Raw genomic sequence first — 112,317 nt, 5'->3', positions numbered from 1 at the left:
CCGTTCTTCCCGCGTCCAGCCGTGAGTGGCACCTCGTCGCCCGTCCGCACGGCTGGCCGACCCCCGCGGACTTCGCGCTGCGTGAGGCACCCGTCACCGAGCCCGCCGAGGGCCGGATCCTCGTCAAGAACCTGCACTTCTCGGTCGACCCGTACATGCGCGGCCGGATGAACGACGTGAAGTCGTACATCCCGCCGTTCCAGCTCGACCACCCCATGGACGGCGGCGCGGTCGGCGAGGTCATCGCCTCGAACGCCGAGGGTTTCGCCGTCGGCGACCACGTCCTGCACGGCCTCGGCTGGCGCGAGTACGCCGACGTCCCGGCCCGGCACGCCACCAAGGTCGACCCGGCGCTCGCCCCCCTCTCCGCCTACCTCGGCGTCCTCGGCATGACCGGCCTCACCGCCTACGCCGGCCTCTTCGACGTGGCCTCCTTCAAGGAGGGCGACGCGGTCTTCGTCTCCGGCGCCGCCGGTGCCGTCGGCAGCCAGGTCGGCCAGATGGCGCGCCTCAAGGGCGCCTCGCGGGTGATCGGCTCGGCCGGCTCCGACGAGAAGGTCAAGTTCCTCGTCGAGGAGCTCGGCTTCGACGCCGCCTTCAACTACAAGAACGGCCCGGTCAAGGACCAGCTCCGCGAGGCCGCCCCGGACGGCATCGACGTCTATTTCGACAACGTCGGCGGCGACCACCTCGAAGCCGCGATCTCCTCGCTCAACGTGCACGGCCGCGCGACCATCTGCGGCATGATCGCCCAGTACAACGACACCGAGCCGGTCGCGGGACCGCGCAACATGGCGATGATCATCGGCAAGCGGCTCCGTCTCCAGGGCGTCCTCGTCGGCGACCACTACGGCCTCCAGCAGCAGTTCGTCCAGGAGGTCGGCGGCTGGCTCGCGGCCGGCGAGCTCAAGCACCGCGAGACCTTCGTCGAGGGCATCGAGAACGGCGTGGACGCCTTCCTCGGACTGCTCCGCGGCGACAACACCGGAAAGATGATCGTCTCGGTGACCCGTTAGTCTTCCCTCAGCCGTCGCGATCGTGGGCGCGAGTCGCGGCGAACCCATGAAGGAAGTACCCCGCATGTCGATCCAGCACTCCGACGTTCTCTACACCGCCGTCGCCACCGCCGAGAACGGGCGTGACGGGCGTGTCGCCACCGACGACGGCCGGCTCGAGGTCGTCGTCAACCCGCCCAAGGCCATGGGCGGCTCCGGCTCCGGCACCAACCCCGAGCAGCTCTTCGCGGCGGGCTACAGCGCCTGCTTCCAGGGTGCGCTCGGCGTCGTCGCCCGTAACGAGAACGCCGACATCTCCGGCTCGACGGTCACCGCCGAGGTCGGCATCGGCAAGAACGACGACGGCTTCGGCCTCATCGTCAAGATCTCGGCGACCATCCCGAACGTGGACGCCGAGACGGCGAAGAGCCTGATCGAGAAGGCGCACCAGGTCTGCCCGTACTCCAAGGCGACCCGCGGCAACATCACGGTCGAGCTCGCCGTCTGAGCCTTGACCGGGCACGCGATCGACCACTGATCGACCGCTGAACGAGGACCGCACCCCGACCGCCGTCGGGGTGCGGTCCTCGCTGCGTGCGGGCCGCCGTGAGGGCCCCGATAGGGTGACCCCCATGCGCGATCTCGGGGTTGGTTTCGGTTACCTGGTAAAGGGCCAGAAGTGGGTGGGCCGACACGGACGGTGGTTCGGGTTCGGGCTGCTGCCCGGACTCGTGACCCTCGTCCTCTACGCGGGCGCGCTCGTCGGTCTCGGCTACGGCGCCGACGACCTGGCCGCCTGGGTGACCCCCTTCGCCGACGACTGGAGCTCTCCCTGGCTCGGGATATTCCGGGGCACCCTGACCGCCCTGGTCGTCGCCTTCGGTCTCTTCCTCGCGGTCATCACCTTCACCGCCGTGACCCTGCTCGTCGGCCAGCCGTTCTACGAGTCGCTCTCCGAGGAGGTCGACCGCAGCGAGGGCGGCGAGGTGCCCGAGTCCGGGCTCCCGCTCTGGCGCGAGCTGTGGATCTCGGCCCGTGACAGCCTGCGGATCCTGCTCAGGGTCGCGTTCTACGGCGTCCTGCTCTTCGCCTGCGGCTTCATCCCGGTGATCGGCCAGACCGTCGTCCCCGTCATCGGCTTCTGCGTCTCCGGCTTCTTCCTCGCCGAGGAGCTGACGTCCGTCGCGTTCCAGCGCCGCGGCGTCGAACTCAAGGAGCGGCTCGGGATGCTTCGTGGGCGCCGGATGGCCGTCCTCGGTTTCGGCGTTCCGCTGACCCTCGCCTTCCTCGTGCCCTTCGTCGCCGTCTTCCTGATGCCGGGAGCGGTCGCGGGGGCCACCCTGATGGCCCGCGAGCTGGGCGGCGAGACCGGCGACGACCGGGACGAGAACTTCCGGGAGAACGATCACCCGGGCGGCAACCTTCCTTCCTCCGGTGGCGACCACGAGGTGCACCACCTCCCCCACTGAAGGAAGAAGCATCATGACGTCAGCGTCACACAAGCGGAAGACAGGCCGTAGGCGCGCGATCATCGGCGGCCTGAGCGCCCTCGGAGTCACCGGGGCGGCGATCGTCACCACGACCCTGCTCGCCCCGGCGGGCGCCGCGAGCGCCCTGCCCGCCTGGCCGCAGGCCAAGGGCGGCAAGCCGGTCCCCGCGAGCATCGAGGTCTCCGGCACCTACGACGGCAAGCTCCAGCGCTTCCACGGCACCGGTGAGCTCGGCTCGGACGGCCAGGACGAGAGCCAGCAGCCGCTCTTCGTCCTCAAGGACGGCGCGGTTCTCAAGAACGTGATCATCGGCTCCCCGGCCGCCGACGGGGTCCACTGCCTCGGCAGCTGCACCCTGCAGAACGTCTGGTGGGAGAACGTCGGCGAGGACGCCGCCACCTTCAAGGGCACCTCGGCGTCCTCGGTGTACACGGTGTACGGCGGCGGCGCGAGGAGCGCGTCCGACAAGGTCTTCCAGTTCAACGGCGCGGGCAAGCTGGTCGTGACCAGGTTCCAGGTCTCCGACTTCGGCAAGCTCGTCCGGTCCTGCGGCAACTGCAAGAAGCAGTACCCGCGGACGATCCTGGTCAACGACGTCGACATCACCACGCCCGGCAAGTCGATCGTCGGGGTCAACGCCAACTACGGCGACACGGCGTCCCTGCGGAACATCCGGATCCACGGCGACACCAAGAAGAAGATCAAGCCGTGCACCCGCTTCACCGGCAACAACACCGGCAAGGAGCCCAAGGAGATCGGCACCGGCCCGGACGGCACCACCTGCCGCTACTCCGCCGGAGACCTCTCGTACGACTAAGCCGTACGCACCCGGTCCCCGGCGCCGGCTCAGGCGTCGAGGACCGGGTGCAGTTCCGGGCGGGCGTCCCACCACTCCCGGTAGAAGGCGTTGTTGTCGACGTTCGCCAGATAGGCGTGGACCGCCGCCCGGTACAGCAGCTCGGCCTGCCGGGCGGGGACCGCCGCCCTGTTCCAGGCCAGCCGGATCCGGCCCAGGACCGGATCGCCCTCCAGCGGGCGCAGGACCGTGCCCTCCGCGTACGGGGCCGTCGGCTGGCTCATGGAGATCGCCCGGCCGGAGGCGATCAGGTCGTAATGCATCTTCCGGTCGGCGACCCGGTGCCGCAGTGAGGGCGTGAACCCGGCCTTCGCGCACGCGGCGACCAGCGCCTCGGGCCCTCCGTCATCGTCCTCCACCAGCGTCATCCAGGACTCGCCGGCCAGCTCGGCCAGCGCGATCCGGTCCTTTCCGGCCAGCGGGTGCGCGGCCGAGAGGCGCACGCAGAACGGCTCCCTGGGGACCAGGGTCCTGGCCGTGGTGCCCTGGGGCAGGGCGACCTCGTGCTCGTTGACCTCTCCGTACAGCACGGCGTCGTACCGGCCCGCGCCGAGCTGCCGGGTCAGGGTGGTCGCCGAGTGCTCCACGGTCACCGAGATGTCCTGACCGGCCATCACCCGCTCCAGCTGCCCGAGCAGCCCGTCGACCAGCACGAGCAGGATGCAGCCGAGCCGCAGCGGGGTGCCGGGGGCGACGGCCCGCGCCCCGGCGGCGAGGGCGTCCATCTCACCGAGGACGAGCCGCGCCTTGGAGAGGACGAACTCGCCCAGCGGGGTGGGCTCCACGCCGTGCCGGCCGCGCAGGAAGAGCTCCCCGCCCGCGACCCGCTCGATGCGCCGGAGCTGCGCGGAGAGCGCCGGCTGGGAGACCCCGAGCCGCCCGGCCGCGCGGCCCAGACTGCCCGCTTCCGCTATCCGGCAGACGGCCTCGAGATGCCTCAACTCCAGCTGCATTTCAGCAGCGTACGCAGCACCGCGCGGCCGCACCATAACCCGCGCCTTATGCCGGATGAGATGTCCCTAACCAGTCATGTCCACGCCCATACTCGGCGCGACGATCCGTCTCCCCCACCACGATCCCACCCCGATCGGAGCAGACGTTGCACCCCAGCAGAATCACGGCGGCCGTGGCCGCCCTGGCGCTCTCGGCGAGCCTCGCGACCGCCCTCGCCGGCACCGCCACCGCGGCCCCGCAGGCGCAGCCCGTACCCCCGGGCCACGGCAGGTCCCTCGCGCTCGCCGCCGCCGACGGCGCAGCGGCCAGCGGCCTCGACGAGCTCCGGCACGGCGCCGACGAGGACCTCGTCCGCACGTCCGTCACCCCCTGGACGAACGGCCTGTACTACGCCTCGTACGAGCGCACCTACCGCGGCCTCCCGGTCGCCGGCGGCGACGCGGTCGTCGTCTCCGACAGCTCCGGCAAGGTCCGCGAGGTCACCGGCGCCCCGGCGCCCGCCATCAAGGTCTCCACCCGGGCGAAGGTGACCGCCGCCGCGGCCCTGGCCACCGCCCGCAAGCAGCTGGCCTCGGTGGAGAGCGCGAGCGCCCCCGAGCTGACCGTGCTCCTCAAGGGCGGCAAGGCCGTGCTGACCTGGCGCACCCTGGTCATCGGCCGGACCGCGCAGGACGCTCCGAGCTCCCTCGACACCTACGTCGACGCCGGTACCGGCACCATCGCCCGGGCCACCGACAAGATCCTGCACGCCGACGGCCGCGGCTACCACAACGGCAACGTCACCATCGACACCGCCGCGAGCTCCATGACCGACACCAGCCGCGGCGGCTTCAAGTGCGGCGGGCAGAACGGCAGCGCGTACACGGGCTCCTCGCCCTGGGGCAACAACGGCGCCAACGACCTGGTGACCGCCTGCGTCGACATCATGTACGCGGCGCAGAAGGAACACTCCATGCTCAAGGAGTGGTTCGGCTACAACGGCCAGAACGGCCAGGGCGGCATGGTCCCGGCCCGCGCCGGGCTCTCCGAGGTCAACGCCTACTACGACGGCACGAAGACGACCTACGGGCGAGCCCAGACCGGCTCGAACCAGCTCACCGGCATCGACGTCGTGGCGCACGAGTACGGCCACGAGATCTTCGACCGGACCCCGGGCAGCGCCGGCTCCTCCAACGAGAACGGCGGGCTCAACGAGTCCACCGGCGACATCTTCGGCGCGCTCACCGAGCACTACGCCAACAACCCGAACGACACCCCGGACTACACGGTCGGCGAGAAGGTCAACTTCTTCGGCGACGGCAAGCCGATCCGGAACATGTACAACCCCTCGCTCGTCGGCAACGACCCCAACTGCTACCCCCAGTTGAACTCGGGCACCGAGGTGCACGCCGCGGCCGGACCGCAGAACCACTGGTTCTACCTGCTCGCCGAGGGCTCCAACCCGGGCGGCGGCAAGCCCAACAGCCCCATATGTTCCGGCGGTCCGTCCTCCGTGACCGGCATCGGCATCCAGAAGGCCGGCAAGATCTTCATGGGCGCCCTGCTCATGAAGACCTCCTCCTGGAACCACCTCGCCGCCCGCCGGGCGACCCTGACCAGCGCCAAGAACACCTACGGCAGCACCGAGTGCAACGCGGTGAAGGCCGCCTGGAACGCGATCGGCGTCCCCGCCCAGTCCGGTGAGACCGACTGCGGCGGCACCACCACCCCGGACTTCTCGCTCGCCCTGAACCCGTCCTCGGGCTCGGTCCAGGCCGGTGCCTCCGTCACCTCCACGGTGAACACCAGCACCACCGGCGGCAGCGCGCAGACCGTCCAGCTCTCCGCGAGCGGCGCCCCGAGCGGTGTCACGGTCTCCTTCAGCCCGGCGTCGGTGACCTCTGGCAACGCGTCGACGATGACCGTGCAGGTCGCGGCGGGCACGGCCAACGGCACCTACCCGATCACGGTCACCGGCACGGGCTCCGCCACCCACACCGTCACCTACCAGTTGTCGGTCGGCACCACGACCCCGCCCACGGGCTGCGCCGACTCCGAGTACACCTACCAGGGCAGCCTGACCTCCGGCCAGACCGCGGTCCAGCCCGACGGCTCGTACTACTACTCGGCCACCTCCGGCACCCACGTGGGCTGCCTGCGCGGCCCGGCCGGCAAGGACTACGACCTCTACCTGCAGAAGTGGAACGGCGCGGGCTGGGCGGACGTCGCCGTCGGCGGCACCGCGACGGCCGACGAGGACACCAGCTACTACGGCACCGCGGGCTACTACCGCTACATCGTCCACGCGTACAGCGGCTCCGGCGCGTACACGCTGGGCCTGAGCGCCCCGTAACGGGGACGGGGCGCCGTCACGGACCGGGGGTTCCGTGACGGCGGTCCGGAGCCGGGCGGCCGAATGTCCCACGGCCGCCCGGCTCTTTCTCATGAGCCGGTTCGTCGTCAGCCGAGGTCGGCGAGCACGAACCCCGGCTTGTCCGGGCCCGCGTCGGCGATCCGCTCGCCGTCCGGGCCCCAGCCCCCGGCGCCGCCGCCTCCCACGCCGTCCTCGTTGGCCCCGAGGACATTGCCGAGCACCACGTACAGGCCGAAGTCCCGGGCCCGCACCGGGTACACCGTCTCGAACGAGTCGTTGTCCGCGGAGAGCACCGAGCTCGCCAGGTACACCGCGCAGCCGTCGGCGGCGGCGCGCTCGGCCAGCTCGGGGAAGCGGTTGTCGTAGCAGGTGGCCGTCGCGAACCGGACCCCGTCGAGCGCGAACCGCCCGTCCGTCGTGCCCGGCGCGAAGACCTCCTGCTCGATCCCGTACAGATGCTGCTTGTCGTACCGGGCGAGGAGCTCGCCCTCCGCGCCGATGACCAGCGTCGTGACCGCGAACCGGCCGTCCGCCGTCCGCACCGGCCCGTTGACGACGGCCGCGGCCGACACCTCCCGGCAGGCCTCCCGTACGGGTTCGAGCCGGGGGTCGTCCTCGGCGAGGACCAGGTCCGGGGTGTCCCGGATCAGGGTCGGCTCGTACCCGCTGAGGCAGAGCTCGGCGAAGACGACCACCCGGGCCCCCTCGGCCCCGGCGGCCCGGATCAGCCCGGCGATGGTCCGCACGTTGGCGGCGATGTCCCCGGCGACCGGGGCGAACTGGGTGGCTGCGACGATCATGCCCCCATCATCCCGCCCGACCGCCGCCCGGTAACCCCCGGGACCGGCGCATCGCCTCCGCCGTCTCCCGCAGCAGCCCCAGGAAGGCGGCCGCCGCGGCGGTCGGCGTCGGCGGGGTCGCCGCACAGACCCGGCGGTACGGGACGTCGTCCGGGTGGATCGTGACGAGCGCGACCTCCCGGGGGACGGACGCCGCCGCGAGCGCCGGGACGAGGGTGATGCCGAGACCGGCGGCGACCGCGCCGAGCTTGGCGATCCAGTCGTGTGCGAGGAGTCCGGTACGCGGCCGGAACCCGGCGGCGACGGCCGGGCGGAAGAGGGTGTCCTCCAGTCGCTCGGCGCCGACGATCCACTCCTCGTCGGCCAGCTCGGCCAGCCGCACCGCCCGCCGGCCCGCGTACGGATGACCCCGCTCCAGGGCCACCAGCATCGGTTCGTCCAGGAGGTGATGGAGCATCACGCCCTCCGGCGGCGGTGTGGCCGGCGCCGGGGCGACCACCGCGAGGTCCTGCTCCCCGGCGGCGAGCTGCCCCAGATGCTTCACGGACGGGCCTTCGGTGCGGGTGACCGTCACCCCCGGATGCCGGGTGCGGAACGCGGCCTGCGTACGGGGGACGAGCGCCGCGTTGGCGCTGGAGAACGACCCGAGCCGAAGCAGCCCGCCCTCCAGGGTGCGCAGCGCGACGAGGTCGGCCCGGGCCGCGAGCAGTCGGTCCCGTACGGCCTCGGCGTGCGGCAGCAGCACCCGGCCCGCCTCGGTCGGGCGCACCCCGCGCGGCAGCCGCTCGAACAGGACCGAGCCCGTCTCGTCCTCCAGGGCCTGGACCTGGCGCGAGACGGCGGACTGGGTGTAGCCGAGGGCGCGGGCGGCGGCGGTGAAGGACCCCTCGCGGGCGACGGCGAGGAAGACCTCGTACAGGACATGACCATGGGGCATGGCTGCCATGCTAGACATTCGCTTGTCGCATGGGAGGGCCGGGCCTAGCGTCGTCCTCATGAACGCCACGGACAGCACGCGACAGAAGATCGCCTTCATCGGCCTCGGTTCCATGGGCCTCCCGATGGCCCGCCGACTCCTCGACGCGGGGCACCCGTCGACCGTCTGGAACCGCACGGCCGCCAAGGCGGACGCGCTGGTCGCGGATGGCGCCGTCCTCGCCGCGAGCCCCGCAGAGGCCGTCCGGGAGGCCGACGTCGTCATCACCATGCTTGCGGACCCGGCCGCCGCCTTCGCCGTCGCCGACGCCATCGTCCCGGCGCTGCGCCCCGGCACCCACTGGATCGACACCTCGACCATCGGCCCCGACGCCGTCCGCGGCCTCGCCGCCCGGCTTCCCGACGGGGTCACGCTGATCGACGCGCCCGTCATGGGCAGCGTGGACCGGGCCGCCGCGGGCAAGCTGCTGATCCTCGCGGGTGGCGACACCGCTCCCGTCGCCGCCGTCCTCGACCGTCTGGGCACGGTCACCCCGTGCGGCGGCCCGGGCACCGGTGCCGCCCTCAAGCTGGTCCTCATCAACGCCGCCATCGGCGGTGTCGCCCTGGTCGCCGAGGCCCTGGCCCTCGCCGGTTCGCTCGGCCTGCCCAGGGAGCTGGCACTGCGGACCCTCGCCGAGGGGCCGCTGGCGGGAGCCGTCGGCCGCGCCACCGCCACCGGCTCGCACTTCCCGGTCGCCCTCGCCGCCAAGGACGTCGCCCTGGCGACCGCGGTGACGGAACTCCCCGTCCTGCGGGCCGTCCACACCGCCCTCACGGCGGATCCCGCCCTGCTCGGCGAGGACCTGTCGGCCGTTGCCCGCTAGCGGCCCCCCCGGGCCCGGGGCGAGCGGCCGGTCGCCGGACCGGGCGTCCGGACCCCGCGGGTTCGCATCCCGTCGGCCCCGCGCCCGCGCCCCCTGTGCCCAGGCGGCGATGCGCGGCTACGGCCGCGACCCGCCGCCGTGCAGCAGACGCAGGAAGTCGCGGAAGGCGGCCGGCATGTCCACCGCCGCCGGGTCCAGGAGCCACTGGTACTGGAGGCCGTCCATCACCGCCGTCAGGAGCGGCGCCGCGCGCTCCGGGCTCAGCCCGCTCGGCAGCCTGTCGCCGAACTCCAGGCGCAGCACCTGTGCCATGTTCGCCCGCACCAGTGCGTACCGCTCGGTGAAGAACTCCCGCGCCGGGTGCCCGTCCGTCACGCTCTCGCCGAGCAGTGCGGAGAAGGTCTGCACGATGCCGGGCCGCATCGCGTTGTACTCGACGAGCGATTCGAGCAGGTCGAGACGCCAGCCGTCGCGGTCCCGGCCGCCGCTCGTGTCCCAGCGGTCGCGCTCCTCCAGGACGGCGACGAGCAGCGCGTCCTTCGTCGGGAAGTAGTGCAGGAGCCCCTGCTGGGTGAGCCCGACGCGCTCGGCGACGGAGCCGAGGCTGGCGCCCCGGTAGCCGCGCTCGGCGATCACTTCGAGGGCCGCGCGCAGGATGTCCGCCCGCCGCTCCTCGCTCCTGGCCCGCACCATCGCCGTGGCCCCTCTCAGATCGTCGCTTCCGACAGGACCGTACCCCGTCTCAAGAATAACGAAGAGATAACATCACCTACCGATCTACAGGTGTGTGGGGGCACGATGACGGCATCGGGGTCATCGGTACGTCAATGAGGAGGTACGGCCATGACGGAGACCAGCGCGGGCACGGCACGGGCAGAGGCGGACGCCGCACGGGAAGAGGCCGTCGAGACGGCACTCGCCAAGCTCGACCTGGACACCAGAACCCGGCTGCTCGGCGGCCAGGACATGTGGTCCCTGCCCGCCCTGCCGGAGATCGGCCTGACGTCCCTGGTCATGTCCGACGGCCCGATCGGCGTCCGCGGCGTCCGCTGGACCGCCGACGACCCGTCCGTCGCCCTGCCGTCCCCGACCGCGCTCGCCGCCGCCTGGGACCCCGCCCTCGCCCGCCGCGCCGGCCGCCTCCTCGCCCAGGAGGCCCGCCGCAAGGGCGTCCACGTCGTGCTCGCGCCCACGGTCAACCTCCACCGCACCCCGCTCGGCGGCCGCCACTTCGAGGCCTACAGCGAGGACCCCTTCCTCACCGGCGCCATCGGCACCGGCTACGTCCAGGGCGTCCAGGACGGGGGCGTCGGCACCACCGTCAAGCACTTCGTCGCCAACGACGCCGAGACCGACCGCTTCACCGTCGACAACAGGATCGCCCCGCGCCCCCTCCGCGAGCTCTACCTCGCCCCCTTCGAGGCCATCGTCAAGAACGCCCACCCCTGGGGCATCATGACCGCCTACAACCAGGTCAACGGCGTGACCATGACCGAGCACCGCCACCTCGTGAACGAGGTCCTGCGCGGCGAGTGGGGCTTCGACGGCTACAACGTCTCCGACTGGATGGCCGCCCGCTCCACCACCGGCGACATCGAAGGCGGCCTCGACGTCGCCATGCCCGGCCCGCAGACCGTCTACGGCGAGGCGCTCGCCGCCGCCGTCCGCGTCGGCGAGGTCGAGGAGTCCACGGTCGACGCGGCCGTACGCAACGTCCTGCGGCTGGCCGCCCGCGTCGGCGCCCTCGAAGGCGCCCCGCCGGTCGTCACCGAACCCCCGGCCGCTCTCGACGGCGACGCGCTCGCCCGCGAGATCGCCCGCCGCGGCTTCGTCCTCGTCCGCAACGAGAACGGCGCGCTGCCCCTCGCGGCAGGAGCGACCGTCGCCCTCTCCGGCGCCGCCGCCCGCGACGCCCGCGTCCTCGGCGGCGGCTCCGCCCAGGTATTCCCCGAGCACGTCGTCTCCCCGTTGGACGGCCTCGCCGCCGCCCTCGCGGCCGGTCCCGAAGGGGGCGCGCTCACCTTCACCGTCGGTGCGGACCCCAGCGACGAACTCGCGCCCGCCGATCAGGGGTTCACCCTCCGCGCCCGCTGCCGCGACGCCTCCGGCGCCGTGCTCGGCGAGGGCTCCCTGCCCAACGGCCAGGTCCAGTGGATCGGCGACGACCTCCCGGCCGGCGTCACCCACGAGGCCCTCGCCTCCATCGAGGTCGTCGGCACCTTCACCCCGCGCGAGTCCGGCGAGCACTCCTTCGGCACCCGCGGTCTCGGCGCCTACACCCTCACCGTCGACGGCGAGACCGTCTACGAGGGCGTGCAGGCCATGGGCCCCGAGACGGATCCCTTCGAGGCCTTCTTCGGCTCCCCGGTCGAGCGCGCCAGGGTCGCGCTCACCGCCGGGGAGACCGTCGAGGTGTCCCTGCTCCACACCCTCGACAAGGAGTTCGCGGCCCCGCTGCCGGCCGTCATGTTCTCCTTCGTCCACCTCGGTCCACGACGTGACCCCGACGAACTGATCGCCGAGGCCGTCGAGGCGGCGCGCGCCGCCGACACCGCCGTCGTGGTCGTCGCCACCACCGAGCGCGTCGAGTCCGAGGGCTTCGACCGCAAGGACCTCGCCCTCCCCGGACGTCAGGACGACCTCGTACGGGCCGTCGCCGCCGCCAACCCGAACACCGTCGTCGTCGTCAACGCCGGTTCCCCGGTCGCACTGCCCTGGCGCGAGGACGTGGCCGCGGTCCTGCTCAGCTGGTTCCCCGGCCAGGAGGGCGGCGCCGCCCTCGCCGACGTCCTCACCGGCGCCGAGGAGCCCGGCGGCCGCCTCCCCACCACCTGGCCCGTCGCCCTCGCCGACGTCCCCGTCACCGAGACCACCCCCACCGAGGGCGAACTCCACTACGCCGAGGGCGTGTTCATCGGATACCGGGCCTGGGACAAGGCCGGCGCCGTCCCCGCGTACGCCTTCGGCCACGGCCTCGGCTACACGACCTGGTCCTACGACGCCCTGACGGCCGGCCCCGATACCGTCACCGTCCGGCTCACCAACACCGGCGACCGCGCGGGCCGCGAGGTCGTCCAGGTCTACCTGGCACCCGTCGACGACTCCGTGGAGCGCCCCGCCCGCTGGCTGGCCGGCTTCGCGAGCGTCGCGGCGGGCCCCGGCGAGACCGTCGAGACCCGGATCGAGCTGCCCCGCCGCGCCTTCGAGATCTGGGACGAGGAGACGAACGACTGGACGCCCGTCGCCGGAACCTACGAGGTCCTGGCCGCGCACTCCCTCACGGACGCCCGCCTGACCACCACGGTCGAGATCTGACGGCGAGGCTCCTCACGACCGGCCCCGGGGCGGCACCTGACAACCGCCCCGGGGTCCCTCACTCCTTCGTGATCCGCCGGTACGCCAGCTCCGCGAGCCGCGCCTGTCCGTCCCTGCTCGGATGGAAGAAGTCCCAGGGGCTCAACTGCCCGCTGTCGAAACGGAACCCGAAGACCGCCCCGCCGTCGTACCGGCAGCGCTCGTCCTTCGCGCACACCTCCGAGAGCACCCTGTTGTACGCCACCACCCGGTCCTGCACCTCGGCGCGCCGCCGCTCCGCCGCGGCGCCCAGGTCCTCCGCGTCCGACAGCATCGCGCCGCAGACCCCCAGCTTCCACACCTCAAGGCCCATCGGGCTGACCCGCCCCGTGGACCACAGGTGCATCAGGGACGGCACGCTCGCCACGTACACCTGCGCTTTCGGCGCGTCCTTCCGCAGCCGGGCGAGCGCCGTCTCGAAGTGCGTCCGGAAGTCGGCGACCGGGGTCATCAGGGCCGGGGTGGCCCGGCAGGCGTCGTTCGCGCCCATCATCACCGTGACCAGCTCGGGCCGTTCGGCGGCCGCCACGGCCATCTGCTCCGGAAGCTCCGCCATCCGCGCCCCGGTCCGCGCCAGGTTCCAGCTGTGGGTGGCGGCCTTCTCCGGGCCGAGCAGGCGCAGCGCGAGGCTGTTCACGGCGGTGTCCGTGCCCGTCGCCCAGGACGACTCGGGGCAGTCCGCGAGAATCGCGCAGGCGTCGAAGGCGCGGGTGACGGAGTCGCCGACGGCGGCGACGGAGGCGGGGGAGACGTCCCACAGCGAGGTCGGCTTCGGGGCCGGTTTCGGAGCCGCCTTCGGGGCCGACTTCGATGTCGTTCTCGCCTCCGGGGCGCTCGCCGCGGGCTCCCCGGCGGTGCAGCCGGACAGCGCTCCCGCGCACAGCAGCGCCGCCGTCGCGGTGGCGACAGCGGTACGGATTCTGCGTCGGCCGCGCATCCCCGGCCCCTCCTTCGGCGTCCTGGCGGGTGAAAGCTTCGTGTTCACCCGCCCCCGGACCGACCGTACGTCACACCGATGACGGCGCGGCACGGTAGCTTTTCCCCCGTCGAACCAGAGGCACCTTTGCCGACCGGCTCCGGTAAATTACATCACGTCACATACTGTCCCCTTTTTGAAGGTTTGTGACGTTTTGCTCCTGATGCTGTTTACTGAGGCCGCTGGGAAAGGCGAACCTCGTCCCACACTGGAGGTCCCGGTGACGACACGTGGAGTCCTGTACGTTCACTCCGCACCGCGCGCGCTGTGCCCGCACGTCGAATGGGCGGTCGCGGGTGTCCTCGGTGCGAGGGTCCAGCTCGACTGGATCCGCCAGCCGGCTTCCCCCGGCACCTGGAGAGCAGAGTTCTCCTGGCAGGGCCGTACCGGCACCGCCTCCGAACTCGCCTCCGCCCTGCGCGGCTGGCAGATGCTCCGCTTCGAGGTGACCGCGGAGCCCTGCCCCACCGCCGAGGGCGAGCGCTACAGCGCCACCCCCGACCTGGGCATCTTCCATGCCGTCACCGGCATGCACGGGGACATCCTGGTCCCCGAGGACCGGCTGCGGGCAGCGCTCGCGCGCTCCGCGCAGGGCGAGACCCAACTGGAGGCCGAGATCGCCCGGCTCCTCGGCAAGCCCTGGGACGACGAACTGGAGCCATTCCGGTACGCGGGCGAGGGCGCCCCCGTCCGCTGGCTGCATCAGGTCGTCTGACCGACCGTCACCGGCGAACGACGGCGCGGCGCTCCCGCACACCGCCGGCCGACCGGCGGTGCCGCCCTGGTGCGAGGGGCGGTCCTGACCGGCCTCGGGGGGCGGCGCGGAGGTCATGGTGCTGCGCCGAATGCGCCTGAACGCCCGGCCGTCGCGGATCCCGGGGCCACGAGGATCAGAAGGGCCTTCTCCGTGCGCCCCTCGCCCGTGCCGGACTCCGTCCGCCGGGCATGGCGGAGGCCCGACCCCCCGGGGTGGGGAATCGGGCCTCCGTCGTATGTCAGACGCGTCGCGTTCAGACCGTGCGGAACGCCAGGACCACGTTGTGGCCGCCGAAGCCGAACGAGTTGGCCTCTTCTCCGTGCGCCCCTCGCGCCGCTTCGCGGGCTTCGGGGCGCTGTGGCGGACTCCGTCCGCCGGGCATGGCGGAGGCCCGACCCCCCGGGGTGGTGGGGAATCGGGCCTCCGTCGTATGTCAGACGTGTCGCGTTCAGACCGTGCGGAACGCCAGGACCACGTTGTGGCCGCCGAAGCCGAACGAGTTGTTGATCGCGGCGATCGTGCCCTGCGGGAGTTCGCGGGGCTCGTCGCGGACGATGTCCGCGTCGACCGCCGGGTCCAGCTCGTCGACGTTGATCGTCGGCGGGGCCAGGCGGTGGTGGAGGGCCAGGACCGTCGCGACGGTCTCGATGCCGCCGGCGCCGCCGAGGAGGTGACCGGTCATCGACTTCGTCGCGGAGATCGCGACGTGGTCCAGGTCGTCGCCCAGGACCTTCCGCAGCGCCTTGATCTCGGCGACGTCACCCTGCGGCGTCGACGTGGCGTGCGCGTTGAGGTGGACGACCTCGGACGGCTTGAGGTCCGTGGCGTCGAGCAGGTTCTGCATCGCGGCGGCGATGCCCCGGCCGGTCGGCTCGGGCTGCGCGATGTGGTGGCTGTCGGCCGACAGGCCCTGGCCGAGGACCTCGCAGTAGACCCGGGCGCCGCGGGCCTTCGCGTGCTCCTCGGACTCCAGGATCACGACGCCCGCGCCCTCGCCGAGGACGAAGCCGTCACGGCCGGTGTCGTAGGGACGCGAGGCCTTCGTCGGCTCGTCGTTGCTCTTGGACATCGCCATCATGTTGGCGAAGGCGGCGATCGGCAGCGGGTGGATCGCGGCCTCGGTACCGCCGGCGACGACCACGTCGGCACGGCCGGTGCGGATCATCTCGACGGCGTAGCCGATCGCCTCGGCACCCGACGCACACGCGGAGACCGGGGTGTGGACGCCCGCCCGGGCGTTCACCTCCAGGCCCACGTTCGCGGAGGGGCTGTTCGGCATGAGCATGGGCACGGTGTGCGGGGAGACGCGGCGAACGCCCTTCTCCTTCAGCACGTCGTACTGGTCGAGCAGAGTCGTTACGCCGCCGATGCCGGAGGCGATGACCGACCCGAGCCGCTCGGGCGCGACGGACGCGTCCTCGCCGGCGGGGGCGGTGTAGCCCGCGTCGGCCCAGGCTTCACGGGCCGCGATCACCGCGAACTGCGCCGAGCGGTCCAGCTTGCGGGCGAGCGGGCGGGGCAGGACGTCACCGGGGTCGACGGCGGCGGTCGCGGCGATCTGCACGGGCAGTTCGGCGAAGCGCTCGCCCTCCAGGGGCCGGACGCCGGAGCGCCCCGCGAGAAGACCTTCCCAGGTCGACGCGGAGTCGCCACCCAGCGGTGTGGTTGCGCCGATACCGGTGACGACCACGGTGCGATTGGTCGAGCTCACAGGAATTCGTTCTCCATGTGTGTGATGGTCGGAATACGGCGCCACCGCCGGGTGGCGGACCGAGTCAGCGAGGGCCGAATCAGGCCTGGTTCTTCAGGATGTAGTCGGCAGCGTCGCCAACCGTCTTGAGGTTCTTGACGTCCTCGTCCGGGATCTTGACGTCGAAGCGCTCTTCGGCGGCGACGACGACCTCGACCATGGAGAGCGAGTCGACGTCCAGGTCGTCGGTGAAGGACTTGTCCAGCTGGACGTCCTCGACCGGGATGCCGGCGATCTCGTTGACGATCTCGGCGAGGCCTTCGACGATCTGGTCCTGGGTGGCGGCCATGGTGGCGCTCCTTCTTGTGATTACTTGTGAAAAGGCTTCCGGGAGAACCGGAGTGCCTAGGGGAGGGTAACGACCGTCGCGGCGAAGACGAGACCCGCCCCGAAACCGATGATGAGCGCCGTGTCGCCGCTCTTCGCCTTGCCGGTCGCCAGGAGTCGTTCCATGGCGAGCGGAATCGAGGCCGCGGACGTGTTGCCGGTGGTCTCGACGTCACGGGCGACCGTGACGTGCTCCGGCAGCTTCAGCGTCTTCACCATCGAGTCGATGATCCGCATGTTCGCCTGGTGCGGGATGAAGACGTCCAGATCGTCCGCCGAGATTCCGGCGGCGTCCAGGGCCTGCTGGGCGACCTTGGCCATCTCGAAGACGGCCCAGCGGAAGACCGCCTGACCCTCCTGCGTGATGGCGGGGAACTTGATCTCGCCCTGCTGGTTGAGCGGCAGCTTCGAGACATCGCCGGAGGGGGTCCCCCCTGCTCGAGCGGAGCCGAGAGCTTGGGGGTGGAACTCGTTCCACGGCACGGTCTGCTTGATCGTCTCGGACTTGTCGCCCTCGGAACCCCAGACGGTGGGGCCGATGTGCGGCTCGTCCGAGGGGCCGACGACCACGGCACCGGCGCCGTCGCCGAACAGGAAGGCCGTCGCGCGGTCCTCCAGATCCGTCAGGTCGCTGAGCCGCTCGACACCGATCACGAGCACGTACTCCGCGGAGCCCTCGACGATCATGCCCTTGGCGAGCGTCAGGCCGTAGCCGAAGCCCGCGCAGCCGGCGGAGATGTCGAACGCGGCCGGCTTCCCGGCGCCGATCTTGTCGGCGATCTCGGTGGCGACGGCCGGGGTCTGCTTGAAGTGCGACACCGTGGAGACGATCACGGCGCCGATCTGCTCGGGGTTGATCCCGGCGTCGGCGATGGCCTTGCCCGAGGCCTCCACCGACATGGCGGCGACGGTCTCCTCGGGCGAGGCCCAGTGGCGGGTGGCGATACCGGAGCGCGAGCGGATCCACTCGTCGGACGAGTCGATCGTCTCGAGGATCACCTCGTTCGGCACGACCCGGGTGGGGCGGTAGCCGCCGACACCGAGGATCCGTGCGTACGGGGCGCCCTTGCTGGGCTTGATCTTCGACATGCTTCTCGACACTCCTTGTCAGACGGCCGCGTGCTCAGCGATGAGCGTACGGGCCGCGTCGAGGTCGTCGGGAGTCTTGAGGGCGACCGTGGACACGCCCGGCAGGGCGCGCTTGGCGATGCCGGTCAGGGTGCCGCCGGGGCACACCTCGATCAGCGCGGTCGCGCCGAGCGCCTGGAAGGTCTCCATGCACAGGTCCCAGCGGACCGGGTTCGCGACCTGGCCGACCAGGCGGGCCACGACCTCGGCGCCGTCGGTGACGACCTGCCCGTCCTTGTTCGAGACGTAGCGGGTGGTCGGGGCGGCCGGGGACAGCTCCTTCGCCGCCGCCTCCAGCTTGGCCACGGCCGGGGCCATGTGGTGCGTGTGGAAGGCACCGGCGACCTTGAGCGCGACGACCCGGCGGACACCCTCGGGCTTGTCCGCCTCCAGGGCGGCCAGCTGCTCCATGGTGCCGGCGGCCACGATCTGGCCCGCGCCGTTCACGTTGGCCGCGGTCAGCCCGAGCTTCTCCAGGTGCGGGACGGTGACCTCGGGGTCGCCGCCGAGCAGCGCGGACATGCCGGTCTCGGTGATCGCGGCGGCCTCGGCCATCGCGAGCCCGCGGGTCCGGACGAGACGCAGCGCGGCGGTGTCGTCGAGGACGCCCGCGAACGCGGCGGCGGTGAACTCGCCGACGCTGTGACCGGCGACGATGCCGGGCGCCACGTCACCGAGGGCGGCGGCGGACAGCAGACCGGCGGCGACGAGGAGCGGCTGGGCCACGGCGGTGTCACGGATCTCGTCCGCGTCCGCCTTCGTGCCGTAGTGGGCGAGGTCGAGCCCGATGGCGTCCGACCAGGCCGCGATGCGGTCGGCGGCGCCGGGGAGTTCGAGCCAGGGAGTCAGGAAGCCGGGCGTCTGGGCGCCTTGGCCGGGAGCGACGAGTACGAGCACCCTCACACTCTCTCTTGCGGACGGCTCCGAGCGCCCGTGGGGACAGGGACGAAGAACCGTCGGGGGAATTGTTGGTGTTCGACAAAAGTCTAGGACTGCTGATCTCCGTCGGCCAAGCGTCCGAGAATGAGCGCGATCCGCAGCGTGAACGCGGAACGCACATCAGAGGGTGACCAGCCGGTGACGTCGGTCACACGTCGGAGCCGGTAGCGCACGGTGTTGGGGTGTACGAACAGCATGCGGGCCGCGCCTTCCAGGCTGCTGGCCTGCTCCAGATAGACACTGAGAGTTTCGAGCAGCGCCGAGCCCGCTTCTTCCAGCGGTCTGTAGATCTCCTCCACCAGCTGCTCGCGCGCCGAAGGGTCGGAGGCGATGGCGCGCTCCGGCAGGAGATCGTCCGCGAGGACGGGGCGGGGAGCGTCCTGCCAGGCCGAGCAGGCCTTCAGGCCCGCTGCGGCGGCCTGCGCGGAGCGCGTGGCGGCCAGCAGGTCGGGGACGACGGGGCCCGCGACGACCGGGCCGGCCGCGTACGGGCCGATCAGGGCCTTCGCCACGGCCAGTGGATTGTCGTTGCCGCCGGCGATGACGACCAGGCGGTTGCCGAGGACGCCGGTGAGGACCTGGAGCTTGGCGTGCCGTGCCGCGCGGCGGATCGCCTCGACGGTCAGCTCGCTGTCGCCGTCGGGCGCCGTGCCGAGGATCACGCACACATGGTCCGGGGAGTTCCAGCCGAGCGCCGCGGCACGCGAGACCGCGCCTTCGTCGGCCTCGCCGGAGAGGACCGCGTTGACCACGAGCGATTCCAGGCGCGCGTCCCAGGCGCCCCGGGCCTCTGCGGCCTGCGCGTACACCTGGGCGGTCGCGAAGGCGATCTCCCGGGCGTAGACGAGGAGCGCCTCGCGGAGGATGGACTCGTCGCCGGGGGCGGCGACCTCCTCGATCGCCGTCTCCATGACCTCGATGGTGGTTCGCACCATCTCGACGGTCTGGCGCAGGGTGATCGCGCGGGTCAGCTCGCGGGGCGCGGTGCCGAAGACGTCCGTCGAGATGGCCTGCGGGGTCTCCGGGTGCCGGAACCACTCGGTGAACGCGGCGATACCTGCCTGGGCGACCAGGCCGATCCACGACCGGTTCTCGGGCGGCATCGCCCGGTACCACGGCAGCGTCTCGTCCATGCGGGCAATGGCGTTGGCGGCGAGCCGCCCGGAGGACTGTTCGAGGCGCTTCAGGGTCGCGGCGTGCGGGTGAGGGGCGTTCGTGGGTTCTGGCACGGGGACAAGACTGCCTTATCGGGACGGCAGTGTGCGGGGTCGGGGCGGGTTCGTCTCCGGCGGGCCCGAGGCCCCGGCCCTGCCGGAACCCCCGGGGGCACCTCGCGACGGAACCCGGGTACGGCCCCGGGAGCGCTTCCCCACGAAGCCCGGGTACGGCCCGGGGCGCCTCCCGACGGAACCCGGTCACAGCCCTTGGCGGCCGCACTACCGTAGGGCCCGTGATACGCATCCAGCGCGCGGGGGAGCGGTACCCCGGGGGCGACCGGGCCGCCGGGATCGAGACCCGGCACGCCCTGTCCTTCGGGCCGCACTACGACCCCGACAACCTCCGCTTCGGCGCCCTGCTCGCCTGCAACGAGGAGCGGCTGGCGCCCGGCGCGGGCTTCGACGAGCATCCGCACAGCCACACCGAGATCGTCACCTGGGTCGTCGAGGGGGAGCTCACCCACCACGACACGGCCGGACACACCACGGTCGTCCGCCCCGGCGACCTCCAGCGGCTGAGCTCCGCCGGGGGAGTCCGGCACGTCGAACGCAACGACGCCGGCGTGCCGCTCGTCTTCGTGCAGATGTGGCTCGCACCGCTGTCGCCGGGCGGGGAGCCCTCGTACGAGGTGGTGCGCGGGATCAGGGAGCCGTACGACCTCCCGGAGGCGGACGCGCGGCTGCACGTCCGCCGCCCCGCGGCGGGCGGGCGGGTCGCCGTACCGGCCGCCGACTTCGTGTACGTCCATGTCGTGCGGGGCACGGTCGGGCTCGACGAGGAGCTGCTGCACCCCGGCGACGCCGCCCGCATCACCGATGCCCGGGGTCGCACCCTCGTCGCCACGACCGGTGCGGAGGTCCTGATCTGGGAGATGCGGGACTGGCGCAAGGCCCTCGGCTGAACGACCGGGGGCCCGTCCTTCAGGCGAGCGCGCTCTTCTTCCTCCACTGCTCCCAGCTCAGGTTCCACGCCCCGTAGCCGTTGCCCTCGGCGACCGTGCCCTTGGTGTCCTTGCCGGTGATCTCGAAGGGGTCGCCGACGTTCACCGCGCCGTAGAAGGACGCCGCGTCGGCGTCGCTCATGCCGATGCAGCCGGAGCTCATGTTGGCGTTGCCGAAGTACCGGGCGTTCCACGGGGCGGCGTGCGCGTACATTCCCGACCAGGTCAGCCGCATCGAGTAGTCGACGTCCTTGTCGTAGGCGTCCCCGAGCCCGACCGTCTCCGAGTTCATGTTGATGGTGCCCTCCTTCGCCATCAGCACGGCCGTGCCCCGCCACGACCGCTTGTCGCCGCCCGGGGTGCCGCCGGAGACCGGGATCGTACGGACCGTGCGGCCCTCCTTGGCCAGGGTCAGCCTGTGGCGGTCCAGGTCGACCTTGACGACCTGCGCCGCCCCGACCGTGAAGCCGGTGCGGTAGTCCCGTACGAACCAACCGCCGCCCGAGTCGGTGCCGTTCAGATCCGCCTCCAGGGTGACCTTCGTACCGGGCTTCCAGTACGTGCGGGGGCGCCAGTCCGCCCTGTCCCGGCCCGAGTAGTCCTTGACCCAGCCCCAGGAACCCTCGGTCGCGTTCGAGGTGGTCACCTTGAGCTGCTTCTCCACGTCCGCCTTCTTCGTCACCGGCAGGTCGAAGACGATCGAGACGGGGTGGGCGATGCCGACGGTGGTGTTCTTGCCGGGGGCGAGGGTCAGCTTGTTGACCTTGTCCGCCTCGGCCGTCTCGAAGGACGACCGGGTGGTCGACTCCTTGCCGTCGGCCGTACGCGAGGTGACCTCCACCGTGTACGCGGTGCCCGGCGCCGCCTTGCGGTCCGAGACCCACCGGGTGCCGCCCGCGGCCGCGCGCCCCGCGAGCGCACCGCCGTCCGCGTCCACGACCTTCACCTCGGAGATCGTGCCGCCCGTCGCGGTCACCGTCACCGGGGCGCCGGCCGCCGGCTCCACGACCGTCACCTTCGCCGGCGGGGCCTTCGGCGCGTCCGCCGCGGGACCTCCGGCTCCCTCGGGACCGCTCGCCGCCTGAGCCGTACAGGCCGTCAGCGAGACGGTCAGCGCGACTGCCGCGAGAACGGGACGGGGTGCGCGTATTCGCAGCACGGGAGACCTCCGCAGTGATGAGGAGCCAGTGGGATGTTTCGGACTGTAGGTCGCTCCCCGCGCCGCACGGGGGCCCGAGGCCCGTATGACAAGGGCTGCGGCAAAACGGTCATCGTCCGGTCACATACGACGCGCGACTCCGTCGAATTCGGCTGTGAGCCTGCTGTGCGCCCCACCACCGAGGGGCGGAACAAGGAGGCTCCCGTTGTGTCAGCCCTGCTCGTGACGGCCGCACCCACCGAGCGCCGCGCCCTGCGGCTCGGCCCCGTGACCCCCGAGGTCTACCGCGCCTTCCTCGCGTCCCGCTCCGGTGCGGACGGGCCCAGCTTCCTCCAAGTCCCGGCCTGGGCCCAGGTGAAGGACGGCTGGCAGCACCAACTGATCGGCTGGGGACCGGAGTCCGGTGACCTCACCGGCGTCGCCCTCGTCCTCCTGCGACCCTTCCCCGGCACCCGCAAGTACTTCGCCTACCTGCCCGAAGGCCCCGTCGCCGACTGGGCCGACGCCGACATCGACAGCTGGCTCGGCCCGCTCCTCGGCCATCTCCGCTCCTGCGGCGCCTTCGCCGTACGCATCGGCCCCGGTCCCGCCTACCGGCGGTGGAGCGCCGCCACCGTCAAGGCCGCCACCGGGCCCGGCCGCCGCCTCTCCGACGTCCTCGCCGACGAGGTCGACCCGCTGGGGACCGCCGTCGCCGAACGGCTCCGCGCCCGGGGCTGGCGCCGCTGCGGCGGGGAGTCGGAGGACGGCGCCGACGCCCAGCCCCGGCACGTCTTCCAGGTGCCGCTCACCGGGCGCACCCCCGACGACCTGTGGACCGGCCTCAACCAGGAATGGCGCCGCAACGTCCGCAAGGCCCGCAAGTCCGGAGTCGAGATCACCGTCGGATCCGCCGCCGACCTCCCCGAGTTCTACCGGCTGCTCCGCATCACCGAGGAGCGCGACGGCTTCCGGCTCGGCCGCTCCCTCGCGTACTACGAGCGCCAGTACGCCGTCCTCAACGCCGAGCACCCCGGCCGGATGAAGCTCTACCTGGCCCGCCACGAGGGCGAGGTCCTCGCCGCCCACACCATGGTCACCGTCGGCGGACGCGTCTGGTACCAGACGGGCGCCTCCGCCGACCACCGCCGCGAGGTCCGGCCCTCCAACGCCCTCCAGTGGCGCATGATGCTCGACGCCCACGCCCTCGGCGCCGCCGTCTACGACCTGCGCGGGGTACCCTCCACCCTCGACCCGGGCGACCGGGCCCACGGGCTGCTCCGCTGGAAGCTCGGTACGGGCGGACAGGTCGTCGAGACGCTGGGGGAGTGGGAGACACCGATGCAGGGCACGACCAACCACGCGCTGTTCCGCGCCTTCCAGGCGTATCTGGCCCGCCGATGACGGCCACGCTCACCGCCGAAAGGCCCGGCAGGGGCCGGGCGAAGGCCACGCCGTCCGCGCTGCGCAGCGGCGCGCTCATGGCCGCCGGGTCGCTCGTCTCCCGGGCCACCGGCTTCGTCCGCGCCTCCGTCGTCGCCGCGGCGCTCGGCGCGGCTGCCGTCGCCGACGGCTACGCGGTCGGCAACACCGTCCCCACCATCATCTACACGCTGCTCCTCGGCGGCGCCCTCAACGCCGTCTTCGTCCCCGAGCTGGTCAAGGCCGCCAAGGAGCACGAGGACGGCGGAGTCGCCTACACCGACCGGCTGCTCACCCTCTGCGCGCTCGCCCTCGTCGCCCTCACGGCCGGCGCGGTGTTCGCGGCGCCCCTGATCGTCGACACGTACACCGACTACGTCGGCGAGCAGCGGGAGATGACCCTCGCCTTCGCGCGCGCGTGCCTGCCGCAGATCTTCTTCCTCGGCCTCTTCACCCTCCTCGGACAGGTCCTCAACGCGCGGGGCCGCTTCGGCGCCATGATGTGGACCCCCGTCCTCAACAACGTGGTCGTCGTCTCCGTCTTCGCCCTGTTCCTCGTGGTCAGCGACGGCGGCGCCCTCACCCCGGGCGAGACCGCCCTGCTCGGCTGGGGCACCACCGCCGGCATCGTGCTCCAGGCACTCGCCCTCGTGCCCTCGCTGCGGGCCGCCCGCTTCCGCTGGCGGCCCCGCTTCGACTGGCGCGGCAGCGGCCTCGCCACACCGCTGCGCTCGGCCGGCTGGCTGGTCCTGCTCGTCCTCACCAACCAGGGCGCGTACTGGGTGACCACCCTGCTCGCCACCTCGGCGGGCGGCACCGTCAGCGGCGGCGGCCTCGCCGCGTACAACAACGCCTATCTGCTGTGGTCCGTCCCGCACGGCATCATCACGGTCTCCCTCGTCACCGCGCTGCTGCCCCGGATGAGCGCCGCGGCCGCCGACGGCGACCTCGCGGGGGTCCGCCGGGACGTCTCGTACGCCCTGCGGACCAGCCAGGCCGCCGTCGTCCCGGCGGCCTGCGCCCTCCTCGCGCTCGCCGTCCCCCTGATGACGGTCGTCTTCCGGTACGGGGCGACCAGCGGCGACGACATCCGCGCGATGTCCTGGATCCTGATGGCCTTCGCGCCCGGCCTCGTCGCGCTCTCCGGGCAGTACGTGTGCAACCGCGCCTTCTACGCGCTGCGGGACACCCGGACCCCGTTCCTGCTGAACCTGCTGATCGCCGGGCTCAACGCGGGGCTGTCGTTCGCCGCCTTCCACTACCTGCCCACCCGGTGGGCCGTCGCCGGCATGGCCGCCGGGTACACGCTCGCGCTCTGGGCGGGCTGGGGCCTCACGGCGTACGTGCTGAGGAAGCGGCTCAAGGGCAGCGGCCCGAGTGCCCCCGCGTCCGGGAGCGACCCGGCGTCCGGGAGCACGGGCGGTCCGGCCTCCGGCGACTCCCTCTCCGCGCTCGCGCGGCTGCTGTTCGCCGCCGTGCCCGCCGCCGGTTACGGGCTCCTCATCACCGACCTCACCGGTCCCGCCGGGGCCGTACCCTCCGGGATCGCCGGCGCGCTGACCGTCCTCACCGTCTTCGCCGTCCTCGCCAAGCCCCTCCGGCTCACCGAGGTCCAGGCCCTCATCGGGGCCGGGAGCGGCCGACTGCGCGGCCTCGCCCGTCGCACCTGAGCCACCCCCTCCGGCAGGAGGGACCCTTCGACCTTGGATACTTCACAGATGCCCCGCGTGCTCCTGATAGAAGACGACCCCTCCGTCCGCGAAGGCGTCGAGCTCGGGCTCCGGCGCCGCGGGCACGAGGTGCGCACCGCCGCCACCGGGGAGGCCGGGCTCGACGCGCTCGCGGAGTTCCGCCCGGATCTGCTGCTGCTCGACCTCATGCTGCCCGGCATCAACGGCGTCCAGGTCTGCCGCCGGGTCCGCGAGAGCAGCCAGCTGCCGATCATCATGCTGACCGCCCGCGGGGACGACTTCGACGTCGTCATCGGTCTGGAGGCAGGCGCCGACGACTACATCGTCAAGCCCGCCCGTACCGAGGTCATCGAGGCGCGGATACGGGCCGTGCTGCGCCGCATCGAGGAACCGGCCGGCGGCCGGGCCGCCGTCGAGTTCCACGGGGAGCTGGCCATCGACCGGGCCGGGCTCACCGTCGCCAAGGCGGGCGAGCGGATCGCCCTCGCCCCTTCCGAGCTGAAGCTGCTGCTCCACCTCACGGCCGCGCCCGAGCAGGTCTTCAGCCGGCAGCAGCTCCTCGAACACGTCTGGGAGCACAGCTACCACGGGGACGCCCGGCTGGTCGACGCCTGTGTCCGCCGACTGCGGAACAAGATCGAGGACACCCCGGGCGACCCCCGCTACATCCAGACCCTGCGCGGCTTCGGCTACCGCTTCGGTCCGCTGGGACCGCAGTGAAGGCCTGCGTCACCCCGGACGAGGACACCGGGCACGAGGGGCGCGGCGCGCACGCCGGTGATGACGGTCACGGGACGCCGGGGCGCGGGCGCGCGTCCGGGCGCAGGGTCCGGAGCCCGCGGCTGCGGCCGCACCCCTTCGGGCTCCGCACCCGGCTCGTCCTCGCCTTCCTGCTCGTCGCCGCCGTCGGCTGCGGCACCACCGCCGCGCTCACCTACCGGGCCGCCCGCAACGCCATCCTGGAGCAGACCCAGGACACCGCCGTCTCCGCCTTCCGCGAGCAGATCGACGCCCTCGGCACCACCCTGCCCGTCCAACCCGAGATGCTGCGGGACTCGCTCATGAGGGTCGCCCGCCAGGGCAAGCCCCGCGCCTGGCGCGTCTACGCCGAGTACGGCACCCTCCGCGTCTCCTCCACCGACCGGCCCACCTCCTCCGTCATCACGCCGGAGCTGCGGGCCCGCGCCGCCGACGACGAGGCCGTCCCGCACGGCAGTTTCCAGCGGGTGGTCAAGAACGGCACCCCGTACCTCACGATCGCCGTTCCCGCCGTCTTCCTGGCCCGCTCGGCCGACGGCCCGCCGCAGCGCACCGGTCTCGTGTTCTACGCCGTGATGGAACTCAGCGAGGAGGAGGCGAACATCGAGGCGATGGTCACGGCGGCCCGCGACGGCGCCCTGCCCGCGCTCGCCGTCGCCCTGATCCCCGCCCTGATCGCCGCGCGCGGCGTGCTCCGGCCCGTACGGGAGCTCCGCCACGCGGCCCACAGCATGGGCCGCGGCCGGCTCGACACCCGTATCCACGCCAAGGGCAGCGACGAACTCGCCGACCTCGCCCGGACGTTCAACGAGTCCGCCGCCGAGCTGGAACGTTCCGTCGCGGAACTCCGCAACGCCGAGGCCCGCGCCCGCCGCTTCGCCTCCGACGTCTCGCACGAACTCCGCACCCCGCTCGCCGGGATGCTCGCCGTCACGGAGGTCCTCGACGAGGACGCCGGGAGCCTCGACAGCGACACCGCCCGCGCCGTCCGTCTGATCAGCGCTGAAACCGGGAAGCTCGCCGTACTCGTCGAAGACCTCATGGAGATCTCCCGCTTCGACGCCCGCGCCGCCGAGCTGCACACCGACGAGGTCGACGCCGCCGACTGCGTCCGCAAGACCCTCCAGCACCGGTACTGGACCGATCCGGCGCAGGTCGTCCCGCACCTCGCGGAGGGGATCAGGGCCCGCCTCGACCCGCGCCGCTTCGACGTCGTCGTCGCCAACCTCGTGGGGAACGCGCTGCGGCACGGCGGGGCGCCGGTGACGGTCCGGCTGTGGGCGGAGGGGGACCAGCTGGTGACGGAGGTCGCCGACCGGGGCCCCGGCATCCACCCGGACGTCCTGCCGCACGTCTTCGACCGCTTCTACAAGGCGGACCAGGCCCGTACCCGCTCGGCGGGCAGCGGCCTCGGTCTCGCGATCACCCTGGAGAACGTGCGGCTCCACGGAGGCACGGTCACGGCCGCCAACGGCCCCGAGGGCGGGGCGGTCTTCACGGTACGGATGCCGCTGTGAACAACCGGGCGGCCACCGCCGGACACCGCCGCCGGGCGGGGGGAGCCGCGAGGCGCCGCAGAGCGGCCGCCGTCGCTCTGCTCGCCCTGCTGACCCCGCCCGCGCTGGCCGGCTGCGGCATACAGAAGAGCGACGTCGTCGAGGCGGGCGGGGCGGCGACGCTCCACGTCGCGGCGCCGCTGCTCGACGAACGGATCGTCCTCTACTTCGTCGGCCCCGACGGCCGGTCGATGCCGGTGACCCGCGACATCGGCCGACCCATCCCGGAGACCACCTCCCCGACGGGGGGCTCGGGAGAACGCGTCCCGACCGACGTCTTCGGCCCCGGCTACGAGATATCCCGCGACGACCTGAGCCGCGGCGGGATCGTCACCGACAAGATCCTCGCCATGCTCCTCGCCGGACCCGGGGAGAACGAGAGGGCGGCGGGCATCACCACCGCCCTCCCCAAGGCGGAGGGGGACGGCGCGACCATGCTGCAGGACTCGAAGGGGAACGCCTCGACGGGGAACCCGGCGCGCCGTCTCATCTGGGTCCGGACGCCCTTCCCCGTCAAGAGGCTGTCCGAGGCGGGCGTCCGCCAGCTGGTCTGCACGACCGCCTACGCGGAGGACCCGGCCGGCCTGGTCGAGGTGTCGCTCAGCGGCCCGGACGGGATCCTGCCCACCGCACGCTGCGACGGGTAGCCGCCCCTCAGACGGACCGCAGGTCGGCGAGGACCGCCTCGGTGAACGGCGGCCAGGCCTCGACCGCCCACGCCCCGAAGGGGCGGTCGGTCAGCGCGACGCACGCGGCGCGCGCGTCCGGGTCGATCCACAGGAACGTACCGGACTGCCCGAAGTGCCCGAAGGTACGCGGCGAGGACGTGGGGCCCGTCCAGTGCGGGGACTTGCCGTCGCGGATCTCGAAGCCGAGGCCCCAGTCGTTGGGCCGCTGGTGCCCGTAACCGGGCAGGATGCCGGTCAGGCCGGGGTACGCGACGCTCATCGCGTCCAGGACGGTGCGCGGGTCGAGCAGCCGCGGCGCCTGCACCTCGGCGGCGAACCGCACCAGGTCGTCGACGGTCGAGACGGCGTCCTTGGCGGGCGAGCCCTCCAGCGTCGTCGACGTCATGCCGAGCGGCTCCAGGACCGCCTGGTGCAGGTACTCGGCGAAGGGGATGTCGGTCGCCTTGGCGAGGTGGTCGCCGAGGGCCTCGAACCCGGTGTTGGAGTAGATCCGGCGGGTGCCCGGCGCGGCCATGACCCGGTTCTCGTCGAACGCGAGCCCCGAGGTGTGGGCGAGGAGATGGCGTACGGTCGCGCCCTCGGGCCCGGCCGGCTCGTCGAGGTCGATCGCCCCCTCCTCGTACGCGACGAGGACGGCGTACGCCGCGAGCGGCTTGGTGACGGAGGCGAGCGGGAACCGCTGCCCGGTGGGGCCGTACGACCCGGCCAGGGTGCCGTCCGCGCGGACCACGGCGGCCGCCGCGGTGGGGACGGGCCAGTTCTCGATCGACGCCAGGCTCGGCACGCTGCTCTGCATGGGGCCGAGCCTACTTGCTTGGAGTGCACTCCAACGTTTTAGCGTGGGGGTCATGAGCGTGATGGCGAGCACGAGCACGAGTACCGGCACGAGTACGAGCACAGGCACGAGCGGCAGCCGGATCCCCCGGGCCTACTACACGATCAGCGAGGTCGCGGCCCTGACCGGGCTCACGGCCCACACCCTGCGGTGGTACGAGCGGATCGGACTCATGTCGCACGTGGACCGCTCGCACACCGGCCAGCGCCGCTTCACCGAGCGGGACCTGGGCTGGCTCGCCTTCGTCGGCAAGCTGCGGCTGACCGGGATGCCGGTCGCCGACATGGTCCGGTACGCGGAGCTCGTCCGCGAGGGGGACCACACCCGCGACGAACGACGGGAACTCCTGGAGGCCACCAGGCGTGACGTGCTCTCCCGGATCACCGAACTCCAGGACACGCTCGCCGTGCTCGACATCAAGATCAGTCATTACGGGACCGCATGCGGAGGCACAGTTTCATGACCGACGTGACCAGGATCGACACCGTACGGCTCGGCGGCCAGGACGGACCCGGGATCGGCGTCCAGGGCTTCGGCGCCATGGGCATCAGCGAGTTCTACGGCGACACCGACGAGGCCGCCGCCCGCGACACCCTCGACGCGGCCCTGGAGGCCGGCGTCACCCTGATCGACACCGCCGACGCCTACGGCAACGGCGCCAACGAGCGCTTCCTCGCCCCCTTCCTCGCCGCCCACCGCGACGAGGTCACCCTCGCCACCAAGTTCGCCCTGGAGCGGCGTGCCGACGACCCCGCCTACCGGGGGATCCGCAACGACCCCGCGTACATCAGGACCGCCGTCGAGGGCAGCCTGAGCCGCCTCGGCATCGAGACCATCGACCTCTACTACATGCACCGCCGCGACCCGGAGGTCCCGCTCGCCGAGTCCGTCGGCGCGATGGCCGAACTCGTCCGGGAGGGCAAGGTCAGATACCTCGGCCTCAGCGAGGTCACCGGGCCCGAACTGCGCGAGGCCCACGCCGTCCACCCGATCGCCGCCCTCCAGTCGGAGTGGTCGCTCTTCTCCCGGGACGTGGAGCGCAGCGCCGTCGGCGCCGCCGCCGAACTCGGCGTCACCGTCGTGCCGTACTCGCCGCTCGGCCGCGGCTTCCTCACCGGGTCCTTCGCCGACGCCACCAAGGACCTGACGGGCGGCGACTTCCGCCGGCACCAGCCCCGGTTCACCGGCGAGAACGCGGAGCGGAACGCCGCCCTGCTCGACCCGGTCCGCAAGATCGCCGCCGCGCACGGCGCGACCCCCGCGCAGATCGCCCTCGCCTGGGTCCAGCAGCGGGCCTCCGTGCACGGCCTGACGGTCGTGCCCATCCCGGGCACCCGCAAGCGCTCCCGCCTGGAGGAGAACGCCGCCGCCACCCGGATCACCCTCACCGGGGCCGAACTCGCCGAACTCGAGCCGATCTCCGGCCTGGTGGCGGGCGACCGCTACATGGACATGCGCTTCACGGCGGTGTCGCGCGAGGCCTGAGGGGCCGCGCGTCACGCGAGCCCCAGGGCGAAGACCGCGAATCCCGCCGCCAGCAGCCCCGCGAGGGTGCGCCGGCCCGGGCCGGTCCCGGCCCACGGCGACTCGAACCCGCGCGCGTACCGCCCGATCAGGACGAGCAGCCCGGCGAAGACCGGCATCCACGCCAGCCGGGCCAGGATCCAGCCGACCGAGTCCGGTGCACCGACCAGACCCGGGACCTCCCCGAGGTACGAGGCCGGCATCGCAGCGGTCAGCATGGCCGTCTGGTGCCAGCACAGGATCGTCATCGCCGAGAGGTTGACGACCACGACCGGCGCCCACAGCGCGGGCCGCTTCAGGAGCTTGCCGAGCCGGTCCCTGAGCAGGATCGCGGCGCCGCTCTGCGCGGCGGCCAGGGCGAGGACGAGCAGCGACGGCGGATGGGAGTTGGTGCGGGCCTCGCCGGGCACGCCGACCATCGAGGCCGGGTAGCCGAAGGCGAGCAGCAGGGCGGCGAAGAGCGCGGCCCCGCCGATCAGCAGCCACCGGGCGTGCCGCCTGGTGACCCGGCCCTCGCCCCAGGAGACGCCGAGCTGATACGCGAAGAGCCAGCCGGGCAGGATGTTGAGGAGGCTGAGCCAGGACGGTACGGCGTCGGCGTACGGGCCGTACCGCAGGAAGTCGACGACGGCCACCGAGCCGAGCAGCGGGGCCGCGGCCCACACCCCGAGACGGCGGGCCGCCCGGACGCACAGCGGGGTGAGCGCGGTGACCACCGTGTACACCCCGACGAACCACAGCGGCTGGATCACCAGCGTGGACGCGGTCCGCAGGGTGTCCACGGGGACGTCGAACCCGAAGTGCAGCACGGGCAGCAGCGCCGCCCAGACGGCGGTGACACCGAGGACCGGGCGACCGAGCCGCGCGAGCCGGCCACCGAGCCACGCGCGCGTGGAGCCCTTTCTGCGCCGGTACGAGAGGACGGAGGCGTAACCGCCGACCAGGAAGAAGATCCCCAGCATCTGGAGGACCCAGCTGACCGGCGCGAGCCCCGCGAACGTACCCAGCGGGCTGGCGTTGTGGATGGCCCCGTCGGAGGAGAGCGTGAAGCCGCCGAGCAGCCAGTGCCCGGTGGGCACGGCCAGCAGGGCGAGGGCGCGCAGTCCGTCGATCGCCCGGTCGCGGTGGGCGGGGGTCCCCGACTCGATCTTCCGGGTCGTGCGGCGGGCCATGGTCGCGAGGGCGCTCATCGGACGTCTCCCTCGGTGCGGGCGCCGGCGGCGGTGCGGATGCCGTCCGTGCGGACGGAGCCTTCGGCGGTGCGAACGTCGTCCGGGGTGGAGACGGAGCCGTCGGCGATCGCGGCGAACGTGCGGAGGGAGGAGGTGCCCGGCGCGAAGTAGCCGGCGTGGCCAGCCGCGTCGTCGGCCGCGATCCGGCGGGCCCCGAACGCCGGGCCGGCGGGGTCGGCGCCGTGCCCGAGATCCCCGACCTCGACGTTCGGGATCCGGTCGATCCAGTCGGTGGGATCCTTCGCGGCCCAGACGCGGGCGGAGGTGCCGAGCTCGTTCACGTTCCCGGCGCGCATCCCGGGGGAGCCGAAGACCACCAGGTCCTTGGCCTTCAGATCGTGGGCGGCGAGGCCGCAGACCACGGAGCCGTAGCTGTGGCAGAACAGGGACGGCTCGGCCGCCCCGACGGCCGCGAGACCGTCCACGAAACGGGTGAGCCGGTCCGCCCCTGCCTCGGCGAGCCGCCCGGTCGCCGCGTCCAGACCGACGCCGACCGGGGTGGTGTACCCGGCCCAGGCGACGACCGCCGTGTCCCCGCCGGTGGCCCGCCGCAGCGAGGTCGCCATGTCGGTCAGCGGCCGCACGTGGTCCGCGTCGATGTCCGAGCCGGGCACGATCACCGCGATGTGCGCGGCCCGCGCCGGATCCCCGTACACCAGGGCCACCTGGCCCCGGCCGCGCGTGTCGTGGGCGAGGACCCGCGCCCCGCCGAACGCCCCTTGCGTGGTGCGGGCGTTGGCCTCGTAGCGCAGCTCCAGCGGCGCCCCGTCGAGGTTCCCGACGACCGTCGGATGCGCCCGGGCGAGCTCCCGCTGCCGTGCGGGGCTCAGGCCGGCGAAGAACCGCGCCACACCGGCCGGGTCCATCCGCTCCGGGTCCGGCAGCCCGGCTGCCCGCCACTCCGCCGTTCCGACCGGCGCCCCGGTGACGGCCTCCTGGCTGTCACCCGACGCCCAGCCGGCCGTCCCGCCGATCACGGCGGTCACCAGGGCCGCGGTGATCAGGGTCCTCGAAATACGGCGCATGGGGTCGCCCTCCCTCTCCGGTACTCGCTCGTTCGCTGGCGAGAGGAAGGTAGGAAGACGACGGGTGACGGCACGTCACACCGGGGAGCCAACTCCCGTTTGATACCGGGGTAGGGGGTGGAGGAGCAGACAACACCAGGTCGGGGGTGGGGTTTTCCCCCGGGGGACAGCTACCGGAGGTCAGGACGTTGCCCCGCGTCACCGGCCCCGATTCGTGTACGGGGACGTCTGGACGTGCCCGGGGTCACGAGCCCCGATTCGTGTACGGGGACGTCTGGACGTGCCCGGGGTCACGAGCCCCGATTCGTGTACCGGGACGTCAGGACGTGCCCGGGGTCACGAGCCCCGACTCGTACGCGAAGACCACCGCCTGCGCCCGGTCGCGCAGGTCCAGCTTGGCGAGGACCCGGCCGATGTGGGTCTTCACCGTCTGCTCGGCGAGGACGAGCCGGTCCGCGATCTCCTGGTTGGACAGGCCCCGGGCGATGAGTTCGAGGACCTCGGTCTCGCGCGGGGTGAGCCCGTTCAGGCGCAGCGCCGTGGTGTCCTTGCGCGGCGCGGGCCGGGAGGCGGCGAAGTCGGCGATGAGCCGCCGGGTCACGGACGGGGCGAGCAGGGCCTCGCCCGCCGCCACCACCCGTACCGCGGCGATCAGGTCCGCCGGAGGCGCGTCCTTCAGGAGGAAGCCGGACGCGCCGGCGCGCAGCGCCTCGTACACGTAGTCGTCCACGTCGAAGGTGGTCAGCATGAGCACCTTCGGCCGGTGGGTGACCCCGGTCGGCGGGTGGAGGATCTCCCGGGCGGCGGCGAGCCCGTCCAGCTCCGGCATCCGGACGTCCATGAGGACCACGTCCGGGTGCGTCGAGCGTGCCACGTCGATGCCCTGCCGCCCGTCCGGTGCCTCGCCCACGACGTCGATGTCGGGCTGTGCGGCGAGCAGCGCGGCGAATCCGGCCCGCACCATGGCCTGGTCGTCGACGATGATCACGCGGATGGTCACTCGGAGTCCTTGACGGTCGGGGGCGGGGTCGGAGTCGTGGCCTGCGCCCGGTCCCGGGCCGGGGGCGTCGCCACGGCGGGGACCGGGTCCGGGGTCAGCGGCAGCCGCGCGGCGACCTTGAAGCCGCCGTCCGGCAGCGGCCCGGTGTCGAGCGAGCCGCCCGTCAACCGTACGCGTTCCCGCATGCCGACGAGCCCGTGCCCGGTTCCGGAGGCGCCGCGTTCGACCGCGGAATCCGCTTCCGTCGAGGGCCCGTTGACGACGAGGACCGTCAGCGATCCGCCGTCCGCCCGGATCGAGACCCGGGTCGACGCCCCCGGTGCGTGCCGGACGATGTTCGCGAGGGCCTCCTGCACGATCCGGTACGCGGACAGGTCCACCGCCTGCGGTACGTCGCCGAGGTCGGCGGCGAGCCGCAGCTCGGCCGGCACCCCGGCCCGTACGGTCGCCTCGACGAGCTGCTGGACCCGGTCGAGGCCGGGCTGCGGGGCCCGCTCGCCGTCGCTGCCGTCGCTGCGCAGCACGGACAGCAGCCGTCGCATCTCGGCCAGCGACTCGCGCGCGCTCGACGCGATCGAGGTGAACTCCTCGCGCGCCGCGTCCGGGAGGTCCGGGATGCGGTACGGGGCCGAGTCGGCCTGCACGGTGATCACCGACATGTGGTGGGCCACCACGTCGTGCAGCTCGCGCGCGATCCTGGCCCGCTCCTCCAGGAGCGTGCGGCGGGCCCGCTCGGCCTCGCTGATGGTCTCCTGCTCGACGAGCCGGCGCTGGGCGTCGCCACGCGCGCGTACCGCCGAGGTGAGGAGGAGCAGCACCCCGCTGAGGACGACGAGCAGGGTGTGGACGCTGGTGTATCCGGCGGGCCGGAAGATCTCCAGGACGTACCCGGCGACACCGGTCGCCAGCCACACCCCGAACAGCGCCCGGCGGGACTCGCGCAGGCCGAGCGCGATCATCAGCGCGCAGTACCCGACGACGATCGGCGGGGTCCAGGGCCAGAGCTCGGCGCGCGGTCCGTCGGCGGCGAGCAGCACGACCGCGCCGAGCACGTCGGCGGCGAAGATGATCCACCAGGCCTGGAGCGGACGCGCGACGGCGAGCAGCAGCGGTGCGGTCTGGGCGGTGCCGATGGCCCCGGCGAGCGCGCCGTTGACGCCGTAGTCCCCGGCGAGCAGCAGGATCGTGCTGGGGAGGAGCGAGGCCACGAAGGCGAGGGCGACGACGTACGGCAGCAGGCGCACCCACCGCGAGGACGCGTCGGCGAGGAGGGGCGCCCCCGGGGTGGTGGGCGTGGTGAGCGCGGTCCCGAGCCCCTGGAACATCTCGCGTGTCCGGGTGCTGAGCTGCCGCAGGGTGGGGGTGGGCGGCTCGTGCCGCGGTTCGGTAGCCATGACCGGCTCAGCGTATGCAGCGGGCCCGGCCCCCGACGTCATACCGGGGACCGGGCTCTGTCCTGATACCGGGGTATGACAGCGCGGTCCCCGGCTGCGGCTTCGGCCCGGGCTGGAGCCCCGGATTCCGGCTGCGGCGCAGGCGCGGGCTGCGGCCCCCGGCTCCGGCCACGTCCCGGTTCGGGCTACAGCTCCGCGAGGAGCTCCGCCTTCTTCGCCGAGAACTCCTCGTCCGTCACCAGTCCCGCCTGATGCAGTTCACCCAGGTGCCGAATCCTTTCAGCGACCGCCCCGGGAGCGGCGGCCGTACGGGCCGGGACGCGGTCCGCGGTCCTGATCGCCGCAAGGACCGCCGCCGCGAAGGGGAGGGACAGGTGCACCGGCCCGTACCCGAGGCCGAACACGACCGAGGCGGGGTCGTGGTCCGGCTGGGGCGCGCGGGCTTCGCCACCCCGGGGAACCAGCCGCAGATGCCCGTCCAGGACGTCCGGCGAGCGCCACTCGACCCCGCAGAGATCCCGTACGTGGAAGAACTGGTCACCCGCCTTCCACTTCTCGGAGGACGCTCCCGTCCAGGACCAGCGGAACGAGACCTCCGACTGCCCGTCGAAGTTCGCCTTCCCGTCGTACGCCTTGAAGGACTGCGGACCCTGCGGCGGCGCCACGAGGAAACGGTCCGCGGGCGTCACGTCGCCCCCGTCCGAGGGGTCGTCGGAGTACGCCGTCCCCGCCGCCCCGGGCCCGAGTGCGGCCCGCAGCTCGTCCCGGTAGTACTCGGCGAGCGTCTCCCGGTCCGCCGGCAGCACCAGGCGGTACGGGTCGCAGGTCTCCGAGAGCTGCCCCGCGGCCGCCTCCATCAGCGGATCGGCACCCGGTCTCGGCACGGCGTGCAGCACGACGGTGCCCCGCTTGCCGGGCGAGAGCGTCACGGACGCCAGCGCCTCGTGCGGTACACGTCGTTCGCGCAGCACGCCGAAGAGCCTTGGCGCACGGTTCCCCCGGTCGAAGCGGATGACGAGGGCGTCGCTCTCGAACTCCCAGGTGGCATGAATTCCGGCCAGCACATCACCCATACGCCTCATCGTAAGCGGCGTGTGCCCGCGCGTCGCCCCCGTGAAAGGTCCCGAAATTACGTGATCTACGCGCGTCAGCGCCCTTCCGTACCGGATATTCCCCCGTGGCAAGCGCTGTCGGCACGTGCGCAGACCAGCTCTCCGTAGGATCCGACGCCTATCGCGGCGAAGTTGCCGAGGCTCTCGGTGCCCGGCTCGAAATAGCCACTGTGGCCGATGGCGCCGCGCGCCGAGAGCAGCCGGGCGCCGAACTCCGGGGCCACCGGATCGGCTCCGTGCCCGACCCCGCCCACCTCCAGGTGCGGCACGCCCGCGATCCAGTCGTCGGCGTCCCGCATCGCCCACACGCGCGCGGGGGTACGGAGTTCCGTCGCCCGGTCCACCCGCATCCCGGGGCTTCCGGCCACGGCCAGGTCCGTCACCCGGGCAGGCAGCCGGGGCGCGGCGACCCCGCAGAGCACGGAGCCGTAGCTGTGGCAGAACAGCGCCACGCGCGCGTCGCCGGGCAGCGCCTCGGTCAGCCGGACGAGCCGCGCGGCGCCTCCCTCGGCGAGGCGGCCGGTCATGGCGTCGACGCCGACCCCGGCGGGCGCCGTGTAGTCGGCCCAGGCGATGACGGCGACCCGGGCGCCGGGGGAGGCCTGCCGCTCGGCGCGGTAGAGGGACTCGGCCATGCCCGCGGGAGCCGCGTACCGGCCGTGGGTCTTCTGGAAGGTGAGGAGGTTGGTGTCGACGCCGGGCACGATCACCGAGACGTGCCGGGCCCGCGCCAGGTCTCCGAGGACCTCGGCCGTCCGCCCCGTACCGGTCGGGTCGAAGGCGAGGATCTGCCGGCCGGGCCGCATCAGCGAGACGAAGCGGTCGAGGCGGCGCTGCGCCTCGTGCCGTCCCCGGGCGGAGAGCCGGGTGTCGTGGATCCTGTCCTGTTCGACGGTGAGCGCGCGGCCGAGGGTGATCCGGTTGGCGCGGTAGCGCAGGGCGACCGGAGCGCCGTCGAGGTTGCCGACGACGAGCGGATGCCGTTCGGCGAGCCCGGCCGCGCGCGCGGGGCCGAGCCGGGCGAAGAACGCGGCCATGTCCCCGGCGGGGGTGTTCGGTCCGGGCAGGGGCCGGTGGTCGATCCGGTCGCGCGCCCAGGCGGCGAGCGAGGCCTCGCGGGACGGACCGGGCACCGGACGGTGCTTGATCGTCGTCCAGCCCGTGGTCGTGAGCAGCACGAACACGACGGCGAGCGCGAGCAGCGCGCGCAGGACGACGAGCGTGGGGGAGTCGGCTTCGACGGGGGTCACGGGCCGCCACCCTACGGGTCGTCGGTGAACGACCCGACCGCCCCGGACCCCGCAGGGCTACGTCCGGTCGCGCCAGCGGGGTGCGAGGGCCGCTCCGAGATGGTCCAGATATTGCTCGGTGAGGGCGCGGATGGCCTCCAGGCTCTGGTCCGTGCCCCGTCCCCACATCTGCCCTGTTACGCGCATCACACCGCTGAACGCCGCCACCGCGATCCGCGGCCGCGGGTCCGCGTCGACGTCGAGGCCCTCCCGCTCGGCGATGATCCGGGCGAGGGTCTCCTCCATCTCGGTGGAGCGCCGCAGATGGACGGCGAGCAGCGCGGGCGTCGACTCGATCATCTGGAAGGTGCGCAGATACAGATCCAGCGGTACGACCTCGGTGATGGCGTCGCCGATGGTGTCCCAGCCGGAGAGCACGGCGTTGCGCAGCGCGTCGAAGGGGCCCTCGCCGGGGGGCCGTCGCCGGAGGGCCTCGACGAAGCGCTCCTCCACCATCTGCTGGACGGCGAAGGCGACCTCCTCCTTGGAGGAGAAGTAGCGGAAGAAGGTGCGCTGGGAGACCTCGACGGTGTCGACGATCTCGTCGACGGTCGTCCGCTCGTAGCCGTGGGCGGTGAAGAGTTCGAGGGCCACCTTGATCAGCGCCTCGCGCGTACGTTGCTTCTTCCGCTCGCGCAGACCGGGCAAGGTCACGTCAGGGTCCTCTTCTCACGCTTTTCGTCCAGCTCAGCGTACCTGTGAGCTACGTGACAGTTACCGGCGCCTGAATCGCTTTGTCAATTGTCAGTGACTGTCACTAGCCTCCTTCGCATGACTAGTCAGATCACCGTGGAAAAGGCCCCGCAGGGTCAGGGGGACGCCCGGGAACCCGCACCGGCGGCGAAGGGACTGCGTGGCCATCCGTGGTTGACGCTGTTCGGAGTCGCGGTCGGCGTGATGATGGTCGCGCTCGACGGCACGATCGTCGCCATCGCCAACCCCGCCATCAAGACCGACCTCGGCGCCTCCCTCGCCCAGGTCCAGTGGATCACCAACGGCTATCTGCTCGCGCTGGCCGTCGCCCTGATCACCGCCGGCAAGCTCGGTGACCGCTTCGGCCACCGGCAGACCTTCCTCATCGGCATCGCCGGCTTCGCCCTCGCCTCCGGCGCCATCGGCCTCTCCGACTCCATCGGGGCCGTGATCGCGTTCCGTATCCTCCAGGGCCTCTTCGGCGCCCTGCTGATGCCGGCCGCGCTCGGCCTGCTGCGCGCCACCTTCCCCGCCGAGAAGCTGAACATGGCCATCGGCATCTGGGGCATGGTCATCGGCGCGTCCACCGCGGGCGGCCCGATCGTCGGCGGCCTGCTCGTCGAGCACGTCAGCTGGCAGTCCGTCTTCTTCATCAACGTGCCGGTCGGCGTCGTCGCGCTCGTCCTCGGCCTGGTCATCCTCAAGGACCACCGCGCGGAGAACGCGCCGCGCTCCTTCGACGTCCTCGGCATCCTGCTGCTCTCCGGCGCCATGGCCTCCCTCGTCTGGAGCCTCATCAAGGCCGGCGAGTCCTGGGGCTGGTCGAGCGGCAAGACCTGGGGCGGCCTGCTCGGCGCGGTGCTCCTCTTCGCCGTCTTCGCCTTCTGGGAGACCAAGGTCGAGGAGCCGCTCATCCCGCTGGCCATGTTCCGCTCCGTGCCGCTCTCGGCCGGTGTCGTCCTGATGGTCCTGATGGCCTTCGCCTTCATGGGCGGCCTGTTCTTCGTGACCTTCTACCTCCAGGGCGTGAAGGGACTCAGCCCGGTCGACAGCGGTCTTCACCTGCTGCCGCTGACCGCGATGATGATCGTCTCCTCGCCGCTCGCGGGCGCGCTGATCACCAAGTTCGGCCCGCGGGTGCCGCTGGTCGGCGGCATGGTCTGCACGGCCGTCGCGATGTTCGGCATGATCACGCTCTCCGCCGGCACCGGCACCTTCGTCATGTCCCTCTGGTTCGCCCTCCTCGGCCTCGGGCTCGCTCCGGTCATGGTCGGCGCCACCGAGGTCATCGTCGGCAACGCGCCCCTGGAGCTCTCCGGTGTGGCCGGCGGCCTCCAGCAGGCCGCCATGCAGGTCGGCGGCGCGCTCGGTACGGCGGTGCTCGGCGCCGTGATGTCCTCCAAGGTCGCCGGGGCCTTCGAGGGCAACTGGAAGGAGGCCGGCATCCCGGCCCCGGTCAACCCGCAGCTGGAGCAGGCCGCCGAGTTCGGCATGGCTCCGCCGGAGCTGGCCCAGGCGCCCGGGATGACCCCCGATCTCCTCCAGCGGATCACCGGCGTCATCCACGACACCTTCCTCGACGGCATGGGTCTGGCCTTCACCGTCGCCGGTGTCGTCGCCGTCGTCGCGGCGCTCGTCGCCACGCTCACCAAGCGCGGCGAGAACGCGGAGGCGGGCGGCATGGGCGGTCACATCTGACGCCCGTCGGGTTCCCGTAGGGGGGCCGTCACCCGTTCGCGTGAACGGGGGCGGCCCCTCTTCCGTCTCCGGGCGACCTCCGCCATGCTTTTGATTACGGAGAGTGACCAAACGGGGGTTCATCAGCATGTACGCGTATACGAAGACCGCACTGGTCGTCACGGCCGTCCTGACCGCGCTCCTCGCGGTCCCGGCAGCGGCCGTGCCGTCCGGGACCGCTCTGGGGGCCTGCGGGCCGGGGCGGCTCTGTCTCTGGTCCAAGCCCGACTTCAAGGGCAGGGCGCAGAGCCACGAGCTGGCGACGACCGACATCGAGAGCTGTGTCGCGCTGCCGCCGGGCACCTCGGCCCAGTCCCTCGCCAACCGCACGGGACGGCCGGTCACGACCTACCAGTCGGCCGAGTGCGCGGAGACGGGGGAGTTCGAGACCTACCCGGGACGGGGGACCTGGGTGCCGCAGACGCCCTACGAGGTCAGAGCGTTCAAGCTCTGGGAGCGGTAGGCGCGGGAACGTCCTGGGGCTCCGGTCCGGGAGCCCCTGCCGGTACCGACAGCCGGGCGACCTCCGCGCGCAGCTCGCGGACCTCCAGGGTCAGTGCCTCCAGCAGCTCGGTCTGGCGGCGCTCCACCGCGTCGTCGCGGTCGAAGCGGGAGATGAACCAGGCCGCGATGTTGGCGGTGACGACACCGAGCAGGGCGATGCCCGAGAGCATCAGGCCCACCGCGAGGACCCGGCCGAGACCCGTGGTGGGGGCGTGGTCGCCGTACCCGACCGTGGTCATCGTGGTGAACGACCACCAGACCGCGTCCCCGAGCGTCTTGATGTTGCCGTTGGGGGCATCCCGCTCGACGTGCAGCACGGCCAGCGAGCCGAACATCATCAGCCCGACGACCGCGCCCGCCACATAGGTGGTGAGCGTTATCTGAGGGGCCATCCGGGCCCGCCGGCCCACGAGGAGAAGAGTGGACACGACCCGCAGCAGCCGCAGCGGCTGCACCATCGGCAGCAGGACCGCGAGCAGATCGAGGGGGTGGGAGCGGACGAAGGCCCAGCGGGCCGGGGCGAGGGCCAGCCGGACCAGATAGTCGAGCGCGAAGGCCGCCCAGACCGCCCACTCGACGTGGGTGCACAGCCGGTGCACCCAGGGTGCGGCGCCGGGAGCCACGATGGGCACGGCGTAGGCGACGCCGAACGCCACGGCCAGCGCGAGCAGCGGTGCCTGTGTGCGTTCTTCCCAGCGATCCCTCATGCGGGGAATCGTAGAGAACGCCGAAGGGCGGCGAGACCGAGGTCCCACCGCCCCTCACCAGGTGCGCTGTGCTACCGGAGACCCCCGGGGCTACCGGATCAGGCGTCGCCGCCCGCGGCGCCCGGGTCGGCGGCCGCCACGTCGAGCAGCTGGTAGCGGTCCACCGCCTGCTTCAGGGCCGAGCGCTCGATCTTGCCCTCGCGGGCCAGCTCGGTCAGCACGGCCAGCACGATCGACGGGGCGTCGATGTGGAAGTACCGACGGGCCGCGCCCCGCGTGTCCGCGAAGCCGAAGCCGTCCGCGCCCAGCGAGCCGTACGTGCCCGGCACCCAGCGGGAGATCTGGTCCGGCACGGCCCGCATCCAGTCCGAGACCGCCACGAACGGGCCCTCGGAGCCCTGGAGCTTGCGCGTCACGTACGGGACGCGCTGCTCCTCGTCCGGGTGGAGCAGATTGTGCTCCTCGACGGCCACGGCCTCGCGGCGCAGCTCGGTCCAGGAGGTCGCGGACCAGACGTCGGCCCGGACGTTCCACTCCTCGGCGAGGATCCGCTGAGCCTCGAGCGCCCACGGCACGGCGACACCGGAGGCCATGATCTGGGCCGGGATGAGGCCGGCCTCGGCGGGCTTGAAGCGGTGGATGCCCTGGAGGATGCCCTCCACGTCCACGTCCGCCGGCTCGGCCGGGTGCTGGATCGGCTCGTTGTAGACGGTCAGGTAGTAGAAGACGTCCTCGGCCTCGGAGCCGTACATGCGGCGCAGACCGTCCTTGACGATGTGCGCGATCTCGAAGCCGTACGCCGGGTCGTAGGCGATACAGGCAGGGTTGGTCGAGGCCAGCAGGTGGGAGTGGCCGTCCGCGTGCTGGAGGCCCTCGCCGGTCAGGGTCGTCCGGCCGGCGGTGGCACCGAGCACGAAGCCGCGGGCCAGCTGGTCGGCCATCTGCCAGAACTGGTCGCCGGTCCGCTGGAAACCGAACATCGAGTAGAAGACGTACACCGGGATCAGCGGCTCGCCGTGCGTGGCGTACGCCGAACCGGCGGCGATCAGCGAGGCCGTGCAGCCGGCCTCGGAGATGCCGTCGTGCAGCATCTGGCCGGTCGGCGACTCCTTGTAGGCGAGGAGGAGTTCGCGGTCCACCGCCTCGTACTGCTGGCCCAGCGGGTTGTAGATCTTGGCGCTCGGGAAGAACGCGTCCATGCCGAAGGTGCGGTACTCGTCGGGGGCGATCAGCACGAAGCGCTTGCCGATCTCCTTGTCCCGCATGAGGTCCTTCAGGATGCGGACGAAGGCCATCGTGGTGGCGATCGACTGCTGCCCGGAGCCCTTCTTGGCGGCCGCGTAGGTCTTGTCGTCGGGGAGGACCAGCGGCTTCGCCCGCACGACCCGGGTGGGGACGTACCCGCCCAGCGCCTTGCGGCGGTCGTGCATGTACTGGATCTCCTCGGACTCCCGGCCCGGGTGGTAGTACGGCGGCAGGCCGTCCTCCAACTGCCGGTCGGTCACCGGGATGTGCAGCCGGTCGCGGAAGCGCTTCAGGTCGTCGACCGTCAGCTTCTTCATCTGGTGGGTCGCGTTGCGGCCCTCGAAGTTCGGGCCCAGCGTCCAGCCCTTGACGGTCTGGGCGAGGATCACCGTCGGCTGGCCGGCGTGCGCCTTCGCCGCCGCGTAGGCCGCGTAGATCTTCTTGTGGTCGTGACCGCCGCGGCCCAGGTGCAGCACCTGCTGGTCGCTCATGCCCTCGACCATCGCCCGCAGCCGGTGGTCGTCGCCGAAGAAGTGGTCGCGGATGTAGCCGCCGGTCTCCGTGGCGTACGTCTGGAACTGGCCGTCCGGGGTGGTGTTCAGCTTGTTGACCAGGATGCCGTCACGGTCCTGCGCGAGCAGCGGGTCCCAGGAGCGGTCCCAGATCAGCTTGATGACGTTCCAGCCGTTGCCGCGGAAGATCGACTCCAGTTCCTGGATGATCTTGCCGTTGCCGCGGACCGGGCCGTCGAGGCGCTGGAGGTTGCAGTTGACGACGAACGTGAGGTTGTCCAGGCCCTCACGGGCGGCGATGGACAGCTGGCCCAGCGACTCGACCTCGTCCATCTCGCCGTCGCCGAGGAAGGCCCAGACGTGCGACTTGGACGTGTCGGCGATCCCGCGCGCCTCCATGTACCGGTTCATCCGGGCCTGGTAGATCGCGCCGAGCGGGCCGAGGCCCATCGACACCGTGGGGAACTCCCAGAAGTCCGGCATCAGCCGCGGGTGCGGGTACGACGAGAGCCCGTTCGGGAACTTCGACCTCTCCTGGCGGAAGCCGTCGAGCTGCGTGTCGTTCAGCCGGTCCAGGAGGTACGCGCGGGCGTAGATGCCGGGCGACGCGTGCCCCTGGAAGAAGATCTGGTCGCCGCCGTCGCCCTCGTCCTTGCCGCGGAAGAAGTGGTTGAAGCCGACGTCGTACAGCGAGGCCGAGGAGGCGAAGGTCGCGATGTGGCCGCCGACGCCGATCCCCGGACGCTGGGCGCGCGAGACCATGACGGCCGCGTTCCACCGGGTGGCGTTGAGGACCTTGCGCTCGATCTCCTCGTTGCCGGGGAAGAAGGGCTCGTCCCTGGTCGCGATCGTGTTGACGTAGTCCGAGCTGCGCATCTCGGGCACGGCCACGCGCTTCTCGCGGGCCCGCTCGATCAGCCGGAGCATGAGGTAGCGGGCCCGTTCACGGCCCCGCTCGTCCACGGCCGCGTCGAGGGAGTCGAGCCATTCCTGGGTCTCTTCCGGGTCGAAATCCGGGACCTGGCTGGGAAGGCCGCCAATGATGATCGGGTTGCGATCGGATCCGGGAGCCACGCTCTTCCTTCGCTGTTCGGTGGTGCCCACGAGGCCACGAAGTGGTCGGGATGTGTCCATCGTGTACCCCGTGTGCGCCAGACGTCACATTTACCGAGGGGTAACCCCCAGCGGTGTCCTCCACGTGTCTGGGTGCGGTCAAATCGCAACCTTACGCTCAACCCGCGCATGCGTTTCGTCCGGGCGTTCGGCAGACTGAAACCTCAGAAGTCCTTAAACCGGGATGAATCATGTGTGCCTGATCACGGAGCGGGGTCCCTGCGGTGCCGGAAGTTGCGGCGAGACGGCCCCAAACGTCACCGTTTCGGCGGTCTCCACGGCCGGGTACTTGCGCGATCCACCCCGGCACGTGTGGACTACGGCCAGCGCCGCGCGCATACGCGCGGCCCAAGCATTTACCGAATGAGCAGGAGGCAAGCCGTGAGCGCGACCGCGGACCACGCGGAGGAGCGGACCAACCCGGCCGTCAGGCTGGGGTTCGAGCCCGGACAGGTGGTCCAGGAGATCGGCTACGACGACGACGTCGACCACGATCTCCGTGAAGGCATCGAGTCCATCATCGGGGCCGAACTCGTGGACGAGGACTACGACGACGTCGCTGACGCCGTCGTGCTCTGGTTCCGCGACGAGGACGGCGATCTCACCGACGCCCTGGTGGACGCCATCGGTCTTCTGGAGGACGGCGGCACCATCTGGCTGCTGACGCCGAAGACCGGCCGCGACGGCTACATCGAGCCGAGCGACATCAACGATGCCGCGCAGACAGCTGGTCTCTCCCAGACCAAGAGCATCAGCGTCGCCAAGGACTGGACGGGCACCCGCCTGACCGCCCCCAAGCGCTGACCACCACGCTGCGAGAGGCCCCCGCCGGTCCGCCGGCGGGGGCTTTCGTGCGCGCGGGCCCGCCGGGGCCGCCGGGCCTCGCCGGGCCTCGCGGGGGCTCGCGCGGACAGGCCGTAGGGTGGGGTTCACCGATTCGGCCCAAGGTCAGGGCCCCGCCGAAGGGATGCGTACGCGATGGCGATCGAGGTCGGCACCGAGGCCCCGGATTTCGCGCTCAAGGACAACCACGGGCGCACCGTCCGGCTCTCCGACTTCCGCGGCGAGAAGAACGTGGTGCTGCTCTTCTACCCCTTCGCCTTCACCGGCGTCTGCGCGGGCGAGCTCGGCGAGCTGCGCGACAACCTCCCGACGTTCGTCAACGACGACACTCAGCTCCTCGCCGTCTCCAACGACTCCATCCACACCCTGCGCGTCTTCGCCGAGCAGGAATCCCTGGAGTACCCGCTGCTCTCCGACTTCTGGAAGCACGGCGAGGCCTCCCGTGCCTACGGTGTGTTCGACGAGGAGAAGGGCTGCGCGGTGCGCGGCACCTTCATCATCGACAAGGAGGGTGTCGTCCGCTGGACCGTCGTGAACGCCCTGCCGGACGCGCGTGACCTCGGCGAGTACGTCAAGGCCCTCGAAGCGATCTGACCTCCGCCGGGAGCACCGCCGGGAGCCTCCGGCGGCGCGATCCGGCGGCCCTCCGGGACCCGACACCCGGATTCACCGGGCGAATCGACTGTTTCGAGCGGGAACCCGTCACTAGGATCCACTCGTTGATCCGAATGCCAACGCACGACTGGGGGCGCTGCCCCTGGAAACCACATGGAGGGACTCGTGGGAGTCAGCCTCAGCAAGGGCGGCAACGTCTCGCTGACCAAGGAGGCCCCTGGCCTCACCGCCGTGACCGTCGGTCTGGGCTGGGACGTCCGCACCACCACCGGTACGGACTTCGACCTCGACGCCAGCGCCATCCTGGTGAGCGCGGAGGGCAAGGTCCGCAACGACCAGGACTTCGTGTTCTTCAACAACCTGAAGAGCGCCGACGGCTCCGTCGAGCACACCGGCGACAACCTCACCGGCGAGGGCGAGGGTGACGACGAGCAGGTCAAGGTCAGCCTGGCCACCGTGCCGGCCGACGTCGCCAAGATCGTCTTCCCGGTGTCGATCTACGACGCCGAGAACCGCCAGCAGTCCTTCGGCCAGGTGCGCAACGCGTTCATCCGCGTCGTGAACCAGGCCGGCGGCGCCGAGATCGCCCGGTACGACCTCTCCGAGGACGCCTCGACCGAGACCGCCATGGTCTTCGGCGAGCTGTACCGCAACGGCGACGAGTGGAAGTTCCGCGCTGTCGGCCAGGGCTACGCCTCGGGCCTGCGCGGTATCGCGCAGGACTTCGGCGTCAACGTCTGAGCCGAACCGTTCCAACCGTCCGGCGCCGCACATCCCGTGCGGCGCCGGACGTGCCTCATCACCACCGGGGAGGAAACGAATCATGGGCGTCACGCTCGCCAAGGGAGGCAACGTCTCCCTCTCCAAGGCCGCACCCAACCTCACCCAGGTCCTCGTCGGGCTCGGCTGGGACGCGCGCTCCACCACCGGAGCCCCCTTCGACCTCGACGCCAGCGCGCTGCTGTGCCAGGCCGGACGGGTGCTCGGGGACGAGTACTTCGTGTTCTACAACCAGCTGCGCAGCCCCGAGGGATCGGTCGAGCACACCGGCGACAACCTCACCGGAGAGGGCGACGGGGACGACGAGTCCCTGATCGTGGACCTCTCCAAGGTGCCGGCCCACTGCGACAAGATCGTCTTCCCGGTGTCGATCCATGACGCCGACAACCGGGGTCAGAGCTTCGGTCAGGTCAGCAACGCGTTCATCCGCGTCGTGAACCAGATGGACGGCCAGGAACTCGCGCGGTACGACCTCTCCGAGGACGCTTCCACCGAGACCGCGATGATCTTCGGCGAGCTCTACCGCTACAGCGGCGAATGGAAGTTCCGCGCGGTCGGTCAGGGGTACGCGTCGGGGCTGAGGGGCATCGCTCTAGACTTCGGGGTCAACGTTTCGTAAAGCCATGTAATTCACGATGGGGCAAACAGTGGTTCTGAAAACCTTCGGCTGGTCGTTCGCCATCACGGCGCTCGGCCTGGTCGCAGCGGTGCTCTACGGGGGGTGGGAGGCGTTCGGGATCGTCGCGATCCTGTGTGTCCTCGAGATCTCGCTGTCCTTCGACAATGCCTTCTGGCAGAAGATCTTCCTCACCATCGGTGTGCTCATCGCCGTCTTCGGCATGAGGCTGGTCTTCCCCGTCGTGATCGTGGCGATCAGTGCCAAGATCGGCCCCATCGAGGCCGTCGATCTCGCACATCGACATGCTGTCGGTCTGCATCGCCCTGGTCGTCCTGGCGATCAGCGCCATGACCTTCGCGACCCAGGCCCACCAGCACGGCGGCACGCACGTCGACGCGGCGTCGACCGTCCTGCTCTCCGGCGTCTTCGGCCTCATCACGTACCTCGTCGTCGGCGGTCTCTCCGGCTACTTCGAGAACAAGCTCGAGGAGGAGGAGGAGCGCGAGCACGAGGCCGAGGAAGAGGCCAAGCGCAGCGGCAAGCAGGTCGGCGTCGTGCAGCTGGCCGGCAAGGCCGCCTTCTTCATGTTCCTCTACCTGGAGGTCCTCGACGCCTCCTTCTCGTTCGACGGTGTCATCGGCGCCTTCGCCATCACCAACGACATCGTCCTGATGGCGCTCGGCCTCGGCGTCGGCGCCATGTACGTCCGTTCGCTGACGGTCTACCTGGTCCGCCAGGGCACCCTCGACGACTACGTCTACCTGGAGCACGGCGCGCACTACGCGATCGGCGCGCTGGCCCTGATCCTCATGGTCTCCATCCGCTACCAGATCCCCGAGGTGGTCACCGGTCTCATCGGTGTCGCCCTCATCGCCTGGTCCTTCTGGTCCTCCGTACGGCGCAACAAGGCGCTCGCGGCGGCCGAGGGCGGGTCGGGTCCCTCGGGGGACAAGACCGAGGTGTCGTCCGGGGTGTGACACCCCCGGCAATGAGGAACGCTTCACTGCGGGGCGGTCGGTGCACCCGGCCGCCCCGCAGGCGTGTGCGGTGTCGGTGATCAGCGGTGCCGGCGAACAGTGGGGCCGGCGATCAGTGGGGGGTGAAGGCGGCATGGCCTTCTGGGACAACCTTTTTCCGGGGAGGACGGCGTCGCAGTTCGACTCGGGCAGCGCCGCGTCGAACACGATCGATCTGACGAAACGGCGCCCGTCCGTCTCGCTCACCAAACAGGGCGCCGCCACCGGCAACCTCCGGGTGAACCTCTCCTGGCGGATGCGGACCTCCGACCTCGAAGGACGCTCCCGGCAGAGCGGCCGGCTGCTCCGCAACCCGTCCCAGCTCTTCAAGCCCGAGGTCGTGCAGGCGCACACCCAGGGCATGGTCAACGTCGACCTGGACCTGGGCTGCCTCTACGAGCTCGCGGACGGCAGCAAGGGCGTGGTGCAGCCGCTCGGCGGCTTCTTCGGGGACCTGAACGGCGCGCCGTACGTGAAACTCAGCGGCGACGACCGCTTCGGCGGCTCCTCCGGGGAGACGATCTTCGTCAATCTGGACCACAAGGACGAGATCAAGCGCCTGCTGTTCTTCGTGTACATCTACGACCAGACGCCGGCCTTCGACCGCACGCACGCCAAGATCACGCTGTATCCGAGCAACGGCCCCCGGATCGAGATCGACCTCGACGAGCGCGCCCCGCAGGCCCGCTCCTGCGCGGTCTTCTCCGTGGAGAACGCCAAGGGCGAGCTGACGGTCCGCCGCGAGGTGCGCTTCGTGTACGGCTTCCAGGCCGAGCTGGACCGGCTGTACGGCTGGGGTCTCCAGTGGGGGCGCGGCTACAAGACCAAGGCGTAGCCGTTGCCCGCGTCCGCGGGGCCGCCCCCGGGCGGCTCTTCGGGAATGCCGGGATCCTCAGGACCGGACGAACTGGGGGCCCATCGGCGGCATCCGGAACTCCGGCGCCGGATTCTGCTCGGGAGCGGTCACCGGCTGCGGATAGCCGTACGCGGGGGCCGCGGCGGCGTTCGCCGGCTCCTGGGGGTAGCCGTAGGCGGGCGCCCGGTCGGGCATGGGCGGCGGCATGGCCGGCTGCGGGGGCACGGGTACGGGGGTGTGGACGACGGTCAGGTCGAGATCCGGGTCGCCGGTACCGGAGGCGACGGTGCCCGCCGTGGCCCCCTGGACCTCGCCGGAGGCGCCCTGACCGCCCGGGACCTCACGGAAGCCCCCCTGGGCCTCCTGGGAGCCGTCCTGGGCGCTCTGGGCCGCCTGGGCGGCCTCCTGCGCCGCGTCCTGCGCGTCCTCGTCGACCGAGATGCCGAAATCGGTGGCGAGGCCGACCAGGCCCGTCGGATAACCCTGACCCACGGCACGGAACTTCCAGCCGTCCCCGCGGCGGTACAGCTCGCCGCAGATCACGGCCGTCTCCTCGCCCGTCTCCGCCGTCACGGAGAACAGGGCCAGTGCCTCGGCGTCGGGCCCCGCCGTCGCGTCGTACAGCAGGATCCGCAGGTCGGAGACGGAGCGGAAGGTGCCGCCGTCGGAGGAGGCCGCGATCACCACCCGGTCGACGGAGGGGTCGAGGCTTCCGAGGTCGGCTTCCACGGTGTCCGTGAGACCCTTGGAGTCACGCTTCTTCGGCAGCCGTCGCACCAGGCCCGAAGGGTGGCGCGGCTGGTTGTAGAAGACGAAGTCCTCGTCGGACCGCACCCGGCCGGAGGGCCCCAGGAGCAGGGCCGAGGCATCCACGTCGGGGACCCCGGAGCCCGGGGTCCAGCGGAGCACGGCCCGTACGGCCGCGGTGTCGAGAGGGACGTTGGAGCCCTTCAGCATCGCGTGCGTCATGACCGTCATCCTGCCCTCCCGGCAGACCCGCGGACAACGCGGGGGCGTCACCTGTCGCAGGACGGCGTGAAGGACGCTGACGAGTTACCTGGATTTCATGCTCGAAGGGAACTGTGGACACCCGCACCTACGTACTATTACCGGCCACATGTCGTCAGGTTCCAGAGAGGTAGACGGGGGACATATATGCGTCATTTCGGGCACATCCCGTCCGCGGCGCGGGCTGGTCTCTTCCTTCGGGAACCGGCCGTGTTCACGGCAGATTCGCCCGCGCGCACGCTCGCCGTGGCCCTGGGGGCCACGCTCTACAGCCCGGCCACCCGGCCTCGGCTCGCCGACGACGTGCGCAAGCAGGCGGCCCGTGGAGTGGTCTCCATGGTGCTCTGCCTGGAGGACTCCATCAGCGACGCCGACGTCGAGGCGGGCGAGGACAACCTCGTACGTCAGTTCGCCGACCTCGCCGATCACACCGCCGGGACCGTGACGGACGCCGACACCGCCACGGATCTGCCCCTGCTCTTCATCCGGGTCCGCGATCCGCGCCAGATCACCGACCTCGTCGCCCGGCTTGGAGAAACGGTCCGCCTGCTGTCCGGATTCGTACTGCCCAAGTTCACCGAGGCACGCGGCCAGGCCTTCCTCGAAGCGCTCGCCCTGGCCGAGCGGACGAGCGGACGGCGTCTTTTCGCCATGCCCGTCCTGGAGTCCCCCGAGCTCCTCCACCTGGAGACCCGGGCCGAGACCCTCGCCGGCATCGCCTCGATCACCGACAAGTACCGCGACCGGGTCCTCGCCCTCCGCCTCGGCGTCACCGACTTCTGCTCCGCCTACGGACTGCGCCGCTCGCCCGACATGACCGCCTACGACGTCAAGATCGTCGCGAACGTCATCGCCGACGTCGTCAACGTCCTCGGCCGCTCCGACGGCACGGGCTTCACCGTCACGGGACCCGTCTGGGAGTACTTCCGGCCCGGCGAGCGCATGTTCAAGCCCCAGCTGCGCCGCAGCCCCTTCCTCGAAGGCCGCGCCGAGGACCTGCGCACGGCCCTCATCGAACACGACCTCGACGGCCTGCTGCGCGAGATCGAACTCGACCGCGCCAACGGCCTGCTCGGCAAGACCTGCATCCACCCCACCCATGTGGTGCCGGTGCACGCCCTCTCCGTGGTCAGCCACGAGGAGTGGAGCGACGCCCAGGACATCCTGCGGCCCGAACAGGGCGGCGGCGGAGTGCTCCGCTCCGCCTACACGAACAAGATGAACGAAGTGAAGCCGCATCGCGCGTGGGCCGAACGCACCCTCCTGCGCGCCGAGCTCTTCGGCGTCGCCAAGGAGGACGTCGGCTTCGTGGATCTGCTCACCGCCGGACTGGCCGGCTGACGAAGGGACGTCGACGACGTGGTGTGGACCGGAACGTGGGTCGCGGAGCGACTGGGCGTCGAACTGATCGGCGACGAGGCGCTACCGGCCCTGTTGGGCCTCGCACTGCGTCGCAACCCCAAGCGGGCGCATCTGCTGGTCTCCAGTGTGCTCGGCAAGCACGTGCCGCAGCGGCCGTCCGTGGTCTACGGCTCCGGCCTCGACCTCGGCCGCCGCGTCCGCGCGCTCCTCGGTGACGAGGAGGCCGCGCGCTCGGTCGTCCTCGGGTACGCCGAGACGGCCACCGCCCTGGGCCACGCCGTCGCCGACGGCCTCGGCCTCGCCCCGTACCTCCACTCCACCCGGCGGCCGGTGGCCGGAGTGGCCCGCGCGGGCGGCTTCGAGGAGTCCCACTCGCACGCCACCTCGCACCTGCTGCTGCCCGCGGACCCCAAGCTGCTCGCCGGCGACGGCCCGCTGGTCCTCGTCGACGACGAGTTCTCCACCGGCAACACCGTCCTCAACACCGTCAGGGCCCTGCACGAGCGCTACCCGCGCGACCGGTACGTCGTCGTCGCCCTCGTCGACATGCGCTCGGCCGCCGACCTCGGCCGCCTGGACGCCTTCGCGGCGGAGATAGGCGCCCGCGTCGACCTGATGTCCGGCGCCGCCGGCACCGTACGCCTCCCGGAGGGGGTCCTGGAGAAGGGCCAGGCGCTGGTGGCGGAACACGAGCGGGCGTACGAGCCGGGCACGGAGCCCGCTCCCGGCTCCGCCGCGGCCCCGCGTCGGCCCGCGCCCGTGCGCGTGGCGCTGGACTGGCCGGAGGGGCTGCCCGACGGCGGTCGGCACGGCTTCACGCCCGACCAGCGGGACCGCCTGGAGGCGGCGCTGCCCGCGATGGCGGGCAGGATCACCGAGGCGCTGCGGGCCGTCCCGGCCGCGGAGGCCCTGCGCGTCCCGGCCACCGAGCCCCTTCGGATCCCGGCCGGGGAGGCACCGCAGGTCCAGGCCGCCGAGGCCCTGCGGGTCCCGGCTGCGGAGGCACCGCAGGTCCCGGCCGCCCAGGCACAGCTCGCCGCGACGTCCGAGGAGCGGCCCGGCTCGTCCGTCGAGGACCGCTCCGGCCGGACCGCCGGGGAAGCGCTCGCCGCGACCGCCGACGGACGGCCCGCCGCCCCCACCCCGCCGCCCGCGGAGCCCCGCGTCCTCGTCCTCGGATTCGAGGAGCTGATGTACGCGCCCCTGCGCCTCGGCACCGCCCTGGAGGACGCCGGGCACGACGTCCGGTACTCCACCACCACCCGCTCGCCCGTCCTCGCCGTCGACGACCCCGGCTACGCGATCCGCACCCGGCTCGTCTTCCCCGCCCACGACAACCCCGCCGACGGCCCCGGCGAGCGCTACGCCTACAACGTGGCCGGCGCGGGTTTCGACGCCGTCGTCCTCGTCGTCGACTCCACCGCCGACACCCCGGCCCTGCACGCCCCGGACGGCCTGCTCGCCCAGCTCGCCGCGCACATCCCGCGCGTCGTGCTCGCCGTCGTCCCCTCGTACACGCCCACGGCCTCTCCGTACGTTCCGTACGACGCCACGCCCGAGGTCACCGAAGCCACCGAAGCTCCCGAAAGGAGCTCCATGCTGCCCGAGCCCCTCCGCGGCCCCGCCTTCTCCTCGTACGCACCCGAGGAGGTCGGCTGGCTGCTCCAGGACCTCTCGGACGTCGAGCTCGAGGCGCCCACCGAGGAACGCGAGGAAGCCATCCAGAGCGGCGGTGCGCACTACGCGGAGTCGCTCCCCGTCGAGTACCAGCCGAGCGACCGCTACCAGGAGCTGTTCCACGCCGCCCTGGAGACCTCGGCGGCCCGCATCGCCCGTGCCGTCGGCACCGTCACCGAGACCGTCCTCGCCGAGCGCGAGCGGCCCGGCCACCGGCCCGTCCTCGTCTCGCTCGCACGTGCCGGCACCCCCGTCGGCGTCCTCATGCGCCGCTGGGCGCAGGCCCGCCACGGCCTGGAGCTGCCCCACTACGCCGTCTCCATCGTGCGCGGCCGCGGCATCGACGCCAACGCGCTGCGCTGGCTCGCCGCCCACCACGACCCGGCCGACGTCGTGTTCGTCGACGGCTGGACCGGCAAGGGCGCCATCACCCGTGAACTCGCCGACGCGATCAAGGATTTCGAGGCCGCCGAAGGCGTCACCGGCTTCGACCCGGAGATCGCGGTCCTCGCCGACCCCGGCTCCTGCGTCCGTACGTACGGCACGCGCGAGGACTTCCTCATACCCTCCGCCTGCCTCAACTCCACGGTCTCCGGCCTGATCTCCCGTACGGTGCTCCGCGCCGACCTGGTCGGACCGAACGACTTCCACGGCGGAAAGTTCTACCGCGAGCTGGCCGGCGCGGACGTCTCCAACACCTTCCTCGACGCCGTCGCCGCCCGCTTCGACGAGGTCGGCGCGGCCGTCGACGCCGACGTGAAGGAACTGCTGGCCGCCGACCGCACCCCGACCTGGGAGGGCTGGGCAGCCGTGGAGCGGATCAGCGAGGAGTACGGCATTCACGACGTCAACCTCGTCAAGCCGGGCGTCGGCGAGACCACCCGCGTCCTGCTCCGCCGCGTCCCCTGGAAGATCCTCGCCAAGCGGGGCGCCGAAGCCGACCTCGCGCACGTCCGGCTGCTCGCCGAGCAGCGCGGCGTGCCGGTCGAGGAGGTCGACGAACTCCCGTACAGCTGCGTCGGCCTGATCCACCCTCAGTACACGAGGGGTGCGACCGGCGCCGACGGCAAGGCGGTGGTGTCCCAGTGAGTACGAAGAGGGGGACGAGTGCGACCAGCGCGACGAGTACCGCGAGTACGGCGACCGTGACCGGTAGTGCGACCGAGACGACGGGTACGACCACGAGCGTGACGCCTACGACGAAGGCCCCGATTCCGGCCCAGGCCCCGATCCCGGTCCCTACCGCGGGTCCCGCCCCCGTCCTGGTCGCGAGCGACCTCGACCGCACCCTCATCTACTCGTCCGCGGCCCTCGCCCTCGGCATGCCCGACGCCCAGGCACCCCGGCTGCTCTGCGTCGAGGTCCACGAGTCCAAGCCGCTCTCGTACATGACCGAGAACGCGGCGGAGCTTCTGGAGCGACTGACCGACGAAGCCGTCTTCGTCCCCACCACCACCCGGACGCGCAAGCAGTACCAGCGCATCCAACTTCCCGGCAGCGCAGCGAAGTACGCGATCTGCGCCAACGGCGGGCACATCCTCGTCGACGGCGTCACCGACGCCGACTGGCACGCCTCCGTGCTGCGCAGGCTCGCCGAGGAGTGCGCGCCGCTCTCCGAGGTCCGCGCCTATCTCACAGCGACCACGGACCTGTCCTGGGTACGCAAGCACCGCGTCGCCGAGGACCTGTTCGCCTACCTCGTCGTCGAGCGGGAACGGCTGCCCGAGGACTGGCTGGAGCGCTTCGGCGCCTGGGCGGGGGAGCGCGGCTGGACGGTCTCGCTCCAGGGCCGCAAGGTGTACGCCGTACCGAAGCCGCTCACCAAGAGCGCGGCCGTCCGCGAGGTCGCCCGCCGTACCGGCGCCTCGCTCACCCTGGCCGCAGGCGACTCGCTCCTCGACGCGGACCTGCTGCTCGCCGCGGACCGGGCGTGGCGCCCGGGCCACGGCGAACTGGCCGACAGCGACTGGACGGCCCCCCACCTCGACGTCCTCGCGGAACGCGGGGTCGCGGCGGGGGAGGAGATCCTGCGCCGCTTCAGGGCGGCTGCAGCCGTCTAGCCGACCGGGATCAGCCGCAGCAACCGCCACCGCAGCAGCCTCCGCCACCCCCGCCACCGCTCGGCGCGGGGGCGGCGGAGGCGGAACCGCCGACGGCCACGGCCGAGAGCAGCTTCACGGTGTCGTCGTGCCCGGCGGGGCAGGAGGCGGGGTCGGAGGACTCGGCCATCGGGCGGCTGAGCTCAAAGGTGTCGCCGCAGGTCCGGCAGCGGAATTCATAACGAGGCATGGGAACAGGCTAGAGCCTGCGGGCGGACACGGACACGGACACGGACACGGGCACGGGCACGGGACCCGGGCAGGAACACGGACACGGAGAGGGGACCCGACCTCCGGCCGCTCCCCACGCCCGCCACGCCCGCCGCGGCCCCGCGGCCTCACCTCACGCCCGCCGCGGGCCTCTCGGCCCTGCGGCCCCGCCCGGCGCCCCCCCCATCGCCCGGCTCAATGCCCGGTGGCGCCCCGTTCCTCCCTGATCAGGCCGACGACGTGCGCGGCCGTGGCCCGTACGGCCTCCAGCTCGGTCAGGAAGTGCCAGTAGTCCGGGTGGCGGCCCTCCAGAGTGTCGACCGCCCGGTCGATCCGGGCGACGGCCTCGTCGAGGGGCCGGGCGTGGCGCGGGTCGGGGCTGCTGCGCCCGGCCATCGCGAGGCGCTGGGCGTCCCGTACCGCGAACCGGGCGCGGTCGGTCTCCGCCTTCGGGTCCTTGGCGACGGCGTCGAGGCGGCGCAGCCGGTCACCGGCGGCGGAGACGGCCTCGTCGGTGGAGTCGAGCAGCGCGCGGACGGTGGACAGCAGTGAGGTCGCGTCCGGCCACCGCTGCTCGGCACGCGCCTTTCCGGCCTCGGCGAGCCGCTCCTCGGCCTGTCGCAGCGTGGTGGCGGCCTGATCGGGCACGTGCTGGAGGTCCTGCCAGCAGGGTGCGGTGAACCGCCGCCGCAGCTCCGAGAGGATCGGTTCGACGCCGCCGGTGCGCGTGGTGAGGGCCTCGGTGCGGGTACGGAGGGACACGAGGCGCCGGTCGATCTCGGCGGCCCGCTCCGGCAGCCGCTCGGCCTCGACCCGTACGGCCTCGGCGTCGCGCAGGACCTTGTCGGCGCGCTGCAGGGTCTCGGGCACACCGTGCCGGCCGGCGCCCTCGTTGAGCCGGGTGAGTTCGGGCCCGAGGGCGGCGAGCCGGGCGGCGAGGTCGTCGGCCCGCAGCCCGCTCTCCCGTACGGAGTCCAGGGCGCCGCTCGCGCCGCGCAGGGCCTGCCGGGCCCGCTCGACGGCGGGGGCGAGGCGGGCGAGCTGGGTCTCGGCCTGTCCGAGCAGCGGGGCGAGCCCCGCCTCGAAGCGGTCGAGCTCCCCCTTCACGCGGTCCAGCTCGTCCTTGGCGCGGGTCAGTTCGGCGCGGGCCCGGCCGGCGGTCGCGGCGTCGAGCTCGTCCCGGTCGAGGTCGTGGGCGTCGACGGCGCTGATGTAGGTGTGGCTGACCTCGTCGATACGGCGCCCGAGTGCCTCGAAGCCCTCGACGGCGCGGCGCGTCTCGGGGGAGCTGTCGACGGCGGTGATGGTCTCGATGGAGATCCGCAGCCCGCGCTGGGCGGTGTCGAGCTCGTAGAAGGCGGAGGCGGCGGCGTCCTTGGCCGCCTGGGCCTCGGCGCGCTGGCCCTCGCCGCGTCCGCCGAACCAGCGGCGGGTGCCACCGCCGGCGAAGGCCTGCGGCAGCATCACGCCGACGAGCAGCGGAAGGGCGAGGGCGAGCCGGATCCCCGACATCCCCGGCCTCGCGCCGTCTTCGGATCGGGTCTGCCCCCGGCTTGGCGCGTCACGACGCCGGACGCCGCTCGCCCCCCTCGCGTCGCTCGCCGCCACGTACCTCTCCCGTGCTGTGTCCGCAGTGCCCGGTCCGGTTCATTCTCCCACCCGGTAAGGACGAACACACGGGCCGGTCAGTTCGCCGTGAGGACGGAGATGTCACCGTTGTCGCTACGGGCGCTCACGGAGTGGCCGCTCTTGTCGCGGCGGGGGACGTCGATCCGGACCTCGCCGTTGTCGCTGGCGCCGGTCACCTCGTACTCGGCGGTGGGGAGGGAGACGTGGACGTCGCCGTTGTCGGTGACGACGTCGACGCGGCGGGGGACCGAGCCGAGGGCGATGCGTATGGCGCCGTTGTCGGACCGGGCGACGACCTCGGGCGCGGTGGCCCCGTCCTCGACGGCGACGTCACCGTTCTCGGTGCCCAGGTCCAGCGCTCCGCCGGCCTTGCGCACGCGCACGTCCCCGTTGTCGGAGCGCACCTTCATCGGGGTGGCGAAGCCCTCGGCGGTGACGCGCCCGTTGTCGTTCTCGACGGTGACGGCGACGTCGCGGGGGACCTGGATCCGGTGGATGGCGTCGCAGTTGGCGGTGACACCGTCACAGCGCACGCGCAGGGTCAGCTTCCCGTCGACGAGCTTCCACTCGGGCTCGGGCCCCGACCCCATGAACACCCACCCGTCGACCTGCCGCTCGACGCGCACGTCGTCGATGTCGGCGGGGGTGATCACGAGCTCGGAGTTGTCGGAGTCGACGGTGAGCGCCTCGCCGCCGAAGGCGAACGTCCTCCGCTCCACGGGCGCCCCCTCGACATCGTTCGAGCCGCACCCGACGAGCACGAGCGAGGCGACCAGCACTCCCCCGGAGGCGAGCAACACCTGGAACGGACGACGGACAGCAGCCATGACGCGGAGACCCCCACAAGAAACCGGAAACGCGGACAGTCCCCCGACCGTACGACCCCACCACCCGCCGTCACGATCCGGCGACCCACCGTCCCAGAGGTGGGGCTACCCCCCCACCGGGAGGTATCGGTTTGCAGCACCCACCCATGCGCCATGTAGGCTGTTGCCTCTTCCACGGGTGCGTAGCTCAGGGGTAGAGCGCTGCTCTTACAAAGCAGATGTCGGCGGTTCGAAACCGTCCGCGCCCACCAGTAGGTAGCACACGACGAAGGCCCAGGTCACCGGTTCTGAACCGGGAGCCTGGGCCTTGTTCGTTCCCCGGCCGGGGAGGCGGGGGAGGGGCGCCGTGCCATGCTGTGGAGCAGCCGGAGCCGCGGCAGGCGACCGCCGAGGAGGCATCGCTCCTCGGGACTCAGAAGGCCGCGTTCGTCACTCACATCCGACGGACCTACTACAGCGACCAAGGCAGGCCGGTGGAGACGGCTGACATCGTCGTACCGGCCGCGTTTGCGAGATCGTCTACGAGATCCCCGTCCAGCGGTAGTTCGTCCCAGGTCCGCAGGTGTGGCCAGCCGTCGCTGTTGGAGTAACTGGCGACGTCGGAAAAGACGCTTTCCCAGACTGCTCGGCCAGCGGCGACCACGGCACAACGGGTGTACAGGAAGACGTCGGCCGACTGCGGGAGAGGGCTGCCGTCCCGGGCCGTCAGGTTGACCACAGGGAGGGAGCCGAACTTCTCCTGGCAGCTACCCGACCGGCGTCAAGATCGGCGACGCGGACATGGCCGCGCTGCCGCTGACCCGGCACGCCTTCCACGGCGACTGGAACTACGTCCTACACCCTGCGCTGGTGGGCGTGTCCCCTGCCGAGGAACATGTTCTCGGCGTCGCCTGGGAACAGGCCACGCTGTCCGATCCCACCCTGACCGGCATGTCCCAGCACGACCTGAACGTCCTCACCGCCAGCCTGGCCGCTCTGCACGAAGCGCAACCCGGCGCCGGGATGGGCCGCCCGCCCCGGCTGCCCTTTCCCGAGCAGGTCCTGGCTACCGTCCTCCACCTGCGGCTCGGCCTGCCCGCAGAACCCCTCGCCGTGCTCATCTGCAGGCCCTAAGGGATGTTCCGCAACTCCTGGTCGGCTGATGTGGCTGACTGTCATGGCTCCGTAGCACTCGCTGACGAGCCGTGTGTTGTCAGCGTCCCGGGATACGGTGCGATGTGATGGGCCGGACGGAGATCGTGAGGGACTCGCGGCCATGGGGGGTGGGTCGGACGGGCCCCGGCAGCCAGCTCGGGTCTGGAGATGTTTTGCCGTGTATCCACCCCCCACCTCCGCCCTCCGAGGGCTGTCTGCCCTGGTGTTCGCGGGTGAGGCGATCTTGCGGTGGCTGGTGTGATCACGGCGTCGGAGCCGTCCTGGATAGCCCCGTTCACCGGGCTGAGCCCGCGGCAGTCCGGGAAGCTGGTGACGGATCTTCGGCGCAAGGGTGCGGAGGCAGTCCGCAGGGGCCGACCGTGGAGCCTGACGCTGGAATATCGGGCACTGCTGGTGGAGGCCTACAGGCGAACGAACCTGACCATGCGGCAACTGGCTCCGTTGTTCGGGGTTTCCAAATCCGCAGCGGACCGGATCATCGATCACCTCGGCCCGATGCTCGCCCTCCAGCCCCGCAAGCGGTTCGCGAAGGACACCGTGCTCATCGTGGTCGGCACCCTGGTCCCCATCCGCGATCACACCATCGCGGAACAGTTCAAGAACTACCGGTACTCCACCCACCACCAGGTCGTCATCGACGCCGACACCCGCCTGGTCGTGGTGGTCGGCCGGCCCCTGCCCGGGAACCGCAACGACTGCAAGGCGTGGGAGGGGTCCGGCGCGAGGGCCGCCGTCGGCAAGACCATGACCATCGCCGACGGCGACTATCCGGGCACCGGGCTAGTGATGCCCCACCGACGCCGCAAAGGGAAAGAACTGTCCGGCTGGAAGCAAGCCCACAACAAGTCCCACAAGCGCGTCCGGGCCCGGGTCGATCACGTCTTCGCCCGCATGAAGGCCTGGAAGATCCTCCACGACTGCCGTCTGAAAGGCGACGGCGTCCACCATGGCATGCTGGTCATCCGGCATGCGATAGATCATTTACGGGACAAGCCCCAGCTCGCGATCCACCTGGTGCAGGTAGCTAAACGGATGCTCTCTCTTCGCATAGAACAGCGGGCGGACTTCTCGGGTAGCGATATTGAACCCGATGCTGCCTGCTATGCCAGCAACCCAGCCGAGATCCGGGACGACCAACGCGCCTACAGCGGCTGCAGCTACTCCCACCGTGACCGAGATAGACCTGTGCACCCAGGCTGTGCGGCTCGCTCGGGCAGCCGACTGATAGTCCCCGCGTGCCTGGTTCAGCTCCACCCGCATTCGCTGCAGCACGTCGGCTGGATGCTCCCATTCGCGGCATAGATCGCTCAGCATGGTCTGCGTAGCACGCATCAAGCGCTCCCGCTCGGAGGCGTACCTGTCGCGGAAAGCTAGAACCTCAGAAGTGGGTGTACCTGGCGCCGGCGCCGGAAGCAGGCGGCCCAACTCCACCCGCCAGGCCGCCACACCGAAGCCAGGACCTATGGGGCGCAAAGACGTCTCGTAGGCAGATCGTTGATCCGTGTACGGCGTGTAGGCGCGAGCGTCGGCCGTGGAAGCTACTTCCTGTGCCAACGCGCCGATCAAGAGGAGTTGTACCTCCCTGGATACGGCTACAGCTGCACCAAGTGGCGTCCGTGCGTTCCCAAGTCGCCGTCCCAAGCCGAGGCGGATGATCTCCGCCTCCAAGAGGTAGCCGACCTTTGAGCGGAAGAGGAAGGCGTCCATGACGGAGACCCGAGGGCTTGGTGGACCGGCGGCCAGTTGACGAAGTTCTCTCATCAAGACATCGAGGTGGAGCATGTCGTCAAGTGGCTGGTTGTACTGCTGGCTCAGAACGATGGGGTGGTAGAGCCCTCTTTCCTTGAGGTCCTTCAACTCCTCCGAAACCGCGACCTCGTAGACCTCTGGATCGCCCGGTACCACGGAAGCGATGTCGTCCCAGTACAACAGCGCCTGATGCAGGACTGCCTGGGGCGGTCTAACCAAAGGGTAGTAGAGCAGTGTCGGCACGGGGCCCCCTCGACATCCACTTTGTGAGCGATAGATCAACCGTAGCGGAGTGCCTGAAGCAGCGTCATGGGACTTGAGTGACCGGAGAAGGCGTTCTCGTGAGGCGGCAAAGAGCGGCCGGGTGAACTTGTGATCGGATGTCGGTCGGGCGCTGCCAGCTCGGATGCCCCGGACATCGGTCGACTGACAGGGTTCGGGGGGAGGGTGCTGCCATGCAGGACGCACTCTTCGACTTGCGGGCGACGCCTCCGGAGCACGCCGTGATGGCTCGCTTCCAGCTGGGTGGCGACGACCTTGGCGAACCTGATCAATGATCACTGGCTTTTGAGGCCGAGCGGTCCATCGGGGCCGCAGTCGCAGCTGCGGGGGTTGGTGAGGTCGACGGCAATGAGTTCGGTGGGGGCGAGGTGGTCGTCTTCGCCTACGGGCCCGACGCGGACGCTCTGTACCGGGTGTGGAGCCGGGCTTGCGTGCGCTTCCGTTTCGGCCGGCGCACGTCGTGCTCCGCTACCGATGTGCGTCAGAGAGCGTCACGTACGACACGGCGAGCATCTCCCGTAACCCTCCTCAGCGCGATGTCATAGGCCCAGGCATAGGTGGATGCCTTCTTGTCGATGGAGAAGTGTCGCCCTGTCGCTGTATCTAGGACGCGATGAAACTCGTCCATCAGATCTGGCCAAGCTGCCGAACTGAGATCACTGTCCGTCCAGCCGTAGAGAGACTTCAGTTCCTCCTTCACAGCAGAGAAGAACGACAAAGGTTCGCGAGTCTCCTTTCTGATCCGTATATTATTTTTCCGCAGGAATTCCTTCACCTCCGCGGGTGTATCTGCCCACTTGTCCGGACTGTCTCTGAGTTCCGCATAGTCAACCCAGGCCCAGAAACTCTCCGCGTCGGCCACGTCCGGAGCCTCGGCGTGGTGATCTCGGCACAGCAGCGCGAAGTTTCTGACGTCCATCGAACCGCCGAGCGAAGTCGGGACAACGTGTGCCCGCTCAACCGGTCTACGCCAGCACACCAGGCAGGCGGCTTCGTCCATGCCCAGATATTCGGAAATCGCTCGTACGGTTGGCGCGGTTTTTCTGTTGGCCGGCTGGTTCTCGCGAGGCTGGATGGCCAGAGATCCGGTGTCGTATCCATACTTGCTTCCGTCATCCGGATGATGGATCTGCAAGGCGTCGGGAATGTCGTTACGTTGCTTGCGCGGGTTCCGTGCGCCGTAAAGAGGGGTGCGGATTTCGGTGAGATAGTCCCCCAGGAAGCCGAGCGCAAAATCTTGCATCAATTCAAAGGCGTCGTGATCGTACCCGCCGGTCTCATTCTTGTGACCCTGAATGTCGATGTAAAGAAGGCGTGGGGCGCCTGGAGAATCTTTCTCGGCCTGCTTGACGCACTCGAAAATGCGAAGAGCAGTCCGCTCGAAATTCTCGTACACTTTCATGTCGTGGTAGATGGCGACGCCTTTTTGCGCCTTCTTTTTTCGAGTTTGCTGCCGCGCCTTCTTCGTCACGACTCCCCCCGAGGCCACTGTCTGGATACGGCGCGGGGAGCATGGCAGACCGCACTGACATCCAGCAGCCGAGGTTGCACCTACTGTGCTGGGCCGCACGAGGTAGGGGGCCCTGAGTGGTTGGGCCGGCAAGCCTCGCCGACAGGGGCCAGCCGATGACGCGGCCTCGCCCGAAGCACGCCTATAGCCGCCCGACTACGCCGGCATGGAGTGATGGACGGATTCGGAAGCTCGCGCACCGTCATGAACGACAGCAGTACTGCCACCTTGGCGACCGTCTCCCATGGCCAACTCCCAGGGCGCCATGGTGACTGGTGTGACCAGCGGCCTTGTCCGTGTGTGCGCGCTGGGTTGCCGGGTCTCCGCAGCGGCGTGCGCAACTGGTGCGGGGGCGGGGCGAGGGCTTGGCAGCGGGGTCTGACAGGGTGCCCCTCGTGAACGACCAACCGACGCCTGCGGCGGCGCGACTGAGGGAGTTGCTGGGCGAGCCGCCGTGCTGGGGCTGGGCGCGGCCGCAGCTGTGGGAGGCGGCCGAGAAGCACCTTGGGGTGGCCCTGCCGGCGGACTACAAGGCCTTCCTCGACCTGTACGGGCCGGGCTCCTTCGACCGGCTCTTCCGGCTCGCCCGCCCGGTCGAGGGGACACCGGCCGAGCTGGAGCAGATCTGGTCTACGTCAGGCCGTTCGCATCTCGACGACCGGAGCTCACTCCGTTCCCCTTCCACCCCCACCCAGGCGGTCTGATTCAGTGGGGCGGGGGCGGGGGCGGGGGCGGGGGCGGGGACGGCACCCCCGTGACGGCGGGTGCTCACCAGAGGTGGTCCGGGCCGTCCTCGTACTCCGGGTGGTAGCGCAGGGTCGGGCCGGGCCGGTAGCGCCCCAGGAAGGCCGGACGGTGCGGCCCTTCGACGCAACTCGGGAGGAACTCGGTGAAGGGGCCGGGGGCTTCGTGTCAGCTGCGCTGCGCTGACGGTGGGACGTCGCTACCTGGTCCGGTCGACCGCAGTGGTGTGTGGCTCAGGTCTGGGGGGTGTACGCGTGCGGGGTCGGTCGGCGTCTCTGCGGTGGTGGTCGATTGCCGTCGGCGGAGGCCGTCAAGGGTGCCCGCCCCGCAGGCGAGTGTGGCAGCGCCGGGCCGCCCTGCTGGGCCGCGCCCTGTTCCGTAGATCCACTGCGCTACGCTCCGCGCCATGAAGCTGAGGAGAGTGGCTGTGCCGGTTCTCGTCGGCGCAGGCGGCATGGCCTTCATCGCCGCAACGGGCGTGTGGGCGCTGACGGGTGGGCTCTACGGCTGTACCGGAGCCGATCAGGAGCTCGCGCCGACCCTGGCGTCTCTGTCCGTCCTCGACGCCCACCCGGGCCAGGCGCAGGCCCAGGACGAGCGGTACTCGGGATGCGACGAGGACGACGGGTTCGCCTACGCCGGGCAGTACTACCGGTACACGGCATCCCGGGCCGACGTGCTGTCCTTCTACCGCCAGGCCGCCGCAGAAGACGGCTGGCGACTCGCGAGCGCCAATCCTTCGCCGTCCCCGGCGCCTGGCAGCCTCGCTGTCGACACCTCGGCGCTCTGTTTCGAGAAGTCCGTCGCGGGCACCACCGCCCACCTCGCTGTGTGGTTCCCCGGTGATCTCGGCGACAGTGCCGGCAGCTACGGCCTGGATGTCACGGCCAGTCACGACGGATTTGCCTGGTGCTGACGCCCATGGGCCTCCCGGCAGTCCGTACGGCCCCCATGGCCGATCTCCGCCTCGATTGACACCAGGACTTGAACGCGTTCAAGATGATGCCCGCTGCTTCCTTCGGCAGTCGCTTCCGGGCGTGTGCGAGACGCGAGAGACAGGGCCGTATGGCTGCCGACCGGCTTCAGCGGATACGACGAGCATGCAGGGGCGCCGCATGGGGTGGTGCGGCGACCTTTCTGTTGGCCGCCTGTTCCGGGTACTACCCGGTCGAGGTCGACAGCGCTGATCAGCTGACGGGTGTGTGGTCGGACTGGAGCGGGGTGACGGTCGAGTTCGAGGACGACGGCACGTTCACGGCCGAGGGCTTCGACAAGGAGGACGTCGTCGGATGGGGGTGCTCGGGGTTCGCCGAACGGCAGCACGGAACCTGGACTCCCTCCGGATCGTATGGTGACGTCACCTTCGACGGCGTGGACTGCGAGGACATGAAACTGGCCTTCTACGGCTCCCCGAGTTCCTTCGTCGCCTGCTTCACCCAGGACGTGACATCCGGGGGATGCACGCACGAATTCAGCCGGGACAGGGGCTGATCCGAGTCCCCCCGACTCCGCTCCGGGCGGGAGCGGTCGCGTGTGATCGGATGGGTGCATGCGCACTCGGACCTTGTACCTGTTCAGCTCCGCGGCCTTGCCCGTCTTCGACATCGCCCACGTCATCGAGGACGCTCAGGCCGACGGCTGGGACGTCTGTCTCGGCCTCACCCCCACCGCTGCGCGCTGGCTCGGTGACTCCCTCGACGGCCTCGCGGCGCTCACGGGCCATCCCGTCCGCTGGGACTACAAGCTGCCCGGCCAGCCCGATGTGTGGCCGCCGGCGGACGCCGTCCTCCTGGCGCCGGCGACGTTCAACACGATCAATCAGTGGGCGCTCGGGATCACGGAGAAGTTCATCGTCGGCGTGGTGGCCGAGGGCATCGGGAAGCGGATTCCCCTCGTGACGATGCCGTGTGTGAACTCGGCCTACGTGCAGCACCCCGCCTTCGAACGGTCGGTGGAGACGCTCCGCGTGGCCGGCGTCACCGTTCTCTACGGGGAGGGCGGGTTCGTGCCGCACCAGCCCGGCGCCCCGGTGGCCTACCCGTGGGGCGCGGCGCTCGCCGCCGTCGGTGCCGGGTCGTACGATCCCGCCCGCGGTGATCGAAACGAGTGACGAGCCGGTTCGGCTCGAAGGCTCGGAGGGAAGCCCTCGCCGGTTCGGCGGCCGTCGGTGCCCACCGGACGGAGCAAGGCCCCTCGCCGGCCGGGCGAGGGGCCTCTTCGCGTCTTCGGGCCCGGGCCGGGCGGGGTCAGACCTGGATCACTTCCACCTCCTGCCGACCGCGCTTGCCTCCACCTCTGCGGCTTCGCGGGGCACCCGCCCTGAAATCTCCATGGGTGAGGTCGCGTTGGTGGTCGCTCGACGACGCGTCGACGCCGGTTGAACCCACCTTGTGGGGGGCTGTGGGGGAATGGGGGAAGAGTTGACGGGGACCTGGCAGGGCCGGTCTACTCGCGGCATGGCTGAGGTGGGGGACGCGCCCGGAACCGGGGTGCAGGGCGGCGAGATGACGCCGCAGCGGTACATCGAGACGAGGCTCGCGCAGTACCAGGGCTGGTACGACGCCAAGGCGACCCGGATGAAGGCGATGCATCTGCGGATGCGGACCGTCTCCGTCGTCGGTGGCGCGCTCGTGCCCGTGTTCGTGAATCTGGATCTGGCCTTCGCGCGGGTCACCGCCACCGTGCTGAGCGTCGTGGTCGTCGCAGCCGTGTCGCTGGAGAGCGTCTACCGGTACCGCGAGCAGTGGAAGAACTACCGGTCCACCGAGCAGCTCCTCGGACACGAGCGGGTCTACTTCGAGACCAAGGTCGGGCCGTACCACAACTTGCCTAAACGGGAGGCGTTCTCGACGCTCGTCGCCCGGGTCGAGAAGGCCATCGCCAACGAGAACTCCGCGACCCTGAACGTCATGACCCTGGGCGGACAGGTCGATTCCGATGTCCAGCAGCACGGGATTCCGGCCGCCCGGGAGCCCGCGGCGGAGGAGAAGTAGGCGGATGCGCGGACGGCCCCGGGGAGCTTCCCGGGGCCGTCCTCCGTGCGGGCGGTCGCCGCCGTGGCGGTCAGCCCTCGTGGCGGGTCAGCACCACTTGTAGTCGACCCGCGTCGAGTTGTACGAGCACGTGTCGATCCGCGCGCCGTTCGACTTCTTGAGCGTCGCGGTGTCGCGGTCGTTGTTCCAGACGTACGCGCCGCGGTTCTGGTAGAGGTTCGCGGACGTGTTCGTACCGCGGCCCGTGCGGACCGTCACGATCTTGCCCTTGCCGAGGACGAAGTTGCCGAACGTGTACGTGTGGTTCGCCGCGTCCGTCAGCGTCCAGCCGCGCAGGTTGACCGCCGCGCCGGTCGTGTTGCGTATCTGCACCCACTCGCCGTTGAGGCTCGTGTTCGAGCGGAGGTCCGAGCCCGGGCTGTCGTAGTAGATCTTGTACAGGTGGACCGACCCGGCGGCCTGTGCCTGAGCGGGCAGCAGCAGGACGCCGGAGGCGGCGGCCGCGGTCACGGCCGCGAACGTGCGTGCGCGAAGCATGAATGTCCCTCGGTTTCTGCCGGGGGCCCGCCGATGGGTCCCGGCGCGCACACAGAATACGCACGCTCTTCACCTCGCCCCCACAACTTCACGTGAGTTGGCGGGGCGTAAATTAATCTCGGCTCATGTGCGACAGGTCCCTGCGGGTCACCGTGCTCGGCTCCGCCACCCCCTTCCCCCGTCCGGGCAACGCCTGCTCCGGCTATCTCGTCGAGGGCGGCGGGGTGCGCGTCTGGGTCGACGCCGGCAGCGGCACGCTCGCCGAGCTCCAGCGCCACGTGGACCTCGAGGATGTCGACGCGGTGTGGGTCTCCCATCTGCACGCCGATCACTCCGCCGATCTGCTCCCCTTCTTCTACGCCCTGCTCTACGCGGGGCTCGGGACGGTCCTGCCCGTGCCCCTCTTCGGGCCCGTCGGGATCGCCGACCGGCTCGCCGGGTTCCTCACCAACGGTCCCGAGCGCAGCCCCGTCGAGACGGCCTTCGACGTACGGGAGTTGTGCGACGGGCATGTCGCCCGTGTCGGCGGGCTCACCCTGACCTCCCGCGCCGTCGAGCACGGCCCTCCCGCCTTCGCGCTGCGTGTGGAGGACGAGGACGGGCGCTCGCTCGTCTACTCGGGTGACTGCGAGCCCTGCCCCTCCCTCGTCGAACTCGCCGGCGACTGCGACCTGTTCGTGTGCGAGGCGGACGGGGAGACCCCCGGACACCACTCCGCCGCCCAGGCCGGCAGGACCGCGGCCGAGGCCGGTGTCGGGCGGCTCGTCCTGACCCACGTGGGGTCGGCGCAGGCGCCCGCGGAAGCCGTCGCGCTGGCCTCCGGGGCGTACGCGGGCGACATCGCGCACGCCGATCCCGGCCTCCGGTTCGACGTCACGCGTCGAAGTCGTACTCCAGGACGTACGACGACGAGTCCAGCGTCATCTCGTTGAGCTCCACCGCCATCCCCGGCCCCGTGAACGCCGTACGCCCGATGAGGACCACCGGCGTCCCCCACTCCAGGGCCAGCCGGTCCGCCTCGTCCGCCGTCGGCATCCGGCAGCGGATCTCCTCGCGGAACCGCACCGGCCGGTGGCCCAGTTCCGTCAGCCGGGCATAGGTGCCGCCCGGCCCCGTGTCCGGCTCGGTGATCGGCGTCCCGCGCACCAACTCCGCCGACAGGTACGAGACCGACAGCAGCACCGGCTTGGCGTCGAGGACGAAGCGACGGCTCCGTACGCACACGGGCGCGCCCGGCGTCAGGTTCAGCGCCCCCGCGACCCGCGCCCCCGCCTCGGTCTCGCCCACCTCGATCTGGTCGACGACCAGGTCCCGGTCCTCCATGTCCGCCGACCAGACCGAACGCCCGTTGCCCCACTGCTCGCCGGACAGGCGCGGGATGCCCCGGCGGCGCAGCGGACGGAAGGCCCGGACGAAGACCCCGGCACCCTTGCGGGCCTCGGCGAGACCCTCGGTGCGCAGCACGGAGAGGGCCTGGCGGGCCGTCATCCGGGCCACGGCGTAGGTCGTCATGAGGTCGTTCTCACCGGGGAGCCGGTCACCCGGCGCGAACGCGCCCGACTGGATCGCGGTTCTCAACTCGTCGGCGATGCGCTGGTACTTGGGCCGACGAGCGCTGTCCTGGTCAGTCACGGGTGGACCACTCCCTTCATCTGCGGACACCCTACGGCGCACCCCGAGGCCAGGGTGCACACGTGTGCGCCGCCCCGCCCGGTCGATCCATCCATCGGGGGACATCTCTAGAGATACGTTGACAGGGAGGGGGAGGAGGGCTTCTCTGGTTCTCCCCAGGCTTCAGGAATCGGGACGGAGGGGATGCGTGCAGCCACTGCCTGAGGTCGGTGACCTCGTCCGTGACACCGCCACCGGGAGGGTCGGCTTCTACGTCGGGAATGCCTCCGGGAGCGTCCCCGGCAGCATCTCCGGGCGCTGTCTGATCCGGCCCGTCCACGGTGGTGCCGAGTGGGAGGCCGAGCCCGCCGACGTACAGCCGGCCACGCCGCTGCGTGAGCTGCGCGCCCGAGCCGCCGAGATCAACGCGCGTAGCCGGCGGGGGCTGTCCTGAGGCCGGCGGGCCCCTCCTGCCGCTGCCCGGTGGCTCCGTTCCCGGCGATTGTCGGTGGGGCGCGCCACACTGGAGGCATGTGCCGCAGCATCAAGACGCTCCGACCGCCCGCGCTGCCCGAGGAGGCGACCGAGGACGACATCCGCGCCGCCGCCCTGCAGTACGTCCGCAAGGTCTCCGGGTTCCGCGCCCCCGCCGCCCACAACCGCGAGGTCTTCGAGCGGGCCGTGGACGAGATCGCCGACGCGACCGCGAGACTCCTCGACGGCCTGGAGGTACGCGGTGCACATCACGCGCACCCGGGGCAGCCCGCCGTCAGGAGGCAGGCGCGGGAGCCTCAGCCGGACGCCGTATGAGGTAGGCGGCGAGCCCGCCCGCCAGGAAGAGCGCGAGGGTCGACACTCCCGCGCTGAACCACGTCGCGCCCAGCCACTGCCCACCCAGCCAGCCGAGCCCCACGCTGTACGAGGCCCAGGTCACGCCCGCCAGGGCCGACCACGGCAGGAACTCCTCCACGCGCCGCTTCGCCGCGCCCGCGCCCAGCGAGACCACCGAGCGGCCCGCCGGTGCGAAGCGCGCGAGGACGACGAGCAGCCCGCCGCCCCTGGCCAGCGCGGTGCCGAGACGTTCCTGCGCCATGGACAGGCGCCGGGACCTGGCGATCGTCCGGTCGAGCCTGGCGCCACCCCGCAGCGCCAGCCGGTACGCCAGGAAGTCGCCGAGCACCGAGGCCGTGGCCGCGCACAGCAGCAGGGGGAGGAGGGACGGTACGTCGGGGGTGGCCGCGGTGGCCGTCGCCGCCGCCGTGGCCGCGGTGATCACCAGGAAGCCGCTCGGCAGCACGGGCAGGAAGACGTCGAGCAGGATCGACGTCGCCACCACCGGGTAGATCCATGGACCGGCGGTGAGCGACCGCAGCGAGCCAAGGCTGTCGAGCAGATTCACAGAGGCAGAGCCTACGCGGGGGCGGGGTGCATCCCGCCGGGCGGGTGCCGGGCTTCGACGGATCCGCGCGAACGTGTGCGACTTTGCGGGAATCTGCCCGGGGTGAGGGGCCGGTTCCGGGTGAGGGGGGCATGGGAAAGGGCCGGAACGCGTGCTGCGTGGTCCGGCCCTTTCCTGTATGTGACTCAGCCCGCCGGGCCGAGGTGCCTGAGGCCGCCCTCGGCGTCATGCCTCAGGCGACCCTCGGCGTCGCGGCTCAGGCCGCTCATGGCTCAGGCGACCCTCGGCGTCACGGCTCAGGCCGTGACCGGCGTGGCCTGCTCCTCGTGCTCCTCGTTCGTCCTGCGCGCCGTGGCGCCCGCGCCCACCCGGCCGCGGAAGAGGTTGTCGAGAGCCAGCGCGCCCGGACCGGTGAACACGAGCAGCACGAAGGCCCAGCAGAACAGGGCCGCGGTCTCGCCGCCGTTCTGGAGCGGGAAGAGGGACTCCGGCTGGTGGACCTTGAAGTACGCGTACGCCATCGAGCCCGAGGCCAGGAACGCGGCGCTCCGGGTGCCCAGGCCGAACAGGACCAGGCCGCCCGCACCGAGCTGGATGACGGCGGCGTACCAGCCCGGCCAGGTGCCGGCCGGGACCGTCCCGCCGCCCATCGCGCCGCCGAGGACGCCGAAGAGCGAGGCGGCGCCGTGGCAGGCGAAGAGCAGGCCGACGACGACGCGGAAGAGGCCCAGCGCGTAGGGCTGCGACCGGTCGAGGCGGCCCGCGAGGGTGCTCAGGCCGCCGGGGCCCTTCACATTCTGCTGATGGTTCGGGTTGTTCGGGGTGTTCATGGGGGGACTCCTTCGGCCTGGCCCCGTCCGTGGGGTGGACGGGGAGTGGGGACGGACACCGATGAGGCCGTCAGGTTAGGCACCCCTCACTAGTGCTTGCAAGTTCAACATCAGGCCACCGGGGAGTGTGTGGTGAGGTTCACTTCCCGGTGGCCTTTGTTGACGCGGGGTCAGCAGTCGCGTCCTCAGCAGCCGTTGAGCACGGACTGAAGGGCGCTCTTCTCGGCGGAGTCGACGCTGAGGTTCCAGTGGTACTTCACGTGCACCCACGCGCGGGCGTACGTGCAGCGGTAGGCGGTCCGCGAGGGCATCCACTCCGCCGGGTCCTGGTCGCCCTTCGACTGGTTGACGTTGTCCGTCACGGCTATCAGCTGCGGACGGGTCAGGTCGTTCGCGAAGGACTGCCGCTGCGAGGTGGTCCACGCGTTGGCGCCCGAGCGCCAGGCCTCGGCGAGCGGGACCATGTGGTCGATGTCGAGGTCGGAGGCGACGGTCCAGGTGGCACCGTCGTACTGCGAGTACCAACTGCCGCTGGTCGCGGCACAGCTGGAGTCCGTCACGACGTTCACGCCGTCGCGCTTGAGGACGGTCTCGCGGGTGTTGCAGGCGCCGGACTGGGTGATCCAGTGGGGGAAGAGGTCCCGGCTGTAGCCGGAGGAGGAACCTTCCGCCTTCACGGTGAGGGCGGCCAGATAGGTACGGGCGGTGGCGGCGCTGACCGGGGTCGGCATGGCGGCCTGGGCGGCCGGGGCCGTGGCGAGGAGGCCGGTGACGGTGAGGGCGGCGGAGGTGGCGAGCACGGCGAGTCGACGCGCGTAGACATTGCCGACGGGCATGGGAACTCCCTTGAGGTGGGGGGACCTTGGCGGGTGCCGTCCCCGTGGGTGCCGGGCGGCGGCCCGGTCATCGTGGCGGCGCGAGGTTGCGATGGGGGGTGCGCCAGGTAACAGAGTGGCGACATGAGCACGTCACATCAAGGGGTGTGACGCGTCCTGATGGAGCGCCAGGTTCCGCCGGGCGTCACGGGGATGGGACGGGGCGGCCGTCGGTAGGCGCGCGTGTGGGGATACGACGAGACCCCGAGCCCTGTGGGCCCGGGGTCTCGTGGTCTCGTCCCGGCGTGTCCCCGAGAGGGGAGGTGTCGCTGCCGGGGCGCTCGTTCCGGTGTTGTCGCGGGGCGCTGGAGGGGCCTGGTCGAGCGTGGTCCTCGAAGCGCTCGACGCCCTACGGAAGCACGGTCAGCGTGATCGAACCGTCGGCGGCGGGTTCGACCCGCAGGTGGGTGAGGTCGGCGATGTGCACGTCCGGCGCGAAGGCCGCCGCGCGCGGTCCGACGCCCACGATCCGCATGCCGGCCGCGCGGCCCGCCTGGATGCCGGCCTCCGAGTCCTCGAAGACGACGCAGTCCGCCGGGTCGAAGCCCAGCTCGGCCGCGCCCTTCAGGAAGCCCTCCGGGTCCGGCTTGCTCGCGCCGACTCCCTCGGCGGTGACCCGGGTCTCCGGCATCGGGAGCGCGGCGGCGCCCATCCGTGCCTGTGCGAGGGCCTCGTCCGCCGAGGTCACCAGGGCGTGCGGCAGTCGCGCGAGCGCGGCCATGAACGCGGGGGCGCCGGGGACGGGCACGACCCCGTCGAGGTCGGCGGTCTCCTCGGCGAGCATGACGCGGTTGTCGGCGTGGTTCTCGGCCATCGGGCGGTCCGGGAGGAGGACGGCCATGGTCGCGTACCCCTGGCGGCCGTGGACCACCTTGAGCACGGCGTCCCCGTCGAGGCCCTGCCGCTCCGACCAGCGTCGCCAGCAGCGCTCGACGACGGCGTCCGAGTTGACGAGGGTGCCGTCCATGTCGAGGAGGAGGGCGCGGGCGGTGAGCGTTGCCGGGGTGGTGGCAGGCATCAGGTCTCCAGAGGGGTGGTGCGGAGAACGAAGCGGTCCCGCCCACCGGTCAGGGAGTGCGGGCGGGGCCACTTTGTTTTCCCACGATACAAAACCGGGGCTGTCTTGGCCAACCGGTCCGCATGCCGGGACCCGGGGCGGGCTCGCGGGAGTCAGATGTGGGGGGTGTACCGCTCCAGGACCTCGCGGGTGTTCGGCCCGTACACGCCCTTCGGATCGCCCTGGATGTACATGTACGACTGGTAGTCCGCCACCGCCTCCCACACGTCGTCGTCGTACCTGCCGTTGACGCGGCCGTCGTAGACCCCGACGTCGATGAGGCGCCGCTGCAGCTCCCGTACCTCGTGCCCGCTGGAGCCGTAGTCCAGGGTCTCCTCCTGACCCCCCTCCCCTTCCCCGGGCGCCACGCCCGGCGACGTCGTCGTGGCCGACGCGGTCGTCGTCGGAGCGACGGCCGGCGCCGACGAGGAGGACGGCGGAGGCGCCCCCGCGCCACTCGTGGTCCCGGAGGCGCTCGGCGAGGCGGTCGTGCGGGAAGGCGAGGGCGACGTGGGCGACGGGGGCGCCGATGCGGACGTCTCGCGCGGCGTCGGGGACGAGGGCGTCGGCTCCGGGCTCCGCGACGAAGCGGAGGGGGACGGCGCCTCGGACACGCCGATGTTCAGCGACGCGCTCGTGGTCACGTCCGGTACGGCCGCCCGGTCCTCGTGCTCCTCCCCGCCCGCGAGGACGGCGGCCGCCAGGGCCGCGGTGCCCGCCACCGCGACGGCGGCCACCGCCGCGACCAGCGCGCCGCGCCGGCGCCCGCGCCCCCGCCCGTGGCCGGGCGGCGGGGGGATGTCGCCGACGCCGCGCAGCAGCAGCGGCATGGTCTCGGAGGGGTCGCCCCCGGGGTGCGGCTCGGCCGGAAAGGCGGCGGTGCCGCCGTACGGCCCGTACCCACCAGGTCCGTACGGGGCGGTGTCGTACGGGCCGGGGCCCCCCGACCCCGCACCCCCCGGCCCCGCCGCCGAGCCGGTCTCCGTGCCGCCCTCCGGCGCGTCCAGCGTCACGTACGGCCTGATCCGGAGCGGATCGAAGTCCTCGGCCGCCGCCAGTTCGGCCTGGGCGCAGGCGCAGCCAGGTCTCTGTACACCGCATTCAGGACAGACGTGTCCGGTCATGATGGGTCCCCTCCCCGAGACAACTGCTGGCGATTATGCAGCCCGCACCCTTCCGAAGGGCGAACAGGCGGACGAGCGGGCGCACCGGCGGGCACCCGAACGGCCGTGCGCTCGCAGGCCATATCCGGACATTCGGACCAGGATGGAGAAGCCGTCCCATGGGCCGTCCGGCGGGACGCCCGACGCGACGCCCCGAGGAGACGCCCATGGCCCAGGAAGTCAGCCCCTCCGAGCTCGGTGGCGCCCCCGCGCCCGGGGAGGGGCAGAGCCGCCGCACCGTGCTCGTCGCGATCGGCGCGCTGCTCCTCGGCATGCTGCTGGCCGCCCTCGACCAGACCATCGTCTCCACCGCGCTGCCGACCATCGTCAGCGAGCTCGGCGGCATGGAGCACCTGTCCTGGGTGGTCACCGCCTACATACTGGCGTCCACGGCGGCCACCCCGCTGTGGGGAAAGCTCGGCGACCAGTACGGCCGCAAGAGGCTCTTCCAGGCGGCGATCGTCCTCTTCCTCATCGGCTCCGCGCTCTGCGGCATCGCCCAGAACATGCCGCAGCTCATCGGCTTCCGCGCGGTCCAGGGCCTCGGCGGCGGCGGTCTCATCGTGCTGTCCATGGCGATCGTCGGCGACCTCGTGCCGCCGCGAGAGCGCGGCAGGTACCAGGGGCTCTTCGGTGCCGTCTTCGGCACCACCAGCGTCCTCGGTCCGCTGCTCGGCGGGGTCTTCACCCAGCAGCTCTCCTGGCGCTGGGTCTTCTACGTCAACCTGCCGATCGGCATCGTCGCCCTCTTCGTGATCGCCGCCGTCCTGCACGTCCCGGTGCGCTCCACCCGGCACACCATCGACTACCTCGGCACGTTCCTCATCGCCTCGGTCGCCGCCTGTCTGGTCCTCGTGGCCTCCCTCGGCGGTACCACCTGGGCGTGGGGTTCGGCGCAGATCATCGGCCTCGCCGTCCTCGGAGCCGTACTCCTCGTCCTGTTCGTCCAGGTCGAGCGGCGGGCGGCCGAACCCGTGCTGCCGCTCAAGCTGTTCCGGATCCGGACCTTCAGCCTGGTCGCGGTCATCAGCTTCGTCATCGGCTTCGCGATGTTCGGCGCGATGACCTATCTGCCGACCTTCCTCCAGGTCGTGCAGGGCGTCACACCGACCATGTCCGGCGTGCACATGCTGCCGATGGTCGCCGGCATCCTGATCACCTCGACGGTCACCGGCCAGATCGTCTCCCGCACGGGCCGCTGGAAGGTCTTCCCGATCGCCGGCACCGCCGTCACCTGCCTCGGACTGCTCCTGCTCCACAGGCTGACGGAGACCAGCTCCACCACGGAGATGAGCGTCTGCTTCTTCGTCTTCGGCGTCGGCCTAGGCCTGGTCATGCAGGTCCTCGTCCTGGTCGTGCAGAACGCCGTCCCGTACGAGGACCTCGGCGTCGCCACCTCCGGGTCCACCTTCTTCCGCTCCGTCGGGGCCTCCTTCGGCGTCGCCGTCTTCGGCACGATCTTCACCCACCGGCTCACCCACACGCTCGACGACGTGTTCGCCGCCGCCACCGCCTCCGGACAGGACCTCCCGCCCGGCATCGGCCCCGAGCAGGTCGCCGCCGACCCGCGCACCGTCGCCGCGCTCCCGGCCGACCTGCACCCCGACGTCCTGCACGCGTACGCCACGTCCATCACCGACGTCTTCCTGTACGCCGCGCCCGTGGTCCTGGTCGCCTTCGTCGTCGCCTGGTTCCTCAAGGAGGACCCGCTGCGGGCCTCGGTCGCCGCGCCCGACACCGGCCGGGCGCTGCCCTCCCGCCCCGTCGATCGCTCCTCGTGCGACGCATGCGACCGCGCCCTGTCCGCCCTCGGCTCCCGCGAGGGCCGCAGGGCGATCTACGAGAAGATCACCGCCCGCGCGGGGCTCGACCTGCTGCCCGCCGCCAGCTGGCTGCTGCTCCGCATCCGCCGGCACGGCACCGTCGAACCCACCCGGCTCGCCGCGTACGTGCCCGTACCGCTGCAGGTGATCACGGAGGCCTCCCGGCAGGTCGAGGAACGGCGCCTGGTCACCCGGGAGGGGCTCCAGCTGATGCTCACGGAGGAGGGCGTCCAGGCAGCGACCCTGCTCGCCGCAGCCCGCGAGGAGTCGCTCGCCGAGCTGCTCGGCGACCGGTGGGGACCGGACCGGCCCACCGACCTGGTGAAACTCGTGGAGGAACTGACGGCCGAGCGGGGCGGCTCGCACCCGGAGCACCCGCACGACCCGGAGCCGCCCCGCGACCGCCCCGCGTAAGTGCGCGGTCGTACGCCCTGTATGACAGTCATTCAGGACCGCTCAGTACGCTGTCCCCTCCAAGATCGCATCACAGGGGGAGCGGGCAGGATGAACAGCGAAGAACCACGTCAGGGCCAGGGCTGGCCGGCGCCGCCGGGTCACCCGCCGGCCGGGCCGGCGAACGGCGGACACGAGGGTTACGGCGACGGATACGGAGGCGGGTACGGCGGTGGATACGGCGCCCCGCCGCCGATCGTCGTGACGCGTGCGTCCTCGCACCGCGGTGCCTGGATCGGCGCGGGAGCCACGCTGGTGGCGGCGGTGATCGGCGTCGTCGGTACGTATCTGGTGAGCACCGGCAACGATGCCGGCCCCACGCCGCCGCAGGCACAGACCCCGGTGACGAGCTCGGCCACCCCCTCCGGAGCCGAGACCGGCGACGACACCACCGTGGACTCCGCGCAGAGCCCGGAGCCCACGCCGAGCCAGGAGACCTCGACGCCCCCGGCGAAGCAGACCTCCGCGGCCCCGCCCGCGAAGCCGGGCGGCACGGAGGAGTGGAAGGGAGCCCTGGTGATCACGTACACGGATGACAAGGACCTCGACTCCGCACCCCCCGTGGAGTCCGAGATCCGCGCGGAGAACGACTTCTCCGTCTACCCGTTCGGCGGCCACATGCTGCGGCCCGGTGACGACGTCAAGGCGCTGGTCTGGAAGGACTCGACGAACAAGACGCCCTCGTACGAGGACTGCGCACGGGACATCGACACCCTGGGCACCTCGACGGAGACGGAGCTCAAGACCGGCATGGTCGTCTGCGCCGCGACGAACGACGGCCGCCTCGCCCGCCTGACCGTCAAGGAACTGGCAGGTCTCGCCTCCGACACGCGCGCCGTCTTCGACGTCGTCGTCTGGAGCCGCTGACCGGAGCCCCGTCGGCCCCGGGGCGGGTCGGTCAGAGGTCCTTGCCGTACCAGATGTCCATGTACGGGCCCGTGCAGTACGCCGGGATCTCGCCGTACCCGTGCCGGGTGTACAGGGCACGCGCCTCGACCAGGTCGAGACGTGTGTTCAGGACCATCCGGCGGGCACCGAGTCCGCGCGCGGCGTCCTCCAGGTTCCCCAGGAGGGCGCCCGCCCCGCCCAGGCCGCGGAAGGCGTGGCGAAGGAACACGCGGGTGAGTTCCGCCCGGCCCTCGTCGAGGAGGAGCACCCCGCCGCAGCCGGCGGGCTTGCCCTCGTACCGTGCGACCAGGAACTGCCCGGTCGGCGGGATGAGCAGCTCGACCCCGTCGTTGGTCAGGCCCCCGTCGATCTCCGCCCGCGTCGCGGGGCGCTTCCAGTAGCGGCTCGCGACATCGTCGTAGTAGTCGCGGCGCAGGGCGGTGGCGTCCGGGGTGTCGACGCGCTCGGGGGAGAAGGTCCAGGTCATGCGCGCCATTGTGCGGCGCGCGTGACCTGGCACGCAGCTCGATTGTCGCCGGATGCCCGGCTGGATGATCAGCTCTTCGGGGACGCCTGCTGCACGACCTCGAAGGACCAGAGGGTGGAGCCGGACGCCGCGGGCCTGGGCCGCTCGCCCCCCTCGGCGCCCTCGGCGCCACCCGCGCCGCCGCCGTGCGCGGCCTTCATGGAACCGTTCATCCAGGCCTGGAAGTCCTCCTCGCTGCGCCAGCGCGTGTACACCAGGTACTGGTCGGTCCCCTCGACGGGGCGCAGCAGCTCGAACCACTCGAAACCGTCGGACCCCTCCACGGCTCCGGCCCGGGAGGCGAAGCGCTGCTCCAGGACCTCACGCTGCTCGGCCGGCACGGTCAGGACGTTGATCTTTACGATGCTGGGCACACGACACCTCTCGGGAAGGACAGGCCGGGCGCTGCGCCGAGCCTTGATCACGTACGTGCAGTCTCGTACATCCGCGGGTCAAAGCGGCGTGAGGACGATTCCCGGCACCCGTGGCGCAGAGCGAACCGTGCGGATGCTGCTGCGAGGCTCCGCAGGCGAGTGCGGGACGGAGTTCGAGCGCGCCGTCTAGCGTGCCCACCACGTTCCTGCCGCCCCGCCGGCCGTGGCGACCAGGGTGAGGAGCCATCCGGGGATGCGCTGCGCGACGACGTGGAACCCGTAAAGGCGCAGTTCGAACACAGGCCGGGTGTCGGTCTTGGAAGTCATGGCTACCTCTCGTGTGCTGATGCCGTGGAGCGCAGGCAGGGGTGTGGGGCGCTCGGCAGGGGGTTCGAGCCCCCGACCGGATGCACGTGATGCGCGCTCGACGGGCTTGAGACGGGTCGGGCGGGCCTGTCCTCCGGCTCCTGTCGCGCGCCGCTGCGTGACGTCGAGGGAGGAAAGGACCCCACGCCACGACGCAACGTGGGGTGTCACGTCGAGGTCGACGCTATGCAGCGAGGAGAGACGACCGCGCCGTTTCGGGCCGAACCCGGTCCCTGTGCGGCCAGTTCGACGACGTCGTGATCAGCGGCGGGCGTGGCGCGGTGGTGCACTTCGAGCTGATCCCAGGGGGGGTCACCGCCCCTGGGATATCGCGCTGATCACGGGAAAAGCCTATCGCCCGTGCCCCCGGGGCCGTCATGAGCCGTATGTGTACAAACGAGGGGGTGGAACTTTGACGTTCTGCACAGCGCTCCGGGACCGCGTAGGACGGTCTCGCGGTCGCGAGACGCTCCGTTCTGTTAGGGTCGCTCGTATGTGTTCCGTCATCCACAACTGGCAGGCGATCCGTACCCGTTCGGGGTGCTGACCGCGGTGCCGGCCTGCGCCCGGCACGCGGACCCGCGTCCACCGTTCGCCTCCTGATGACGAGGAATCCCACCATGCGCGCACCCTCGCGCCCCACTTTCGTATGCGTCCACGGCGGCTCCAGCAACGCACGGGCCTGGGGCCCGCTGCAGAACGAGCTGGCACTGCTCGGACACCGTTCGTACGCCGTCGATCTGCCCGGACACGGCGACCGGGCCGAAGGCCCCGCCGCCTACTACCGGCAGCCCCAGGACCTGACGGCGCTGGCCGCCGCCCCGTCGCCGATGAGCGGGGTCACGCTGCGGGACAACGTGCGGCATGTGACGGACGTCCTGCGGCGGCTGGCCCCGCTGGGGCCGGTCGTGCTGGTCGGCAACAGTCTCGGCGGCCTGACGATCGGCGCCGTCGCCGACGCCGTGCCGGACCTCGTGGACCGGGTGGTCTACCTCTCCGCGTTCTGCCTCGCCGACCCGGCGATGCTCACCGGGGCGTGGGACGTGGTCGACGAGAACCTGCTGGACGCGGCGGTGGCGCGGATCGCCGTGCCGCTCACGGGCGAGTCCGCAGATCCGGGTGTGGTCCGGCTGAACTGGCGGGCGGCGCACGCGGATCCCGCCGTGTTCGCCGAGCTGAAGGCCGCTGTCATGGCCGATTCCACCGACCGTACGTTCGGAGCGCTGCTCGACACCCTGGACCCGGACGAGAACCACGGGGTGCTGGAGCCGGGGGCGCTGGTCACGGCGGAGCGCTGGGGCCGGGTCCCGCACACCTACGTCCGGCTCTCCGGGGACGCGAGCATCACCCCGGCGGTGCAGGACTACATGATCCGCAAGGCCGACGAGCTGACGCCGCACAACCCGTTCGAGGTGCACACCCTGGACGCCTCGCACGTCGGCTACTTCAGCCGGCCCGCGCTCTTCGCGGAACTGCTGGCAGGCCTCGTCTGAGGCCCCCGGGTGTCTCCCTTCCCTCCGTGCGGCGGGGAAGGGGGACACCCGCGGGGGCCCTAACGCACGACGCGGGCGAGCAGCAGGCCGTCGTAGCCCTTGGTGCCGACCGTCTGGATGGCCGTCGCGTCCAGGCGGGGCTCGGCGGCGACGAGGTCGAAGAGTTCGCGGGTGCCGGTGATCGCCGGGTCGTCCGGGGCGGGGGTGGTGATCCTGCCGCCCCGCACCACGTTGTCGACGACGATCACCGTGCCGGGGCGGGAGAGCTTCAGGGCCCACTCCACGTAGCGCGGGTTGTTGACCTTGTCGGCGTCGATGAAGACCAGGTCGAACGGGCCCACGCCCTCCGCCTCCAGCTGCGGCAGGCTGTCCAGGGCCGCGCCGGTACGGACCTCGACGATCTTGTCGAGGCCGGCGTGGGCGAGGTTGGCGCGCGCGACGTCGGCGTGGGCCGGGTCGTATTCGAGGGTGATGAGCCGGCCGTCGGCGGGCAGGGCCCTGGCCAGCCAGATCGTGCTGTAGCCGCCGAGGGTGCCGATCTCCAGGATGTTCCGGGCACCCTGCATCCGGGCGAGCAGGTGGAGGAGCTTGCCCTGGTTGGGGGCGACGGCGATCTCGGGCAGCCCGGCCGCCGTGGAGGCGCTGAGAGCGGCGGTCAGCGCCTCGTCGGCGGGGGCGATCGTCTCGGTGAAGTAGGCGTCGACTGCGTTCCACTGAGGGTTCGTCATGCGGCCGAACGTACACCGGGGCCGGCCGCCGGGCGGCGCCTTGCCGCCCGTACGGCCAGGAGCGTCGCGAGGGCGGCGAGGAGCAGACCGCCGCCCACCGTCAGCAGCCACACGGGGATCCCGGCGCCCACCGTGAGAAGCCGGTCGGTGTACTCGACCCGGCGGTACGGGGTGTCGGCGACGGCCCGCAGGTGGTGGTCGTCGTCGATCCGCTCCGGGTGGGGGAACTCCTGCTCCAGAACGGTGAGTTGGACCGGTCGTCGTCCGGCGAGTCCGGCGACGGGACCCTCGGGCTCGATCCGGCCGGCGAAGGTCACCTCGGGTGCGTCGCCGCCGATGGGGGAGCGGGGCTCCATCCGGTGCTCGGCGAGGATGTAGAGGCCGAGGCTCTGGGAGGTCTTCGCGAGCCGAGAAAGGCGCATGGGGTAGACGAGTTCGGGTGAGGCGAAGGTGATGCGCAGCGGGGTCAGCTCGCCCTGGAGGACGGCGTCCTCCTGCTGCGGTGCGAGGCGGACGGCGACGTACTCCCACCGTCGTTCCACGTACGGCTGGAGGGCGCCGGTCAGCCGTTCGGGCAGCTCGAAGCCGTTGGTCCGCAGCCAGTCGCCGAGGGCGTCAGGGTCGGTGGCGGTCAGCCGGGCGACGTCGAAGGGGCCGAGCCGTTCGCGGCCGACGACGCCGACACCGCCCGCGCCGGGCGGCGGGGCGCCGGCCCCGTCCCCGTGGTCGAGGTCGAACGGCCAGTCGCCCTCGCGCGGCCAGAAGTGGAAGCGGTCGCGCTGCTCCGGCTCGGTGAGCCGGTCGAGCGCGTCGAAGAGCTCGGGGTCGCCGAGGGTGACGTCGGCGCGGCTCGGCACGGGCATGATCCAGGCGGCGTGCTCGGCGTCGCCGTGGACGTCGAAGCGCATGACGACGGTCTCGGTCCGTCCGTCCCAGCGGACGGCCGACTCCTCGCGGTCGACGCCGATGCGCTGGTCCTTGGTCGGGATCATGGCGCCGCAGCCGCAGGCGTACGCCGGTGCGACGAGCGAGCCGAGCTGGAGCGCGAGCAGCGCGACGATGGTGGTCAGAATTCTGTGTGTCCCCCGCATGCGGGGTGGGACGTGCCGGGTGACCCTCCGGTTCCGTCCGTGAGGTTCCGGTTCCGGTTCCGGTTCTGGTTCCGGTTCCGGTTCCGGTTCTGCCGGAGAGGTGCCGTTCCGGTTCCGTCCCGCCCCGCTCCGACGCTCAGGCCCCGGCGCGGACCCGGAGCTCCTTCACCCCGTTCAGCCAGGCGGCCCGCAGCCGGCGTGGTTCGCCGGCGAGGGTCAGGTCGGGCAGGGCGTCCGCCACGGCGTTGAAGATCAGCTCGATCTCCTTGATGGCGAGGGACTTGCCCAGGCAGAAGTGGGGCCCGCCGCCGCCGAAGCCGAGGTGCGGGTTCGGATCGCGGGTGATGTCGAAGCGTTCGGGGTCGGTGAAGACCTCGGGGTCGTTGTTGGCGGAGGAGTAGAAGAGGCCGACGCGGTCGCCCTTGGCGATCTTCTGGCCGCCGATCTCGGTGTCCTGGGTGGCGGTCCGCTGGAAGGAGACGACGGGGGTCGCCCAGCGCACGATCTCCTCGGCGGCGGTCGCCGGCCGTTCCCGCTTGAAGAGTTCCCACTCGTCGGGGTGGGTGAGGAAGGCGTGCATGCCGTGGCTGATGGCGTTGCGGGTGGTCTCGTTGCCCGCGACGGCGAGCAGCAGCACGAAGAAGCCGAACTCGTCGGAGGAGAGGTTGCCCTCGCCCTCGGCGGCGACGAGCTGACTGACGATGTCGGCGGCGGGGCATTCCTTGCGGGCGGCGGCCATGTTCATCGAGTAGCCGATGAGTTCCATGGCGGCCTCGGCGCCGATCTCCTCGGTGATGGCGTACTCGGGGTCGTCGTACGCGACCATCTTGTTCGACCAGTCGAAGATCCGGGAACGGTCCTCCTGGGGGACGCCGATGAGTTCGGCGATGGCCTGGAGGGGGAGTTCGACGGCGACCCGGGTGACGAAGTCGAAGGTGCCGTCGGCGTCCGCGGCGCGCCTGGCCTCGTCGACGATGGCGTGGGCGCGGTCGCGCAGGGCCGTCTCCAGGTTCCGGATCGCCCGCGGGGTGAAGCCGCGCTGGACGATCTGGCGGACCCGGGTGTGCTCGGGCGGGTCCATGTTGAGCATGATCAGCTTCTGGACCTCGATCTGGTCCCGGGTGATGTGCTCGTTGAAGCGGATGACGGCCGTGTTCTCGTTCGAGGAGAACAGCTCGGGATGCGTGGAGACGTACTTGACGTCCGCGTGGCGCGTCACGGCCCAGTACCCGCCGTCCGCGAAGCCCGTGACGCCGGGCGGCTGGGGGCACCACCACACGGGTGCGGTCTGCCGCAGCCGGGCGAACTCCGGGAAGGGGACGCGGTCGCGGAGCAGATCGGGGTCGGTGGCGTCGAACCCCTCGGGAAGGTGGGGACAGGGCATCGGCAACACACTCCACATCTGAGGGAATTCTGATGAGGCGATCTGATGGGCCGTCAGGAGTTGCCGGGAAAGTTAGTAACGAGTTCTACAAGTAGCAAGGGTCAGAACGGGAAGTGTTGCCTCCCGGACCCTTGCGTACCCGCGGTAGCAGTCATAAGACTGCACTCAGAACTAGAACGCGTACTAGTTCCCCCGTGACGCCGACCGACGGGCTGCCGGGACGCCCCGTCCGGTCGAGGAGAGGACGAGCTCATGGCCGCGGAACCCGTCATCGTCGAAGCCGTACGCACCCCCATCGGCAAGCGCGGAGGCGCGCTCGCCAACCTCCATCCCGCCTACCTCCTGGGCGAGACCTACCGCGAACTCCTCGGGCGCACCGGCATCCACGCCGACTGCGTCGAGCAGATCGTCGGAGGTACGGTCACCCACGCCGGCGAGCAGTCCATGAACCCGGCCCGCACGGCCTGGCTCACCATGGGCCTCCCCTATGAGACGGCCGCCACCACCGTCGACTGCCAGTGCGGCTCCTCGCAGCAGGCGAGCCACATGGTCGCCAACATGGTCGCGGCCGGCGTCATCGACATCGGGATCAGCTGCGGCGTCGAGGCCATGTCCCGCGTTCCGCTCGGCTCCGGGTCCAAGCACGGCCCCGGCAAGCCCTTCCCCGACGAGTGGAACGTCGACCTGCCCAACCAGTTCGAGGCCGCCGAGCGCATCGCCCGCCACCGCGGCCTCACCCGCGAGCGCGTCGACTCCCTCGGCCTGCTCTCCCAGGAACGCGCCGCGAACGCCTGGTCCGAGGAGCGCTTCAAGCGCGAGACCTTCGCCGTCCAGGTCCCCACCACCGAGGAGGAGCAGGCCGCCGGGCAGGGCATGTGGCGGCTGGTCGACCGCGACGAGGGCCTGCGCGACACCACCATGGAGGGCCTCGCCCGACTCAAGCCCGTCATGCCGACCGCCGTCCACACCGCCGGGAACTCCTCCCAGATCTCCGACGGCGCCGCCGCGATCATGTGGGCCTCCAAGCGCATGGCCCGCGCCCTCAAGCTGAAGCCCCGCGCCCGGATCGTCGCCCAGGCCCTGGTCGGCGCCGACCCGCACTTCCACCTCGACGGACCGATCGACGCCACGCGCGCCGTCCTCGGCAAGGCCGGGATGTCGCTCCGGGACATCGACCTCGTCGAGATCAACGAGGCCTTCGCCTCGGTCGTGCTGAGCTGGGCCCAGGTCTTCGATCAGGATCTGGAGAAGGTCAATGTCAACGGGGGTGCGATCGCCCTCGGTCACCCCGTCGGGGCGACCGGGGCCCGGCTGATCACCACCGCCCTGCACGAGCTGGAACGCGCCGACAAGGAATTCGCGCTGATCACGATGTGCGCGGGCGGCGCGGTGGCGACCGGGACGATCATTCAGCGGCTGTAGGCAGCCGCGGCGACCGGCGGCACCCAGGGCCCGGTGGAGCCGGAGAACGCCGCAGGCCCCGCCCTCCCTGACGGGAGGCGGGGCCTTGCGGGTGTGCGCTTGGGCGGCGGTGACTCTTAGTACCAGCCGTTGGCCTGCCAGAACGCCCAGGCGGCGTTCGGGGAGCCGTAGCGCTCGTTCATGTAGTTCAGACCCCACTTGATCTGGGTGGCGGGGTTCGTCTTCCAGTCGGAACCGGCCGAGGACATCTTCGAGGCCGGGAGGGCCTGGACGAGGCCGTAGGCGCCGCTGGAGGAGTTCGTCGCGGTGTGGTTCCAGTGCGACTCGTGCTCGACGATCTTGCTGAAGGACGCGTACTGCGAGGCGGGCACGATCTTGCGAGCGACATCCTGCGGGCTGGCGGCGGAAGCCGAGCCCGTCGTGCCGATGACCGCACCCGAGGCGGCGAGCAGGACAGCTGCGGTGCCGGCGAGGGTCTTCTTGCGGGCGGCGACACGAGCGGTGATCGAGCGGATCAAGGTTTCTGCCTAACTTCGGGAACAAGGGATGCGTCAGGCGATTTCGGCAAGCCGGAACCAGGGCCCGGGGAACCCGGGAACTGGGGGAATCCGGCCGACCGAGGCGCTGCGGTGAGCACCGGCTGCCTGGCGACGTCCACCAGACAAGCAGGGCTGGAACGCCGATGCAACGACCCCCTGTACGAGGAAGGTTCGGACCCCGGAGGAAGGTCCCGGGGGGTGGGTGTGGGGCATTTCCGCAGGTCATGCCCTGCTGTGGGCGGTTTGTACGGGTACCGCCCGACTACTATTCCGGCTCGTACGTGACGTAGGTCCTGTGGGGCGGCTCACCCGGAGAGGGCCTCTCGGGGCCCTCGAATGTGACCTGGGCCTCGAAGTTCGCCCGTCGAGTCGCCCGCCGCAAGGCCTTCAGGAGCGTGCCGCCGATGGAGAGGGTGAGGACCACGGTGAGAACGGCCCGTCCCAGGTCCCAGCCGAGGGAGGTGGCGGTGACATAGGCCAGGAAACGCACCAGGTTCTCGTGCAGCGGAGCGCCCGGCTGGAACGAGATCCCGCTGCTCAGGCCCTGGAGCAGCACCCAGCCCTGCAGATTCATGATCGTCCCGTACGCGAACGCCGCCACGAACCCGTACACCGCGAGCATCAGCAGCTCACCCCGGCCCCGCAGCCCGCCCGGCCCCGGCAGCAGCCCGGCACCCATCGTGAACCAGCCCATCGACAGCATCTGGAACGGCATCCAGGGCCCCACCCCGCCTGTGAGCAGGGCCGAAGCGAACATCGTCACCGCGCCGAGGACGAAACCGAAGCCCGGCCCGAGGACCCGGCCGCTCAGCACCATCAGGAAGAACATCGGCTCCAGACCGGCCGTCCCCGCGCCCAGCGGCCGCAGGGCCGCGCCCACGGCGGCCAGCACGCCCAGCATCGCCACCGCCTTCGCGTCCATCCCGCAGTCCGCGATCGTCGCCACGACCACCGCGACGAGGAGCGGCAGCAGCGCCGCGAACAGCCACGGCGCGTCCCCGGCGTGCGAGGTCACGGCGGAACCGGCGTCCGCGAAGAGGGGCCAGCAGAAGGCGAAAAGACCGATGAGGGAGACCAGGGCGAGGGCGGTGACGGAGCGTGCCCCCAGTCGGACCGCACGTACCGGGCGGGTCGTCACAGCGCCGCCTCCACCTGCTCGACCGTGAGCCACGGCTGCGGGGCCAGGATCTTCGCCACCTGAGGCGAGAACGCGGGAGAGGAGACGACCACCTCGGCCGTCGGCCCGTCCGCCACCACCTCGCCGTCGGCGATGATCACCACCCGGTGCGCCAGCTCGGCCGCCAGCTCCACATCGTGCGTCGCGAGCACGATCGCGTGTCCCTCGGCGGCGAGGGTACGGAGACGGGCGACCAGACGGGCCTTCGCCGCGTAGTCCAGGCCGCGGGTCGGCTCGTCCAGGAGGAGCAGGGGCGGGCGGCCGGTCAGCACGACGGCGAGCGCGAGTGCCAGCCGCTGCCCCTCCGACAGGTCCCGGGGATGGGTGTCGTCCGCGACGCCCGGCAGCAGCTCGGACACCAGCGCCCGGCATGTCCCGGGCGCGGCGCCCGCGTCCCCGTCGGCCGCCGCGCACTCGGCGGCGACGGTGTCCGCGTACAGCAGGTCCCGCGGCTCCTGCGGAACCAGGCCCACCTGCCGGATCAGCTCGCGGGGGCTGGTGCTGTGCGGGACCCGGCCCGCGACGCGGACGGTGCCGGAGGTCGGGGCGATCATGCCGACGAGGGTGGAGAGGAGAGTGGACTTGCCGGCGCCGTTGCGGCCCATGAGGGCGAGGGTCTCGCCCGCCTGGACCTGGAGGTCGATCCGACGGAGCGCCTCGACGCGGCCCCGGCGGACGGCGAGGCCTTCGGCGAGGACGAGAGGGGCGGGTCCGGGAGCGGTCTCGGTGCGGCGCCGTTTGAAGAGGCCGATTCCCCCACTCCGCCCCTTCCCGTGACCGGGGGCTCCGCCCCCGGACCCCCGCGCCTCGGACGCAGGCGAGGCCGGACCGTGGGGAAGAGGCCCCGCAGGGACCCGGTCCTCCAGGCGGGCCTTCAGCTCTCCGGCCCGGCGTCGCGCGTCCCGCACCGTCAGCGGCAGCGGATCCCACCCCGCCAGCCTTCCCAGCCCCACCACCGGCGGATGCACCGGTGACACCGCCATGATCCCGGCCGGCGCGCCCATCACGCCGTCCGGCAGCATCAGCACCTGGTCCGCGTACTGCACCACCCGCTCCAGGCGGTGCTCCGCGAGCAGCACCGTCGTGCCCAGGTCGTGCACCAGTCGTTGGAGCACCGCCAGGACGTCCTCCGCGGCCGACGGGTCCAGCGCCGACGTCGGCTCGTCCAGGACCAGGACCTTCGGGTGCGGGGTCAGGACCGAGCCGATCGCGACCCGCTGGCGCTGGCCTCCGGAGAGCGTCGCGATCGGACGGTCGCGGAGTTCCGCGAGGCCGAGCAGGTCCAGGGTCTCCTCGACCCGGCGCCGCATGACGCCCGGCGCGAGGCCCAGGGATTCCATGCCGTACGCCAGCTCGTCCTCGACCGTGTCGGTGACGAAGTGCGCGGACGGGTCCTGGCCGACCGTGCCCACCAGGTCGGCCAGCTCGCGCGGCGGATGCGTGCGGGTGTCGCGGCCGTCGACGGTGACGCGGCCGGTCAGGGTGCCGCCCGTGAAGTGGGGGACGAGGCCGGAGACCGCGCCGAGGAGGGTGGACTTGCCGACGCCCGAGGGGCCGACGAGCAGGACGAGCTCGCCCTCGGGGACGGTCAGGTTCACGTCCCGCAGGGTCGGCTCGGCATCCTCCTCGTAGGTCACCGAGACGTTCTCGAAGCGGATCACGCCTTCTCCTTCGAAGCGGGAGCTGTTGCGGGTACGGGAGCCACGAAGGCCGGCAGCAGGCCCACCAGGACCGACACCGCGGGCCAGAGCGGCAGCTCCGGCGCCTCCAGGGGGACGACCCCGGGGTGCAGAGCCTCCGGCGCGTAGGTGTTCGCCCAGATCATCAGGACCGCCACCGCCACCCCGGACCCCGCGACCAGCCAGGCCCGCATCCCCCAGTGGTCCGGCCGGTACCGGGTGCGGACCGTCCGGCGTCCGCCGAGCCGCAGCCCCGCCATGGCCGCGAGCAGCCCGGCGCCGAGCAGCGGCAGCCCGTATCCCGCGCCCTCCGCCGCGAGGAGCCCGTACGAACCGGCGCAGATCCCGAGCAGTCCGCCCAGGGTCAGGACGTTCGTGGTGCGGCGCACCGAGGCCGGGACCTGCGCCGTCCGGCCGTACCCGCGTGCGTCCATCGACGCCGCGACCGCGATCGACCGCTCCAGGGCTCCCTCCAGGACCGGCAGCCCGATCTGGAGCACCGCCCGCACCCCGCCCGTGGGGCGGCCGCGCAGGCGTCGGGCGGTACGCAGCCGCACCACGTCGGCGACCATGTTCGGCGCGAAGGTCATCGCCACGACGACGGCGACCCCGGCCTCGTACAGCGCGCCCGGCAGCGACTTGAGCAGCCGCGCCGGGTTGGCGAGCGAGTTCGCCGCGCCCACGCAGATCAGCAGGGTCGCCAGCTTCGCGCCGTCGTACAGCGCGAACACCAGCTGCTCGGCCGTCACCCGCCCCCCGATCCGCACCCCCTGCGCCCACTCGGGCAGCGGCACCTCGGGCAGCGTGAACATCAGGTGCGTCCCCGGGATCGGGGAGCCGAGCAGCAGCGAGAAGACGACCCGCAGGAAGACGACGAACAGGCCGAGCTTCACGAACGCGCCGTACGAACGCGCCCAGGGCGCGTCCGTGCGCCGGGCCGCCACGACATAGCCCGCGACCCCTACGAGGAGGCCGAGGAGGAGGGGGTTCGTCGTGCGGGAGGCCGCGACGGCCAGGCCGAGCGCCCACACCCACCACGCTCCGGCGTGCAGGGCGTTGGACCGGCTCGCCTCCGGGGCGCGGAGGACGTCACTCACCTTCATACGGGGCTCACCCACGTGCGTGTCGCGTCCACCTGCGTGCGTACCGGGCTCATCCGCGTGCGTCCCGGGTCCACCCACGTGCGTGTCGCGTCCACCTGCGTGCGTACCGGGCTCATCAGCGCCGGCGGGCCTTCCAGATCGCCGCCCCGCCCAGGGCCAGCACGGCCGCCCCGCCGGCGAGTACGCCGAAGGACGGGCCCCCGCCCTCCCCGCCGGCCGTCGCCGACGCGCTCGGCGCGGCCGACGCCGGGGTCTTCCCGGCCTCCCCGGTCCCACCGTTCTCCGCGACCGGCTCGCCGCAGCCCCGCGCCGGGTAGCCGGCGACCCCGCACAGCATGGCCGCGCCGTCGTACCGCAGCGGCTTCGCCACCACGGCGAGCGCCTCCGCGCCCGTCGCGTCCTCACGGACCTGCGCACAGCCGACCTCGACCGGCTTCGCCGGCGGGGTCTCGCCGGGCGGCGCGTCCGCCGGGCCGCCGAAGTCGACGACGACCGCGACCCGCTTCGTACCGTCCTTCTTCTCCACGCCCCCGCAGATCCCCGTGAAGTCGGGGGCGACGGACGGTCGGGAGGCGTCGTTCGTGCCGTTGCTGATCGCGAAGCGGAAGCCGATCGCGTCGCCGTCGGCGGGACGTGCGGTCGCCGGACCCTGCGTGGCGTACGCCCAGGGCTTCCCGCCGTCGCTCTCCCAGAACGACCAGTAGCGGTAACCGGCGGCCTGCGCCGGAGCCGCCGCGGCCACGACCGCGGTGAGCGTCAGCAGCGCCCCGGCCGCGGCTCCCGCGGCACGGGAGCCACGCCTTCGCGCGCCCCTCCCTCTCGCGGCGGTCACTTCTTGCGGCCGCTCACGAGGAAGCCGATGCCGACGCCGACGACCATGCCGATGCCGATGATCCACCAGATGTCGAAGCCGCCCTCGTCGTCACTGGTGGAGGAGGCCGAGGTGTCCGGCGTCTTCGGCGCCGGGCCGGTGGCGTTGAGCTGCTCCACCAGGTCCGCCGCACCGAACTCGCGCGGGTCGGTCTCCGTCGCCCGCGCGGCCAGGATCAGCTGCGCGTACGCGGCCGGGCCGCTCTGCTTCGCCCAGGCGGCGGAGTTCTTCTCCAGCCACTCCACGGCGGGCTTCGCCTCCTTCGAGGCGCCGGACGCGGCGAGCGCGATGACGGCGTCGGCGGTGTTGCCGACGTCGGGCTGCTCGGTGGTGTCGGTGGCGCCCGGCATCGGCGGCAGGGTCAGGTGGCCGGTCTTCGCGAGCGCCTTCGCCAGGTAGGAGGCGCCGTTGAGCGCGGCCCGCTCGACCGTCGGCTTCGACAGGTCGTTGCAGACCGGCGGCTGCTCGGGCGAGGCCTTGGTGGCGACGACGCTCTTGCCGAGGCCCGCGAGGGTGGCCGCGGCGGTGGCGTCGGCGTTCGCGAGGAGCTTGCCGGCCTTGTCGGGCTGGTACGCGAAGGCCCCCGGGCCCTCCTTGTCCGAGCAGGGCAGGGCGAAGGAGAGGAGCGCGTCGTAGGGCGTACGGCCCTCGGCGGAGGTGAACAGGCCGGGCCGCAGACCCGTCGAGGCGAGCGCGCCGACGACGACCGAGGTGGAGTTGGCATCACTGGCGCCGCCCGGGCTGTAGCCCCAGCCGCCGTCCTTGTTCTGCACGGTGCGCAGCCAGTCGGAGCCCGCCTTGACGGCCTTGTCGATCGCCTCGGGGGAGGCGGACTGCTTCCGGACCGCGCGGAGCCCCTGGACGGCGATCGCGGTGGCGTTGGTGTCCCGCATGGTCTTCGCGTCGCAGGGCGTCGTGGCGTCCGCCCGGTATGAGCCGAACGAGCCGTCGGCGCACTGCTGGCCGAGCAGCCAGTCCACGGCCTTGTCGGAGGGCTGGAAGCCGGTGGCGCGCTGGGCGAGGAAGGCGAGCGACTGACGCCACACGCCGTCGTACGTCGGGTCGCTCTTGCCGTACAGACCGTCCGGGACCGTGACGGCGGAGGGCGTGGGGGAGGGCGCGGTGGCGGCCGCTCCTGCCACCCCGGCCGCTCCGGTGCCGAGCAGGACGGTGGCGGCTGCGAGCGCGGTGGCGCCGCGGCGGACGGTGTTCATGGGGCCCTCTCCTGCGGCCGGGCACCGGCACGCCTCAGGGGCACCAGGCTCCGGCTCCGTATTCCTCGACGGTGCCGGCGGTCACGTCCCGGACGGGGCATTCCGACTCACGACTCCTTGGGCGGGAGTCGCTCACGGTTGCGGGTCAGTGCCGGAGTTCCACCGGCTTCCCCCCGTACGGGCATGATGACGACCCGCCCACTCTACCGGCCCGTATGCCCGCGGCCCGGCTGGTGCGAGGCGCCTCACACCGGGCCTCGCGGGTACGGCGGGCGGGCCCGAGACGCGGGCCGCCTCACACCGCCACGTACTTCACGGGGTCCGTGCCCTGCACCGCCTCCGCGCGGCCGAGCTTCACCAGGCGGCGCAGGTGCGCCTCGGCCTCGCTGACGGCGATGTTGCGGGAGCCGTAGGGGATCTGGTCCCAGGGGCGGTTCCACTCCATCCGCACGGCGAGCTGCCAGGGGGTGAGCGGGGTGGCGAGCAGGCCGAGGAGTCCGGTGAGGCGCTCCTCGTGGTGGTCGAGGAGCTCGCGGACCCGGCCGGCGGCGTCGGTGAAGGCGTGCTGGTGGGCGGGGAGGACCTCGGCGACGCCGAGGCGGCCGATGCGTTCGAGGGAGTCGAGGTAGTCACCGAGGGGATCGGTGACGGTGGAGTCGTCGGGGTCCTCGTACAGCCCGATGTGCGGGGTGATCCCGGGCAGCAGATGGTCGCCCGAGAAGAGCCGGCCGTGGCCGGGCAGCCGGGAGGGGTGCTCCTCCTCCAGGTGGAGGCAGACGTGGCCGGGGGTGTGGCCGGGGGTCCAGATGGCGCGCAGTCGCCGTCCGGCGAGGTCGAGGAGTTCACCGGGGACGATCTCCCGGTCGGGGAGGGCGGAGCGCAGACCGGGCAGGGTACGCATCCGGCCGGAGGTGCGGGCGGCCCGCAGGGGGACGAGGTGGTCCTCGGGGGCGCCGACGGCGGCGAGTTTGCGGGCGAGGTAGTCGAGCCAGGTTCCCGGCTCGGCCGCCCGGGTGCGGCGTACGACGTCGGTGTCGGCGGCATGCATCGCGATCCAGGCCCCGGACGCTTCGCGGACCTTGCCGGAGAGGCCGTGGTGGTCGGGGTGGTGGTGGGTGATGACGACGCCGTGGACGTCCGGCACGTCGATGCCCAACGCGGCGAGACCGCAGGTGAGTTCGGTCCATGAGGCCGGGTCGTCCCAGCCGGTGTCGACGAGGACCGGTCCGCGGTCGGTGTCGAGGACGTGGACCAGGGTGTGGCCGAGCGGATTGTCGGGGATGGGCACCCGGAGCGACCAGACGCCTCCGCCGTGCTCGTTCACCTGGGGCATGGGTCCCTGCATGGATCCCTCATCTCTCCACGGCGGTACGGAATCTCCACGGCGGTGCGGAGCGTGCTCGCCCATTGCCCACTATAACTAGAACTGGTATCAGTTCTGAGGCATCGTCAGGGAATTCATCTCCTCATGAAGGCGGCGGTCATGACCGAGCTTGTGGAGCACGGAAAGCTGTTCATCGGCGGGGAGTTGACCGACCCGCTCGGCGAGGACGTCATCGAGGTCGTCTCCCCGCACACCGAGGAGGTCATCGGGCGCGTCCCGCACGCCTCCACCGCCGATGTCGACCGGGCCGTGGCGGCCGCCCGTCGGGCGTTCGACGAAGGGCCCTGGCCCCGGATGGCGGTGGAGGAGCGGATCGCCGTCGTCAGCCGCATCAAGGACGCGATCGCCGTACGCCACGAGGAGATCGCCCGCTCCATCAGTGCGCAGAACGGCTCCCCGTACTCCTGGTCCGTCCTCGCCCAGGCGCTCGGCGCGATGATGGTGTGGGACGCGGCGATCACCGTCGCCCGCGACTTCACGTACGAGGAGCGGCGCGGTGGCGTCCTCGGCCCGCTGCTCGTCCGGCGTGAGCCGGTCGGGGTGGTCGCGGCCGTCGTCCCGTGGAACGTGCCGCAGTTCACCGCCGCCGCCAAGCTGGGGCCCGCGCTGCTCGCCGGCTGCACGGTGGTGCTCAAACCCTCGCCGGAGTCGCCGCTCGACTCGTACATCCTCGCCGACATCGCCACCGAGGCCGGGCTGCCCGAGGGGGTGCTGAGCATCCTGCCCGCCGACCGCGAGGTCAGCGAGTACCTCGTCGGCCACCCCGGCGTCGACAAGGTCTCCTTCACGGGCTCGGTCGCCGCGGGCAAGCGGGTCATGGAGGTCGCCGCCCGCAACCTCACCCGCGTCACCCTCGAACTCGGCGGGAAGTCGGCCGCCGTGATCCTGCCCGACGCGGACCTCGCGACCGCCGTCGCCGGGATCGTCCCGGCGGCCTGGATGAACAACGGCCAGGCGTGCGTCGCCCAGACCCGGATCCTCGTTCCCCGCTCCCGGTACGAGGAGATCGCCGAGGCCTTCGCCGCGGCGGCCGGCGCGCTCGTCGTCGGCGACCCGCTCGACCCGGCCACCCAGGTCGGGCCGCTGGTCGCCCAGCGGCAGCAGCAGCGCTCCCTCGACTACATCCGCATCGGCCAGGAGGAGGGTGCCAAGGTCCTCTCCGGTGGCGGCCGCCCGGCCGGGCTCGACCGCGGCTGGTACGTCGAGCCGACGCTCTTCGGCGGCGTCGACAACTCCATGCGGATCGCCCGCGAGGAGATCTTCGGACCGGTGATCTGTCTCCTGCCGTACGGGGACGAGGCCGAGGCCCTGCGCCTCGCGAACGACTCCGACTTCGGGCTCAGCGGCAGCGTCTGGACCGGGGACGTGGAACACGGCATCGACTTCGCCCGGGGCGTGCGCACCGGCACCTTCAACGTCAACACCTTCAGCCTGGACATGCTCGGCCCGTTCGGCGGCTACAAGAACTCCGGCCTGGGACGGGAGTTCGGGCCCGAGGGCTTCAGCGAGTACCTGGAGCACAAGATGATCCACCTCCCGGCCGGTTACGAGGGCGGCGCCTGATGGGAGACCGCTGGCACGTCGAGGTCGACCGGAGCGTCTGCATCGGCTCCGGCATGTGCGTGAACCACGCCCCGGACGGTTTCCGTCTCGACACCGCCCGGCAGTCCCACGCCCGGGAACCGGAGTCGGACGCGGGCGAGAAACTGCTCGCGGCGGCCGAGGGGTGCCCGGTGGAGGCCATCATGATCACTCTCGCGGACGGCGGGGAGCCGGTCTTCCCGCCGGAGGAGTAGCCGGCCCGTCCGGACCCCCGCGTGGTCGGCGCGGCTGGTCCCGCCGCCCGCCGCCCGCGCCGCCGAAACCGTCGTGACCTGCGCGTACCGCGTGTGTGAGACTCCCTCGGCACACGTACGTACGCGCAGGGAGCGGGGCAGTCATGCGGGGTCGGGGCAGAGGGTGGGCGAGGGTCGCGGGAGCGACGGCGGTGGTGGTCCTCGGGGCGGGGTGCGGGGTCGGCGACGGCACCGGTGGCGGGTCCGCCTTCGGCCGTGAGACGGCGCACGCCGAGATCGTCGCCGCCGTGAAGAAGGCGGGGCTGCCGAAGTCCGACCTGCCGGGAATCGGCGGGCCGACCCCCGCGGGCTCCACGCCGCTTCCCACGCCGTCCACGGACCGGCAGCGACTGGAGGAGCGCGCTTACGCCTGTACCGCCGCGTGGCAGTACGCGGGCCCGCCCGTCGACGGATCGCGGGGCGACTTCGAGAAGGCGGTCACCGGACTCGTCGCCGAGGGCTGGGTCCAGGGCGAGCGCCAGGTGGAGAAGCTCGATCCGAAGGGCGGCACCATGCTCCAGTTCACGCTCAGGAAGCGCGGCTGGGTGATGTACGCCCGTCACGCCGGCGTGACGGGCTCGCTGAGCATGGAGATGATCTCCCTGAACGCGACGGAGACCGCGTGCATGAACCGGTTCACCGAGCAGGAGAGGAAGGCCCTGTTCGGGGAGGACGCCGAACGGGGCTGACGGAAGGCGTGGTTGCGTACGCCGCCCGTTCCCACGTGCAAAACTGTGCCCTTGAAAACGGGGGCAAGAGGCCGTCGTACGTGCGGATTTGGGAGTGTTGTGCGCAAGGCGAATTGGGTGGCCGCGGCCGCCGGTGCGGTGCTGCTGGTCGCCGGTTGCGGAAGCGAGGGCGGTACGGACAAGGGCGGCTCGTCCTCGGGCGGTTCGACCTCGGCCGGTGCGTCCTCGACGGGCGGCTCCGGCGGTTCCGGCGGCGAGCGGCTCACCGGTGCCGTGGTCACCGAGGAGCTCACCGACGCGGCGACCGGGGCCGGCTTCACGCAGGACGCCTCGGGCGAGCAGATTCCGGCCGAGGCCAAGGACTGCATGGTCAGCTGGACGGCCGACGCCGAGAAGGCGAAGGACCCGGCGAAGTCCTACACGGACACCGTCGCGACCCTGGCCAAGGGCGGCTGGAACGAGGAGCGGAAGACCGAGCAGGGCGGCTCGGTGATCAAGTCCCTGAAGAAGAGCAGCTGGCAGCTCCAGGCCAGCAACCACTCCGCCGGCCCGCTGAAGCTGGTCATGTTCGTGGCCGTCGACAGCAGCCCGGAGTGCGCGGCGGCTCTCACGGCGGCCAACAAGGCCACGCCTTCGTCCTGATCCACCGGCACCACCCGAGCCCCCGGCACATCAGCGGCCGGGGGCGCGGGCCGTCGCGCCTCCGGCGTCCGCGCGGCCCGTCAGCGGCGCGCCGCCGCCTCCGGGGCCGTCAGGTCGATCAGCCGGCAGACCGTCTCGATGTCGATCTTCACCTGTGCGATCGAGGCGCGCCCCGACAGCCAGGTGATCAGCGCCGAGTGCCAGGTGTGCTCGATCACCCGGACCGCCGAGAGCTGCTCCGGGGTCGGGTGCTCGGTGCCCATGGCGTCCAGGATGATCGCCGTCGTCAGCCGCGAGACCGTGTCGACCTCGGGGCTCACCCCGCGGTCCGCGAAGGTCAGCGCCCGCACCATCGCGTCGGCGAGCTGCGGCTCGCGCTGGAGCGCGCGGAAGGCCCGCATCAGCGTCTCCGCCACCCGCTCCGCCGGATCGGCGCCCGCCGGCGGCCGCTTCCGCAGGGTCGTGTGCATGTGCTGGAGCTGGTCCTGCATCGTCGCGACCAGCAGGTGGATCTTGGAGGGGAAGTAGCGGTACAGCGTCCCCAGGGCCACCCCGGCCGCCTCCGCGACCTCCCGCATCTGCACGGCGTCGAAGCCGCCGCGCGCCGCGAGCTGGGCGCTGGCGTTCAGGATGCGGCGGCGCCGTGCCTCCTGGCGCTCCGTGAGGGGCGGCGCCGCGGGTCTGTGGTCCGCTCTGATGTCTGCGGTCATGAGGTCCCGTTCCGTGCGGTGGGGAGCGACAGTATGGCGGTGCGGGCGCCGTGGCGCGAATCACCTGTTCCGGCTCTCACCACAGAGCTACCTGCCGGTAGATTCTGTCCTCCTTGAAGGATCAAGAAGATCAGGCCAGAAGATCAAGAACGATCAAGTCTGTAACTTGTTCTAGATTAGCGCGAGCGGTTACGCTCCGGCGAAACCACGCTCGAAGGGGGTCGCGCATGACCGCTGAGGCCATAGAGGCAAGCCCCCGACAGGGCGTCACCGCAGCCGGTGACAGACCGTTGCGGATCGCTCTCCTCACGTACAAGGGGAACCCCTTCTGCGGTGGTCAGGGCGTCTACGTCCGGCACCTCTCCCGCGAGCTCGCCCGCCTCGGTCACAGCGTCGAGGTCATCGGCTCACAGCCGTACCCCGTCCTCGACGAGGGCGAGGACCTGGCGGGGCTCATGCTCACCGAGCTCGCCAGCCTCGACCTCTACCGCTCGCCGGACCCGTTCCGCACCCCGAAGCGCGACGAGTACCGCGACTGGATCGACGCCCTCGAGGTCGCCACCATGTGGACCGGCGGCTTCCCCGAGCCGCTCACCTTCTCCCTGCGGGCCCGGCGGATGCTCGCCGCCCGCCGCGGAGACTTCGACGTCGTCCACGACAACCAGACCCTCGGGTACGGGCTCCTCGGTGGCCCGCGCGCGATCGGCGCACCGCTCGTCACCACGATCCACCACCCCATCACCGTCGACCGGCAGCTCGAACTCGACGCCGCCGCCGACTGGAAGCGCCGCGCCTCCGTCCGTCGCTGGTACGCCTTCACCCGCATGCAGAAGCGCGTCGCCCGCCGGCTGCCGTCCGTGCTCACCGTCTCCGGCACCTCCCGGCAGGAGATCGTCGACCACCTCGGCGTACGCGACGACCGCATCCGGGTCGTCCACATCGGCGCCGACACCGACCTGTGGTCGCCCGACCCGGCCGTCGCCGAGGTCCCCGGCCGGATCGTCACCACCTCCAGCGCCGACGTCCCGCTCAAGGGCCTCGTCCACCTGGTCGAGGCGCTCGCCAAGCTCCGCACCGAGAACCCGGACGCGCACCTCGTCGTCGTCGGCAAGCGTGCCGAGGACGGCCCGGTCGCCGCGGCCATCGAGCGGTACGGACTGGCCGGGGCCGTCGAGTTCGTCAAGGGCATCAGCGACGCGGAGCTCGTCGACCTGGTGCGGTCCGCGCAGGTCTCCTGTGTGCCGTCGCTGTACGAGGGCTTCTCGCTGCCGGCGGCGGAGGCGATGGCGACGGGAACGGCGCTCGTCGCGACGACGGGCGGTGCGATCCCCGAGGTGGCCGGGTCCGACGGGGAGACGTGTCTGGCGGTGCCGCCGGGGGATGCGGGGGCGTTGGCCGCCGCGCTCGGGCGGGTCCTGGCTGATGCGGCGCTCCGGGCGCGGCTCGGTGCGGCGGGGCGCGAGCGGGTGCTGTCGCGGTTCACCTGGGCGAAGGCCGCGCAAGGCACCGCGGAGCTGTACCGCGAGGCGGTTGCCCGTCAGGGAGCCGGAGCCCGCCGGTGACTTCTCGCCATCGTCGCCGGGTGCGGCCCGGCGGGTGGGTCGCGCCCACCGTCCCCCAAGGCCTCGGCTTCGACCGAGCAGGGGGGACCCCCATCGCCCCGCGGAACGATTGCCCCCCACCGGTCGTCACCGGCGACACCCGCCCACGACAGGGCGGCGACTGCCCACACCGACTCCTCAACCGCGAAAGCAGGACCTCGTGCTGACCGTCGACTTCACCCGCTTCCCGCTCGCCCCCGGCGACCGTGTGCTCGATCTGGGCTGCGGTGCGGGCCGGCATGCCTTCGAGTGCTACCGGCGCGGTGCGCAGGTCGTGGCCCTCGACCAGAACGGCGAGGAGATCCGCGAGGTCGCCAAGTGGTTCGCGGCGATGAAGGAGGCCGGCGAGGCCCCCGCGGGTGCGACCGCCACCGCGATGGAGGGCGACGCGCTCAACCTGCCGTTCCCCGACGATTCCTTCGACGTCGTCATCATCTCCGAGGTCATGGAGCACATCCCCGACGACAAGGGTGTGCTCGCCGAGATGGTCCGCGTCCTCAAGCCCGGCGGGCGGATCGCGATCACCGTCCCGCGTTACGGCCCCGAGAAGATCTGCTGGACGCTCTCCGACGCCTACCACGAGGTCGAGGGCGGTCACATCCGCATCTACAAGGCCGACGAGCTCCTCGGCAAGATCCGGCAGGCCGGACTCAAGCCGTACGGCACCCACCACGCGCACGCGCTGCACTCGCCGTACTGGTGGCTGAAGTGCGCCTTCGGCGTCGACAACGACAAGGCGCTGCCGGTCCGCGCGTACCACAAGCTCCTGGTCTGGGACATCATGAAGAAGCCCGCCCTGACCCGGGTCGCCGAGCAGCTGCTCAACCCGGTGGTCGGCAAGAGCTTCGTGGCGTACGCGACCAAGCCCCACCAGCCCAAGGCCGACACCCAGTGACCTCCCCCGAGCGGATCGCGGAGCACCTCGTCCTGCCCGGGGTGCTCACCGCCGAGCAGGCCGCGGAGACCGTCGCCGGGATACTCGCCGTACAGCGCGAGGACGGCGCCCTGCCCTGGTTCCGGGGCCACCACCTCGACCCGTGGGACCACACCGAGGCCGCGATGGCCCTGGACGCGGCCGGTGAGCACGCCGCCGCCACCCGCGCCTACGAGTGGCTCGCCCGGCACCAGAACAGCGACGGCTCCTGGTTCGCGGCGTACCACGACGGCGAGCCCGACCAGGTCACCGACCGCAGCCGGGAGTCCAACTTCGTCGCGTACATAGCGGTGGGTGTCTGGCACCACTACCTCTCGACCGGCGACGACGCCTTCCTCGACCGGATGTGGCCCGCCGTCTACGCGGCCGTCGAGTTCGTCCTCGGGCTCCAGCAGCCCGGTGGCCAGATCGGCTGGAAGCGCGAGGCCGACGGCACGCCGGTGAACGACGCGCTCCTCACCGGGAGTTCGTCGATCCACCAGGCGCTCCGCTGTGCCCTCGCCATCGCCGAGACCCGTGAAGAGCCGCAGCCGGACTGGGAGTTGGCGGCCGGGGCGCTCGGTCACGCGATCCGCCGTCACCCCGAGCGCTTCCTCGACAAGTCGCGCTACTCGATGGACTGGTACTATCCGGTCCTCGGCGGCGCGGTCACCGGCTCCCAGGCCAAGGACCGGATCGAGGCCGACTGGGACACGTTCGTCGTGCCCGGACTCGGTGTGCGCTGCGTGATCCCCAACCCGTGGGTGACCGGCGGCGAGAGCTGCGAACTCGCCCTCGCCCTCTGGGCGATGGGGGAGTCGGACCGGGCCCTCACCATCCTCCAGGACATCCAGCACCTGCGCGCCGAGAACGGCATGTACTGGACGGGGTACGTCTTCGAGGGCGAGACGGAGGGCGACAAGGCCGTGTGGCCCGAGGAGCAGACGGCCTGGACGGCCGGTTCCCTGCTGCTCGCGGTGGCCGCACTCGGCGGCGAGGAGGCGACCGTGGCCGTCTTCGGCGGCGAACGCCTCCCGGCGGGCCTCGACCCGGACTGCTGCTGATTCCCCGCCCGGCACGACGGCACGGGGCGGGACCCATTCGGAGTCGCCCGCGTGGCGGCACCGGGGGCCCCGGGTGAGGCTGGCGCCACAACCCTCCAGGGAGGTCCTGTCGTGCCCAGATCCGTACCCCGGTCCGTGGCCCGTGGTGTCGTGGCCCTGATGCTGTCGTGCGCTCTGCTCCTGACGACCGCCGCCTGCGGCGACGACGACGCGAGCGCGGGTGGTGCCGCGACGCCGACGGCTTCGGGCACCTTCGAGCAGCAGAGGCTCGCCAAGACCCGGTTCGTGGCCAACGCGGGTCTGGCCGCGGGAGCCACGTACCAGTGGATCGTGAAGCCGTACCGCGCGGGCAAGTTCAAGAAGGGCGCGGACGGCCGGACCCTGGCCCTGGTGAAGGCGGGCCTCGCGGGCGCGTTCACCTACAACCGGCTCAAGGCCGCGACGAACAACGCCAAGGGCGATCCACTGCTGTCGAAGGCGGTCGCGCCGCTCACGGCCGGGATCGAGTCGCTCAAGGAGCTCGGGACGAAGCTCCGCAAGGGCGAGGTCGGCGACGGGGACGTCGGCGCCTTCGAGAACGTCATCAACAGCGTCAAGGACGCCGGCAAGAGCGCCGGCGCCGAAGTCGTCGAGAAGGTCCCCAGCGCCTCCCAGCTCAGCGGCGGGTGACACCAGGACGCCGGCTACGCGTTGAGCTCCGCGAGCAGACGGAGGGTCGCGGGGTCCGGTGAGGTGACGAGGAGGTCCGTCACCGGACCCCGCCGCCATGTGTCCAGCCGTTCGGCGATGCGCTGCCGGGGGCCGACCAGGGAGATCTCGTCCGCGAAGGCGTCCGGGACCGCGAGGACGGCCTCCTCGCGCCGCCCGGCGGCGAACAGCTCCTGGACGCGCCTCGCCTCTTTCTCGTACCCCATCCGCCCCATCAGGTCGGCGTGGAAGTTGCGGGCCGCGTGCCCCATGCCGCCGATGTAGAAGCCGAGCATCGCCTTGACCGGCAGCAGTCCGGCCGTCACGTCGTCGCACAGCTGGGCGCGGACCATGGGGGCGACCAGGAAGCCCTCCGGGAGCCGCTCGGGCAGCGCGTACACCTCGGACCAGCGCTCGGGGGACCAGTACAGCGGCAGCCAGCCGTCGGCGATCGTGAGCGTCTGCGCGATGTTCTTCGGCCCCTCGGCACCCAGGAGGATCGGGAGGTCGGCCCGGAGCGGGTGGGTGATCGGCTTGAGGGGTTTGCCGAGGCCGGTGCCGTCGGAGCCGGTGTACGGGTGGGAGTGGTGGCGCCCGTCGAGCCGGACCGGCGCCTCGCGGCGCAGCACCTGGCGGACGACGTCCACGTACTCGCGGGTCGCGGTCAGCGGCGAGCGGGGGAAGGGGCGCCCGTACCAGCCCTCGACGACCTGCGGCCCGGACAGTCCGAGGCCGAGCATGACCCGCCCGCCGGAGAGGTGGTCGAGGGTGAGCGCGTGCATCGCGGTGGTCGTGGGCGCCCGGGCGGCCATCTGCGCGACGGCGGTGCCCAGCTTGATCCGGCTGGTGTGGGCGGCGATCCAGGTGAGCGCGGTGAAGGCGTCGGAGCCCCAGGCCTCCGCCGTCCACACCGAGTCGTAGCCGAGCCGTTCGGCCTCGCGGGCGAGGTCGAGGCGGTCGGGGGAGGGGCCGCGGCCCCAGTAGCCGAGGGCGAGTCCGAGTCGCATGCCCCGCATCCTTTCTGACGATCCGTCAGTTCAGGTGGATGCGGGGACTGTACGCCAACGGCCCCCCGCCCGGAAGGGATTCGCTTCCGGGCGAGGGGCCGTCGGTCGTGCCGCCTGCGGCGGATCAGCCGCGCTGGATGCCCGTGGTGTCCTGCAGGACACCACGACGGCCGTCCTGCGTCTGGGCCACCAGGGTGGCACCGCGCTGCTCGACCGCCAGGTACCAGGTACCCGGGGCCAGTTCGGCGATCGGCGCCTGCGAGCCGTCCTCCGCGTACAGCGGACGGGCGACCGGAACCGCGAACCAGAACGGCTCGAAGCCCGCGGCCGGCTGCGCCTGCGGGGCCTGGGCCTGCGGCTCGGGCTGCTGTGCGGCCTGCGGCTGCGGGGCGGCGGCCTGCGCGCCGAACGGCTGGCCCGCACCCTGCGACGGGTCCTGGGGGCCGCCGTACTGCGGGTGCTGCGCACCCGGGTAGCCGTAGCCACCGGGGACGCCCTGCGGGCCGGGCTGGCCCGGCTGCATGCCGTACGGCTGCGGGGTCTGCGGCTTGGGCGCGCCGACGAGCGGGGCCTTCAGGGCCGGGACCATCGGTCCGGCGACGGCCGCACCGGCGAGCACCAGGGCGGCGATCACGCCGAGGATCAGGCCCGCGCCGGCGTTGTTCGACTCGAAGACCCACATCAGCAGGGTCCACGCGGAGGCGATGGTGAACGTGGCGCCGACCTGGCCGAGCTCCAGGCCGGCCACCTTGCGCTGCTCCGGCAGGCTGCGGGAGAAGACGACGAGCGCGGCACCGGCGATGCCCAGGAAGAAGGAGCCCCAGCCGAGGGGCGACGCCTCCCAGGAGTTCGGGTTCTCGATCTGGTCGCAGATCGCCTCGGGTCCGTCACAGCCGGAAATGCCGAGGAACGAGGCGATGAACAGCACCACCGCTGCACCGATCAGCACGCCATCGCCTCGGGTGAGGGAGCGGATATTCACGTAAGAAGTCCTTCGTCGGGTCGTCGCGTCGGGGTGGCGCTCAGGTCATGGCACGGGGGATGGCACGGAGCTGCCCCATCGTACGGAGCGAATCTATCGCCCGCGGGTTCTACCCCTTGAGGTAGGTGGCGATGCCGTCCGCGATCCCCTGGGCGGCCTTCTGTCGCCACGCCGCCGACGTGAGCAGCTGCGCGTCCTTCGGATCACGCATATTGCCGCATTCGACGAAGACCTTGGGCACGGTTGAGAGATTGAGTCCGCCGAGGTCGTCGCGGACGTCCAACCCCGTACCGGAACCGAGGTAGTTGGCGGGGGCCGTTCCGGTGGCGCGGGCGAACCGGTCGGCGATCCGCTCGCCGAGCTCGCGGGAGGGGCCGACGATCTTCGTGGTGTCGGCGGATCCCTCGCGCACGGGTGCGGGCAGGATCACATGAAAGCCGCGGTTGCCGGCGGCGGAGCCGTCCGCGTGGACGGAGACGACGGCGTCGGCGCGGGCCGCGTTGCCGATCCGCGCCCGTTCGTCGATGCAGGGACCCCAGGGGCGGTCGGCGTCGTGGGTGAGGACCACCTCGGCGCCGCGCGCCGTGAGGAGGTCCCGCAGCCGGTGGGTGACGTCGAGGGTGAAGGAGGCCTCGGTGTATCCCGCGTTCGTGGAGGTGCCGGTGGTGTCGCACTCCTTGCGGTGTGTCCCGATGTTCACCTTCGTGTTGATTTCCCGGGAATGACGGAAATTGCCGGGGTTGTGACCGGGGTCGAGGGCGATGGTCCGCCCGGCGAGGGAGGAGGCGGCGTCCCGGGTGCTCGGCGCTCCGCTCGGTGCCTCGCTCGGCGCTTCGGCCGGTGCGTCGCCTGCCGGGCCCGAGGACGAGGCCTCCGGGCTCTCCGTGGCCTTCCCGTCCGGCTGCGAGGCCTGCGAGGCCCCACAGCCGGCGAGTACGGCGCAGCAGCCCGTGGCGGCGAGGGCGAGCGCGAGGCCGCGGGTACGGGTGCGGGTGTGGCGGGTGGTCTTCCGGTGGTCGTACGGCACCTGGCGACTCTAGGCCCTGTACGGGACGAGATCCCGCAGCGGGTACGTCGCAGGTTGGTCACCGCTTCGCGGAACGGTGGACGCGTGTGAGCAGACAGTGAAGGGTAGGTGTGAGAGGCGACGGTGGGGTGCCACCGCGCATGGACCCACGAGGGGGAACCGTGGTGGGGGAAGAACCGAACGACGCACGTCCCGAGCCGTCCGACCGGCCTGTGCAGGACGACGCATCAGACAGACCGAACCAGCCGAACCAGTCGGACCTGCCCGGTCAGGCGGGCTCGCTCGACTCGTCGACCCGGATACTGCGGTCCGCGGACCGGGCCGCCCCGGACCCCGGCGCGCCGGCCACGCCCGCGCCCGCGGCTCCGGCGCCCGTGGCCCCCGCGCCCTGGGAGGCGCGGCCCTCGGCGGGCTTCGGACCGCCGACCGACCCGCCTCCGAGCGCGGCGTCCGGGCCCGGCCCCGAGGCCACTGGTCCCGCTCCCGGCTCGGTGCCCGGCCCCGCACCCGCCGCCGGTCCCGCCACCGCGCCCGGCTGGGCCGGTGCCGGTACGCCTCCGCCCCCGCCCGGCGCCCCGCCGGGTTACGGACCGCCGCCCGGTTACGGCCCTCCCGGGTACGGTCCGCCGCCCGGCGACGGCGGGCAGCCGCCCACCCGGCCGCCCGGCGAGGCGAACGGCGCCCAGGCCGCCATGATCGGCCTGCTCAACCTCTCCTGCCTGGGCCTCGGTTACGTCCTCCTGCGCAACTGGATCGGCGCCGCGCTCTGCTGGATCGCCACCGCCGCCCTGCTGGTCCTGGCCCTCCCCGCCGACGTCGACGGCGTGCCCGTCGGGCTCCTCGCCGGCTACGGCGTCTTCCTCCTGGCCGTCGCGGCGGACGGCGCCCGCCGCGGCCTGCGCGCGACGCTCCGGATCGGCACGTCCTTCCGCCGTCTCGCGCTGCCCCTGGCCCTCGTGCTGCTCGCCGTGCCCGCGGGCGGCTCGCTCGCGTACGGGGCGGCCCGCGACGAGGCGAAGGAGCAGGCCCTGCTCGACCGCCTCGCCGCCGCCGACGCGCTCGTGAAGTCGGCCGACGGCCTCGCCTTCGACAAGGCCGAGCCGACCTTCCGCAAGGCGCTCGGCGAGTACGAGAAGCTCGGCAAGGAGCACGCGGGATCACGGGCCGGGAAGCTCGTCCCCGAGCGCCTCGACACCTACTTCGCGACGGTCTCCAGGCCGTACGCCGACAAGGTGTACTGCGACGCGATCCCGCGCCTCACCTACCTGCGGGGGCTCCCGGCCACCGTCGACAAGGACCTGCTGGGCACCCGGCCCGCCAAGACCGACGAGCCGCTGGCCCACTCCCTCTACGAGTGCGGGGCGGCCGGGATCGGCAAGGCGACCTACGAGCCGGATCCCAGCGAGAGCTTCGGCGAACTCCTCAAGACCTTCCCGAAGTCGACGTACGCGCCCCGGGTCGCACCGGCCTTCGAGGCGTCGATCAAGACCCGGACGGACGCCCTCGCCGGGGGCGGCGACCCCTGCGACACCACCAAAGAGCTGCACGTGATCGGCGCCTCCCTCGACGGCATGACGGACCCGTCGATCGAGGGCGCCGCGGACCAGGCCGACGCGGCGGTCCAGAAGGGCGACTTCGCCTGCGGGACCGACCAGTTCAAGGACAAGGACTTCAAGGCCGCGCTCGACACGATGACGGCGTACGCGAAGGACTACCCGAGCAGCCCGCAGGCCGGGCACGCCCGCTCCATCGCCATCGCGGCCGAGATCGCCGAGGAGGAGCCCGCGGCCGGCGGGAAGCTGCCCTCGGCCGACGCGCCCGGCGGTACGCGGATGGTGATGGTGGTGAGCAACGACGGCCCGGGCGAGGTCGAGCTGCTCTACACCGGTCCGATGACCGGCAAGGTCACCCTGAAGGCCTGCGGGACCTGCACCAAGTACCCCGGCCCGATCCTCTCGCAGGGCAAGAAGATCAAGGCCTGCACCGGGCCGTCCTCGAAGTACCCGAAGGCGACCCTGCTGCTGCCCGCCGGTGACTACCACTTCCTCCAGAAGCGGGTCTCCACCGGCACGTCCACGGCCGGTGACACCAAGTCGAGCAAGGCGAAGATCGAACCAGGCTACAGCTACACCAACTGCCTGTATGTGACCTCGGGGTTCTGACCCCTCGGCGCGCGATGTCCCGGCGGCCGTCCCCTTCCGAGGGGGCGGCCGCCGGAGCGTCCGCGGGCCGGTGGCTGTGGGCCGGTGGCTGTGGGCCGGTGGCTGTTCGGGCAGCAGGCCGTGGGCCGCCGCCGCCCGCCGACTAGTCCCGGCCTCCCGGCGTCCCGCTCAGCCCCGGCGTCCCGGCTCAGCCCCGGCGGCGCAGCACCCGCAGCGAGTCCGTGACCGAGACCTCCTCGAAGTCTTCCGACTCCAGCGCGCGAAGGTAGATCCGGTACGGCGCCTGGCCGCCGTCCTCCGGGTTCGGGAAGACGTCGTGGATGACCAGCAGGCCCCCGGGAGCGACCTTCGGGGCCCAGCCCTCGTAGTCGTTGGTGGCGTGCTCGTCGGTGTGCCCGCCGTCGACGAACACGAACCCGAGCTGTCCGCCCCACACCTTCGCGACCTGCGGCGACCGCCCGACCACGGCGATCACGTGCTCTTCGAGACCCGCCTTGCGCAGTGTCCGCCGGAACGTCGGCAGGGTGTCCATGAGCCCGACCTCCGGGTCGACGACGGTCTCGTCGTGGTACTCCCACCCCGGCTGCTGCTCCTCGCTGCCCCGGTGGTGGTCCACGGTCACCGCGACCGTCCCCGCCTGCCGCGCCACGTCGGCCAGCAGGATGGTGGAGCGTCCGCAGTACGTGCCGACCTCAAGGAGCGGCAGCCCGAGCTTCGCCGCCTCGGTGGCCGCCGCGTACAGGGCGAGCCCCTCGCCGACGGGCATGAAGCCCTTGGCGGCCTCGAAGGCGGCGAGGATCGCGGGCGCGGGCTCGGACATGGTGACTCCTACTGGCGGGTACGCGGGTGACGGCGCCCATCGTGCCCTACGCGCCGCACGCGAACCACACCGTCCTCCCGCCGGCCCGCTCGTCGACCGCCGATTCTCACATGATCAGGGAGCAGCCGGTCGGCTACGCTCGGCCGCAGGCCGCCGCCCTCTCCCGGGAGGACTCGGCGGCGCCGGTCGAACGTGGTGATGAGGGAGCGGTATTGGGCGCCAGCCAGGTCCTGCGGTGCTGTAGGGCGTCCTCCGGCGGCCCTGACGGCGGTGACGGCGAGAACCCCGGAGGCCCCGCCTTCCTCGCCGCCCCCGCCGAGGGGCGTACCGGCGGGCGCCGATCATGGCGACCCTCATAGGGACGATGATCCTCGCCATCGCCCTGCCGGCCTGGGCGGGGATCACCTACGTCGGGCTCGTACGGGCCCGCCGGGGTGACGAACTGCCCCGGCCCCGACCGCCCCGGCACCGCCGCTCGCCCGCCGGGAAGGCCGCGTGGGTCGCCGGGCTCGCCTACCTCGCGGGGGGTGTCCTGCACCTGTACGGCCTGTCGTACATGCCGTTCCTCCAGCCGGAGGACGCGTGCTGGTTCAACGCGGGGCACATGGCGGTGCCCGACTCCAGCAGCGCGCTGCCCGTGAGCCTGGTGTGCGCGGGCGAGGAGATCGTCCCGTGGTGGGTCAACCCCGGCCTCCTCGTCCTCGCGGTCACCGCCGTGGCCGGGACCGTGACGAGCATCGCCCTCGCCCTGCGGCGTCTCGCGGATCGTCACCGGACCGGGGAACGGGAGGCGCGTGGATGACATCGGGTCCGACCTGCCGCCCAGGGCGGCGCCTCAGGAGCCCGACCCCGTGTCCGTGCCGTCCAGGACGGCACGCAGCTTCCGTACCACCGCCTTCCACTCCTCGCCGTCCGACTCCTCCCAGAGTTCCAGGAGTTCGGAGGGCTCGGTGAGGGTCCGGTCCAGGGCCGTCACGGCCTGCGGGCGCAGGTCGGCCGGGAGGGTCGGCAGGGGGTCCTTCGGGGCGTACGAGGTGGTGATCGGGTCGCCGCCCGGGCACTGGGCGGCGAGGAGGGCCGCCGAGGCGATCGCCTCGTCCGCCAGGTCCGCGTCCAGGTACGCGTCGCCGGTCTCGATCACCTCGCGGAAGGCCGTACGCAGCACGTCGGCCTTCTTCTCCGCCGGGGCCTCGTCCACCCGGTACGAGAAGTCGGCGGCGGTGTCGTTGTCGAAGGGGCCGATGTCCCAGGTGCCCATGGCGTGCTCGCTCTCTCCGTGCTCGGTCGTTCCGCTGTACCGACAGCGTGGCAGGCACCACTGACAACGCCCTTCCGGTGGCGGGGTCCTGTACTCGGATCCCGGCCGGGACGACCGACGACAGGTGCGGCACGCACGATCGGGGTGGTCCGGCCCGGGTGTGGACCGGGGCGGTTCCCTCCCTCGACGCCTTCGGCCGGTGGCCGTCACGGCCTCCGGCGCGTGGGTATGGGGGCTCAGCACGCCTCGCGGGCGACGTCCTCGAACGCTTCTCTCGTCATCGTGCCGCGATCGGTCAGCACGTGTCCGGCGGGCAGGGCAGCGAGTTGCCCGGCGTCGAACGTGACAGAGGCCCGGTAGACGGAGGAGTCGTCGGGATCCGCGAAGTCCAGCTCGTACGTGTGGCCCGGCTGCAGGGTCTGCGGGCCGCGGACCTCGGCCGCCCACTCCGCAGGTGGGGCGAACAGGGGGAAGTCCGCGGCCTGCCGCACCCCCCCCGGGCGTCCCAGCCGATCCAGGGTTCCTCCGCCCCGGAGTCCTCCGGTGCCGTGTCCTGCTCCGCGGGCTCTCGCCCGTCCCCTTCCGTCGCGCGGGCGGCCGTGCCCCGCAGCCCGGGGCCCCGCACCCGGCCGTCGTCGCACGATCTCAGCAGCGCGTGCGCGGTGCCCTGTTCGGCGATGGACACCGCGGCCAGGGTCCGCAGCTCAGGGGAGCAGCCCGTCACCGTCAGCAGGATCGCTCCGCTCAGCGCCGACGCAAGGCATCCCCGGACCACCGAGCCCGCCCGGGCCCCCGTCACTCCGCCGCCTCCTCGACGCCCGTGCGGCTCTGTGCCAGGAGGGCGGCTCCCCGTGTTCCCGCCACGCCGACCACGGCGACGGGCGGTGCCGTCCAGCTCGCGCCCATGTTCCCCTGCATACGGTCTCGCCTCCGCGTCGATGCCGCCACAGGGGCCGTCCGACGGGCCGGGGCTTCGTCCTGTGCGGGATTCCCACTCGTATCTGACCTTCCGTCAGAATGGAACGTGTTCTAGTCTGCCGCGCATGGGCATCGCCATCACGCACGAACAGCGGGAGCTCGCCCGATCCGTCCGGGGCTGGCTCCACCGCGCCGTACCGTCCGAGGAGGTCCGCAAGCACCTGGACGTCCCCGACACGGCGACCGGACGGCCGGCCTACTGGGACGCCGCCGCCGGGCAGGGACTCCTGGGGGTCCATCTTCCCGAGGAGTACGGGGGAGGGGGCGGCGACCTCGGGGACCTCGCCGTGATCGTGGAGGAGGCCGCCAGGGCGCTGCTGCCGGGGCCCTATCTGCCCTCCGTCCTCGCCGCCGAGCTGCTCCGCAGGGCCGGGCAGGACGAGCTCGCCGGCGCCCTCGCGCGCGGGGAGCGGATCGGGGCCGTGGCCCTCGGCGGGACCGGGACCGGCGGCGGCCCGGACAGCAGCGGCCCAGGCACCCTCACCGCCGTCCGCACCGTCGGCGGCCACCTCCTCGACGGCGCCGCGCCCCCCGTCCTCGGCGGCGCCCAGGCCGATCTCGTCATCCTGCGCGCCGCCACCGCCGACGGCTCCGTCTGGCTCGCCGTCGACACCGACGGCCTCGCCGTCCGGCCCCACGAGAGCGCCGACCCCACCCGCCCCACCGCCGAGATCACGGCCCGCACCCGCCACGTCCCCGCCGCCCGCGAGCTCCCCCTCGACACCGCCCTCGTCCACGACCTCGCCGCCGTCCTCTTCGCCGCCGACGCCTGCGGCACCGCCGCCCGCGCCGTCGAGACCGCCGCCGAACACGCCCGAAGCCGCGAACAGTTCGGCCGCCCCATCGGACAGTTCCAGGGCGTCAAGCACCTCTGCGCCGACATGCTCGTACGGCTCGAACAGGCCCGCGCCCTCACCTGGGACGCCGCCAGGGCGGCGGACGACGACGCCCGGTCCCTCACCGCCGCGCTCGCCGCCGCCACCGCCCTCGACACCGCCTTCACCTGCGCCAAGGACTGCATCCAGATCCTCGGCGGCACCGGGTTCACCTGGGAGCACGACGCCCACCTGCTGCTCCGCCGCGCCCTCGTCGCCCGCCAGCTCCTCGGCACCGGCGACCGGCACCGGCTCACCGCCCTCCGGCACGCCGCCACCGGCGTCAGGCGCGGCATCCGCCTCGACCTGCCTCCCGAGGCCGACCCGTACCGCGAGGCCGCCCGCGAGGCCGTCGCCCCCGCCGCCGGACTCGACCCCGCCGCCGCCCGCCGCGCCCTCGCCCCCACCGGCTACGCAGCCCCGCACCTCCCGGAGCCGTACGGCCTCGGCGCCGGTCCCCTCCAGCAGCTCGCCGTCCAGCGGGAACTGGACGAGGCCGGGATCACCGTCGCCGGGCTCGGCATCGCCACCTGGGTCGTGCCGTCCCTCCTCGCCCACGGCACCCCCGCCCAGCAGGACGAGCACCTCGGCCCGACCCTGCGCGGCGAGCGCCTCTGGTGCCAGCTCTTCTCCGAGCCCGGCGCCGGCTCCGACCTCGCCTCCCTCCGTACCCGCGCCGAGCGGACCGAGGACGGCCGCTGGCGGATCAACGGCCAGAAGGTGTGGACGAGCGCCGCCCAGTGGGCCCATCACGGCATCCTGCTGGCCCGTACCGACCCGGCCGCCCCCAAGCACAAGGGCCTCACCTACTTCCTCGTCGACATGCGGAACACCCCCGGGATCGACGTACGGCCGCTCAAGGAGATCACCGGGGAATCCCTCTTCAACGAGGTCTGGTTCGACGACGCGATCCTCCCCGCCGACGCCGTCGTCGGCGAGGTCGACGACGGCTGGCGGGTCGCCCGCAACACCCTCGGCAACGAACGCGTCCACATGGCCGACCAGGTCGCCTTCGACACCGGCCTCGAAGCCGTCATCGCCCGGGCGGACCGGGTCGACAGCTCTGTTCGGGTACGGATCGGCGCCCTGCTCGCCGAAGCGCACGCGCTCGCGTGCATCGGCCTGCGCACCACCCTGCTCCAGGTGTCCGGGCTCGAACCCGGCGCGGGCGCCAGCGTCCGCAAGCTCGTCCAGACCCTCCACCAGCAGAGACTCGCCGAACTCACCCTCGAACTCCTCGGCCCCGAAGGCGCCGTGCGCGAGGGCCCCGGCGAACGGGCCGTCCACGGCCTGCTCATGTCCCGCTGCCTCACCATCGCGGGCGGCACCACACAGGTACAGCTCAATGTCGTCGCCGAGCGGCTGCTCGGCCTGCCGAGAGACTGAGGGGGAACCGAAGATGGGCAAGGCGTACGTCGTCGGTGTCGGAATGACCAAGTTCGAGAAGCCCGAGACCCGGGACTGGCAGTACTGGGACATGGCCAAGGAGGCCGGAACAGCCGCCCTCGCCGACGCGGGCATCCCCTACGCGCGCGTGGAGCAGGCCGCCGTCGGCTACTGCTTCCAGGCCTCCACCGCCGGACAGCGCGCCGTGTACGAACTCGGGCTCTCCGGCATCCCCGTCTACAACCTCAACAACAACTGCGCGACCGGCTCCACCGCCCTCATGACCGCCCGCCAGTTCGTCGAGGGCGGCATCGCCGACTGCGTCCTCGCGCTCGGCTTCGAGAAGATGAGCCGGGGCGCGCTCGGCGGCGGGTCCGGCTCCGGGGACTTCAAGACGTCGCCCGTCGCCCGGCACTACGGGATCATGGCCGCCGGCCACGGCTTCGAGGCGAGCCCGCCCACCGCGCAGATCTTCGGCAACGCCGCCCGCGAGCACATGGAGCGGTACGGGACGACCGAGGTGCAGCTCGCGGCCGTCGGCGCCAAGAACCACCAGCACTCGGCGAACAACCCCAACGCCCAGTTCCAGGACGTCTACACGGTCGACGAGATCCTCGCCGCGAAGACCGTCCACCGGCCGCTCACCAAGCTCCAGTGCTCGCCCACCTCGGACGGCGCGGCGGCCGCCCTCGTCGTCTCCGAGCGCTTCGTCGACGCACACGGGCTGCGGGACCGGGCGGTGGAGATCGCCGGGCAGGCGATGACCACCGACACCGAGGAGTCCTTCGCCTCGGGCTCCTGCATCGACGCCGTCGGCCGCCCGATGTCCCGGGCCGCCGCCCGGCAGGCCTTCGAGCGCTCCGGGCTCGGCATCGAGGACGTCGACGTGATCGAACTCCACGACTGCTTCTCCATCAACGAACTCCTCACGTACGAGGCGCTCGGCATGTGCGAGGAGGGCGCCTCCGGCAAGCTCGTCGAGTCCGGCGCGACGACGTACGGCGGCCGCTGGGTCGTGAACCCCTCGGGCGGCCTCATCTCCAAGGGCCACCCGCTGGGCGCGACGGGCCTGGCACAGGCCGCCGAACTCGTCTGGCAGCTGCGCGGCGAGGCGGGGGCCCGGCAGGTGGCGGGGGCGCGGGTCGGCCTCGCGCACAACATCGGCCTGGGCGGTGCGGCGGCGGTGACGCTGCTGCGGAAGGCGTAGGACCTTATCCCCATGTACGGGGCGGATACGGTCTGCGACCATCACATTCATGCCGCAGACCGAATCCGACTCCCTACGGACGCCCCCCACCACCCCTGCCTCCCTGCCCGCGCCCCGCGCCTGGGCGGTCGTCCTGACCGCCTGCGCGGGCCAGTTCCTCGTCGTCCTCGACGTCTCCGTCGTGAACGTGGCGCTGCCGTCGATGCGGACCGACCTCGGACTCTCGGCGCTCGGTCTGCAATGGGTCCTCAACGCCTACGCCATCGCCTTCGCCGGCTTCATGCTGCTCGGCGGACGCGCCTCCGACCTCTACGGACGGAAGGCGATGTTCCTGCTCGGGCTCGGCCTCTTCACCGCGGCCTCGGTGGCGGGCGGCCTCGCCCAGGAAGGCTGGCAGCTCGTCGCCGCCCGCGCCGTGCAGGGCCTCGGCGCCGCCGTCCTCTCGCCCGCCACCCTGACCCTGATCACCGCCGCCGTCCCCGCCGGAGCCGCCCGCACCAGGGCCATCGGCACCTGGACGGCGGTCGGCGCGGCCGGCGGCGCGGCGGGCGGCTTCGTCGGCGGCGTCCTCGTCGACCTGCTGTCGTGGCGCTGGGTCCTGCTCATCAACGTCCCCGTCGGCGTCCTCGTCCTCGTGGCAGCGCTGCTCTGGCTCCGCGAGTCCCGCACCGGCGCGGGCCGCCGCCTCGACCTGCCG

105 protein-coding genes, 1 tRNA gene, 4 pseudogenes and 1 riboswitch (2 of these 111 running past the window's edge) are annotated in these 112,317 nt (G+C 71.9%); of the genes and pseudogenes, 56 read left to right on the top strand and 54 right to left on the bottom strand.

Annotated elements, in window-relative coordinates; translation table 11 throughout:
* The 4 genes from IF00_RS0125730 to IF00_RS0125715 form a co-directional block, all read left to right on the top strand.
* Window positions 1-1,016, top strand: partial view of an NADP-dependent oxidoreductase gene (locus IF00_RS0125730; protein ID WP_030321889.1) — the 3' portion only. 4 nt of this gene lie to the left of the window's left edge; the window shows 1,016 of its 1,020 coding nt (coding positions 5-1,020); its start codon lies beyond the left edge, outside the window; the stop codon is at window positions 1,014-1,016.
* 64 nt (window positions 1,017-1,080) lie between these two features.
* On the top strand, window positions 1,081-1,503 hold the full coding sequence (locus IF00_RS0125725) for an organic hydroperoxide resistance protein (protein WP_030321886.1): 423 nt from the start codon (window positions 1,081-1,083) through the stop codon (window positions 1,501-1,503).
* Between the two features lie 124 nt (window positions 1,504-1,627).
* A complete protein-coding gene (locus tag IF00_RS0125720) occupies window positions 1,628-2,464 on the top strand; it encodes an EI24 domain-containing protein (protein ID WP_030321884.1) in 837 nt (278 codons plus the stop codon).
* A gap of 13 nt (window positions 2,465-2,477) precedes the next feature.
* Window positions 2,478-3,302: a pectate lyase gene (locus tag IF00_RS0125715; RefSeq protein WP_030321882.1), complete on the top strand. Its 825-nt coding sequence runs from the start codon at window positions 2,478-2,480 to the stop codon at window positions 3,300-3,302.
* A 29-nt stretch (window positions 3,303-3,331) separates the two neighbouring features.
* On the opposite strand, the gene IF00_RS0125710 is transcribed toward IF00_RS0125715, so the two are convergent.
* A complete protein-coding gene (locus tag IF00_RS0125710; RefSeq protein WP_030321878.1) occupies window positions 3,332-4,294 on the bottom strand; it encodes a LysR family transcriptional regulator in 963 nt (320 codons plus the stop codon).
* A 146-nt stretch (window positions 4,295-4,440) separates the two neighbouring features.
* On the opposite strand from IF00_RS0125710, the gene IF00_RS0125705 reads away from it, so the two are divergent.
* Window positions 4,441-6,627 carry a M4 family metallopeptidase gene (locus IF00_RS0125705; protein ID WP_245234632.1) on the top strand — a complete coding sequence of 729 codons (2,187 nt, stop codon included), beginning with the start codon at window positions 4,441-4,443 and terminating at the stop codon, window positions 6,625-6,627.
* Between the two features lie 107 nt (window positions 6,628-6,734).
* Here the strand turns inward: IF00_RS0125705 and IF00_RS0125700 are convergent, their stop codons facing one another.
* A complete protein-coding gene (locus IF00_RS0125700; protein WP_030321875.1) occupies window positions 6,735-7,448 on the bottom strand; it encodes a carbon-nitrogen hydrolase family protein in 714 nt (237 codons plus the stop codon).
* 7 nt (window positions 7,449-7,455) lie between these two features.
* Window positions 7,456-8,385 carry a LysR family transcriptional regulator gene (locus IF00_RS0125695; RefSeq protein ID WP_245234631.1) on the bottom strand — a complete coding sequence of 310 codons (930 nt, stop codon included), beginning with the start codon at window positions 8,383-8,385 and terminating at the stop codon, window positions 7,456-7,458.
* Between the two features lie 58 nt (window positions 8,386-8,443).
* Here IF00_RS0125695 and IF00_RS0125690 point away from each other — a divergent pair, with 58 nt between their 5' ends.
* Entirely contained in the window at window positions 8,444-9,250 is an 807-nt protein-coding gene (locus tag IF00_RS0125690) for an NAD(P)-dependent oxidoreductase (RefSeq protein WP_030321872.1), read from the top strand.
* 117 nt (window positions 9,251-9,367) lie between these two features.
* On the opposite strand, the gene IF00_RS0125685 is transcribed toward IF00_RS0125690, so the two are convergent.
* Window positions 9,368-9,943, bottom strand: a complete 576-nt coding sequence (locus tag IF00_RS0125685; RefSeq protein WP_030321870.1) for a TetR/AcrR family transcriptional regulator — start codon at window positions 9,941-9,943, stop codon at window positions 9,368-9,370.
* 150 nt (window positions 9,944-10,093) lie between these two features.
* On the opposite strand from IF00_RS0125685, the gene IF00_RS0125680 reads away from it, so the two are divergent.
* The gene (locus tag IF00_RS0125680; protein ID WP_030321868.1) at window positions 10,094-12,565 is read left to right on the top strand and encodes a beta-glucosidase; all 2,472 of its coding nucleotides are present in this window, start codon (window positions 10,094-10,096) and stop codon (window positions 12,563-12,565) included.
* Between the two features lie 58 nt (window positions 12,566-12,623).
* On the opposite strand, the gene IF00_RS0125675 is transcribed toward IF00_RS0125680, so the two are convergent.
* A complete protein-coding gene (locus tag IF00_RS0125675) occupies window positions 12,624-13,541 on the bottom strand; it encodes an SGNH/GDSL hydrolase family protein (RefSeq protein ID WP_030321866.1) in 918 nt (305 codons plus the stop codon).
* A gap of 259 nt (window positions 13,542-13,800) precedes the next feature.
* On the opposite strand from IF00_RS0125675, the gene IF00_RS0125670 reads away from it, so the two are divergent.
* A complete protein-coding gene (locus tag IF00_RS0125670; RefSeq protein ID WP_030321864.1) occupies window positions 13,801-14,295 on the top strand; it encodes a DUF3145 domain-containing protein in 495 nt (164 codons plus the stop codon).
* 490 nt (window positions 14,296-14,785) lie between these two features.
* On the opposite strand, the gene fabF is transcribed toward IF00_RS0125670, so the two are convergent.
* The 5 genes from fabF to IF00_RS0125645 form a co-directional block, all read right to left on the bottom strand.
* The gene (fabF, locus tag IF00_RS0125665) at window positions 14,786-16,048 is read right to left on the bottom strand and encodes a beta-ketoacyl-ACP synthase II (protein WP_030321863.1); all 1,263 of its coding nucleotides are present in this window, start codon (window positions 16,046-16,048) and stop codon (window positions 14,786-14,788) included.
* A gap of 79 nt (window positions 16,049-16,127) precedes the next feature.
* Window positions 16,128-16,376: an acyl carrier protein gene (locus IF00_RS0125660; RefSeq protein ID WP_030321861.1), complete on the bottom strand. Its 249-nt coding sequence runs from the start codon at window positions 16,374-16,376 to the stop codon at window positions 16,128-16,130.
* A gap of 56 nt (window positions 16,377-16,432) precedes the next feature.
* Window positions 16,433-17,503 carry a ketoacyl-ACP synthase III gene (locus tag IF00_RS0125655; RefSeq protein WP_030321859.1) on the bottom strand — a complete coding sequence of 357 codons (1,071 nt, stop codon included), beginning with the start codon at window positions 17,501-17,503 and terminating at the stop codon, window positions 16,433-16,435.
* Window positions 17,504-17,521: 18 nt separating this feature from the next.
* Window positions 17,522-18,439 (bottom strand): ACP S-malonyltransferase, encoded by a 918-nt coding sequence (locus tag IF00_RS0125650; RefSeq protein ID WP_030321857.1) that lies wholly within the window; start codon window positions 18,437-18,439, stop codon window positions 17,522-17,524.
* Window positions 18,440-18,528: 89 nt separating this feature from the next.
* Complete coding sequence (locus IF00_RS0125645) at window positions 18,529-19,710, bottom strand: PucR family transcriptional regulator (protein WP_030321855.1); 1,182 nt, start codon at window positions 19,708-19,710, stop codon at window positions 18,529-18,531.
* Window positions 19,711-19,931: 221 nt separating this feature from the next.
* Here IF00_RS0125645 and IF00_RS0125640 point away from each other — a divergent pair, with 221 nt between their 5' ends.
* Window positions 19,932-20,600, top strand: a complete 669-nt coding sequence (locus IF00_RS0125640) for a pirin family protein (protein WP_030321854.1) — start codon at window positions 19,932-19,934, stop codon at window positions 20,598-20,600.
* A gap of 19 nt (window positions 20,601-20,619) precedes the next feature.
* On the opposite strand, the gene IF00_RS0125635 is transcribed toward IF00_RS0125640, so the two are convergent.
* Complete coding sequence (locus IF00_RS0125635) at window positions 20,620-21,798, bottom strand: L,D-transpeptidase family protein (RefSeq protein WP_030321852.1); 1,179 nt, start codon at window positions 21,796-21,798, stop codon at window positions 20,620-20,622.
* Between the two features lie 207 nt (window positions 21,799-22,005).
* Between IF00_RS0125635 and IF00_RS0125630 the strand changes: the two genes are divergently transcribed.
* The 5 genes from IF00_RS0125630 to IF00_RS0125610 are packed head-to-tail and all read left to right on the top strand — an operon-like array spanning window position 22,006 to window position 27,852.
* Window positions 22,006-23,181 carry a lipid II:glycine glycyltransferase FemX gene (locus IF00_RS0125630; protein ID WP_030321850.1) on the top strand — a complete coding sequence of 392 codons (1,176 nt, stop codon included), beginning with the start codon at window positions 22,006-22,008 and terminating at the stop codon, window positions 23,179-23,181.
* On the top strand, window positions 23,178-24,869 hold the full coding sequence (gene murJ / locus IF00_RS0125625; protein WP_030321848.1) for a murein biosynthesis integral membrane protein MurJ: 1,692 nt from the start codon (window positions 23,178-23,180) through the stop codon (window positions 24,867-24,869). Before IF00_RS0125630 ends, murJ begins: the two co-directional genes overlap by 4 nt.
* Window positions 24,870-24,917: 48 nt before the next feature.
* On the top strand, window positions 24,918-25,610 hold the full coding sequence (locus tag IF00_RS0125620; RefSeq protein ID WP_030321847.1) for a response regulator transcription factor: 693 nt from the start codon (window positions 24,918-24,920) through the stop codon (window positions 25,608-25,610).
* Window positions 25,607-27,166 carry an ATP-binding protein gene (locus tag IF00_RS0125615; protein WP_030321846.1) on the top strand — a complete coding sequence of 520 codons (1,560 nt, stop codon included), beginning with the start codon at window positions 25,607-25,609 and terminating at the stop codon, window positions 27,164-27,166. Before IF00_RS0125620 ends, IF00_RS0125615 begins: the two co-directional genes overlap by 4 nt.
* Window positions 27,163-27,852, top strand: coding sequence for a hypothetical protein (locus tag IF00_RS0125610; protein WP_051820614.1), 690 nt, complete (start codon window positions 27,163-27,165; stop codon window positions 27,850-27,852). Before IF00_RS0125615 ends, IF00_RS0125610 begins: the two co-directional genes overlap by 4 nt.
* A gap of 7 nt (window positions 27,853-27,859) precedes the next feature.
* On the opposite strand, the gene IF00_RS0125605 is transcribed toward IF00_RS0125610, so the two are convergent.
* Complete coding sequence (locus IF00_RS0125605) at window positions 27,860-28,690, bottom strand: serine hydrolase domain-containing protein (RefSeq protein ID WP_030321844.1); 831 nt, start codon at window positions 28,688-28,690, stop codon at window positions 27,860-27,862.
* 52 nt (window positions 28,691-28,742) lie between these two features.
* Between IF00_RS0125605 and IF00_RS0125600 the strand changes: the two genes are divergently transcribed.
* Window positions 28,743-29,192, top strand: coding sequence for a MerR family transcriptional regulator (locus IF00_RS0125600; RefSeq protein ID WP_051820613.1), 450 nt, complete (start codon window positions 28,743-28,745; stop codon window positions 29,190-29,192).
* Complete coding sequence (locus tag IF00_RS0125595; RefSeq protein WP_030321842.1) at window positions 29,189-30,214, top strand: aldo/keto reductase; 1,026 nt, start codon at window positions 29,189-29,191, stop codon at window positions 30,212-30,214. The genes IF00_RS0125600 and IF00_RS0125595 overlap by 4 nt, the downstream gene beginning before the upstream one ends.
* Window positions 30,215-30,225: 11 nt before the next feature.
* Here the strand turns inward: IF00_RS0125595 and IF00_RS0125590 are convergent, their stop codons facing one another.
* The 7 genes from IF00_RS0125590 to IF00_RS0125560 all read right to left on the bottom strand — a co-directional run bounded on the left by IF00_RS0125590 (window position 30,226) and on the right by IF00_RS0125560 (window position 37,959).
* A complete protein-coding gene (locus IF00_RS0125590) occupies window positions 30,226-31,443 on the bottom strand; it encodes an acyltransferase family protein (protein WP_030321841.1) in 1,218 nt (405 codons plus the stop codon).
* Complete coding sequence (locus tag IF00_RS0125585) at window positions 31,440-32,510, bottom strand: alpha/beta hydrolase (RefSeq protein WP_078944846.1); 1,071 nt, start codon at window positions 32,508-32,510, stop codon at window positions 31,440-31,442. The genes IF00_RS0125590 and IF00_RS0125585 overlap by 4 nt, the downstream gene beginning before the upstream one ends.
* Window positions 32,511-32,829: 319 nt before the next feature.
* A complete protein-coding gene (locus IF00_RS0125580; protein WP_030321837.1) occupies window positions 32,830-33,510 on the bottom strand; it encodes a response regulator in 681 nt (226 codons plus the stop codon).
* Entirely contained in the window at window positions 33,507-34,904 is a 1,398-nt protein-coding gene (locus tag IF00_RS0125575) for a sensor histidine kinase (RefSeq protein WP_030321835.1), read from the bottom strand. The genes IF00_RS0125580 and IF00_RS0125575 overlap by 4 nt, the downstream gene beginning before the upstream one ends.
* A gap of 185 nt (window positions 34,905-35,089) precedes the next feature.
* Complete coding sequence (locus tag IF00_RS0125570) at window positions 35,090-35,977, bottom strand: DUF4429 domain-containing protein (RefSeq protein ID WP_030321833.1); 888 nt, start codon at window positions 35,975-35,977, stop codon at window positions 35,090-35,092.
* A gap of 74 nt (window positions 35,978-36,051) precedes the next feature.
* Window positions 36,052-37,266 (bottom strand): alpha/beta hydrolase, encoded by a 1,215-nt coding sequence (locus tag IF00_RS0125565; RefSeq protein ID WP_030321832.1) that lies wholly within the window; start codon window positions 37,264-37,266, stop codon window positions 36,052-36,054.
* A 57-nt stretch (window positions 37,267-37,323) separates the two neighbouring features.
* Window positions 37,324-37,959, bottom strand: a complete 636-nt coding sequence (locus IF00_RS0125560; protein WP_030321830.1) for a TetR/AcrR family transcriptional regulator — start codon at window positions 37,957-37,959, stop codon at window positions 37,324-37,326.
* A 129-nt stretch (window positions 37,960-38,088) separates the two neighbouring features.
* Here IF00_RS0125560 and IF00_RS0125555 point away from each other — a divergent pair, with 129 nt between their 5' ends.
* The gene (locus IF00_RS0125555) at window positions 38,089-39,696 is read left to right on the top strand and encodes an MFS transporter (protein WP_425338342.1); all 1,608 of its coding nucleotides are present in this window, start codon (window positions 38,089-38,091) and stop codon (window positions 39,694-39,696) included.
* A gap of 127 nt (window positions 39,697-39,823) precedes the next feature.
* Window positions 39,824-40,198, top strand: coding sequence for a peptidase inhibitor family I36 protein (locus IF00_RS0125550; RefSeq protein ID WP_030321826.1), 375 nt, complete (start codon window positions 39,824-39,826; stop codon window positions 40,196-40,198).
* Here IF00_RS0125550 and IF00_RS0125545 read toward each other — a convergent pair.
* Complete coding sequence (locus IF00_RS0125545; RefSeq protein WP_037639046.1) at window positions 40,179-40,946, bottom strand: potassium channel family protein; 768 nt, start codon at window positions 40,944-40,946, stop codon at window positions 40,179-40,181. The genes IF00_RS0125550 and IF00_RS0125545 overlap by 20 nt on opposite strands.
* A gap of 98 nt (window positions 40,947-41,044) precedes the next feature.
* The gene (aceE, locus tag IF00_RS0125540; protein WP_030321823.1) at window positions 41,045-43,777 is read right to left on the bottom strand and encodes a pyruvate dehydrogenase (acetyl-transferring), homodimeric type; all 2,733 of its coding nucleotides are present in this window, start codon (window positions 43,775-43,777) and stop codon (window positions 41,045-41,047) included.
* A 420-nt stretch (window positions 43,778-44,197) separates the two neighbouring features.
* On the opposite strand from aceE, the gene IF00_RS0125535 reads away from it, so the two are divergent.
* The 6 genes and pseudogenes from IF00_RS0125535 to IF00_RS0125510 all read left to right on the top strand — a co-directional run bounded on the left by IF00_RS0125535 (window position 44,198) and on the right by IF00_RS0125510 (window position 48,524).
* Window positions 44,198-44,620: a DUF3052 domain-containing protein gene (locus IF00_RS0125535; protein ID WP_030321821.1), complete on the top strand. Its 423-nt coding sequence runs from the start codon at window positions 44,198-44,200 to the stop codon at window positions 44,618-44,620.
* 174 nt (window positions 44,621-44,794) lie between these two features.
* Window positions 44,795-45,253, top strand: a complete 459-nt coding sequence (locus tag IF00_RS0125530; protein ID WP_030321819.1) for a peroxiredoxin — start codon at window positions 44,795-44,797, stop codon at window positions 45,251-45,253.
* Between the two features lie 186 nt (window positions 45,254-45,439).
* Complete coding sequence (locus IF00_RS0125525) at window positions 45,440-46,015, top strand: TerD family protein (RefSeq protein ID WP_015033386.1); 576 nt, start codon at window positions 45,440-45,442, stop codon at window positions 46,013-46,015.
* Window positions 46,016-46,097: 82 nt separating this feature from the next.
* On the top strand, window positions 46,098-46,673 hold the full coding sequence (locus IF00_RS0125520; protein ID WP_030321817.1) for a TerD family protein: 576 nt from the start codon (window positions 46,098-46,100) through the stop codon (window positions 46,671-46,673).
* Window positions 46,674-46,701: 28 nt separating this feature from the next.
* Window positions 46,702-47,650, top strand: a pseudogene (locus IF00_RS41570) (DUF475 domain-containing protein).
* A gap of 133 nt (window positions 47,651-47,783) precedes the next feature.
* Window positions 47,784-48,524 (top strand): TerD family protein, encoded by a 741-nt coding sequence (locus tag IF00_RS0125510; protein ID WP_030321815.1) that lies wholly within the window; start codon window positions 47,784-47,786, stop codon window positions 48,522-48,524.
* A 57-nt stretch (window positions 48,525-48,581) separates the two neighbouring features.
* Here the strand turns inward: IF00_RS0125510 and IF00_RS0125505 are convergent, their stop codons facing one another.
* Window positions 48,582-49,523: a TerD family protein gene (locus IF00_RS0125505; RefSeq protein WP_030321813.1), complete on the bottom strand. Its 942-nt coding sequence runs from the start codon at window positions 49,521-49,523 to the stop codon at window positions 48,582-48,584.
* A 177-nt stretch (window positions 49,524-49,700) separates the two neighbouring features.
* Here IF00_RS0125505 and IF00_RS0125500 point away from each other — a divergent pair, with 177 nt between their 5' ends.
* The 3 genes from IF00_RS0125500 (at window position 49,701) to IF00_RS0125490 (ending at window position 54,652) form a co-directional block, all read left to right on the top strand.
* Window positions 49,701-50,894, top strand: coding sequence for an HpcH/HpaI aldolase/citrate lyase family protein (locus tag IF00_RS0125500; RefSeq protein ID WP_030321811.1), 1,194 nt, complete (start codon window positions 49,701-49,703; stop codon window positions 50,892-50,894).
* A gap of 18 nt (window positions 50,895-50,912) precedes the next feature.
* Entirely contained in the window at window positions 50,913-53,681 is a 2,769-nt protein-coding gene (locus IF00_RS0125495; protein ID WP_037639042.1) for a phosphoribosyltransferase domain-containing protein, read from the top strand.
* Between the two features lie 122 nt (window positions 53,682-53,803).
* Window positions 53,804-54,652 carry an HAD family hydrolase gene (locus IF00_RS0125490; RefSeq protein WP_425338341.1) on the top strand — a complete coding sequence of 283 codons (849 nt, stop codon included), beginning with the start codon at window positions 53,804-53,806 and terminating at the stop codon, window positions 54,650-54,652.
* 10 nt (window positions 54,653-54,662) lie between these two features.
* Here IF00_RS0125490 and IF00_RS0125485 read toward each other — a convergent pair whose 3' ends face one another.
* The 3 genes from IF00_RS0125485 to IF00_RS0125475 all read right to left on the bottom strand — a co-directional run bounded on the left by IF00_RS0125485 (window position 54,663) and on the right by IF00_RS0125475 (window position 57,357).
* Window positions 54,663-54,881 carry an FmdB family zinc ribbon protein gene (locus tag IF00_RS0125485; RefSeq protein ID WP_030321806.1) on the bottom strand — a complete coding sequence of 73 codons (219 nt, stop codon included), beginning with the start codon at window positions 54,879-54,881 and terminating at the stop codon, window positions 54,663-54,665.
* A gap of 215 nt (window positions 54,882-55,096) precedes the next feature.
* Window positions 55,097-56,413: a hypothetical protein gene (locus IF00_RS0125480; RefSeq protein ID WP_030321804.1), complete on the bottom strand. Its 1,317-nt coding sequence runs from the start codon at window positions 56,411-56,413 to the stop codon at window positions 55,097-55,099.
* 173 nt (window positions 56,414-56,586) lie between these two features.
* Window positions 56,587-57,357: a DUF4097 family beta strand repeat-containing protein gene (locus tag IF00_RS0125475; protein WP_030321798.1), complete on the bottom strand. Its 771-nt coding sequence runs from the start codon at window positions 57,355-57,357 to the stop codon at window positions 56,587-56,589.
* A gap of 176 nt (window positions 57,358-57,533) precedes the next feature.
* On the opposite strand from IF00_RS0125475, the gene IF00_RS0125470 reads away from it, so the two are divergent.
* The 4 genes and pseudogenes from IF00_RS0125470 to IF00_RS0125455 all read left to right on the top strand — a co-directional run.
* A tRNA-Val gene (locus tag IF00_RS0125470) sits at window positions 57,534-57,608 on the top strand.
* Window positions 57,609-57,707: 99 nt separating this feature from the next.
* Window positions 57,708-57,901: pseudogene (locus tag IF00_RS0125465) on the top strand (UTRA domain-containing protein); the annotation flags it as partial.
* A gap of 200 nt (window positions 57,902-58,101) precedes the next feature.
* A pseudogene (locus IF00_RS0125460) lies at window positions 58,102-58,455 on the top strand (ISAzo13 family transposase); the annotation flags it as partial.
* 285 nt (window positions 58,456-58,740) lie between these two features.
* Window positions 58,741-59,475, top strand: a pseudogene (locus IF00_RS0125455) (IS5/IS1182 family transposase); the annotation flags it as partial.
* Between the two features lie 1,549 nt (window positions 59,476-61,024).
* Here IF00_RS0125455 and IF00_RS47105 read toward each other — a convergent pair.
* Entirely contained in the window at window positions 61,025-62,014 is a 990-nt protein-coding gene (locus IF00_RS47105; RefSeq protein ID WP_245234630.1) for an HNH endonuclease signature motif containing protein, read from the bottom strand.
* Window positions 62,015-62,448: 434 nt separating this feature from the next.
* On the opposite strand from IF00_RS47105, the gene IF00_RS0125440 reads away from it, so the two are divergent.
* The 5 genes from IF00_RS0125440 (at window position 62,449) to IF00_RS0125420 (ending at window position 65,790) form a co-directional block, all read left to right on the top strand.
* On the top strand, window positions 62,449-62,757 hold the full coding sequence (locus tag IF00_RS0125440) for an SMI1/KNR4 family protein (RefSeq protein ID WP_158710521.1): 309 nt from the start codon (window positions 62,449-62,451) through the stop codon (window positions 62,755-62,757).
* A 446-nt stretch (window positions 62,758-63,203) separates the two neighbouring features.
* Window positions 63,204-63,713, top strand: a complete 510-nt coding sequence (locus IF00_RS42820; protein ID WP_158710520.1) for a hypothetical protein — start codon at window positions 63,204-63,206, stop codon at window positions 63,711-63,713.
* 224 nt (window positions 63,714-63,937) lie between these two features.
* Window positions 63,938-64,288 (top strand): hypothetical protein, encoded by a 351-nt coding sequence (locus IF00_RS0125430; RefSeq protein ID WP_030321785.1) that lies wholly within the window; start codon window positions 63,938-63,940, stop codon window positions 64,286-64,288.
* Window positions 64,289-64,346: 58 nt separating this feature from the next.
* Entirely contained in the window at window positions 64,347-64,907 is a 561-nt protein-coding gene (locus tag IF00_RS0125425; protein ID WP_030321783.1) for a flavoprotein, read from the top strand.
* Between the two features lie 346 nt (window positions 64,908-65,253).
* Window positions 65,254-65,790: a DUF4231 domain-containing protein gene (locus IF00_RS0125420; RefSeq protein ID WP_245234629.1), complete on the top strand. Its 537-nt coding sequence runs from the start codon at window positions 65,254-65,256 to the stop codon at window positions 65,788-65,790.
* An 87-nt stretch (window positions 65,791-65,877) separates the two neighbouring features.
* Here the strand turns inward: IF00_RS0125420 and IF00_RS0125415 are convergent, their stop codons facing one another.
* Window positions 65,878-66,327: a lamin tail domain-containing protein gene (locus tag IF00_RS0125415; RefSeq protein ID WP_030321774.1), complete on the bottom strand. Its 450-nt coding sequence runs from the start codon at window positions 66,325-66,327 to the stop codon at window positions 65,878-65,880.
* 125 nt (window positions 66,328-66,452) lie between these two features.
* On the opposite strand from IF00_RS0125415, the gene IF00_RS0125410 reads away from it, so the two are divergent.
* Entirely contained in the window at window positions 66,453-67,259 is an 807-nt protein-coding gene (locus tag IF00_RS0125410; protein ID WP_030321772.1) for an MBL fold metallo-hydrolase, read from the top strand.
* Here IF00_RS0125410 and IF00_RS0125405 read toward each other — a convergent pair.
* Window positions 67,201-67,959 (bottom strand): GntR family transcriptional regulator, encoded by a 759-nt coding sequence (locus IF00_RS0125405; protein ID WP_030321769.1) that lies wholly within the window; start codon window positions 67,957-67,959, stop codon window positions 67,201-67,203. The genes IF00_RS0125410 and IF00_RS0125405 overlap by 59 nt on opposite strands.
* A gap of 187 nt (window positions 67,960-68,146) precedes the next feature.
* Here IF00_RS0125405 and IF00_RS0125400 point away from each other — a divergent pair, with 187 nt between their 5' ends.
* Both IF00_RS0125400 and IF00_RS0125395 read left to right on the top strand, forming a co-directional pair.
* On the top strand, window positions 68,147-68,392 hold the full coding sequence (locus tag IF00_RS0125400; protein WP_030321767.1) for a hypothetical protein: 246 nt from the start codon (window positions 68,147-68,149) through the stop codon (window positions 68,390-68,392).
* A gap of 77 nt (window positions 68,393-68,469) precedes the next feature.
* A complete protein-coding gene (locus tag IF00_RS0125395) occupies window positions 68,470-68,748 on the top strand; it encodes a DUF2277 domain-containing protein (RefSeq protein WP_030321765.1) in 279 nt (92 codons plus the stop codon).
* On the opposite strand, the gene IF00_RS0125390 is transcribed toward IF00_RS0125395, so the two are convergent.
* From IF00_RS0125390 to IF00_RS0125370, 5 genes are all read right to left on the bottom strand, one after another.
* Window positions 68,708-69,337 (bottom strand): DedA family protein, encoded by a 630-nt coding sequence (locus IF00_RS0125390; RefSeq protein ID WP_376576175.1) that lies wholly within the window; start codon window positions 69,335-69,337, stop codon window positions 68,708-68,710. The genes IF00_RS0125395 and IF00_RS0125390 overlap by 41 nt on opposite strands.
* Before the next feature lie 296 nt (window positions 69,338-69,633).
* Window positions 69,634-70,167 (bottom strand): DoxX family protein, encoded by a 534-nt coding sequence (locus IF00_RS0125385; RefSeq protein ID WP_078944843.1) that lies wholly within the window; start codon window positions 70,165-70,167, stop codon window positions 69,634-69,636.
* Window positions 70,168-70,352: 185 nt separating this feature from the next.
* The gene (locus IF00_RS0125380; protein WP_030321757.1) at window positions 70,353-71,003 is read right to left on the bottom strand and encodes an HNH endonuclease family protein; all 651 of its coding nucleotides are present in this window, start codon (window positions 71,001-71,003) and stop codon (window positions 70,353-70,355) included.
* 388 nt (window positions 71,004-71,391) lie between these two features.
* On the bottom strand, window positions 71,392-72,060 hold the full coding sequence (locus IF00_RS0125375; protein WP_030321755.1) for an HAD-IA family hydrolase: 669 nt from the start codon (window positions 72,058-72,060) through the stop codon (window positions 71,392-71,394).
* Window positions 72,061-72,212: 152 nt separating this feature from the next.
* The gene (locus tag IF00_RS0125370) at window positions 72,213-73,223 is read right to left on the bottom strand and encodes a peptidoglycan-binding domain-containing protein (RefSeq protein ID WP_030321753.1); all 1,011 of its coding nucleotides are present in this window, start codon (window positions 73,221-73,223) and stop codon (window positions 72,213-72,215) included.
* 206 nt (window positions 73,224-73,429) lie between these two features.
* Between IF00_RS0125370 and IF00_RS0125365 the strand changes: the two genes are divergently transcribed.
* On the top strand, window positions 73,430-75,499 hold the full coding sequence (locus tag IF00_RS0125365; RefSeq protein ID WP_030321751.1) for an MDR family MFS transporter: 2,070 nt from the start codon (window positions 73,430-73,432) through the stop codon (window positions 75,497-75,499).
* Between the two features lie 90 nt (window positions 75,500-75,589).
* Window positions 75,590-76,405 carry a hypothetical protein gene (locus IF00_RS0125360; protein ID WP_030321749.1) on the top strand — a complete coding sequence of 272 codons (816 nt, stop codon included), beginning with the start codon at window positions 75,590-75,592 and terminating at the stop codon, window positions 76,403-76,405.
* Between the two features lie 31 nt (window positions 76,406-76,436).
* Here IF00_RS0125360 and IF00_RS0125355 read toward each other — a convergent pair whose 3' ends face one another.
* The 3 genes from IF00_RS0125355 to IF00_RS45760 all read right to left on the bottom strand — a co-directional run bounded on the left by IF00_RS0125355 (window position 76,437) and on the right by IF00_RS45760 (window position 77,653).
* Window positions 76,437-76,922, bottom strand: coding sequence for a GNAT family N-acetyltransferase (locus IF00_RS0125355; protein ID WP_030321748.1), 486 nt, complete (start codon window positions 76,920-76,922; stop codon window positions 76,437-76,439).
* Between the two features lie 59 nt (window positions 76,923-76,981).
* A complete protein-coding gene (locus tag IF00_RS0125350) occupies window positions 76,982-77,326 on the bottom strand; it encodes an antibiotic biosynthesis monooxygenase family protein (RefSeq protein WP_030321746.1) in 345 nt (114 codons plus the stop codon).
* A 186-nt stretch (window positions 77,327-77,512) separates the two neighbouring features.
* Complete coding sequence (locus IF00_RS45760) at window positions 77,513-77,653, bottom strand: hypothetical protein (RefSeq protein WP_158710519.1); 141 nt, start codon at window positions 77,651-77,653, stop codon at window positions 77,513-77,515.
* 659 nt (window positions 77,654-78,312) lie between these two features.
* On the opposite strand from IF00_RS45760, the gene IF00_RS0125340 reads away from it, so the two are divergent.
* Window positions 78,313-79,185 carry an alpha/beta hydrolase gene (locus tag IF00_RS0125340; RefSeq protein WP_030321744.1) on the top strand — a complete coding sequence of 291 codons (873 nt, stop codon included), beginning with the start codon at window positions 78,313-78,315 and terminating at the stop codon, window positions 79,183-79,185.
* A gap of 59 nt (window positions 79,186-79,244) precedes the next feature.
* On the opposite strand, the gene IF00_RS0125335 is transcribed toward IF00_RS0125340, so the two are convergent.
* The 3 genes from IF00_RS0125335 to IF00_RS0125325 form a co-directional block, all read right to left on the bottom strand.
* Window positions 79,245-79,913, bottom strand: coding sequence for an O-methyltransferase (locus IF00_RS0125335; protein WP_030321742.1), 669 nt, complete (start codon window positions 79,911-79,913; stop codon window positions 79,245-79,247).
* A complete protein-coding gene (locus IF00_RS0125330) occupies window positions 79,910-81,004 on the bottom strand; it encodes a DUF2330 domain-containing protein (RefSeq protein ID WP_030321740.1) in 1,095 nt (364 codons plus the stop codon). Before IF00_RS0125330 ends, IF00_RS0125335 begins: the two co-directional genes overlap by 4 nt.
* 136 nt (window positions 81,005-81,140) lie before the next feature.
* Window positions 81,141-82,388 (bottom strand): cytochrome P450, encoded by a 1,248-nt coding sequence (locus IF00_RS0125325; protein WP_030321738.1) that lies wholly within the window; start codon window positions 82,386-82,388, stop codon window positions 81,141-81,143.
* Between the two features lie 252 nt (window positions 82,389-82,640).
* Here IF00_RS0125325 and IF00_RS0125320 point away from each other — a divergent pair, with 252 nt between their 5' ends.
* Window positions 82,641-83,810, top strand: coding sequence for a steroid 3-ketoacyl-CoA thiolase (locus tag IF00_RS0125320; protein WP_030321735.1), 1,170 nt, complete (start codon window positions 82,641-82,643; stop codon window positions 83,808-83,810).
* 116 nt (window positions 83,811-83,926) lie between these two features.
* On the opposite strand, the gene IF00_RS0125315 is transcribed toward IF00_RS0125320, so the two are convergent.
* From IF00_RS0125315 to IF00_RS0125285, 7 genes are all read right to left on the bottom strand, one after another.
* Window positions 83,927-84,328: an aggregation-promoting factor C-terminal-like domain-containing protein gene (locus tag IF00_RS0125315; protein ID WP_030321733.1), complete on the bottom strand. Its 402-nt coding sequence runs from the start codon at window positions 84,326-84,328 to the stop codon at window positions 83,927-83,929.
* A 286-nt stretch (window positions 84,329-84,614) separates the two neighbouring features.
* Window positions 84,615-85,487: an ECF transporter S component gene (locus IF00_RS0125310; RefSeq protein ID WP_037639039.1), complete on the bottom strand. Its 873-nt coding sequence runs from the start codon at window positions 85,485-85,487 to the stop codon at window positions 84,615-84,617.
* Window positions 85,484-87,187: an ABC transporter ATP-binding protein gene (locus tag IF00_RS0125305; RefSeq protein WP_030321729.1), complete on the bottom strand. Its 1,704-nt coding sequence runs from the start codon at window positions 87,185-87,187 to the stop codon at window positions 85,484-85,486. Before IF00_RS0125305 ends, IF00_RS0125310 begins: the two co-directional genes overlap by 4 nt.
* On the bottom strand, window positions 87,184-88,308 hold the full coding sequence (locus IF00_RS0125300; RefSeq protein WP_030321727.1) for an energy-coupling factor transporter transmembrane component T: 1,125 nt from the start codon (window positions 88,306-88,308) through the stop codon (window positions 87,184-87,186). Before IF00_RS0125300 ends, IF00_RS0125305 begins: the two co-directional genes overlap by 4 nt.
* 115 nt (window positions 88,309-88,423) lie before the next feature.
* Window positions 88,424-89,140, bottom strand: coding sequence for an SCO2322 family protein (locus IF00_RS0125295; RefSeq protein ID WP_078944842.1), 717 nt, complete (start codon window positions 89,138-89,140; stop codon window positions 88,424-88,426).
* Complete coding sequence (locus IF00_RS0125290) at window positions 89,137-90,393, bottom strand: SCO2321 family membrane protein (protein WP_030321724.1); 1,257 nt, start codon at window positions 90,391-90,393, stop codon at window positions 89,137-89,139. Before IF00_RS0125290 ends, IF00_RS0125295 begins: the two co-directional genes overlap by 4 nt.
* A gap of 95 nt (window positions 90,394-90,488) precedes the next feature.
* A riboswitch (cobalamin riboswitch) is annotated at window positions 90,489-90,566 on the bottom strand.
* A gap of 122 nt (window positions 90,567-90,688) precedes the next feature.
* Window positions 90,689-91,726, bottom strand: coding sequence for a Strvi_7410 family MBL fold metallo-hydrolase (locus IF00_RS0125285; RefSeq protein WP_030321721.1), 1,038 nt, complete (start codon window positions 91,724-91,726; stop codon window positions 90,689-90,691).
* A 150-nt stretch (window positions 91,727-91,876) separates the two neighbouring features.
* Here IF00_RS0125285 and IF00_RS0125280 point away from each other — a divergent pair, with 150 nt between their 5' ends.
* The 4 genes from IF00_RS0125280 (at window position 91,877) to IF00_RS0125265 (ending at window position 94,943) form a co-directional block, all read left to right on the top strand.
* Window positions 91,877-93,340 carry an aldehyde dehydrogenase gene (locus IF00_RS0125280; RefSeq protein ID WP_030321719.1) on the top strand — a complete coding sequence of 488 codons (1,464 nt, stop codon included), beginning with the start codon at window positions 91,877-91,879 and terminating at the stop codon, window positions 93,338-93,340.
* Entirely contained in the window at window positions 93,340-93,573 is a 234-nt protein-coding gene (locus IF00_RS0125275; protein ID WP_030321717.1) for a ferredoxin, read from the top strand. Before IF00_RS0125280 ends, IF00_RS0125275 begins: the two co-directional genes overlap by 1 nt.
* A gap of 191 nt (window positions 93,574-93,764) precedes the next feature.
* Window positions 93,765-94,301, top strand: a complete 537-nt coding sequence (locus IF00_RS0125270; RefSeq protein ID WP_030321715.1) for a hypothetical protein — start codon at window positions 93,765-93,767, stop codon at window positions 94,299-94,301.
* Between the two features lie 99 nt (window positions 94,302-94,400).
* Window positions 94,401-94,943: a hypothetical protein gene (locus tag IF00_RS0125265; protein ID WP_030321712.1), complete on the top strand. Its 543-nt coding sequence runs from the start codon at window positions 94,401-94,403 to the stop codon at window positions 94,941-94,943.
* 80 nt (window positions 94,944-95,023) lie between these two features.
* Here the strand turns inward: IF00_RS0125265 and IF00_RS0125260 are convergent, their stop codons facing one another.
* Window positions 95,024-95,653: a TetR family transcriptional regulator gene (locus IF00_RS0125260; protein ID WP_037639037.1), complete on the bottom strand. Its 630-nt coding sequence runs from the start codon at window positions 95,651-95,653 to the stop codon at window positions 95,024-95,026.
* 227 nt (window positions 95,654-95,880) lie between these two features.
* Between IF00_RS0125260 and IF00_RS0125255 the strand changes: the two genes are divergently transcribed.
* The 4 genes from IF00_RS0125255 to IF00_RS0125240 all read left to right on the top strand — a co-directional run bounded on the left by IF00_RS0125255 (window position 95,881) and on the right by IF00_RS0125240 (window position 99,900).
* On the top strand, window positions 95,881-97,215 hold the full coding sequence (locus IF00_RS0125255) for a glycosyltransferase family 4 protein (RefSeq protein WP_030321708.1): 1,335 nt from the start codon (window positions 95,881-95,883) through the stop codon (window positions 97,213-97,215).
* A gap of 199 nt (window positions 97,216-97,414) precedes the next feature.
* Complete coding sequence (locus IF00_RS0125250; RefSeq protein WP_030321707.1) at window positions 97,415-98,149, top strand: class I SAM-dependent methyltransferase; 735 nt, start codon at window positions 97,415-97,417, stop codon at window positions 98,147-98,149.
* Complete coding sequence (locus IF00_RS0125245; RefSeq protein ID WP_030321705.1) at window positions 98,146-99,231, top strand: prenyltransferase/squalene oxidase repeat-containing protein; 1,086 nt, start codon at window positions 98,146-98,148, stop codon at window positions 99,229-99,231. Before IF00_RS0125250 ends, IF00_RS0125245 begins: the two co-directional genes overlap by 4 nt.
* A gap of 111 nt (window positions 99,232-99,342) precedes the next feature.
* Window positions 99,343-99,900, top strand: a complete 558-nt coding sequence (locus IF00_RS0125240) for a hypothetical protein (RefSeq protein ID WP_030321703.1) — start codon at window positions 99,343-99,345, stop codon at window positions 99,898-99,900.
* Window positions 99,901-99,914: 14 nt separating this feature from the next.
* Here the strand turns inward: IF00_RS0125240 and IF00_RS0125235 are convergent, their stop codons facing one another.
* From IF00_RS0125235 to IF00_RS0125225, 3 genes are all read right to left on the bottom strand, one after another.
* Window positions 99,915-100,925 carry an LLM class F420-dependent oxidoreductase gene (locus tag IF00_RS0125235; RefSeq protein ID WP_030321702.1) on the bottom strand — a complete coding sequence of 337 codons (1,011 nt, stop codon included), beginning with the start codon at window positions 100,923-100,925 and terminating at the stop codon, window positions 99,915-99,917.
* A gap of 124 nt (window positions 100,926-101,049) precedes the next feature.
* Window positions 101,050-101,907: a DUF5336 domain-containing protein gene (locus tag IF00_RS0125230; protein WP_030321701.1), complete on the bottom strand. Its 858-nt coding sequence runs from the start codon at window positions 101,905-101,907 to the stop codon at window positions 101,050-101,052.
* A gap of 109 nt (window positions 101,908-102,016) precedes the next feature.
* Complete coding sequence (locus IF00_RS0125225; RefSeq protein ID WP_030321700.1) at window positions 102,017-102,934, bottom strand: N-acetylmuramoyl-L-alanine amidase; 918 nt, start codon at window positions 102,932-102,934, stop codon at window positions 102,017-102,019.
* Between the two features lie 161 nt (window positions 102,935-103,095).
* Here IF00_RS0125225 and IF00_RS0125215 point away from each other — a divergent pair, with 161 nt between their 5' ends.
* Window positions 103,096-105,096: a tol-pal system YbgF family protein gene (locus IF00_RS0125215; RefSeq protein WP_245234628.1), complete on the top strand. Its 2,001-nt coding sequence runs from the start codon at window positions 103,096-103,098 to the stop codon at window positions 105,094-105,096.
* Window positions 105,097-105,283: 187 nt separating this feature from the next.
* On the opposite strand, the gene IF00_RS0125210 is transcribed toward IF00_RS0125215, so the two are convergent.
* The gene (locus tag IF00_RS0125210; RefSeq protein ID WP_030321697.1) at window positions 105,284-105,916 is read right to left on the bottom strand and encodes a class I SAM-dependent methyltransferase; all 633 of its coding nucleotides are present in this window, start codon (window positions 105,914-105,916) and stop codon (window positions 105,284-105,286) included.
* A 343-nt stretch (window positions 105,917-106,259) separates the two neighbouring features.
* Here IF00_RS0125210 and IF00_RS0125205 point away from each other — a divergent pair, with 343 nt between their 5' ends.
* Window positions 106,260-106,718 (top strand): hypothetical protein, encoded by a 459-nt coding sequence (locus tag IF00_RS0125205; protein WP_158710518.1) that lies wholly within the window; start codon window positions 106,260-106,262, stop codon window positions 106,716-106,718.
* A gap of 33 nt (window positions 106,719-106,751) precedes the next feature.
* Here IF00_RS0125205 and IF00_RS0125200 read toward each other — a convergent pair whose 3' ends face one another.
* From IF00_RS0125200 to IF00_RS47680, 3 genes are all read right to left on the bottom strand, one after another.
* Window positions 106,752-107,174 carry a DUF4259 domain-containing protein gene (locus tag IF00_RS0125200; RefSeq protein ID WP_030321695.1) on the bottom strand — a complete coding sequence of 141 codons (423 nt, stop codon included), beginning with the start codon at window positions 107,172-107,174 and terminating at the stop codon, window positions 106,752-106,754.
* A 236-nt stretch (window positions 107,175-107,410) separates the two neighbouring features.
* A complete protein-coding gene (locus IF00_RS42815; protein ID WP_051820610.1) occupies window positions 107,411-107,665 on the bottom strand; it encodes a hypothetical protein in 255 nt (84 codons plus the stop codon).
* A 304-nt stretch (window positions 107,666-107,969) separates the two neighbouring features.
* Window positions 107,970-108,092 (bottom strand): hypothetical protein, encoded by a 123-nt coding sequence (locus tag IF00_RS47680; protein WP_280922626.1) that lies wholly within the window; start codon window positions 108,090-108,092, stop codon window positions 107,970-107,972.
* Between the two features lie 125 nt (window positions 108,093-108,217).
* Here IF00_RS47680 and IF00_RS0125185 point away from each other — a divergent pair, with 125 nt between their 5' ends.
* The 3 genes in view from IF00_RS0125185 to IF00_RS0125175 are tightly spaced (at most 49 nt apart) and all read left to right on the top strand, a layout consistent with a single transcriptional unit that may run on beyond the window.
* Window positions 108,218-110,413, top strand: a complete 2,196-nt coding sequence (locus IF00_RS0125185; RefSeq protein ID WP_030321693.1) for an acyl-CoA dehydrogenase family protein — start codon at window positions 108,218-108,220, stop codon at window positions 110,411-110,413.
* Between the two features lie 13 nt (window positions 110,414-110,426).
* Window positions 110,427-111,620, top strand: a complete 1,194-nt coding sequence (locus tag IF00_RS0125180; RefSeq protein WP_030321691.1) for a lipid-transfer protein — start codon at window positions 110,427-110,429, stop codon at window positions 111,618-111,620.
* Window positions 111,621-111,669: 49 nt separating this feature from the next.
* Window positions 111,670-112,317, top strand: partial view of an MFS transporter gene (locus tag IF00_RS0125175; protein ID WP_030321689.1) — the 5' end (the start) only. It continues 813 nt past the right edge of the window; only the first 648 of its 1,461 coding nucleotides appear in the window; the start codon lies at window positions 111,670-111,672; the stop codon falls past the right edge of the window.

Origin of the sequence: Streptomyces flavochromogenes (assembly GCF_000717595.1) — a bacterium.
Lineage (GTDB): Bacteria > Actinomycetota > Actinomycetes > Streptomycetales > Streptomycetaceae > Streptomyces > Streptomyces flavochromogenes.
This window is presented reverse-complemented; position numbering and strand designations above follow the sequence as displayed.

Excerpts from the sequence above, each read along its gene's own strand:
- IF00_RS0125200 (WP_030321695.1), bottom strand. The coding sequence starts at position 107,174 with ATGGGCACCTGGGACATCGGCCCCTTCGACAACGACACCGCCGCCGAC.
- IF00_RS0125700 (WP_030321875.1), bottom strand. The coding sequence starts at position 7,448 with ATGATCGTCGCAGCCACCCAGTTCGCCCCGGTCGCCGGGGACATCGCC.
- IF00_RS0125375 (WP_030321755.1), bottom strand. The coding sequence starts at position 72,060 with ATGCCTGCCACCACCCCGGCAACGCTCACCGCCCGCGCCCTCCTCCTC.
- IF00_RS0125550 (WP_030321826.1), top strand. The coding sequence starts at position 39,824 with ATGTACGCGTATACGAAGACCGCACTGGTCGTCACGGCCGTCCTGACC.
- IF00_RS0125720 (WP_030321884.1), top strand. The coding sequence starts at position 1,628 with ATGCGCGATCTCGGGGTTGGTTTCGGTTACCTGGTAAAGGGCCAGAAG.
- IF00_RS0125385 (WP_078944843.1), bottom strand. The coding sequence starts at position 70,167 with ATGAACACCCCGAACAACCCGAACCATCAGCAGAATGTGAAGGGCCCC.
- IF00_RS0125660 (WP_030321861.1), bottom strand. The coding sequence starts at position 16,376 with ATGGCCGCCACCCAGGACCAGATCGTCGAAGGCCTCGCCGAGATCGTC.
- IF00_RS0125275 (WP_030321717.1), top strand. The coding sequence starts at position 93,340 with ATGGGAGACCGCTGGCACGTCGAGGTCGACCGGAGCGTCTGCATCGGC.
- IF00_RS0125590 (WP_030321841.1), bottom strand. The coding sequence starts at position 31,443 with ATGAGCGCCCTCGCGACCATGGCCCGCCGCACGACCCGGAAGATCGAG.
- IF00_RS0125320 (WP_030321735.1), top strand. The coding sequence starts at position 82,641 with ATGGCCGCGGAACCCGTCATCGTCGAAGCCGTACGCACCCCCATCGGC.
- IF00_RS0125340 (WP_030321744.1), top strand. The coding sequence starts at position 78,313 with ATGCGCGCACCCTCGCGCCCCACTTTCGTATGCGTCCACGGCGGCTCC.
- IF00_RS45760 (WP_158710519.1), bottom strand. The coding sequence starts at position 77,653 with ATGACTTCCAAGACCGACACCCGGCCTGTGTTCGAACTGCGCCTTTAC.
- IF00_RS0125330 (WP_030321740.1), bottom strand. The coding sequence starts at position 81,004 with ATGCGGGGGACACACAGAATTCTGACCACCATCGTCGCGCTGCTCGCG.
- IF00_RS0125710 (WP_030321878.1), bottom strand. The coding sequence starts at position 4,294 with ATGCAGCTGGAGTTGAGGCATCTCGAGGCCGTCTGCCGGATAGCGGAA.
- IF00_RS0125725 (WP_030321886.1), top strand. The coding sequence starts at position 1,081 with ATGTCGATCCAGCACTCCGACGTTCTCTACACCGCCGTCGCCACCGCC.
- IF00_RS0125675 (WP_030321866.1), bottom strand. The coding sequence starts at position 13,541 with ATGCGCGGCCGACGCAGAATCCGTACCGCTGTCGCCACCGCGACGGCG.
- IF00_RS0125575 (WP_030321835.1), bottom strand. The coding sequence starts at position 34,904 with ATGGCTACCGAACCGCGGCACGAGCCGCCCACCCCCACCCTGCGGCAG.
- IF00_RS0125715 (WP_030321882.1), top strand. The coding sequence starts at position 2,478 with ATGACGTCAGCGTCACACAAGCGGAAGACAGGCCGTAGGCGCGCGATC.
- IF00_RS0125510 (WP_030321815.1), top strand. The coding sequence starts at position 47,784 with ATGGCCTTCTGGGACAACCTTTTTCCGGGGAGGACGGCGTCGCAGTTC.
- IF00_RS0125260 (WP_037639037.1), bottom strand. The coding sequence starts at position 95,653 with ATGACCGCAGACATCAGAGCGGACCACAGACCCGCGGCGCCGCCCCTC.
- IF00_RS0125380 (WP_030321757.1), bottom strand. The coding sequence starts at position 71,003 with ATGCCCGTCGGCAATGTCTACGCGCGTCGACTCGCCGTGCTCGCCACC.
- IF00_RS0125280 (WP_030321719.1), top strand. The coding sequence starts at position 91,877 with ATGACCGAGCTTGTGGAGCACGGAAAGCTGTTCATCGGCGGGGAGTTG.
- IF00_RS0125485 (WP_030321806.1), bottom strand. The coding sequence starts at position 54,881 with ATGCCTCGTTATGAATTCCGCTGCCGGACCTGCGGCGACACCTTTGAG.
- IF00_RS42820 (WP_158710520.1), top strand. The coding sequence starts at position 63,204 with ATGAAGCTGAGGAGAGTGGCTGTGCCGGTTCTCGTCGGCGCAGGCGGC.
- IF00_RS0125530 (WP_030321819.1), top strand. The coding sequence starts at position 44,795 with ATGGCGATCGAGGTCGGCACCGAGGCCCCGGATTTCGCGCTCAAGGAC.
- IF00_RS0125620 (WP_030321847.1), top strand. The coding sequence starts at position 24,918 with ATGCCCCGCGTGCTCCTGATAGAAGACGACCCCTCCGTCCGCGAAGGC.
- IF00_RS0125605 (WP_030321844.1), bottom strand. The coding sequence starts at position 28,690 with ATGCAGAGCAGCGTGCCGAGCCTGGCGTCGATCGAGAACTGGCCCGTC.
- IF00_RS0125685 (WP_030321870.1), bottom strand. The coding sequence starts at position 9,943 with ATGGTGCGGGCCAGGAGCGAGGAGCGGCGGGCGGACATCCTGCGCGCG.
- IF00_RS0125695 (WP_245234631.1), bottom strand. The coding sequence starts at position 8,385 with ATGCCCCATGGTCATGTCCTGTACGAGGTCTTCCTCGCCGTCGCCCGC.
- IF00_RS0125480 (WP_030321804.1), bottom strand. The coding sequence starts at position 56,413 with ATGTCGGGGATCCGGCTCGCCCTCGCCCTTCCGCTGCTCGTCGGCGTG.
- IF00_RS0125180 (WP_030321691.1), top strand. The coding sequence starts at position 110,427 with ATGGGCAAGGCGTACGTCGTCGGTGTCGGAATGACCAAGTTCGAGAAG.
- IF00_RS0125325 (WP_030321738.1), bottom strand. The coding sequence starts at position 82,388 with ATGCCCTGTCCCCACCTTCCCGAGGGGTTCGACGCCACCGACCCCGAT.
- IF00_RS0125395 (WP_030321765.1), top strand. The coding sequence starts at position 68,470 with ATGTGCCGCAGCATCAAGACGCTCCGACCGCCCGCGCTGCCCGAGGAG.
- IF00_RS0125290 (WP_030321724.1), bottom strand. The coding sequence starts at position 90,393 with ATGAACACCGTCCGCCGCGGCGCCACCGCGCTCGCAGCCGCCACCGTC.
- IF00_RS0125655 (WP_030321859.1), bottom strand. The coding sequence starts at position 17,503 with ATGTCGAAGATCAAGCCCAGCAAGGGCGCCCCGTACGCACGGATCCTC.
- IF00_RS0125520 (WP_030321817.1), top strand. The coding sequence starts at position 46,098 with ATGGGCGTCACGCTCGCCAAGGGAGGCAACGTCTCCCTCTCCAAGGCC.
- IF00_RS0125335 (WP_030321742.1), bottom strand. The coding sequence starts at position 79,913 with ATGACGAACCCTCAGTGGAACGCAGTCGACGCCTACTTCACCGAGACG.
- IF00_RS0125185 (WP_030321693.1), top strand. The coding sequence starts at position 108,218 with ATGGGCATCGCCATCACGCACGAACAGCGGGAGCTCGCCCGATCCGTC.
- IF00_RS0125600 (WP_051820613.1), top strand. The coding sequence starts at position 28,743 with ATGAGCGTGATGGCGAGCACGAGCACGAGTACCGGCACGAGTACGAGC.
- IF00_RS0125505 (WP_030321813.1), bottom strand. The coding sequence starts at position 49,523 with ATGACGGTCATGACGCACGCGATGCTGAAGGGCTCCAACGTCCCTCTC.
- IF00_RS0125595 (WP_030321842.1), top strand. The coding sequence starts at position 29,189 with ATGACCGACGTGACCAGGATCGACACCGTACGGCTCGGCGGCCAGGAC.
- IF00_RS0125205 (WP_158710518.1), top strand. The coding sequence starts at position 106,260 with ATGGCGACCCTCATAGGGACGATGATCCTCGCCATCGCCCTGCCGGCC.
- IF00_RS0125410 (WP_030321772.1), top strand. The coding sequence starts at position 66,453 with ATGTGCGACAGGTCCCTGCGGGTCACCGTGCTCGGCTCCGCCACCCCC.
- IF00_RS0125585 (WP_078944846.1), bottom strand. The coding sequence starts at position 32,510 with ATGCGCCGTATTTCGAGGACCCTGATCACCGCGGCCCTGGTGACCGCC.
- murJ (WP_030321848.1), top strand. The coding sequence starts at position 23,178 with ATGACGGCCACGCTCACCGCCGAAAGGCCCGGCAGGGGCCGGGCGAAG.
- IF00_RS0125370 (WP_030321753.1), bottom strand. The coding sequence starts at position 73,223 with ATGACCGGACACGTCTGTCCTGAATGCGGTGTACAGAGACCTGGCTGC.
- IF00_RS0125210 (WP_030321697.1), bottom strand. The coding sequence starts at position 105,916 with ATGTCCGAGCCCGCGCCCGCGATCCTCGCCGCCTTCGAGGCCGCCAAG.
- IF00_RS0125355 (WP_030321748.1), bottom strand. The coding sequence starts at position 76,922 with ATGGCGCGCATGACCTGGACCTTCTCCCCCGAGCGCGTCGACACCCCG.
- IF00_RS0125475 (WP_030321798.1), bottom strand. The coding sequence starts at position 57,357 with ATGGCTGCTGTCCGTCGTCCGTTCCAGGTGTTGCTCGCCTCCGGGGGA.
- IF00_RS0125415 (WP_030321774.1), bottom strand. The coding sequence starts at position 66,327 with ATGCTTCGCGCACGCACGTTCGCGGCCGTGACCGCGGCCGCCGCCTCC.
- IF00_RS0125545 (WP_037639046.1), bottom strand. The coding sequence starts at position 40,946 with ATGAGGGATCGCTGGGAAGAACGCACACAGGCACCGCTGCTCGCGCTG.
- IF00_RS0125360 (WP_030321749.1), top strand. The coding sequence starts at position 75,590 with ATGAACAGCGAAGAACCACGTCAGGGCCAGGGCTGGCCGGCGCCGCCG.
- IF00_RS0125680 (WP_030321868.1), top strand. The coding sequence starts at position 10,094 with ATGACGGAGACCAGCGCGGGCACGGCACGGGCAGAGGCGGACGCCGCA.
- IF00_RS0125500 (WP_030321811.1), top strand. The coding sequence starts at position 49,701 with ATGCGTCATTTCGGGCACATCCCGTCCGCGGCGCGGGCTGGTCTCTTC.
- IF00_RS0125365 (WP_030321751.1), top strand. The coding sequence starts at position 73,430 with ATGGCCCAGGAAGTCAGCCCCTCCGAGCTCGGTGGCGCCCCCGCGCCC.
- IF00_RS0125255 (WP_030321708.1), top strand. The coding sequence starts at position 95,881 with ATGACCGCTGAGGCCATAGAGGCAAGCCCCCGACAGGGCGTCACCGCA.
- IF00_RS0125285 (WP_030321721.1), bottom strand. The coding sequence starts at position 91,726 with ATGCCCCAGGTGAACGAGCACGGCGGAGGCGTCTGGTCGCTCCGGGTG.
- IF00_RS0125690 (WP_030321872.1), top strand. The coding sequence starts at position 8,444 with ATGAACGCCACGGACAGCACGCGACAGAAGATCGCCTTCATCGGCCTC.
- IF00_RS0125425 (WP_030321783.1), top strand. The coding sequence starts at position 64,347 with ATGCGCACTCGGACCTTGTACCTGTTCAGCTCCGCGGCCTTGCCCGTC.
- IF00_RS0125235 (WP_030321702.1), bottom strand. The coding sequence starts at position 100,925 with ATGCGACTCGGACTCGCCCTCGGCTACTGGGGCCGCGGCCCCTCCCCC.
- IF00_RS47680 (WP_280922626.1), bottom strand. The coding sequence starts at position 108,092 with ATGCAGGGGAACATGGGCGCGAGCTGGACGGCACCGCCCGTCGCCGTG.
- IF00_RS0125570 (WP_030321833.1), bottom strand. The coding sequence starts at position 35,977 with ATGGGTGATGTGCTGGCCGGAATTCATGCCACCTGGGAGTTCGAGAGC.
- IF00_RS0125420 (WP_245234629.1), top strand. The coding sequence starts at position 65,254 with ATGGCTGAGGTGGGGGACGCGCCCGGAACCGGGGTGCAGGGCGGCGAG.
- IF00_RS0125300 (WP_030321727.1), bottom strand. The coding sequence starts at position 88,308 with ATGAAGGTGAGTGACGTCCTCCGCGCCCCGGAGGCGAGCCGGTCCAAC.